Source organism: Paraburkholderia sp. WS6, from assembly GCF_030464835.1.
Classification (GTDB): Bacteria; Pseudomonadota; Gammaproteobacteria; order Burkholderiales; family Burkholderiaceae; genus Paraburkholderia; species Paraburkholderia madseniana.
Genome location: NZ_JALQCK010000003.1, coordinates 1 through 115,343, shown reverse-complemented (window position 1 = coordinate 115,343; position 115,343 = coordinate 1). Strand labels below are relative to the sequence as shown.

Here is a 115,343-nt window from a genome sequence, read left to right as displayed (position 1 = left end):
GACGGCGTGCCGAACATGAACTGTCCGGGACAGGAGGCCACTGACCCGTTCTTCTTCACGTTGAAGGACACCCCGCAATGGCTCGACGCGCAGAAGCGTGCGTTGCCGGCGCATTCGCAGTTCAAGTGCTACGACGGCATGCACGCGTTCAACCAGTTGCAGCCCGCGCCGTACGACGGGATGTACAAATTCCCCAGCGTGACGGGCCGGAGTACGACGACCGGCAAGCCGACCGCGACGAACTGCACGGTCTGTGTGGCCAATCCTTCGGGCGACGGTACGCAGATGCTGCCTGCCGGCAAGTACGTGGTCGAAGTGATCGTGCCGCCGGGCTACGAACTGGTGAAGGAGGAAGACAAGAACATCCTGATCGGCGACAACTATATTGCGCCGGTCACGCAGCAGTTCGCCGGCATCGGCGCCATCTTCATCCTGCCCGACCAGGCTGCGGTGAACTCCACCTATAACCGGAACAATCCGCAGAATCCGACCCAGGACCTGGGCTCCACCACCTACTCGCGGGGCGAGGGCGACACGGGCAGCATCGAAACCTCCTGGCCTTGCGTCGGTGAGCTGCGCATCGTGCCCGACTACATCAGCTTGTTCCCGGGTTCGCAGGAAGTCGCGCCGTTCGCGGGCGCCTCCCGGCACCTGTGCGACCGCAAGGAAGTTAACCTGACGAGCCAGTCTACAGTGCTGACGAAGTTCTGGATCTTCAGTTCGACGCACGTGGCCGCGCACTACACCGGCTTCATGCTGGATGACTTCTCTTCGGAGTTCGATCCGTATTCGCCGCAATTCGGTGAAAAGTTTGCGGTGCCGAACGTGCCGATCTCGATGAAGGATTTCGCCGGCAACGAAGTCGCTCGCACATATACGGATCAATGGGGCATCTTCAACGGCTTGAACTATTCGACCTGGCAGGTCAACCCGCCGAACCCCACCGGCTATGCGCCGACGATGATGGTCGCCTGCATGAACGATCCTGATATGCCCGATCCGGCGCATCCTGGCCAGACGATTCGCGATCCTCTGTTTAACACGGCATACAGCCAGTTCTGTTACGAGATTCCGTTCATGCCTGGACAGACCCAGTACATGGATACGCCAGTGGTGCCGGTTTCGGCCTTCGCGGAGGGCTACAACCAGCCTGACTGCGCGTACCCGGATGCCACGCCGGCGATTTCCAGCGTAACGGGCGACTCGCTCGGCGCCGGCGCGGGACCCTGGGTGAGCGTTGCCACCCGCACGCTGACCATCAACGCTCAGGGCAACCAGCAGGTGCCGAACCATGGCTACACGGGTCCGGCCGCGACCACGGCGCCGTTCAATCAGAAGTTCCTGACGCGTCACTATGGCTTTGGCAGCCGGCCTTCGACATGCCCGGCCATCGGCCCGTGCAAGAACGCCACGATCGGCGGTGTTCCGATGAACAATGTTTCATGGAGCGACACCACGATCACAGGCCAGGTGCCCATCCTGGTCGGCTCGCAGTCGAGCTGCACGATCCAGCAGCGTGGCGTGCTGAATCCCACGTCCTGCGGTGAACTCGTCATCACGGCGGCCAACGGCAAGCGCTCGATCGACACGGTCACGGTCACGATCGGCGGCAAGACGCCGACCTATGTGAATGGCGAGAACGCCACCAGCAACGCGATTCAGACCGCGATCGACAAGGCGACCCCAGGCGACATGATCATCGTCGGTCCGGGCGTCTATAACGAAATGCTGCTGATGTGGAAGCCCGTGCGGTTGCAAGGTGTCGGTGCGACGGCGGTGACCGTCAACGCGAACACCCACCCGTCGGGCAAGATGGACCCGTGGCGCAGGCAGGTGGGCTGTCTCTTCGGCGACGCTTTGAACGGCGGCCTGATCTCGGCGAGCAATCCGTACGATCCGACCGGCACGTATTCCTGTGCGTCCACGATGCAGCGCAAGGTGGATGCGATACCGTTCGAACCCGCCTCCGGATGGGATTTCAACCTCAACGGCAACCTGGCTGAACTGCTGATCGAGCCGACGCTGATGGGCGCATATGAAGGTGCGGCCATTACCGTGCTCGCCAAGGGCGTGAAGGACGTGAACTCGCAACCCGACCCGAACTGCATCGCGAACGGCATTTGCACGCCGCTCACTGGCCCGACCCTGCTCCAGCCGAACCCGCCGGATTGCACGAACTACCCGAGCAACTTCCTGTGCAATCCGTCGCGTATCGACGGCATGACCTTCACCAACAGCTCGCAAGGCGGCGGAGGGATCTTCCTGCACGGCTGGAACCATTACACGGAGGTCTCGAACAACCGTGTCTTCGCCAACGCAGGGACGCTCACAGGCGGCATCACGGTAGGCCAGGTCGAAACTGCCGAAGCGACGATCGCCGCGGACGGCGTGACGCAGTTGCCGTTCCTGCTCAACCAGCATGTGAACATTCACAACAACGCGGTGACGTCGAATGCTTCGTATGGCGACGAAATCAACTCGACCACGCCTTCATCGGCGGGCGGCGTGACCTTCTGCAATGGTGCCGACTACTATCACTTCAACTACAACTGGGTCTGCGGCAACATCAGTGCCGGCGACGGCGGCGGTATCGCGCACTTCGGGTTCAGCTATAACGGCGACATCTCGCACAACTGGGTGTTGTTCAACCAGAGCAACAACCCGACGCTGCCCACGTACGGTGGCGGCATCATCGCCCAAGGCGTACCGCCTGACGGCACGTTCTGCGAGAACTCGACGGTGGACATCGATTGCGCGCCTCAGCTTTCGGATGGCGTTGGCCCGGGCCTCATGATCGACGGCAATCTGATTGTCGGCAACACGGCGGAGAGCGGCAAGGGCGGTGGGTTGCGGCTGCAGAGCGTCAACGGCACAGACGTGCAACGCAGTCCCAACAACTCGAGCGCGTGGTATCAGGTTCGCGTGACCAACAACATCATCGCGAACAACGTGGCCGGGTGGGCAGGAGGCGGTGTCTCCCTGCAGGATGCGGTAGCCGTGAACTTCATCAACAACACGGTGGTCTCCAACGACTCGACGGCGTCCGCTGGCGTGCTGTTCAACACGCCCGCGGCCACGCAGGCCAACGTCGGGCCGCCGAACTGCACGACGGTTGGATCGGAAACGACGTGCTCTCCGATCACGACGTCGACATTCGAGCCGGCTGGGCTGGAGACCGCGCGCCACACGGGGAACTTCATCGTCGCGTTCACCAATCAGAGCGTGGCATGTCCGGCGGGGTTGCCCAACTGCACGACGTTCTCGAACCCGGTGCTGACCAATAACGTGTTCTGGCAGAACCGCACGTTCTATATCACCGTGGGAGGAAAGAATCCGAACATCGCGGGCCTGCAGAACGCGGTCACGTTGAACCCGTCGTTGAATCAGGCAGGGAAGGCGACAGGCTTCTGCGATCCGAACGCAGTCTATTGGGACATTGGCGCGTTCGGCGACACCTCGGCCAGCAGTCGTCAAGCGGCTTTGACGATGCACCCGCAGTACTCGATTCTGACTGACGCCGGTGACTACCCGGGAGCGCACAACAGCAATCTGAATCCGGCTGTGGTGCACCAGTACTGCAATGGCTCGCGTGTGCCGCCGGAAGCGGGCGGAATCGGCATCACGGTACCGCCGGGTATCGCCGATACGGTTCTTCCGAATCCGCTGTTCACCCTGATGCCGTCGGCGACGCCGGATGAAGGCAACCAGTGGATCAACATGTCGTACGGTCCGCTGTCGCTGTTCAACGAAGCGCTCACGTCGGGCATGACCGGCTATAACGTAGTGCTGGGCAACTACTCGATCAATACGGGTTCGCCAGCAATGAATGCCGGCACGGCGGCCGGTGCGCCGAATCACGACATCTTCGGCACGTCGAGGCCGCAGGGCGCCGCCATCGACATCGGCGCGGTCGAGGTCGTGCAGCCAGGCCTGTTGGGCGGCACCCCTCCACCCATCGATCCGCTCGCATTGGGTGGCTCGTCGACGGGTGGTCTGCTCGGGCTGTTCCAGTTAGTGGCGCCGAAGCTGCCCGTCGTGACGCCACCGCTGCCGCTGACCCCGGCGCAGACGCTGCCTGCGGTCATACGGTGAGGGGGCTGTAATGAAACTTCGGTCCCCCTCGACAAAGCCGGCGGTGCTGTTCACGAGCAGCGTGTGGCTGGCCGCGACCCTGGTTCAAGGGGTCGCGGCCCAGCAGAGCGCGCCGCCGGCGCTCACAGCCAGGCACTCGCCGTATTTGCCGGTGAGTGTGTCGCAACACGCGAAGAACTACTACGGGATGATGAAGGGCATCGATAACCTGAGCGTGCGCCGCACCGCATCGGGCAATCTGATCCGCTTCAACTATCGCGTGACGGATCCGGTGGCGGCGCATCTGCTCGGCGAGAAGACCGCGACCGCCTACCTGTACGGGCAAACGAGCCACGCGGTGCTCGAGATTCCGGTGATGGACAAGGTCGGGCCGTTGCGTCAGACCGGTCCACTTGAAGCCGGGCAGGAATACTGGATGGTGTTTTCCAACAAGGGCGGGCCGATCAAGGCCGGCGAGCGCGTCGACATTTTCATCGGTTCGCTTCATGTCGACGGACTGATCGTCGAATGATCGCGGCACGGTGATTTGCAACACAAATGGGGGAGGTGAATCATGTCCCGGTTTCTTTTGAAGGCGATTTCGGCGGCCTCAGTGGCCTGTGTTCTGGCATCCTGCCCGGTCGCATACGCGGCCTCGGCCGCAGGAACGGCGCAAGCCGCTGCGGCGAGTCATCTTGGTGCGGCGCAGATCGTCGAGCGGAACGTCGCGGCACGTGGTGGGCTTCAGGCGTGGCATGCGGTCAATACGATCACGATGTCAGGGCAGATCGATGCCGGTGGCAAGAAGAACACAAAGCTGCCGTTCACGATGACGATGAAGCGGCCGAACAAGAGCCGCTTCGAGGTTCGCTTCAACGAGCAGACGGCGTTTCAGGTCTACGACGGCGCGCGGGGCTGGAAGGTCAGGCCCTTCCTCGGACGCGACGAAGTCGAACCGTATACCCCTGCGGAGGCTAAATCGGCTGCGGCGTCGGCTGACCTGGAAGGGCCGCTGATCGACTATGCGAGCAAGGGCTCACGGGTGGATGCTCTGGGTATGGAATCGGTGGAAGGGCATCGCGCGTACGTCCTTAAGCTGACGACGAAAGACAATACGTCACGCCGCATCTGGATCGACGCAAGCAGTTTTCTCGAACTGAAGATCGACGGCGAACCACGCAAGCTCGACGGCCGGATGCACGACGTCGCCATCTTCTATCGCGATTACAAGAAAGAAAATGGGCTCGTCATTCCGCACACGCTGGAAACCGCCGTCAGCGGCGTCAAGCCGACGCACAAGCTGACGATCGACCATGTCGTGGTGAATCCGCCGGCGGACGATACCTTGTTTGCGAAACCGCAACTGGCCATGGCCAAAGTGCCGAACCAGCAGCCGCTGGTGAATAGCCACTAGCCGTTATCGTGCGAGGTCCACTGCCATGACACGAATCGCACTGTGGGTGCTCATCGGCTGCCTGACGGCGGCGGTGTACGCGAGCGAGCAAATACCGGAGCACGATCTGAGCGCGGACCAGATCGTCGAGAAAAATATCGCCGCGAGGGGAGGGCTCGACGCATGGCGGAATATCCAGACGATGGTCTGGGTCGGGCACGTGGATAGTGCGAATACACCCGCGGAGGAAATGCCGTTTGCGCTCGCGCTGAAACGTCCGAACAAGACACGCTTCGAGGTCACCGTGCTCAGCCACCGGGCTGTCCGGGTATTCAACGGCAAACAAGGCTGGAAGGTGAGCCCGAGCGCCACCGGCGGCGGCGAAGCGCGGCCGTACACCATGGACGAGCTGAGTTCCGCGCATGACGAGCAGGTCATCGACGGATTGCTGATCGACCATCAGGCGAAGGGTGTCGATGTCACGCTCGACGGTATCGACAAGGTCGACGGACACGATGCATACCGCCTCGGCGTGAAGTTGCCTTCCGGTGTGACCCGTCATGTGTGGGTCGACGCGCAGAGCTTTCTTGACGTGAAGTACGACCGCGTGGCGCGGGGCCCTCGCGGGCCGGTCACAGTGGAAGTGAAGTACGGCGACTACAGGAGCGTCGACGGTTTGCAGATACCGTTCACGATCGAAAGCGGCGCAGCGGCGGCCGGAAAGGGTGACAAGCTGATGATCGACAAGGTGACGCTCAATCCGCCGCTTGACGATGGGATGTTCACGAAACCGGGCTCGCAGGGCCGGCGCAACTCGGTGTCGGTGAATGCCGATGCGTCGTCGCCCGCTCTGAGCCGGCCGGGCCCCTAGCCATGGACTGCGCCCGGGTCAGCCGAGGAGCCAGCGCTCGGGTGCGATGGCTCGCGGCGCTCGCGCTCGTTCAATGGGCATTGCTCGCCGCGTTGATTGCGCCGGTAGGCAAGGCGAACGCTGCCCCCTCGTCGCCGCCCGTAACGACAGCGAACACGGGGGAGGCGATCTTCCAGAAAGGCGTGCTGGGTTCGGGCGAACCGCTTGAAGCGATGCACGACGGCGGCGTGAACCTGCGAGGCGCCGCCGCGGCCTGCATGAATTGCCATCGGCGCAGCGGCCTTGGATCCAGAGAGGGGAATAACAACATCCCGCCGATCACTGACCGGTATCTGATCCATGCTCGCGTAGAGAACCCCGACGAGTTCGACCTCCCGTACATTCCCGGCATGCGCATCAATCGCGAGCCCTACACCGATGCGACGATCGCAAGAGCCATACGCGAGGGACTCGATTCGGAGGGCAAACCGCTCAGCAATCTGATGCCGCAGTACGCGTTGAACGACACCGACATGGCAGCGCTGATCGGCTATCTGAAACGCCTCGATCGACGCAGGCCAGCAGGTGTGACGGACACGGTGCTGCACTTCGCGACGATCATCACACCGGATGCGGACCCGGTGAAACGGCGTGGCATGCTCGATGTGCTCAAACAGTACTTCGATGACAAGAACGTGTTTCCGCTTGGCGCGACGCCGCCGCTGCGCGCGTCGCACAAGATGATGTTCATGGTCAATCGCCGCTGGGAGCTGCATGTGTGGGAGTTGAGCGGACCGCCGTCGACGTGGCATGAACAGTTGAAGCGCCTACTGGTGGAGCAGCCGGTGTTTGCGGTGCTGTCGGGACTCGGCGGCAAAAACTGGGCGCCGGTCCACGAGTTCTGCGAGCAGGAGGCCGTGCCGTGTCTCTTTCCCAACGTGGAAGTGCCGGTCGAAACCGACCAGGATTTCTATTCCGTGTATTTCTCGAAGGGCGTACTGCTCGAGGCGGAGTTGCTCGCCAGGCGGATTCTCGATGAAGCCCATGGCAAACCCATGCAAGGAACGACAAGGGTGTGGCAGGTCTATCGCACAGGCGACAACGGCGAACGGGGCGCACAGGCGCTTGCCGCCGCGTTGAAGGGCCATGGCATCGCGGTGTCGAGCCGTGCTCTTGCGCCAGGCGACAGCGTTGCGCGCTCCCTGCACGGAATTTCGCATGGGGACGTGCTGGTGCTATGGCTGCGTCCGCCCGACGTTGCGGCGCTCGGGCATTTGCCGCCGCCGTCGGACACCGTGTTCATGTCGGGGCTGCTGGGCGGGCTCGATAGCACACCGTTGTCGGCAAGCTGGCGCGGTGTCACGCGCCTCGCCTATCCATTCGACTTGCCGGACGGACGGCGTGTCCGTGTCGACTATGCATTCGGCTGGTTCTCGATCCGCAAAATCCCGATGGTCGCCCCGCAGGTCCAGGCGGACACTTATCTCGCGTGCGGTCTGCTGGCGGAGACGCTTGGTCATATGGTCGATGCGTTTGAGAGGGATTACCTGATCGAGCGCATTCAGGACATGCTTGAACGCCGCATCCTGACCGGCTACTACCCGCGCCTCACGCTGGCGCCCGGACAGCGCTTCGCGTCCAAGGGAGGCTATATCGTCCGCTTTGCCGAGCCGGACCGAGTCAGGCTCGTTGCCGACGGGGCCTGGATGGTGCCGTGACGATGTCGTGAGACGAAGCGTGGACTGGCGCGCAAGAAATCACGAGACGCTATCGCCCGCGCGGCCGGGCGTCTCCCCTACCGCAAGAATAGGACGTTGACCCATGTCGTTTCCTGTCGACGGTTTGCACAATATAAACGTGGCAAGGGGGCGCGAATGCCTCACCGGATTGGGGCACCGTAGTCGCGAGACCTTCTTCTCATTTCGCTCGTTGCCGTCAGGCGCGACACAGCAACGCAGTCATTGAATTTTTCCGCCGTTGGCAAATGTGTGCAGCACGGCGCAGGGAGAGATAGCCATGGCAAAGACTATTATCAGTATTCCTGCATTTAATCAGATGCTTCGCTGTGGTTGGACGGTGGCCTTCGTGGCGCTTTGTCTGTTCCAGGCTTCTACCGCACACGCTCTGCCTATATTCGCACGTCAAACAGGACAAAGTTGCGTTGCGTGCCACGCCGGCGGTCAGTTTCCCGAGCTCACGCCGTATGGGCGCATGTTCAAGCTGAACGGATATACGCTCGGCGAACGCACCATCCCGCTCGCCGTGATGGGAACAGTTGATGCGACCAAGACCCGGCACAACAACGACGCTAACGGGAATCCCATCTCGCCCAAAGACGGCAATCTGACATGGGATGCGGCTAGTATTTTCCTCGCCGGGAAGATCACCGACAAGATCGGCGCGTTCGCTCAATATACCTACACGAACTACGATCACCAGAATGGCGACGGCAGGTGGATCGGTAAATGGGCATCGGACAACACCGATGTCCGTTACGTGGAACGGATCATCGGCGAAGCGAGCGACTTCATACTAGGCGTAACGTTGCACAACAATCCGACGGTGCAGGACGTCTTTAACACCGCGCCTGCATGGAGCTACCCCTACCTCTCTTCGTCGACGAGCGCGGTTGGGTCTCCGGTGTTCACGCCTCTCATCGAGGGCGCATTGGCGCAGCAGGTCGTCGGCATCGGCGGCTACCTGTACTGGAACAAGATGGTGTACGCGGAACTGACCGCGTACAGCACCGCCGACGGAATCTGGTCGTTTCTGAGTCATGGCAGCAAGGCCGGAGACCTGGCCCACCCGCAGACCTATCTGAAAGGCTACAACCCGTATTGGCGCGTTGCGCTGACCCGCGAATGGGGCCCGCATAACATCATGGTGGGGACGTTCGGCTTGCTTGCCGATGTCTATCCCAACGATCCAAACGCTTTCCCGATCTTCACGCAGGGTGTGACCCGCTATCGCGATATCGGTGTGGATGCGCAGTATCAGTACCTGCTGGAACCGCATACGATTACCGCGCAGGCGCGCTACACACATGAGAATATCAGTGATCCGAATAATTTCGTTTTAGGCGACAGCCAGTCGGCAAATCTCAAATCGATGCTGCTGAAAGTGTCGTACATCTATCAGGCCAAGTACGGCGTGAGCCTCGCTTTCTTCAATGTGACGGGCAGCACAGATAGCGTGGCTTACGCCAGCAGCGCGAACTTTTCGCCTGCCACGCAGGGATGGATACCCGAGATCTTCTGGATTCCGGTGCCGAACATCCGGGTCGGCCTGCAATACACGCATTTCACTAAATACCTTGGATCCCGATCCAATTACGACGGCACCGGGCGAAACGCATCGGACAACGACACGCTGTTCGTCTATTTATGGGCCGCGTACTGGTGACGTCGATGCCGGCGTTTCCCACGCAAGTTAGTCGTACTTGCCCCTGGAATAAAAGGAAGGTGCCTTGCGTTTTTGCAGTATCGGCGAAAGCGAGGGCGTTGAAATACGTACTCATTGCGCTGCGCTTTGTCGCGCAGCCTTTAAGGGCGGTAAGCGCAGTCTGGAGGTTCGTGACATGAAAACGTTGGCGCAAATCATCTCCCTTGGGATGCTGCTTGCAGGATCGGGCTGTCACGAAATGGACCGGTCAAGGGCGGTCGATAACCCGGCAGTGGCCGGCAAGACCATTGCTCTGCAGGTCTGCTCGAACTGTCATGGCGTGAACGGCGTTTCGGTATCGCCGGCCTTTCCCAAGCTGGCGGGGCAACGAAAGGAATACATTGTCGATCAATTGACGGACTTCAAGACGCATGCCCGATCAGACCCGAACGCCAAGAGGTTCATGTGGGGCTTTACGCACCTGAGCGAGGCGCAAATCGACGAACTTGCCGCGTATTTTTCCAGTCAGAAGCCGGCTCTGGGTGAATCCGGCGACCAATCGCTCATGGGCGAAGGCAAAGCGATTTTTGTGTCCGGGTTGCCGGACAAGGGCGTCGCAGCATGCGTTTCGTGTCACGGCCAGCATGGCGAGGGAATGAATCAGTTTCCGCGGCTCGCCGGTCAACACGCGGACTACATCATCAAGCAGCTATTGGTTTTCCAGCGCGACACCGCTCAAAGACCTCGCGGTGAGATCATGAAGGAGGTCTGCGGCAATATGTCGGAGCAGGATATGCGCGCCGTAGCGGCCTTCGTGGAAGCGTTTCCTCCAGAGACCGAGGCAGCGGCCAACCCGCCGGCCGATCAATGAACAAGTTGACTTGCGTGTCGCTGCGCCCGTGGACGTGGCGATTCAGAGTCCAGGCCGTCCGTCTGGTCTGTGCAACGCGGATGCACCGTTGCACGGCAGCGGCACCTGCAAGAACGCCTGCGTCATTGTTGAGGTCGCCTCGGTTGGGGGCTTCAGCGGCGATGTGGCGAACAGTTTGCGCACCGTCTCCCCCCGGCGGTCGCTTTTTTTTCAATTTGCAGTGGAAACTTACGGAGCGAATCGGGACGCGGGCGCTCAAGGTAGCAACGGGTCTCCCGGTCACGTCTGGCAGCGCGTTTGTGGGACGGGGACCACTATTGGATGACCGCGCCTTGGGGCGCGGCCGTCGAACGAAGCGAGCCTGGAAAGCAGTCAATTGTGTGCCGACGGCATCCTGTTGGCGCGATCGGCGCAATGGAGGGGACCATGAATCTGACCCGATCGTCTCTTGATGCCGGTGCGCCGGACCCGGCGCCCGTGCTTAAGTGGGATGTCTCAAAGACCGCGGCTCAAACGGTGGATCTGCTCGACGAGCGCCCCTTCCTCAAGCGTCTCGGCATCGTCGACTGGCTGTTCGCCGTCGTGATGGTCGCGGGCGCGGGCTTCGCGCTGTCGCGCTATCACCCGTTCATGAACTACTACGACAAGCTGGTGTTGTGCCTGGCCGTGCCGGTGTTCGTCGTACTCGGCTGGCGCTGGAAGCCGGTGCGTCCGCTGATGGTGGGCATCGCCGCGCTGTCGTTGCTGGCAATCCAGATCTATCAGGGCGATCTGTCGCGCGCGGATAGCGCGTTCTTCCTTAAGTATTTCCTGTCGAGCCAGTCCGCGATTCTGTGGATGAGCGCGCTCTTCGTCTTCGCCACCGTCTTCTACTGGATCGGCCTGCTGTCGCGTTCGCCGACCGGTGCCGCGATCGGTTCGAAAATGACGTGGGCCGCGGTGGTGATGGGCTTTGTCGGTCTGATGGTGCGCTGGTACGAGTCGTACCTGATCGGGGCGGACGTCGGCCATATTCCAATCTCGAACCTGTACGAAGTGTTCGTGCTGTTCAGCCTGATCACCGCGCTGTTTTATCTGTACTACGAGCAGCACTACAACACGCGTGCGCTCGGCGCATTCGTGCTGCTGGTGATCAGCGCGGCGGTCGGTTTCCTGATGTGGTACTCGGTCGCGCGTGACGCCCAGCAGATCCAGCCGCTCGTGCCGGCGCTGCAGAGCTGGTGGATGAAGATCCACGTGCCGGCCAACTTCATCGGTTATGGCAGTTTCGCGCTGTCGGCAATGGTCGCGGTCGCGTATCTGGCGAAAGAGCGCGGCGTGCTGGCAGACCGTCTGCCGCCGCTCGATGTGCTCGACGACCTGATGTACAAGTCGATCGCCGTCGGCTTCGCGTTCTTCACGATCGCGACGATCCTCGGCGCGTTGTGGGCCGCGGAAGCGTGGGGCGGCTACTGGAGCTGGGACCCGAAGGAAACGTGGGCGCTGATCGTGTGGCTGAACTACGCGGCCTGGCTGCATATGCGCCTGATGAAGGGCCTGCGCGGCGCGGTGGCGGCATGGTGGGCACTGACTGGCCTGCTGGTGACGACCTTCGCGTTCCTCGGCGTCAACATGTTCCTGTCGGGGCTGCATAGCTACGGCAAGCTGTAAAAGAATGCCGGAGCGCCCGGACCCTTCGCCCGAAGCTCCGGCTTGGCGGCGCGTGGTTCGACGGGCGACACCCACTGCGGGTCTCTACCCATTCCTTTGGGCGAGCATTCCTACTTTATCCCTCTGCCAATCCGCGCGAGAATGAAGTCAGGGGTCCGGATAGACCCCGATCTACGGTCAGCGAGGTCGCCATGAGACGCATATATTTTTTGCTGCCGAGCACGCAATGTGCTCGGATGATTGTTGACGAGCTTCTGGTGAGGCGAGTCGACTGGCGGCATATTCACGTGATTGCCAACCATAATGTACGGCTCGACGATTTGCCGGAGGCCACACTTGCGCAGAGCAGCGACTTGCTTCACGCACTGACGCGAGGTACGGCGGCGGGTTGCGCGACCGGCATGTTGACGGGCCTGGTTGCATTGGCTTATCCGCCGGCGGGCCTGACCATTGCGGGCGGCGTTGTCGTTGCGCTCACGCTCGCGGGCGCCGGGTTTGGCGCATGGACGGCGACGATGATCGGTGTCGATGTACCGAATACGCGGCTGAAACGTTTCGAAGCGGCGATCGAGCGGGGTGAACTGCTGATGATGATCGATGTCCCAAAGGATCGCGTCGAGGAAATTGAAAAGATGATCAAGCTTCACCACGCGGAGGCCGAGATCCGGGGAACGGAGCCGACCATTCCCGCATTTCCGTAATCCGTTCCCGGACTCGGCAACAGTACGGCCAGGCCGGCGGCCGGTCACGCCCGGATGTCATCGATACCGGCGCCGGCTTGCCTCCGGAGCACGCAACGTTAACCCGCTGCGAGCATGCGCCGATAGCGCTCCAGAACCCGTGGCACGTAAGCGCGCGTTTCCCGCAGGGAGGGCACGCGATAGCCGGCCCGAATCACGGCATTTTCCCCAGCGTTGTACGCGGCCACGGTGAGTTCGACATCGTCCTTGAAGAGATCGAGAAGGAAGCGCAGATAGCGCGCTCCGGTCAGCACGTTGTCGCGCGGATTGAGCATGTCTCCACCGGCAAAGCGCCGTGCTGTCTCCGGCATGACCTGCATCAGTCCTTGCGCACCTTTGTCTGAAACCGCCTTCGGGTTGTATCGGGATTCGACGTCGATCACTGCGCGCAAGAGTTCGGGCTGAACGCGAAAGGTGCGGCTTGCTTCGTCGATCACATCGGCGAACCGCGCCGCGTCGCCGCTCCCGGACGATGAGGCTTGTGCACGCTTCGCATCGCGTTCGGATGGCGGATCGCCGGCAACGATGACGGCCATCCCTGCTTTGCCAGGTACGTTGGTCAGGACGATTGCACCGTTACTCGCAACCGCTCCAAAAATCTCTGCGCATGCCACACCCGGTGATGCCATGCCAAGCATCGCGCATGCGATGAGGATCGCATGTCCTGGTCCGGATGAAAGGCTATAGCGCATGGTCGTGTTCCCCCGCATCTCAATTGTGGTGTGGAGGAAAGCGCATCTGCAATGGGGCACCTCCCTACACTTTGAGACGCAAAACGGACGGGTCGGAGGGCTGTACAAAATCGTTACGTTCGTAACGCCCGGTAACCGTGGGAAATCAGGTGCCGTACGACCCGGCATACACGTTGAAGGGGAATATTCCTGATTCGAGCTGGCAATCGGTAAGTATTGTCCCGTTGCCCAATTCGGCGCGTAATGTCTACTCCATCGGTATTGCTACTAATCTCCCGTCCGGGGAAAATTTGTTCAAATTTGAAACATACACGTCGCTATCCTCGACCATTTCAAATGTCGTACGAATTTCACATACTGATCCATGCTGGCTCGCAGAGACATGGCGCGAACCTTGCGATGGACAGACGCATGCAGCGTGGCTGCATAGCAAGTGAAAGTTAGGAATTCGAAGGTAGGGGATGTAAAAAAGACGAGACATGCGGTGGGCGCCGTTTAACGGCTGCACAGCCTTGTCGCGACCGGTTCCTGGCTGCCAGGGGTAAAAACATGAATACCAAATGCCGCGTCTTGATCGCCGAAGACCACGATCTGCTACGAAACGGTCTGCGCTCGATGCTTTCGGCGCAAGGGGGCTATGACGTCATCGGCGAAGCGAGGGACGGCAAGGAAGCCTGTCAAATGGCGATGACGCTGAATCCCGATCTGATGCTGATGGATCTGTCGATGCGAGGCATGAACGGAATCGATGCCAGCGCGGCGATCAAACGACGATCGCCGAACATACGAATCGTGGTGCTCACGGTTCACCAGAGCGAAGAGTATGTGCGTGAGGCACTGCGCGCCGGCGTCGAGGGTTACGTGCTGAAAGATGTATCGTTCGATGAACTCCTGGCCGCCATGCGCATGGTGATGCAGGGGAAGAAACATCTGAGCGCCGACGTGTACGGGTACATGGTCGACTCGTTCGTCACGGGCCGCGAAGTGCACGCGCCAAAGAAGGCGTGGGACGTCCTGACGGCGCGGGAGCGCAGTGTGCTGAAGCTGATCGCCGAAGGGCGTACCAACCGGCAGGTCGGGCAGTACTTGAATCTCAGCCCGAAGACGATCGAGAAGTATCGAGCCAGCATGATGCACAAGCTCAATATCGCCAATCTGACGGAACTGGTCCTGGTCGCCATCAGCATGGGCCTGCTGACTTCTCTGGCCGAGAAGTGCTCCGAGCCGAACGTTGACGATACGCCTGTCCGCTTGCAGGCCGAGCCGGATCGACCGCCGGAGTCGCCTGAATACTCGGGAGAGCCCAAGTACGGGCTGGGCGGGGCGTGCTGAGCGCGAACGGAACTTGCGCTAGGCGGTCCATGCCGCCGAGACCAGCGTTCCGCTCGTACCGAACGACTGGATTGAAAACTTGCCGCCGTGCGACTCGACCCGGTGTTGCATGCCGATGAGGCCAAGCCCGGTTGTGCAGGCGTCTTCTGTCGACAGCGGGCGGTTTTCGTAGCCGATGCCGTTGTCCAGAATCGTCATCAGGAGGCCGCCCGCAATGCGCCGGAAACCGAGCGTGACTTCCGTGGCCGCTGCATGCTTGACGGTGTTGTTCAACGCTTCCTGAGCGAGCCTGAATATGTCGGCCTTCAGATGTTCCGGCACGTCCTCGTCGCCGACGTCGCAGTTGAACACAACTGAGACGTTTTCGGCGCTGCGCTCGATGCGCCGGCATAGTGAACCCAGTGCGCCGGGCAAACCGAGCTGATCGAGCATCAGCGGACGCAGTTCGCCGCATATCTGCCGCACGTCGCCGATCGTCTCGCGGATTCTGAGCACGGTTGCATCCAGCAACTGGGCCGCGTCGTCGACCTGCCCGCGGCGTATCCGCATCAGCGCGTCCTCAGCCATCAGCTTGACGAGCGTCAATGCTTGCCCGAGACCGTCGTGCAGTTCCGCCGCAAGGCGCTGACGTTCTTTCTGTTGACCCATCGTTAGATACGTCAGATGGTCCCGCGCACTCGCATCGGGCAAACGCGTGGCATTCGCAAGTTCGGGTCCGGAGATCAGCGGTTCCTCAAAAAGCGTCAACAACGCACTGCGCCCGGTCTCGCCGGTGGGGACCGACTGCTGGTGCAACATGAGCTGGATCGGGTGGCCGGTGCGGCCGCTGAGTACCGCAGGAAAGGAGTGAAATTCTCGGTGAGCGCTCACGGACAATTCGCTCGCGAGCGGCGCCCAAAAGCTGTTCGGCGCCATGTCGGCGAGTTGCTTGCCGACCAGGTCGGCATTCGAGTAGCCGAGGAGGGCCGCCGCAGTGCGGTTCGCCGACAGGAACGTTCCATCTGACGTGAGAATGGCAAGTGCCGCGCCGCGCGCATCGGTGACGTTGGCGGTAGCTGGTTTGTGGGTCCGGGCCACAATGCAAAGCTTGCGCATGGCCTCGATCAGGTCGGCCAGCTTCATCTGCAATCCCGTGGGCTCGTTTGCATCCATTGGAGATCCCGATGCGTTTTCTTAAGGAAACCTTAAGGCTATAAGTAATTGTAGGCCTCGACTAACCCTCGCTGCAACCGGGCAAGTACTGAGTCGCGATGTGGGGACACCCCGGCTGAACGAGGCGGGTTTTCCCGCTGGCGGACATGCCCTACCGTGCTTTGGGGGCTCTCATCCAATGACGCTCGCGCACAAATTCATGAGACTGAATATGCACGGTGGCGCGCCTTTCATGCGCTCACGCGGGTATCGACGCCGTGTTCATGATACTTCTGGAGCCAGCGATGAGAACGACCAAAGTAGTCCTGATCGGCGCGGTTCTGCTAGCCGGCGCCGGACTGGCAGGTCCCGCGGCATGGTGCGCGTCTGCCGCAGATGCCGCCGATGGCGCCGACGCGCATATGCATCATCACATGATGTCGGGCACCATGCGCTCGACTGTCGACTATACGCTGCCGCCGGTGAAGCTGGTCAGGGACGACGGTAAGACGGTCTCGTTGATCGATGAATTGAACGACGGCCGGCCGGTGATCCTGACTTTCATCTACACCACCTGCACCACCATTTGCCCCATGGTCAGCCAGACGCTCGAGAAGTTGCAAAGCGAGTTGGGCGGCGACCGGGACAAGGTGCACATCGTGTCGATCTCGATCGATCCTGAGCAGGACACCCCGGCACGCCTTAGAACGTACGCAGCCCGATTCGACGCGGGTCCGGAGTGGCAGCACTACACCGGCACCGTCGAGGCGAGCATTACGACGCAACGCGCCTTCAACGTCTATCGGGGCGACAAGATGAATCACACGCCGGTTGCATTCCTGCGTGCGGCGCCCGGAAAGCCGTGGCTGCGTATTGACGGCTTCGCGACGCCAGCGGAACTGCTGAGCGCCTACCATGACGCCGTTGCGTCCAACTAACCGCGCACGGTGCTGTCAGGAGCGACGAAATTGGCTAAACAGCATCGTGTGCTGATTGCGGAGGATCAGCATCTTCTGCGCAGCGGCCTTTGTCGCATGGTGTCCGAACTATGCGACTACGTCATCGTTGGTGAGGCGTGCGACGGACTCGAAGCATACCGGCTAGCGATCGCGACGATGCCCGATCTCATCCTGATGGACCTGTCGATGCCGGGCGGAAGCGGTTTCGAGGCGATCGCCGCAATCAAGCGCCGCGCGCCGCGGATCCGCATCATTGTCCTCACCGTTCACCGCAGCGAAGAACACGTGCGAGAGTCGTTTGCCGCGGGCGCCGACGGCTATGTGATCAAGGACGCGTCTTTCGAAGACCTGGTCGGCGAGATGCGGCTTGTCATGCAGGGCAGGCACAACACGAGTCTCGACGTTCTCGGCCGCTGTGCCGATTCGCTGGACCTCGCTGCGGGTACCCCGCAAAAAGCACACCTCTGGGATGCATTGACCGGCCGCGAGCGGTCAGTGCTGCGACTCGTTGTCGAGGGGCACACCAATCGGCAGGTCGGCGAGCACCTGAAGCTCAGCCCGAAAACGATCGAAAAGCATCGCGCGAGTCTGATGCGCAAGCTGGGCATCACGAACGTGACAGGTCTTGTGCGCATCGCAATCGACATGGGTGTGCTGACGCTGCCGGACGAAGAACGCGTGCATCAACCCTCCGCATAAGCGCGGCGCAACTGGAGGGTCTTTACCCATGTCTTTGGACGGCTCTCCCTACTTCTTGCCCGTATCGACCTGAACAAGAATGCATTCAACGGCTTCGGCAATGCCGAAGCGGTGGGTCGATACAGGGGGGAGCTGTGCACACTGAATTGTCCGCTATCAAGCCCGGCATGCCCGGGCGTCCGTGGCAGTGCGTCCGCCTCGAAAGGGGCGCGCGACGCAGCCGCGGTTTCACGCTGCTCGAGCTGCTCGTGGTGATGGTCATCATCGGCTTGCTGGCAGGTCTCGTTGCTCCCCGATATTTCGAACAGGTCGGCAAGTCGAATACGAAGATCGCGCGCGCGCAGATCGTTTCGCTGGGGCAGGCGCTCGATCAATACCGGCTGGACGTCGGGTCCTATCCGTCGACCGAAGAAGGGCTGCAGGCGCTCATCGCCAAACCGCAGGATGCGGCGCATTGGAGCGGGCCGTATCTGGCGAAGGCGGTGCCGGTCGATCCGTGGGACCGCCCGTACCAGTATCGTTCGCCGGGTGAGCACGGCGACTACGATCTGTTTTCGCTTGGCAAGGATGGACGAGGCGGTGGCGTCGGTGAGAACACGACCGTCTCGTCGTGGTAACGGTGCGCCGCGCGGTCGCCGCGACGCTGGGCCGGTAGTGGGTGGTTTGCAAGGAGAGTCGACGTGAAGTACGTGCTGCGTGTTTTCGATACCAGTGGTGCGGTCCAGACGCTTCGCATCGATAGCGATTCTTCGTCGACTGCTGCGTCGCTTGCACGCGCCCGCGGTCTTCGCGTCGTATCGGTTCGCGCCGACGCCGCACGGCGGCACTACCGGAAGAACTGGGCGGCGCTGCCCGGCGCCAGGTTCAACGTCGAACTGTTCGCGCGCGAACTCGCGGCATTGCTCGATGCAGGCGTCGGTGTCGTCGACGCATTGCGCACGCTTGGCGGCAATGAGCGCCGCGAGGCTTCGGCGCAGGTGTACCGGGAGCTGTTGCGGCTACTGGAAGAGGGGCAGTCACTCTCCGCGGCGCTCGAACACGCGAGTCACATCTTTCCACCGGTGCTGGTCGCCTGCGTGAAAGCCAGCGAGCAAACCGGCGGCCTCGCGGATAGCTTGACCCGCTACTCGCGCAATAGCGCGATGCTTCACGAACTGCGCGGCCGGGTGGTGTCGGCAGCGATCTATCCATCTGTTCTGTTGCTGGTGGGCGCGGCGGTCGTGCTGTTCCTGCTGGGCTTCGTCGTGCCGAGGTTCGCGACCTTGCTTGAACACAGCGGGCGCGAGCTGCCGCTGCTCTCGCGCTTGCTGATCGCCTGGGGCAGCATGGTGCACGCCCACGGGGCGGAGTTGAGCGTCAGCCTTGCCGTGCTGGCGGTGGTGGCCGGTTTCGCGCTGCGCAGACCTGCGGTCCGGACCTGGATCACCGATCGCATGCTTGCCCTGCCGGGCATCGGGCAACACTTCCGTGTCTTTCGCCAGTCGCAGTTTTATCGCACGACCGCCATGCTGGTCGACGGCGGTATTCCCGCCGTGCGCGCGTTCGATCTTGCGCATGGGCTGGTCGGCCGCGCGGACCAGGCCGCACTCGCAGAGGCCCTCCAGCAGGTGCGCAACGGCACAAAGATCTCCGACGCGTTTCAGCAGGGTGGACTCGCCAACCCGATTTCCTACCGGCTCCTGACGGTGGCGGAGAAGACCGGCGGTCTTGGGCCTGTTCTCGACAGAATCGCTGCGTTTCAGGAGGCACAGGTGTCCCGCACGATTGATCTGATCTCGCGTTTGATCGAACCCGCGATGATGATTTTTATCGGTGTGGTGATCGGTGGAATCGTCGTGCTGATGTACATGCCGATTTTCGAAATCGCATCGAGCATTCAATAGACCTTCCTGGAGAAAAGACGTGGATTCCGTCAGCACAACTCTGGCAAGCCTCAATGCTGAACCGCGTGCCGAACCGCGTGTCGAGCTGCGCGACGCACTGCGAACGCTCGGCGAGCGGCATGGTTCAGGCATTCGTGCGCTGGAGGAGTTGATGACGCAGACGGCGCTGAGCGCGGACGAGATGCGCGCCCAGTTGGCCGAGCAATTTCGCATGAAGCCGATCAGCATGCGTGAGTTGAACCAGTACGAGCCCGATTTCGACGTGATGTCGTTCGTCGAAGCGACGACTCGCCTGTGTGTGTGCTTTCGCGAGGCAAGCGGCGCAAATGGTACAAGCGGCACAAACAGTGGCAACGGTCTTCTGTTCGTCATCGCCGATCCGCTCGACGCGCGCACGCGAGGCTGCGTCGAACACCGCATGCGCTCACGGCCGACCGTGCCGTACGGCTGGGCGCTCGCCAGCGCGGGAGACATCAGCGCGTATCTGGCCGTGCGCGAAAAAGACGTGCGGGCGATGGATTCGCTCGCGTTCGACGACCCGATCCAGAGTGCAGTCGATCCGTCTTCGCTTGCGTTGACGCTGCAGGGCATCAGCAGTGACGACAGCCCGGTGGTGAGGCTGCTCAACTCGACGATCTATGACGCGCTGAAGATGATGGCAAGCGACATCCACCTCGAATGCCGTGCCAGCGGTTTGATGATCAAGTGCCGCGTGGACGGCGTGCTGACTGTGGTCCGCCGGGTGGAAGGCCGCGATGTCGCCGACCAGGTCCTGTCGCGCGTGAAGGTGATTTCCGAACTTGATATTGCCGAGCGCCGCGTTCCGCAGGACGGGCGTTTCAAGGCGCAGTACGCGGGACGTGACATCGATTTCCGCGTGTCGATCATGCCGAACCAGTTCGGCGAGGACGCGGTGCTGCGGATCCTCGACCGCTATCAGCTCTCGCAGGCTTCCGGCGGTCTGACGCTCGAGGCACTGGGTTTTCAGCAGGCCGATACACGCTTCATGCGCTCGGTCGCATCGATGCCGTATGGAATGCTGCTCGTGACCGGGCCGACCGGCAGCGGCAAGACGACGACGCTCTACGCGATTCTTACTGAAATCAACAACGGCCTTGAAAAGATCGTGACGATCGAGGACCCGGTCGAATATCAGTTGGGCGACATCTTGCAGATTCCGGTCAACGAAGCGAAGGGGCTGACGTTCGCGCGCGGACTGCGGTCGATTTTGCGGCATGACCCGGACAAGATCATGGTCGGCGAAATCCGCGATCCGGAAACCGCGCAAATCGCCGTGCAGGCAGCGCTGACCGGTCACCAGGTGTTCACCACCGTGCACGCGAACAACGTGTTCGACGTGATCGGCCGCTTCACGAACATGGAGGTCGATCCGTACAGCTTCGTGTCCGCGCTCAACGGCGTCGTCGCCCAGCGTCTCTTGCGGCAGTGTTGTCCGGATTGCACAACCGATGAGGCGGTCGACGCGGACACGCTGGTCCGTTCAGGCATCGATCCGGATACCGCCGGCAGTTATTTGTTTCATCGCGGCACGGGCTGCGCGGCGTGCCGCGGCAGCGGGTACCGCGGACGCCGCGCGATCGCGGAAGCTTTGCGCATGAACGACGAGTTGCGGCAACTGTTGTCGGAGCGCGCGCCGCTTGGAGCTATCAAGGCGGCAGCAATGCGCTACGGCATGCAGTCGCTGCGTACCGCCGCGGTCGAACTTGTGAAGCGCGGCGAAACGACTCTCGAGGAGATTAACCGTGTCACGATGGTTGAATAGTCCGCTTGCAATCGGAGTCGGCACACGCGAGATTGTCGTCGGTGCACGCATGCCCCGGCTGTCGCGCCTGCGCAAACCGGCATCTGCCGCCGAGCCTGCCAGCGTTGCGATTCCAGAGGCGCAGTGCTGCACCGAACCGGGCGCACTCGATGCGCTGCGCACAGCGCTTGCCGACACGCTCATCGCCACGCCCGCGGCGGATGCCGCGTCAGTGCAGCAGGAGGTTGTGCAGAAGCGCAGCGCAACCATCGTGCTGGATGATTTCTGGGGCAATCACGCGATCTTGCGCGGCGACTTCCGCGCGCTGCGCGCGCGCGAACTCGAAGAGATCGCCTTAGCCTATTTCACCGATACCTACGGGATTGACGGCGCGTCGCTGGTGGTGCGGTTCAGTGTGCAGCGCGGCGGCCGGGCTCTGTTTGCCAGCGCGATGTCGCGCGAACTGCTTGACGGTATCCACGACGTGAGCGCGGCCGAACATGTCGGGATTGGCCGCTTGACGCTATGCCTTCCGGAGATGCTCAATCGCGTCGGCGATGCAGCCGAGGGCGGTGAGGCGCTGCTGCTGTTCGTCGCGGACGAGCAGATGCAGGCGGTCATGATCGAGCAGAATCGCTGGGTCGCCTACGACACACAGCGCCTGTTTCCGGGTGATGCGGGCGACGCGTCCCGGCTGGCCGAACTGGCCGAGCAGTTGTTCGAACGCTCGGCGACGCGGGCGAGCCTGAAGCACGAAGACTGCAAGATCCATCTCTTCGGGGTCGAGACCGAACTGGCGCCGTTCGAAGCGCGTTTTGCGGCGGCAATCCGGCAGACGCCGACAACGGACCGCTCGCCTGCGCATCGGCTGATGGAGTGTGCACAATGATCCCGCGCCTTGACCTCGACTTCAGTGGGCGCCGCGCCACCCCCGCGGCGGGCGGCCTGATCCTGCTGTGCGCCGCTGCCGTGCTGTTGCTCGCAAGCGGCGCGCGGCTCTGGCAAGCGCACGCGGAAAACGATCGCGCGCAGGCGCAACTGGAGGCCGTCCGGCAGCAGACAATGGCAAGCCGGCATTTGCTGAAGGCGCCGCTGACGCCGGCCGCCAGGCTCGCGGAAAAGCAGAGTCAGTCGGTTCTGCGGGAACTGACCGTGCCGTGGCAGGACCTCTTCTCGATCGTCGAAGACTATCCCGATCACGATGTCGCGCTGATCGGCATCGATCAGAACCCCGCGCAAAGCCAGATCCGTATCACGGCCGAGGCGAAGAACTTCGACGCGATGATCGCGTACCTGAAGTATCTGCAGAGCAGCGTTCTGCTGCGGGAAGCCGTGCTCAACGATCACCTGATCGAGACGAACGTGCCGGGCAAACCGGTGCGTTTCCAGATCACTGCCGTCTGGAGGAAGTCATGAAAGCGGACCAGCTACAGGACATGCTGTTGACGCTGCGCTTCGAGATGCGGCGCGCGTTCGGCCTGCCGGGACTGCTCGGCGCGCTGGTGATCGGCGCGGCCGCCATCGTGTGCGCCTCAACTCCCAGTGTGGACGCCGGGACGCGCGAAATGCACGAGATGCAGGATCCTGCGCGCGTCGCGCGGACGGGGAACGCGCATCACCGTGCCGGCGAGCGCAGCGAGCCGGCAGATGCGGTTGTGCTCGATACCTTGCCGGGACTGTTCCCGGGTTTCACGCAAAGCGCGAGCGATATCGCGGTGATATTCGCGCAGGCTCGCGACAGCAATCTGACGCTCGGCTCCGCCGAATATCAGGTGACGACCGAAGCCGGTGCGCCCTTTACGCGGTATCAGGTGCTGTTGCCTGTCAAGGATCAGTACAGCGCGATCCGGCATTTTCTCGCGGCAGTCCTGAACAACGTGCCCAATGCGGCGCTACAGGCGATCCACGTCGAACGTCCTGCGGTCGACGGCAACATTCTCGATGCGCGGGTCCGCTTCGAACTCATCTATCGGACGGCGCAACCATGAACCTCGCTCTGGTCAAACGCGTTCGAACTCATCTATCGGACGGCGCAGCTTTGAACCTCGCTCTGGTCAAACGCGTTCGAGCTCGTCTGCCGGACAGCGCAGCCGTGAAACCCGCTCTGGTCAAACGCGTGTTGCTGACGTTCTGCGCGATCGCCGCCGTCGGGCTCGGATATCGCGCGCAGGTGGCGGCGACCCAGACGCCGACGGTGCTTGCCGCGCTCCACGGCGCGAGGCATGACGACATGCAGGCGCGGCCGGCTTCCGTTCATCTCCAGTCCACCACATCGGCCGCGTCCGCAGCTACACACGCAACTACGCACGCAGTTGCGCCGGCCCCGGTTCCTGCGTCGCACGTCGGCGCCGCCAACGCGAAGCCGACGATAGCGGCGACGCCACGCGCAAGGCTGATCTCCCTGCGCGCGCCTCTGTCCGTCGAATCGACCAACAATCCGTTCGCCGCCTCTTCGTGGCTTCCGCCGCCGCCTCCTGTCGAGGTGCCGGTCGTACCGGAGGTGCGAGCACCGGCGCCGACTGCGCCACCCGTGCCTTTCACGTACGTGGGCGAGCTGGATGCGAAAGCGGCCAAGCCGCAGGTATTTCTTAGCAACGGCGAGCGGTTGCTAATTGTTTCACCGGGCGAAGTTGTCGATGACCAGTACCGCGTCGAGTCGGTTTCGGAATCCGACGTGGTGCTGACCTATCTACCGCTTAACCAGACGCAGTCCGTATCCATACCAAGAGAGGCAAAGTAGATGACAACCTCACGCACACGGGGTGCGGGCCGCAATGGGGACAGCGGCCCAGCGAACCATCTCTTGCCACCTGTCCCGTTCCGTGCTCAGCGCAGGCCAATCGCGGGGGTCGCGAGAAAGCGTGCGCTCGCGGTCGCTATCTCCATGCTTGCCGTCAGTGGTTGCGTGCAAATGCCGATCCTGCAGAACACTCCAACCGGCGCCGAGGCGAAACTCAACTATCTGCACGACCGCAATGATCAGGTCAACGCGCTACTCGATCAGGCCGACCAGTTTCGTCAGAGCTACCAGTTCGATGCCGCGATCCAGAAGCTTTATGCGGCAAGCCAGATCGATCCGACCAGCGAACGCGGCCGCAAGATCGGCGCGCTGATCGACCAGGACCGCCGGGATCTCGCAACCCTGCAGGAAGCGGACCGCATGATGCAGCGCGGCTCGTTTGGGCCGGCGTCCGATCGCGTGCACCGCGTATTGCTGACGAATCCGACCAATGCGCTCGCGTTGCAGATGCAAAAGGAAATCGACGACAAGATTCGGCAGCAACGCGCGGACAAGGACGAGCAGCGTGCCGCATCGTCGATCATGCGTACCCCGATCACACTGCAGTTTCGCGATGCCAATGTGCGCATGGTCTTCGAAGCGTTGTCGCGCACTTCGGGATTGAACGTCATCTTCGACCGCGACGTTCGTGCGGACCTGAAGACGACCATCTTCGTGACGAACGCGTCGCTGCAGGATACGGTCGATATGATCCTGATGCAGAATCAGCTCGACAAGAAGCAACTCAACGCGAATACGCTTTTCATCTACCCGGCGACGCCGGCCAAGCAGCTTGAATATCAGGAATTGAAGGTACGCACGTTCCAGTTGTCGAATGTCGACGCCAAACAGATCCAGTCGCTGCTGAAGAGCCTGCTGAAGATCAAGGAAGTCGTGATCGACGAGCGCGCGAACACCGTGACGATCCGCGGCACCCCGGACACCATCAAGGTTGCCGAAGAGATGATCGCCGCGCAGGACTTGCCCGAACCGGAGGTGATGCTGGAAGTCGAAGTGCTGGAGGTGTCGCACGAACGCCTGTCCAATCTCGGGATCGAATGGCCGAACTCGTTCTCGGTGTCGACACCGTCCACGGTGGACACATGGGGCGCATTGCACCATCTTCCCATCAATGCGCTGAATGTCAGCGGTCTGTCCGCGACGGCGAACTTCAAGCTTACGGATACCGACGCGAATTTGCTGGCGAGTCCACGCATCCGGACGCGCAACAAGGAGAAGGCCCGGATCCTGATCGGCGACAAGTTGCCGGTGATTTCGAGTTCCAGCACGCCCAGCACGAGCGGTCCGTCGTACACGCAAATGATTCAGTACATCGATGTCGGTATCAAGCTCGAAGTGGAGCCGCAGGTCTATCGGGATGGCGACGTCGGCATCAAACTGAATCTCGAAGTCAGCAATATCACCAATACGATCCAGAGCGGCAATTCGCAAACGGGTCTGAGTTCGCTCGCCTATCAGATAGGAACGCGTAGTGCGTCGACAAGCCTGCGTCTGAGAGACGGTGAAAGCCAGATTCTCGGCGGGCTGATCTCGGATCAGGACCGCAGGTCGGCCGACAAGGTGCCCGGCCTCGGGCAGTTGCCTGTGCTCGGGCGCCTGTTCTCGGACCACAACGGCGACCATGTGAAGACGGAGATCGTGTTGCAGATCACGCCGCACATTGTCCGGCCGCAGCTCGCGGCTGATGTGGACACGCAGGAGGTCTGGTCCGGCACTGACGTCAATGTGCACGCCGACCAGCTTCGGCTCGATCCCGTCATGGCCGCCGCGGCGGTGCCCGGAGTGCCTGCTGTAAAGCCGCTGCCGGGCAGCGTAGGCGGTGGCATGACAGGTGGCAAGTCCGCTCAAGCCGGCGCAGCGGCGAACAGTTCGACGACGGTGCCCGCGACCGGTTCGTTTGGGCAATTGCCGCCGCCGCCGCGCACGACGCCGCCACCCGCACCCTACGGAGGACGCTTTGCGCCGCAATCGACCGCGCCGGCGCCGGTGCCGGTTCCCAATGCGCCGCCGGCAGCGGAGCAGGCGGGAGGCGAGGCCGAGCCGGGCGCTGGGGCGAATGCGGCGCCGGCGGCCACCCAGCCGCCCGCGCCTGCCCCGGCGGCACCCGCACCGGCACCCACGCCCCCTCCGTCGATCCTGCAGATGCCGCCGGGTGACATGCCGACCGAGAACCCGCTTCGCTCGATTCAAAACGGGTATTGAGGCGTGGCCATGCCGAAGAACACGGTCCACTCGGGTAGCGCAAGCCGGCTCGATCAGCGTGGGTTCACGTTGATCGAGCTGGTGATCACGCTCGCGCTCGTGTCCATCCTGGCGCTCGCGATCATGCCGTTCTCCGAACTGATCGTGCAGCGTCAGAAGGAACAGCAGTTGAGCGCCGCGTTGCGCGAGATTCGCACGGCACTCGACGCCTACAAGGATTCGAGCGACGCGGGGTTGATCGACAAGGAGGCAGAGGCGTCCGGCTATCCGGCGTCGCTGACCGTACTCGTGACAGGCGTACCCAATGCGAAGGATCCGAAAGGCAGTCTGTTGATGTTCCTTCGCCACGTGCCGCGGGATCCGTTTTTTTCCGGCGATCCGGAAGCGGCCGCGGAAGACACCTGGAACGTGCGGTCCTATGGGGTGCCGCCGGATCAGGCCGGTGCCGATGCGCCGTCGGGAAACGATCAGGCCGGCAAGGATGTGTTCGACGTATCGTCGAAATCCGATCGCGCCGGCATCAACGGCGTTCCGTACAAACAATGGTGACGGTGCATCATGAAACCCGCTTATACGCGCAGATCCCGCGGTTTTACGCTGATCGAACTGGTTGTCGTGATGGCGATCATTGGCCTGCTTCTGACGATCGCGCTGCCGCGCTATATGCACAGCATCGAACGCGGCAAGGAGCAGGTCCGGCAGCAGAACGTCGCGGTGATGCGCGATGCGATCGATAAATACTACGGCGACAACGGCCAGTACCCGGATACGCTCGATGAACTGGTGACGAAGCACTATCTGCGGGCGGTTCCAACCGATCCGGTCAACGGCGACGACAAGTGGGCGGTGATCGCCTCGCCCGATGAAACCAAGACGGGTGTGTACGACGTCGTGCCGGCGAGTAGTCCGCAGGGCACGCCAGCCGATCCAGCAGGAGCAGGCAAGTGAGTCGCGGCGCTTTCTCAGTGCGAGGCGGCGCGCGTATTCCGTCGGCATCGAAGCGGGCTGCGTGGCGCCGAACCAGGCCTCGCGCCGTGCGCCAGCGTGGGCTCGTGCTGCTGGCGCTATTGATCGCGCTGACGCTGATGTCGATCGCGTTGGCGGGCGCGCTGGATGTCTGGTCGTTGGAACGGCGGCGCGAGCAGGAGAAGCAACTGTTATTCGTCGGTGACCAGTACCGGCAGGCGATTGTGCGGTATTACCGCGTCGGCCGCGTCTATCCGGCGTCGGTCGACGATCTGCTGGACGACGCGCGCTTTCCGGTTCCGATGCATCATCTGCGTCAGGCATACCCGGATCCGATCACTGGCAAGACCGATTGGCTCTTCTTGCGGCAGGGCGATCGCTTTTATGGCGTGTACAGCAGCTCGGAGGCGCCGACGATCAAGCGCGCGGAGTTTCCGCGGCGATATGCAGACTTCGAGACGGAGCAGACTTATGGCGGGTGGAAATTCGTCTATCTTGCGCCGGGGCTGCGCAACACGCCCACCAATGCTGTTACCCCAGCGCCTGGTCGTCCGGTGCAGACCTTTAGTCCACAAAACGGTATGGGACGCGTTCCGTCGAGACTGACTCGATAATTGATGAGACGCTCGAAGCGAGGCAGCCGGCGCCGCAGCGGCTTTGTCATGCGGGCAGTCTGGCGTGGATGCGGCGGCAGCGCTGGAAGTGGCGGGGTGGCGCAAGACATCTTTAGATCAACGCGGGGGCTTGAAAAACCGCCGCCTTAAAAGAAAAACGCCCCGCAGGGCGTTTTCCAGAACCTCGGGGACAGCAAGGAACTCGCGCTCCTCACCGACAAGGCAAAACTCGCTTAGAACTTGTGACGCAGGCCTGCGCGAACTGCCAGTTGCGTGCTTGCGCCTGCCACCGGCAGGAAGCTGCTCGTGCTGGAGCCGATCTGCGCTTGCAGACCGGTATTCTTCGACGTCTTGCCCGCAGCAGCCTGATAGACGCCCAGCAGGTACACGTCGGTGCGCTTGCTCAGTGCGTAGTCGACGCTGGCGTCGATCTGATTCCAGTGACCGTTGGTCTGATCCTTGGACTGCATGTACGTGTAGCCCAGCGCGCCCGTCAGTGCCGGCGTGAATGCGTACTTGCCGCCTGCTTCGTACGCGTTGAACGTCGTCATGTGACCGGTAATCTGCTCGATGTTCGTGTGCGTCCAGAGAGCCCACATCGTTGCCGCGCCGATCGAGTACTTGGTGCCGACGCCGACCGTGGACAGGTCCTTCGCCGTACCGCTGATCGCCGAGTTTGCGAGCGTCGTCGAGAAGGTGGTCGGCGATGCCGAACCCGGGTAGCGGATGTCCGTGTACGCAGCGCCGATGCCGAACGGGCCGTTCGCATAGTTCACGCCAAAGCTGTAAACCGACGATGAACCGCTTGCGCCCGGCGCGCCAGCAAATGCACCAGCCTGGTTCGAGAAGCCGTACATGCCGCCGAAGGTCAGGCCCGCGAAGTTCGCGCTGGTGAACTTGACCGCGTTGCTGACGCGGCTCGACGTGAGCTGGTCGACATCGTTGATGTGATAGCCGTAGTTACCAGCGACGGTCTGGCTGCCGTTGCTGTACACGCCACCCAGAAAGTCGGTCGAGAACGAGTATTGGCGACCGAACGTGAGCGTGCCGATGCCGTTCTGCGACAGACCGACGTATGCCTGACGGCCGAACAGCGAGCTGCCTTGGCCGAGCGCGCCGGTGCCGGAGTTAAAGCCGTTTTCCAACGTGAACAGCGCCTTCAGGCCATTGCCGAGGTCTTCAGAACCGCGCAGGCCCCAACGGCTGGCTTGGGCGACACCGTCGCCGTATTGATAAAGCTTCTGGCCTTGGGGGCCAGCATGGTTGACATAGGTGAAACCGGCATCGATCAAGCCATACAGCGTGACGCTGCTTTGTGCGTGTGCGGCGGTGGCGAAGACGGCGAGCGTAGCGGCGGCCAATACTTTCTTGTTCAAGACTTTCTCCGATTAAAAATTAAGCGATCACCACGCCGTACTCTTTGGTAAGGTCGTGCGATGGCCCGCAATTTAAGGGAACGCAGAGTAAGGTATGTGACAGCTTTGCTTATTTTTGAAATCTGTCGCGCCGGCGCGACACTCACATAGCGTTGCCAGTTGAAATCAAGCAAGGCACGCCGCTCATAAGCTTTTTCCAGATCGTGCATATAAGCGTGTGAAAAACGATTGGTTTTCGGGTGCATCGGGGGCATGCGAGGATCCGCACCTACCAATCAAAATCGCTTGTGGGGAAACGCATGCAACGCCGCAAAATCATCCAGAATCTGCTCGCTATCGCCGCCGTTTCGCTTACGGCAACGTTTGCGCACGCTGATGACAAACAACTGAAGATCGGCACGATGAGCGGCCCGGACGCACAAATCTGGTCGGTCGTGACCAAAGTGGCGGCGCGCGAAGGGCTGAATGTGAAGGTCATCGAATTCAACGACTACGTGCAGCCGAACGCGGCGCTCGACTCCGGCGACCTCGACGCCAACGGTTTCCAGCACCAGCCGTTTCTCGATAGCCAGATCAAGCAGCGTGGCTACAAGATCGTCAACGTCGGCCTGACCTACGTTTCGCCGATGGGCTTCTATTCGAAGAAACTCAAGTCGCTGAAGGACTTGCCGGAAGGCGCGAAGGTCGGCATCCAGAACGATCCGTCGAATGGCAACCGCGCGCTGCTGCTGCTGCAGAAGTACGGCGTGATCAAGCTGAAGCCGGGCGTCGGCACGAACGGCGTCAATGCCACGCCGCTCGACGTCGCCGAGAATCCGAAGAAGATCAAGCTGGTGGAGCTCGACGCCGCGCAATTGCCGCGCTCGCTCGACGACCTCGACGCGGCGTCGATCAACACGGACTACGCGGTGAAGGCCGGCTTGCAGCCGACGAAAGACGCGATCGCGATCGAGGACCTCAAAGGTCCGTACGCGAATCTGATCGCCGTGCGCGCGCAGGATCGCGACAAGCCGTGGGTCAAGAAGCTGGTCGCGGCGTACGAGTCGGATGAAGTGCGCAAGTACATCGACACGCAGTTCAAAGGCGCGATCATTCCGGCTTTCTGAGCGGTTTTATAGGCGGCTTTCCGGCCGCCTTTGAGCACACAGCTCTTTCGCAACAGACCCGTAAACGCAGAACGCCCGCAGAAATAGCGGGCGTTCTGCTTTGCAGGCACAGCTTCCGCAGATGAATCCTGGGAAGGCACAGCTTCAGGTGTTCCTCAGTTGCTCAACAACGACCCGCTTCTGAACGCCTTCGCACCGGCAATGCGCGCGAATTCCAGCCCGGCCGTCGCGAAGCGCGTCAAATGCCGCGCATATAGCACGCCGGCTACGGTGCTCTTCAGCGTGACGACGCGATCGGTCAACGGATCGACGATATCGGCGATCTCATGGCCGACATCGACCCAGGTACCGACTTCACAGCGATACACGAGCACACCGCTGATCGGCGCGACGATCGGCTCGGCGCCGGCCAAAGGCGTGGCGGCGAATTCGAGCACCGGCAGCGGCGCCGGTGTGCCGTCGATCACGCCACGCGAGGTCAGGTACTCGATGATCGCCTGAGCGTCACGCTCCGCGTACTCGTACGACACTTCGCGTTGACCGCGCAGCTCGATCGTGACCGAGACCGAGCCGTTCGGAATCGGGAAACGCTCGCCGTAACGGCCGCGCAGATCCGACCAGCAGAAGCTGTGGATTTCGTCGAACGGATTGCCCACCGAATTCAGCGCCAGCAGCGACGCCTTGGCGTCCAGATAGCAGGCGAGCGGCTCGACTTCCGGCCACAGGTCCGGGTTCGTGTAGAGGTGCATCGCGGCTTCCCAGTCGCAGTGCAGATCGAGCACGACATCGGCGTCATACGAGAGCTTTTGCAGCGCCAGACGTTGCGATTCGAGTTCGGTTTCTGGCTTCTGCGCGTCGAGCGCTTCACGCATCGCCGCGCGGATCGCCGTGCGATTGGCGTCGATGTTGTCGGTCAGGCGCGCTTCGATGCCGGGCTGAATCAGCGCCGACAGCTCGTAGAAATTGCGGTTGAAGTTCTGCGCGCTGTTGGTCTCGAAGCGGCCCGTCAGATGGCCGAGAAAGTGCTGATTCAGGCCGATCGGATTGGCCACCGGCACGATCACGACTTCGCCGCGCACCTTGCCGGCAGCTTCCAGCGCGGCGAGCTTGCGGCGCAACGCCCACGAAACCAGCATGCCCGGCAACTCGTCGGCATGCAGCGACGACTGGATGTAAATCTTCTGCCCGCCGCCAGGACCATAGTGAAAACTCGTCAGATTACGGGCGGTGCCGAGCGTCGGGGCAATCAGCGGATGGGTTTGGGTTTGCATGGTTTTCAAATCCGCGGGCATCTGGGGCGTGCCGCGCTATGTCGTTGATTACAAGGGGAAAGGGTGTCTAAAGGTCGGTCATTGGTGGGCGGGTTCGCAGCGCCTCTAGCGCACGATCTTAGCCGATATGACGCGGCGCGTGGTCTTATGCGGCGCGGCCCGGAGCGCACGGCGCGCGGGCCGGCCGGTCAGCTTCGATCGCAGTCCAGGCGGCGCGGCAAAGCGGTCCCGCAAACGAAACGGGCTCCGCGTGATGCGGAGCCCGGTTTTTGCGAGCCGGCAAGCGCGCCGTCAGGCGCGCGTGGCTGGCTTAGCCGCCGTACACGTCGAAGTCGAAGTACTTCTTCTCGAGCTTCTTGTACGTTCCGTCCTTGATGATGTCGGCAATCGCCTTGTCGACCTTCGCCTTCAGATCGGCGTCTTCCTTGCGCATGCCGATGCCTGCGCCGTTGCCGAGGATCTTCGGATCGTCGAGGTCCTTGCCGACGAAGTCGAAGCCCGCGCCGCGCGGCGTCTTCAGGAAGCCGATGTCAGCTTGCACCGCGTCTTGCAGCGCTGCGTCCAGACGGCCCGACAGCAAGTCGGCATAGACCTGGTCCTGGTTCTGATACGGCACGACCTTCGCGCCCTTCGCTTCCCAGTACGTCTTCGCGTAGGTTTCCTGGATCGTGCCTTGCTCGACACCAACCGTCTTGCCCTTGAGCGAATCGGCGGTCGGCAGGATGCCCGAACCCTTCTTCGCGACGAGGCGCGTCGGCGTGTTGAACAGCTTCGACGAGAAGGCGATCTGTTCAGCGCGTTGCGGCGTCATGGACATCGACGACAGCACGCCGTCGAACTTCTTCGCCTTCAGGGCCGGGATCATGCCGTCGAAGTCGTTTTCGACCCACACGCACTTGGCCTTCAGGCGCGCGCAGATTTCATTGCCGAGGTCGATGTCGAAGCCCGCGAGCTTGCCGTCCGAGCCCTTGGACTCAAACGGGGGGTAGCTGGCGTCAACGCCGAAACGGATTGTCGACCAATCTTTAGCGTGTGCGCCAATCGAGACGGTTGCAAGCAGAGCAACCGTCAAAGCCGCTAGCAGTTTTTTCACTGTTTAACTCCTCGGTGTAGTTCGAATACTCCCGTATGCGGTTGTGCCGCTGCGGGACGCCCGGCGCGACTCACGACCAGGCTTGGGTTGAAGCTGCCGGCCGGGGCGGCCAGCAGCGCGCGCCAAGCTTATCAGTTCAAAAAGATAGGGTAGTTAGTGAAACACCGGATAGCGTTCGGGAATAGCTTCTAAAGCCTGAATGTGGTGGAGATTCGACGGCGCCGCCATGCGTCTTGCATGGCCTTGGGATGCTACCTGTTGTCGTGTAAAGAAGCCGTAATGAAGTTGGCTAACCACGGCGCGTTGCCGGCGTACTTCGCAAGACGCGTTGTACCGGCAAAACCAGTATTCAGAATGGCGCTATTACCAGCGCTTATCGCAGACTATTACGGCGCCCGCGATTGTTTCAATTGCCTGTCGACGAGTTAAAGATTTCGCTTGAACAACCGTTAAATACAGATGAGCGTATTTGTTAAATCACACCTGACCGATTGTTTTTTCTCGATTGAGGCGGGGCCGGAACCAAAAATGCATGGCTTGGCGCTATGATCAACGCTCCGCACGGCTGCCTTTGCAGCGTTCGATCATGTCGGTATCTGTCTGAACAAAGTCATCGAGCACTACGCCCGCGATTAAATACCGCGCGCCTGTTTGCGTTCGTCTTAATGACCTTCTGCTAAGCGGTTGTATATGCACACGATTTCGATGGCAGACGAAATGCGCTGTTTCAAACCATCGCGCCGGAGCCGAACTGCAGTCGCAGCGGCACGCGCGAAGTCACTGCGCGGCCGCTGGTTTTCCGGGTTTTTGACATTACTGATAAACGCCGCTTTCTGCTGTAGCCTTTTGTCTTCAGCACCCGTCGTGGCCGCCGACAACGTTCTGCGTGTACTGGCATGGCCCGGTTATGCGGACGCCGACGTCGTCAAGACTTTCGAGGCGCGCTACAACGCGAAGGTCGAAGTCACGCTGGTCGATTCCGACGAGGCGCTATGGGCGCAGATGCATGCTCAGGGCACGCCGCAGTTCGATGTGCTCGCTGCGAATACTGCTGAAATCGAGCGCTATACCCGCGCGAATCTGCTGGCGCCGCTCGATCTGGCCAGTTTGCCGAATACGAAAAAACAGTTGCCGCGGTTTCAGGCGCTGTCGTCGATCGAAGGGCTGACCTCGGCAGGCAATGTGTACGCCATTCCATTCACGTACTCGTCGATGGGGCTGATCTATGACCGCAAGCAGATCGCCGTTGCGCCGCGCTCGATGCGCGAATTGTGGAACCCGCGCTATCGCGGCAAGGTTCTCGACTTCAATAGCGCCCAGCATAATTTCTCGTTCACCGCGCTGGCGCTGGGCTATCCCCATCCCTTCCAGCTCGACGCCACGCAGATGCGCGTGATCGCTCACAAGCTCGTCGATCTGCGCCGCAACCTGCTGACCTATTACACGCTGCCTGAAGAAGCGACCGCGTTCTTCATCCAGCATAAAGTTGCCTTGATGTTCGGTAACTACGGCACCCAGCAGGTTGAATCGTTGCGCCGCGCCGGCGCCGACGTGGGCTACGTGATTCCCGACGAAGGGGTGCTCGCCTGGCTGGACTGCTGGTCGATGACGCGAACCGCCAAGGATCGCCCGCTCGCCCTTGCGTGGATCAACTACATGCTCGAACCGGACGTCAGTGCGTTGCTGACGCAACGCCAGGGGCTCGCCAACACGTTGACGGCGCCGGCGGAGAACAGCGACAAGGCGCATATCGTCTGGATCGGCCCGGTGGAAGATATTCAGCGGCGCGAAGACCTGTGGAGCAGAATCGTGTCCGGCGACAGGTCGGAGCGTTTTTGATGATGCGCCCCGGCTTGACATTCAAGTTATCGATTCTGCTTGCGTGCATTGGCGTGCTCGCGTCCGGTGCGACCGGTTATTACACGTATCGTGCCAACCGTACGATGCTCGTGAACGAAGCTGGACACAGCCTGCTGACTTCAACGGAGCTGTTGGGCCAGCGCTTTTCCGTGGCGATCGACGATGTTGCCGCAGACGCGCTGGTGCTCGCGAGCTTGCCGTCTTTGGCGGACGTCGCGCGGACCGACGACGGCGTTGGCGCGAATGCGCCGCGCGAACAACTGGCGCAGGTGTATGCCAGCTTCATGGTTCACCACCCCGAGTACCTGCAGATTCGTTTCATTACTCGCAAGCACTTCGGACTCGAGCTGATCCGTTTCGACCGCGATGCGGACGGCCTGGTGCGGGTCGAAGGGAACAACCTGCAGGAAAAAGGCCAGTTTGCGTATGTGTTCGACACGCTGGCGTTCTCGCCCGGACGCATTTACACCTCGCCGATCGCGGTGAACCACGAGTACGGCACACATGCCGCCGAGGGCAAACCGACACTGCGGCTCGGCACACCTGTGGCGGACGCGAGTGGCGCAGTGGTGGGCGTCGTGATTATCGATATCGATCTGGCCGGACTGCTCAACCGTTTGCAGAGCGATTTGCCGAGCGACTATCAGGTTTATCTTGCCAACGAATGGGGTGATTTTCTGGTCCATCCGGATGCCTCGAAAACGTTCGGCTTCGACAAGGGCCGCCGCGTTCTGATGCAGGACAGCTTTTCCGCTACCAGGCCGCTCTTCGATCTGTCAGAAAGCGAAGTTCTGCTGGACGGTCTCGAGCGGCCGAGGCAGGCGGCCGGTCAGGTGCTTGCTTTCGTGCGCAGACCGTTCGGCGCATCCGAAGGCAACCGTTTTATCGTGATCGGCCTCGCCAAGCCGCTCGAGGATGTATTGTCCGGCGCCACCCAACTGGGTAACAGAATCATTCGCATGGTGTTGATCTTCAGCGTGCTGGCGCTGTTCCTCGCGATTCTGTTTGCGCGCGCCCTGACCAAGCCTTTGCACATTCTCGCGTATGCGGCGACGCATCTGTTCGCCGAGCACGCAATGGAAACGCTGCCGCTCAAACGTACCGACGAGATCGGCATACTCGCGCGCTGCTTCGATCGTCTGCGCCGGGAAATCAAGTCGCAAATGGATGTGCTGCATAACAAGCAACGAGAGCTCGTGCATCTCGCCACGCACGACGGGTTGACCGGCCTGCCGAACCGCATGTTGTTCATGCAGAAGCTCGAGGCGGCGATCGGGGAAGCGACACGGCGTCAGGAAGGGCTTGCCGTGCTGTTCGTCGACCTCGACCGCTTCAAGCAGATCAACGACCAGTTCGGCCATTCGATTGGTGACAAGGTGCTCGCCGCGGTGGCGCAGCGGCTGAAGCAGGTGCTCTGCAGCGCGGATGTCGCCGCGCGCCTCGGCGGCGACGAGTTCATCGTGTTGGTCGAGGGGCCGCGCTCCGCGGAGGCCGCACCAGGGATTGCCTCGCGCATCATGGCGGCGCTGAACGAAGAATTGCTGATCGACGGACAAAGCATGACGGTGGGCGCGAGCATCGGCATCAGCCAGTTTCCGGACGATAGCGCCACGGTGGAGGAGTTGCTGCTCCACGCCGACGCGGCGATGTATGCGGCCAAAGCCGGTGGACGGTGTGGCTATCTGCGCTACCAGGATGTGCTGGCGGCGCGTAAGCGGGAGCAGGAACAGGAGCAGGCGAGCGAAGGCGCAACGCAAGGCCGTGAGGCGGAGCCGACCGCCTGACACGCCGAATTTCATTGCAATGCCGCAATGGCCCCTCGCGCACCGTTTTCGTGAAGCAACTGCAATGCGTGTCGAAGCGCTTTTCTGAACTCGGGAAGGGCGGCCAGATCTGCCGGAAACACTTCACGCACAGTCAGTAGCGCGTCCATCAGCGCCTGCGGCTCACCTTGCGCAGATGCCGCGAGCGCCTTTAATCTGCCGGCCAGCGGATCGCTGATTTCGTAACCCGTGCCGTCGTCCGCGTGGCCGCGCAAAAACATCATCCAGGCCGCTATCGCCAGCGCGAGACGCGTGAACGGTTGACCCGCGCCGATCCGCGCCGCAATCGTGGCGAGCAGACGCGGTGGAATCTTCTGGCTGCCATCCATCGCGATCTGCGCGCAGCGATGTTTCAGCGCCGGATTCGCGTAGCGCTCGAGCAGTGCGTCCCGATAGGCGGCCAGGTCGAATGATGCGGGCACGGTTAGCGTTGGCGCGATTTCTTCCGTCATCATCGCGTGGATGAGATTGCGCATGGCGGGGTGGGAGATCGCTGCATCGATCGTCTCGAAGCCGCCGAGCATCGACAGATAGGCCAGCGTCGAGTGCGTGCCGTTCAGCATGCGTAGCTTCGCCAGTTCGAAGGGCGTGACGTCCTCGACGAGTTGCGCGCCGACTGCGTCCCATGCGGGACGTCCCCCGGCAAAACGATCTTCAATGACCCATTGCCGGAACGGCTCGCATGGCACCGGTGCGGCATCCGCATAAACGATTGCGTGGGCTACGGTGATGCGTTCGGCGTCGGTGGTGGCCGGCACGATACGGTCGACCATCGTCGATGGAAACGCAACGTGGGCGGCGATCCAGTCGGCCAGCTCGGGATCGCGTTGCCGCGCGAACGAACAGACCACCTGGCGCAGCGCGGCGCCGTTATGGGAAAGGTTGTCGCACGAGAGCACCGTGAACGGTTTGCCGTGCGCACCGTCGCGCCGCTCGCGCAATGCCGCGACGAGGATGCCTGGCACCGTGCGCGGTTCGAGCGGGTTGGCCAGATCGTGTGCAACGGCGGGATCGTCCAGCGCGACCTCGCCGGTTTTCGGGTCGCGGCAGTAGCCTTTTTCCGTGACGGTCAGCGAGACGATCTGAACCAGCGGATCCGCGAGGCGCGCGAACAGGGCGGCGCGATCGTGCGGCATGGCCAGCACTTCGCGCAGCGCACGCACGACCGTCACCTTGGCACCATGCGGCCCGCGTTCAACCACGCTATACAAGCCTTGCTGCTCCATCAGCGCGTCGCGCTTGCCGACATCGCCTTGCAGCGTGACGCCGCAAATACCCCAGTCGCCGCCTGCGGCAAGCATAGCCTCTTCCGTGTAGAGGGCTTGATGTGCGCGATGGAAGTTGCCAATCCCCAGATGAACGATGCCGATGCGCGGCTCCTGCCATTGCGGTGACAGCAGATGCGTTTGCAGCGTGGGCAGTGCTTGGCGGACGAGGCGAGGCAAGGTAGCTACAGAAATCATGTGACGAATTCCAGGTGGCGGAAAGGCTTCAGACCGACGCCGTTCAACGGGAAAACCCTGATTTGACGTGTCGCTATACTTGTATGGTAGCATCGTTCAAACGGTTTGAGACAGGTTGACGAGTGCGATTTTCCACTTCATTTTCCACTTCAACCGGCACTCAAAATCGACATGAAAAACAGCCAGTCGCATGCCGCCGTTGTGCGCGGTTCGCTACTCGCCTCTGCAAGGAAGAAGTCATGAAGATCGTTCGCGCCGACGTGATCGTCACGTGCCCGGGCCGCAATTTCGTCACATTGAAAATCGTCACGGACGAAGGGGTATACGGCATCGGCGATGCAACGCTGAACGGCCGCGAACTCGCAGTCGCTTCGTATCTGAAAGACCACGTGTGCCCGTTGCTGATCGGCCGCGATCCCGGTCGTATCGAAGACACCTGGCAGTACCTCTACAAAGGCGCGTACTGGCGCCGCGGCCCTGTCACGATGTCGGCGATCGCCGCGGTGGATATGGCGCTGTGGGACATTCTCGGCAAGGTAACGGGCATGCCGCTGTACAAGCTGCTCGGCGGCGCCTCGCGGGAAGGCGTAATGGTGTACGGCCACGCGACCGGCCGCGACATTCCCGAAGCGCTCGACCGTTACGCGGAACACATCGAAGCCGGCTATCAGGCCATTCGCATTCAATGCGGTGTGCCGAATATGCGCTCGGTGTATGGCGTGTCGAAAGGCAGCGGCATGTACGAGCCGGCCACCAAGGGCGCGGTGGAGGAGCAGAGCTGGTCGTCGGAAAAGTATCTCGACTTCGTACCCAAGCTCTTTGAAGCGGTGCGCGACAAATTCGGCTTCGATACGCATTTGCTGCATGACGTCCACCACCGTCTGACGCCGATCGAAGCCGCGCGTCTCGGCAAATCGGTCGAGCCGTATCGCCTGTTCTGGATGGAAGACCCGACGCCTGCGGAAAACCAGGCGGGCTTCCGGCTGATTCGCGAACATACGGTCACGCCGATCGCTGTCGGCGAAGTCTTCAACAGCATCTGGGATTGCAAACAGTTGATCGAGGAACAATTGATCGACTATATCCGCGCAACCTTGACGCACGCAGGCGGTATTACGCATCTGCGGCGCATTGCGGATTTTGCGTCGCTGTACCAGGTGCGAACCGGTTGTCATGGGCCGTCGGATCTGTCGCCAGTGTGCATGGGCGCGGCGCTGCACTTCGATCTGTGGGTGCCGAATTTCGGCGTGCAGGAATACATGGGCTTTCCACCAGAAGCGCTCGACGTATTCCCGCATGCATGGCGCTTCGAGCGCGGCATGATGCATCCCGGCGAAGCCCCGGGCCATGGCGTCGATATCGACGAAGCAGCGGCCGCTCGGTATCCCTACGACCCCGCATATTTGCCGGTCGCCCGTCTCGAAGACGGAACGCTGTGGAACTGGTGAGCTGATTTTGCTTCTTCAACTTCTTTCGCGCAGCACTGAGCGCGAGACCTTTGTCATACCGGAGTCTTTCATGCTCGCAGCCGTGCTTCACGAACCCAAACTGATCCGCATCGACGAAGTCGAGCCGCCTGTACCCGGCCCCGGCCAGGTGCGAGTACGCGTGCGCGCCGGCGGCATTTGCGGCTCCGATCTGTCGTACTACTTCAAAGGCAAGAGCGGTGATTTCGCGGTGCGCGAGCCATTCGTGCTCGGACATGAAGTGGCCGGCGAGATCGATTCGCTCGGCGAGGGCGTGAGCGCGGAGAGTCGTCTGACACCCGGGCAGCGTGTTGCCGTCAATCCGGGACTCGCCTGTGGGACGTGCCGCTTTTGCATCGGCGGGATGCCGAATCATTGTCTGAACATGCGCTTCATGGGCAGTGCATCGACGTTCCCGCACACGCAAGGCATGTTCCGTCAGTACATCGTCGTCGCGGCTCGGCAATGCGTACCTGTGGCGGATGGCGTCGATTTTGCGCAGGCGTCGATGGCCGAGCCGCTTGCCGTTGCATTGCATGCGGTGAAGCAGGCGGGTTCGCTCGTCGGCGCGAGTGTCTTGCTGGTGGGTTGCGGGCCGATCGGTTGCATTCTGCTGAGCGTGGCGCGCCGCGCCGGTGCTCATCGCGTGGTCGCGCTGGATCTTTCGGATCGGGCGTTGCAGGTTGCGCAGCAACTCGGTGCGGATCAGATCGTGAACGCGACAGACAGCGCCACGATCGATCAATGGTCCGCGCAACGCGGCACGTTCGACGTGGTCATCGAGGCATCGGGCAGTCCCGCCGGACTCGATACGGCGCTGCGTGCGGCACGAGCCGGCGGTACGGTGATTCAGGTGGGCAATCTGCCGGCCGGCCAGTCGCCGGTGGCGGCGAACCTGGTGATGTCGAAGGAACTCCGCTATCAAGGCTCGTTCCGCTTTACCAGTGAATACGCCATCGCCGCCGATGAAATCGCCTCCGGCAAGGTCGACTTGCGACCGCTCATGACACATGCATTCGCGATGAGTGAAGCGAACCGTGCGTTCGAAGTGGCGCTCGACCGCTCGCAGTCGATGAAGGTGCATCTGAACTTCGATTGAACATCGCCCGTGGCATGAGGCGTTGCACGTGACCGCTGCGCCATACCAGGCCAATCCAGATACTTAAGCTATTCAAAACGCCCATCAAGAGGCGACCCGAAGGAGACACCTGATGATCAAGAGTCAACGCTGGTTTGTTGTCGCGCTACTGTTTCTGGCCGGCGTCATCAACTATCTCGACCGCGCGGCGCTGTCGATTGCCGCACCGTTGATCCAGAGAGACCTGCACTTCTCGCATGCGCAGTTGGGCATCGTGTTCAGCAGTTTTTTCATCGGCTATGCGCTGTTCAATTTTGTCGGCGGCGTGCTGTCGGACAAGGTCGGCGCGAAACGCGTATTCGGCACCGCGATGGGCGTGTGGTCGGTGTTCTGCGGCGCGACCGCGTTGGCCACCGGCATCGGTTCGCTGATCGTGCTGCGTGTGCTGTTCGGCATGGGCGAAGGTCCGTTCAGTTCGTCGAACAGCAAGATGGTCAATAACTGGTTCCCGCGCAAGGAGGTCGCGAGCGCGATTGGCGTGATCAGTTCGGGCACACCGCTCGGCGGCGCGCTGGCGGGGCCGGTGGTCGGCTTCATGGCGGTGCAGTTCGGCTGGCGCTGGGCCTTCGTCGCGATCATGACGCTCGGACTCTTGTGGCTCGTCTTGTGGGCGGCAACGACCACCGAACACCCGCACGAAAACTCGCGCGTTACGCCTGATGAGATCGAACTCATCCGCGCCGGACAGGCGGACGAGCATGCGATCGCGCATTCGGCCGACGGCGAGCGGCTCGGCCTGCGGCATTTCCTGAAGAAGCCGATCATTCTTGCGACGGCCTTCGCGTTCTTCTCATACAACTACGTGCTGTTTTTCTTCCTGTCGTGGTTCCCGACCTATCTGACCGAAGCGCATCACCTGAGCCTGCGCGACATGAGTTTCGCCACGGTGATTCCGTGGCTGCTCGGCAGTATCGGGCTCGCGGCGGGCGGCTTCATCTCGGACTTCATCTTGCGCCTGACCGGTAAGCCGCTGCTGTCGCGCAAGATCGTGCTGAGTACTTGTCTGGGCGCGGCGGCGGTGTGTGTCGCGTTGGCCGGGCGTGTTGCCAGTACTCAGGGGGCGGTCGCGCTGATGTCGGTGTCGATCTTCTTCCTGTATGTGACGGGCGCGGTGTATTGGGCCGTGATTCAGGACACCGTGCCGCGCGAACACGTCGGCGGCGCGGGCGGTTTTGTGCACTTGCTGGCGAATCTGGCCGGCGTGATCGGACCCGCGGTGACGGGCTTCATCGTCGAAGCGACGCACGGGAATTACGCTAGTGCGTTCGTGCTGGCGGGGGCGATTGCCGTGCTCGGCGCGCTGTGTTCGCTGGTGTGGATTCGCGAGCCGCGAGCGAGTGCCTTAAACATGAAACGTGCATGGTAGTATGGTGCGACACACTTTAGTGGATATCCTGGTGGGTATTCATGGTGTGCACCGTCTCCGTCGCTATTCATTCGTTGCTATCCGCTGCTTTACCCGATGCCGACCAAGAACCTCCACGCCAACGCGTCTTCTTTCTCCTCCGATGCCTCGCTTGCGTCCCGCACAAGGCGTCGCGCGAGCGTGCAGGCCGGCGCGCGTGTCGAACTGCCGGATCTGACCGCCAGCGTCTCGTTCGACTCGCATGAGCCGATCGGCAAGCAGATTTTCCGTGCGCTGCGTCAGGCAATTTTCGTCGGTCAACTGGTGCCGGGCACGCCGCTCTCGGAGAAGGAAGTGTCCGACATGTTTCAGGTGTCGCGGCAACCGGTGCGGGAGGCGTTCATCAAATTGGTGGAAGCAGGTGTGCTTCAGGTATTGCCGCAGCGCGGCACTTTCGTGAAGCGCATTTCGCCGCGCCAGGTGCGGGAAGGGCGTTTCATTCGCGAAGCGATCGAGACGGCGGTGGTGAAGAAGGCAGCCGTGTCGATCACGGACGAGCAGTTGCAGGCACTGGCCGACAACCTTCGCGACCAGAAGCTTGCGGCGAAATCGAACGACACCGCCGCCTTCCTCGCGCTCGACGAGGCGTTTCATTACGCGATCGCCCAGGCGATCGATTGCACGGCGGCATGGGAAACGATTCAGGACATCAAGGCGCAGATGGACCGGGTGCGCTACCTGAGCTTGCCCGACGTGTCACCGCTCGATCTGCTGATCAAGCAGCACGCGAAGATTCTGGCCGGCCTGCGCGCGCACGACCCGAGCGCGGCTGAAGAAGCGATGCGCAGTCACCTGCGCGAGATTCTGATGTCGCTTGGTCCGATTGCGGAGCGCAATCCGGCGTGGTTCGACGCGGATGAACCGGAGCGCGTGCCGCTGTCGACTTAGGCCGATGTGCGGGTAGGCCGCCGGCTTGCTCGCTTACGGAGAGGGTAGCCCCACTGCCTCTCGACAGCAGGGCCCCCGAAGAACCGTGCATGCGACTTTCGCCGCACACGGCTCGCGCACAGCATGAAACGTCACACTGACGCCGGTCTTGTCAAACTGCACAAGCCCTTCGCACGCGTCACCTCGTCGATTCATCTCATTGCTGAGACGAGGGCGCTGAACCGCAAACAGCCGGTCTCTCTCAAGCTGCCCCACGGCGAATCTAAAAAGTGGACCTGCGACAGCTGCACCACACGGAAGTCTGCACCCTTTCAGGTCGAGGCAAATCTTGAACCTCTATGCAGCCCGTTACAGGCTGCCATTCGCTTTCTCCGCGTTCTCATACCCGCTTCGTCAACAGCGCTCCTCACGGTTTGCCTGCCTTGATGGCTGTGTTCCGGAATCAAGGCGATGAATCGGGCTTACCACGTTCCCAGTCTTGCCGATTCGATTGTTCCCGAATCTATCCGTTTAGCGCCCGCCTCTTCCTCGGTAGCGATGATGACGACGTGCACCCAATGTGGAGGGGAGCAACCTGCTACGCACCGTTTGGTCAGGGCCTGACAGCAGCTTTGGCCCATCAGTCGTGACGAGGTTTATCGGCAGTTCACTTAAGTTGCGCATGCGGAACTTGCCTCGTCCCTGTACCGCGTCGCTGCTCGCAGTGCCGGTTCCTTGTCACCAAGGTGGACCGTCCATCGGAAGGGTACTTTGTCCCCGGAGCTTCACACCCGACGGTCTCCCGTCGCGCATGTCCAGGTAGGCAACTGTTGGTCGTACAACAGGTCACGGCTTCAACCTCCAAACTTCGACCGCTGAATGTGACAAGGCAAAAAAGAGCTTTACCATCTGCAGCATGCCGCATTACGCGCGGCTGACGGCGACACGTGTCGCACCCATATTACGGCCCTAGGCGTAGCCCCCCCGCTGCGCCAGCCAATTTCATGCACGCATAACCCGCGGAGCCCCGTCTCGCGGCGTCTCCAGCCCCCAATCATCAGACGATTTCAGTGGCAAAAACCCGAGGGAAGTTTGCCTCGATCGGTGCTTCGTCGAGCGCTGACGCAATCGTTTGCGCCGATCTTGAGGTAACTCTGTCTGATTTGCGCCAATGCGTTTTCGGCCTATCAACTTTTGATGTGGGTTTGCCGAAAACATCGTTACAGCAACGGGATTGACTGGAGACGGGTGTGAAGCGACAGGTGTGGTTTTTGGTAGCCGTTCTCGCGCTGGCCGGGTGCGCACAGATGCCTGCGCAGAATGCCGCGCACACGGACAAGGCGCCCAACGAAGTCATCAGCTTCGAGATTCCGCCGGATGCGCTCGGGGCGCATGACCCTCAACTCACCGCCGTGCTGACCAAGGCAGGCGCACTGGCCGCCGCGCAACAGCAGTCCACGGTCGTGCTGGTCACCGCGCTGGGTCAGGATTTCGCGTACCTGAACCAGGCGGTATGGAAGGGTGTGCCTGCGCAACGCATGTCGAAGGTGAGCTTCGAGAATCGAACCGCTGGCCTGGGTCAGCCCTATAGCGTGTCGATCAGGACGGTGCAATGAAGGAGGCCATCGCGATGCTTCGAATCACCTTACTTACCGTGGCCACGCTGCTCGCCGCGCCTGCTTTTGCGGGCTCACCGGGAACGGATCTGCAGTCGGCCGGAGCGTTTCCTGCCACGTTTCCTCCGGCGGCGGACAAGGTTTATCCACCGTTGCCAACGCTTGCGATGCTGCCACCGTCGAGCGGCAGCGATGATGACTTGCCTGTGAAGCCGACGACGCATCGAAAGAAGTCGCGTGCGCCGATCCAGACGCAGGAACGCAAAGGAGCGCCGATGCCGGCTGTCCGGCTCGTCGTGTCCGATGCTTCGCATACGTACCTCGACTCCGTGCAACGGCAAATCGATCTGGCGTTGGCCAAATAATTCGCCCGCGGCGTGGAGCTCGCCACTTTTGCCGCTATCAAGCGGAAGGATGAATCGTGTCCTTGAAACTCTTCTGTGCCGCGCTAGCGTGGCTGTCGATGTGCGGCGCGGCCTACGCGGCCGACGATTGCTTCAATGAGGCCGCAGCCTATCAGGGCGTCAATCCCTGGATATTGCGCGCGGTTGCATGGTACGAATCGAAGGGGGACCCGGACGCGATACACCAGAACGCGAACGGTTCGATCGACGTCGGCCAGTTGCAGATCAATTCGATTCATTTCGGTGACCTCGCGCGCGAGGGCGTACCGCACCGCGCATTGACCGATCCATGTGTGAACGTCTACGTGGCCGCGTGGCTGCTGAAGCAGAAGATGGTCAAATACGGCAATACCTGGCGCGCGATCGGCGCGTACCACTCGGAGTCCCCGAAGCAGCGTGACGCCTACGCCCGCAGCATCCAGCACGTGCTGGTCGGATGGGGGCAGTTGCTGCCCGCCCGCCAAACGCTAGTCGCCGATCGCTAGTCACGAAAACGCAGCTTCGCGTGGTTATCATGAGGCCCCCGGACGGCCTCGATTTCACGCACGGCGCGGCCTCATGCATGCTGCATCGTGCGGAGAAAGCGGGGCCAGGCTGTACTTGCTGAGGCCTTCGTTGATCAGATCACATACGCGTAAAGCGGCAGTGTTGGTGGCGCTTGCCGGTATCGGCCTCGCCGGCGGCGCGCCTTTCGTTCTCAATTCGCACGCGGCGTTCGCCGGGCTGCGTAACGTCTCTCTCTACGTATTCGCCGCGCTTGCCGCGAGTGCTGCGATCAGCGCGATGGCAAAAGCGGGCAAGCTGCATCTGATGCAGACCGCGCTCGGCTTCCGGGTCAGTTTCCTGCGCACGTTTGCCATTACGCTGGCTACCGATTTCGCGTTCCTGGCTTCTCCGTTGGGCGCGGCGGGCTACGGCGTCAACATCGGCCTGCTGCAGCGCGCCGGCGCATCCTGGTCGCTTGCGACGACGGTTGTCGGCGCGGATCAGGCGCTCGATCTCGCGTTCTTCACGACCGCCGTACCGGTGTCCCTGCTGTTTGCCTTCGGACCGTTGACGCAGGTGATTCCGCACGCGAGCGCGCCGCTTGTGTTCGGCGTGCTGGCCGGAGCCGCATGCCTCGTCGGTGTCTGCTGGATGAATCGCCGGCGCGTGGCGGCGACACTGGACGCCGCCGGCCGGCGCGTTCATTGGCTCAACGAGCGCCGCGCGAGATTGAGCCGGTTTTTCCATAGCGTTCGCCGGCAATGGCTGGAACTGGTCGCCGGACCCAAGTGGCGGCTTGCCGCGTTGTGTCTGCTCACGACGCTGCAGTGGTTGCTGCGCTACGGCGCACTCTGGTTTATCTTGCGCGAACTCGGTTACCGCCTGCCGTTGGGTTTCGTTCTGGCCGTGCAGGCCGTCGTGCTGCATGCCGCGTTGTGGACCGGCGTGCCCGCGGGTGGTGGCACCGGCGATATCGCTCTCGCTGCCGCATTCGCGAGTTGGGTGCCCCGCGCGGGCATCGCGACGGCGCTGGTGTTGTGGCGTTTCGCGACGCTTTACAGCCCTCTGGCGCTGGGCGCGGCAGGTTTCGTTGCGCTGGCAACGAGGGGGCGCAACCCACTGTCGGCCGCCGACTGAAACCTCGAGGGCCGGGCTGGAACGGCACAGCGCGGCACAGTGCGGCTCACGGCGTTCGCCAGCTTCGGTAAGCGCTTCAGCGCGGACTATCGGTATCGGGCACTTTGCGCATGCGTGCCGCAAAACTCGCGCGTGAGTCCTGCTCACTGCGTAAGCGAAGCATTTGAAAGGTCTGTGAAATCAGCGCGAGCGGATAGACCGCCTTCAGGAGGTCGGCGATCATGCGCCATTCCGCACGCATGCCTTTCCAGTAACCGAGTTTCTCGGTTTTGCGAGCCTGCGTGACGTGTGGCCAGTGAGTCACCGCAATCGGCAGACGGCGCGCGATGATGCGGCGGTTCATGAACACTTCGACCCCGAAGCGCGGCAAGCCGTGAACCTCCTGCAGGACTTCGCTTAGCAGCGCTTTTTTGACCACGCGCTCGCCGGAGACGAAATCGAGGCCGATGGCGCGGAATGCCAGCAGGCTGTTCTGGCGCAGGCTCATGCTCACTTGCGCGCTGCCTTGCAGGACAGGCAGGGCGAGCGCGCTGATGCTCTCGGCCGTCAGACCCTTCAGGTCGGCATCGAGCAGCATCAACAGTTCGCCACGCGCGGCGGCGATCCCGGTTGCCATGGCGGCGCTTTTACCGCGGTTCTCGGCGCACCGGATCAGCCGCGCCGACGCGAAACGCTCGACCACGTCGGCGGTGCCGTCGGTCGAACCATCGTCCACCACGATGACTTCGTCGAGCAAAGGATGCGCGCAGGCCACGGCCAGCACCGTGCCGATGCGGGGCGCCTCGTTGTACGCGCAAATGACGCAGGAGATTCGTGGAGCAGGTCTGAGCGGGGCGCGAGCGGTCATGTAAAGGGCAGTAAAGATCAACAATGGTGCGCTGCAGCACAATGCGTGTTTTTCAGCTATAGTCAGGGCACGGCATATGTCCAGAGAGGTACAGAATGTACGACGCCGAAATCGCCGCCACCCTCCTGAATCGTTGGGCCACACGTTCGTCAACGACTGACTTCGACGTCTACCTCGAGTTGTTGCGCGAAGGCAATCTCAGTTTCACCTACCAATCCGGTCACGTGCGCGACGCCGGCATTGAAGAGGGGAGCGCATTCAATATCGAATCCCTGGTATTCGGCGACGGCTCGCGCACCTTGCGCGTCGAAGCGCCTGACCAGACACCCCGCTGGACGCGCTGGGCCGCGGTGGAACCACTGCTGCCCGTCACCAGCGAGGCCTGAGAACATCGTCAGACGATCCGTGCCCCGGCGCGATACGTCGCGCGCGGCACCGGCAACGCGTCGAGCATCGTGACGCGCACGAAGTCCGCGCGCAAACCCGCTTCGATCGCCCCGCGGTCATGCAGCCCCGCCGTGCGGGCCGGCTCGGCCGAAACCGTCGCCATGGCGCGCGGCAGGGTCCAGCCGGCCTTGCTCACCAGGTCGAACACAGCCGTCATCAAACTGGACGGCACGTAATCCGAGGACAGGATATCGAGCAAGTCCGCCTTCGCCAGTTCGAGGGCCGACACGTTGCCCGAATGCGAGCCGCCGCGCACGATATTCGGCGCCCCCATGATGGTCGAAATGCCATGCTCGCGTGCCGCCTCGGCGGCGATGCGGGTGGTCGGAAATTCGGCCAGCACGATGCCTTCGGCCTTGGCCTGTTCGACGTGTTCGATCAGCGTGTCGTCATGGCTCGCCACGGGAATGCCGAGCCGGTTGCAGCGTGCCACGATCTCGCGGCGGTGCGCGTCGGCGTAACGTTCCTGTTCGACGGACAGTTCGACCAAGGCGGTCGCCACGTGTTCGTCAGTCAGCTTGCCGTTGCGCTCCTGGAAGCGGCGCCATTGTTCGCGGTCGTGCCATTGACGTTGGCCGGGCGTGTGATCCATTACCGAGGCGAGCCGCAGCAACGGATGCGTGCACAACGAATCGAACAACTCGACCACGTCGGCGGTGGCGATTTCGCAGCGCAGATGCAGAAAGTGTTCGGCGCGCAGCAGCTTGCGCTCCGAGAAGCGCGTGAGGGATGCGGCACATTGCATTTGCATATCGCGGCCGCGCAGCCCTACGTTCGAGCGCGAACCGATCGCGAGGGCATCGAACACCGTGGTGATGCCGGCCGCCGCCACTTGCGCGTCGTGGATCACAAAGGCGGCATCGGTATTCCATTGCACGCCCGGACGCGGCACCAGATGCTTCTCGAGGTTGTCCGTGTGCAGTTCGATCAGACCCGGCAACAGATAGTCGCCTTCCCAATCTTCCGCTTCGCGCGCCGAGGTCGTGCCACGCTCGACGTCGCGAATCACGCCGTCTTCGATGCGTATCACACCGGTAAATACTTCGTCTCGCGTCACGATGCGAGCGTTCCTGATCAACATCGTCTTGCTCCGTAGTCTGTCCTGAGTGTTGCAGTTGAGTGCTTCGACTCGCTGCTTCGACTCAAGGTTTCAGCTCAGTGGTTTAGTTTAGTGCCGTTTCGTGTCAATTAATGGCGTAACGGCGGCTGGAGTTCAAGACGGCGTGTAGCCACCTTGTTGCGGGTATCTTCGTCGTGAAAGATGCCGACGATCGCCGCGCCGCGCTCACGCGCTTCGACGATCAGATCGGCGACCACGTCGCGGTTTTCCGCGTCGAGCGAGGCCGTGGGCTCGTCGAGCAGCAGCAGCGGATGCCCGGCGATCAAACCGCGGGCGATGTTCACGCGCTGCTGTTCGCCGCCGGAGAAGGTGGCGGGCGCGAGCGACCACAGTCGCTCGGGCACGTTCAACCTCGCCAGCAGGGCTGCTGCACGCGCACGGGCTTCGTCTTCGGCCACGCCGCGCGACAGCAGCGGTTCGGCGACGAGCGTCAGCGTCGGCACGCGCGGAATCACGCGCAGAAACTGGCTGACGTAGCCGACCACGCCGCGGCGCAGGCGCAACACGTCGTGCGGCTCGGCGCCGGTGATCGACACCGGCGGCCCGTCATCCGCCGCCGCATCGCGGATGGCAATCGAGCCCGCGCTGGCCGGGTAGTTGCCGTACAGACAGCGCAGCAGCGTACTCTTGCCCGCGCCCGAAGGTCCGATCAGCACGACGCACTCGCCGCGCTCGACATCGAGCGACACGCCCGCGAGCGCTTCGATCTGCACGCCGCCCTGGCCGTGCAGCGTGAAGGTCTTGCCGATGCCGACCGCGCGCAGCATCAGTGCATTGTTCTCGATGAACGCGCGTTCGGTGGCGTGGAATTCCCTGCTTGTTTCAATGGATCGCATTGTGAGCCTCAAACCGGCAGAACCGAGGAAACCAGCGTTTGCGTGTACGGATGCTGCGGATCGTCGAGCACCTGGTCCGTCAGGCCCGACTCGACCACTTCGCCGCCTTGCATGACCATCAAACGATGTGCGAGCAGGCGCGCCACGCCGATATCGTGTGTCACGATCAGCACCGACAGATGCAGCGTGGACGTCAACGTGCGCAGCAAGTCGAGCAGACGCGCCTGCACCGAGACGTCGAGACCGGCGGTCGGCTCGTCCATGAAGACGAGGCGCGGACCGGTGACGAGGTTACGTGCGATCTGCAAACGCTGCTGCATGCCGCCGGAAAACGCCGCCGGGAATTCGTCGATGCGAGTGGCGTCGAGTTCGACACGCTCCATCCACTGCGTGGCGGTGTGGCGGATGTCGCCGTAATGGCGGGCGCCGACGGCCATCAAAGGCTCGCCGATATTCGCGCCGGCGGAGACGCCGCTGCGCAGGCCGTCGCGCGGATTCTGCTGCACGAAGCCCCACTCGGTGCGCATCAACAGACGCCGGCGCGGTTCGGACAAGGCGAGCAGATCGAGTTTTTCGCCATGCGTGGCCGTGTAGTGGAGCGAGCCGCTATCGGTTTCGGTTTTCAGGGCGAGCGCATTGAGCAGCGTGGTCTTGCCCGAGCCGGATTCGCCGACGATGCACAGCACTTCGCCCGGATACAGATCGAAGCTGACGTTCCTGCAGCCGTTGCGGCCGCCAAATTGTTTGGTGAGCGAACGGGCGCTCAACAGCGGCGTCATGCGGTTTCTCCTTTGCGCGCTTCGTAGGCCGGCAACTCGAGGTCCTGATCGCCGCGGCGTTCGTGGCAGTAGTCGCTGTCCGAGCAGACGAACATGCGCTTGCCGGCGTCGTCGACGATCATTTCGTCGAGGAAGCTTTCCGTCGATCCGCACAGCGCGCACGCGTGCTGCCACTTCTGCACTTCGAACGGGTGATCGTCGAAGTCGAGACTGCGCACGGGCGTGTACGGCGGGATCGCGTGAATGCGCCGTTCGCGGCCGGCGCCGAACAATTGCAGCGCGGGATTCATATGCATCTTCGGATTGTCGAACTTCGGAATCGGCGACGGCGAACTCAGATAGCGGTTGTTGACGATCACCGGGTAGTCGTACGTGGTGGCGATGCTGCCGTGATGGACGATGTCCTCGTAGAGCTTCACGCTGATCAATCCGTAATCAGCCAGTGCGTGCAGCTTCTTGCATTCCGTAGCGCGCGGTTCCAGCTTGTATAGCGGTTCGGGCATCGGCACCTGATAGACCAGAATCTGCTTGTCGGTGAGCGGCGCTTCCGGAATCCGGTGACGTGTCTGGATGATCGTCGCTTCGGTCGTGCGGCGCGTGGTTGTCACGCCCGTGGTGCGCGCGAAGAAGCGGCGGATGTTGACCGCGTTGGTGGTTTCGTCGGAACCCTGATCGATGACCTTCAGTGTATCGTTCCTGCCGATGATCGCCGCGGTCACCTGAATGCCGCCCGTGCCCCAGCCGTACGGCAGGGGCATTTCCCGCGAGCCGAACGGCACCTGATAGCCCGGCACGGCGACCGCCTTGAGCAACGCGCGGCGCAGCATACGCTTGGTCTGTTCGTCGAGGTAGGCGAAGTTGTAGCCGTCCGCGGCGCTGTCGTACGACGCGGTGGTGTGAGATGTGGCCGGCGCGTTCATGCGGCTTGCTCCTGCTGATCGTGATCCCGACTCTTGCCCTGATCCTGGCCCTCTGCGCTGTGTTGCGCCCGCAGTCGCCGCACGAGTTCGAGTTCGGACTGAAAGTCGACGTAGTGAGGCAACTTCAGATGCTGAACGAAGCCGGACGCTTCGACGTTATCGCTATGCGAGAGCATGAATTCGATGTCCTGCGTCGGCGAGGCGAGCGTTTCGCCGAGCTCCTCGGTGCGCAACGCGCGATCCACGAGTGCCATGGCCATCGCTTTGCGTTCCGAGTGTCCGAACGCGAGACCATAGCCTTGCGTGAAAGTAGGGGCCACGTTGCCGCTGCCGGCGAACTGGTTGATCATCTGGCATTCGGTGACATCGATGTCGCCGATTTCAACGGCTTCGCCCAGTTCATCGAGTTCCATTTCGACGGCGATCGTGCCGAAGCGGATCTCGCCGGCAAACGGATGCGTGTGCGCGTAGCCCCGTTGGGTGGCGTAGCCCATGGCGAGCAGGAAGCCTTCGTCGCCGCGTGCGAGATTCTGCAAACGCGTGGCGCGGCTCGCGGGAAACGCAAGCGGCTCGCGCGAGAGGTCACCGGGCTCCGGTGCGTCCGACGTGGGGCGTTCCTGTTCGATCAAGCCTTCCTTGTCGAGCAGCGTGACCACGCGCGGCATGGCTTCTGCTGCGGACTGGGCAGCTTGAATGGACGTTGGGTTTGCGGCCCCATCGGTTCCGGCATCGCCTTCGGCAAGCAGCGCGAAATCCAGCAGACGTTGCGTGTAATCGTAGGTCGCGCCGAGCAATTGCCCGCCGGGCACGTCCTTGAACGTTGCCGAAATACGGCGCTCAACTTGCATGGCTTCCGTGTCGATCGCCTGCGTATAACCGAAACGCGGCAACGTGGTGCGATACGCACGCAGCAGAAAGATCGCTTCGACCAGATCGCCCGCGGCCTGCTTGATCGCGAGCGCGGCGAGTTCTTCGTCGTAGACCGAACCTTCGGTCATCACTCGCGCGACGGCGAGGCGCAATTGCTCGCGAATCTGCGCGACGCTGAGTTCGGCCAGCCGCGTATCGCCACGGCGCGACTTGTCGAGCAGACGCCACGATGCTTCGATCGCGCGTTCTCCACCCTTGACGGCAACGTACATCAGTTCACCTTCGCTTGAGTTGTGCGCGGCAGGCCGATCAACGTGCTGCCGCAGACGAGATAACAATCGATGCCGCACGGAAAGAGCGGCGCGAGGGCGGCGCGTTCGCGCCAGAAGTGCTCGGGCAGACCGATCGGCGCAATCGTCGTGGTGTGCTGAATGCCGGGACCGCTGAGCACGATCGGTGCGCCACCTGTCAACGCTTCGACGCGGATCAGCAAGGTCACCGAGTGCTCAGGCGATTCCGCTTCGCCGAGTGCAAAGCTTTCCAGCGCCGGCATTGCGCTTGCGTCGTGAATATAGGCGAAGGCCGCAAGTCCCGGTTCGTCGACGAGCGGCGCGCCGGTATGAAAGCGCAGCGCCGAGCCCAGAGCCGTATCGGGTTGGGCGAGCCATACGGGCGTGGCGTAGTCGCACAGGGTCAGCAGCGCGGCGAAAGCGGCGAGCGCGGCGCGAGTGGCCCGCACCTCCGGCAAGCCTTTTTCGACGACGCCCACCGTGCCCGGGCGCGACAGTGCGTCGAGCAGCGTGCGGAATACCGCCTGGGTGTCGTGGACCGGGTCTGCGAAACCGGGTGTCAAGGTAGACAATGCAATCTGCGAGTTTTCCATCAGTCGCCTCTGACCATCGTGAAGAATTCGACGCGCGTGGCTGCGGCGTCCTGTCTGCGTTCGGCGCGTTGCGCGGCTTGCTGTTCGGCAAACGGCGCGATCAATTGCTGGTGCAAGGCGGTGTGATGTTCGGGCATTTGCAGCAACGCATCGGCAAGCGCTGCCAGTTCGGCGCGGCGGCGGTCGCGGCCCAGATGGCACGCTACGCCGACGGCTGCGGCTGTGTCACCCGTGACGCGCAAACGCAACGTGGCGCGCGTGACGGTGGCCTCGCCGAGATTGAACGGGTCGCCGCTGCCGCCGACGCGGCCGCGCACCATCGCGAGGCCGATTTCGGGTGGCCGCAGCCAGTCGTAAGCAGGGGGTGGAACGCCTTGCAGCGCGCGTTGCAGCGCGGCTTCGAGATCGGCGCGCGGGGTGCGGGCCAGCACGGCCATCCATGCGCGCCGCGTGGCGGAGGAAGGCGAGGCGGAAGTGGCACTCATCGAAATTCCTGTTGATCCAGCGAGTGGACATTTAAGCATCTATTCATCTAAACGTCTAGACGTTTAGGGGTATGCTGGCCGGGCGTTGCTGTGCATGGTCACCGTTTCACATTTCCATCACGGCTTGCGCACTACAATGCATGGCATAGCGAATATTTGAACCCAAGGGAATGACAGCACCATGACATCGAACGACAACGCGACGCCGGGCACGCTGCTCGAACGCGGCGCGGGCGTTGCCGTCTGGCGGCAGATCGAACAGATTCTGGCAGCGGAAATTGCAGCGAGCGGCTTTGGCGAAGACGGCCGTTTGCCGAGCGAGGGCGAACTGGCCAAACGTTTCGACGTGAACCGGCATACCGTGCGCCGCGCCATGCTCGGTCTTGCCGCATTGGGCCTCGTCAGCGTCGAGCAGGGACGTGGCACCTTCGTGCAGCCCGGCGCGATCGACTATACGATCGGTCGGCGCACGCGGTTTACAGAAAACTTGCGGCAGCAGCATCATGCGGCGGCGGGCACGATGTTGTCGGCCGCGCGCGTGAAGGCCGAGCCGAATGTCGCGAAGGCGCTCAGCTTGCGGGCGGGCGCCTCGGTCTACCGGATCGAGACCTTGCACGAATCGGATGGCGTGCCGCTTACGTTCGCGCGTAACTGGTACCCGGCTGGGCGTTTCCCAGACTTGCCGGAGGTGCTGGAGCGTACCGGCGGCGTGACCAAGGCCATGGCCGAATTGGGCGTAACCGATTATCTGCGTAAGTGGAGCCGTATCGGCAGCGTGTTGCCCGAGCCGGAAGTGGCGCGGCGTTTGAATATCAACCGGCAGCAGCCGGTGTTGTGGGTCGAAAACGTCGACGTCGATCTGGAAGGCACACCGATTAAATACGGCTTCACGCATTTTGCGGCGGATCGTGTGCAGTTGCTGGTGGAGCACGAAGTATGAGCGCCGTGGTGGAGAACACCGGCGATCAGGCCGAATGGAGCACCGGCGCGCGGTTCGCGGTCTATTACGCGCCGTCGCGCGGTTCAGTGTGGTGGCGCGCCGGTTCGGTGTGGCTGGGGCGTGACGCGGAAAGCGGCGAGCGCTGTGCGGCGCCCCAGCCGGAAGGCTTGACGCGTCCGCTGGCGGAGCTAACCGAAGCCCCGCGTCGCTATGGTTGGCACGGCACGCTGGTCGCGCCGTTTCGTCTCGTTGAAGGCGTGACTCAACACGATGTGCTGGAAGCGACGCGTCAATGGGCGCATACGCAAAACCCATTCGCGTTGCCGGTCGAAGCCGCGACACTCGGCGATTTTGTGGCGCTGCGTCCCGCGGATCAGAACGGCGAAACGAACATTGGCGCTGTTGCCGCAAGTGCACTGCGCTCGCTCGATGCACTGCGCGCGAGACCGTCCGCGGCCGATCTCGCGCGCCGTCTCGCCGCGCCATTGAGTGAACGGCAACGTGCGCTGCTGATCGAATGGGGTTATCCGTACGTCTTCGACGAATTCCGTTTTCACATGACGCTGTCCAGTTCTCTCGCCAATACCGACGAGCGCGCAACGCTGGTTGCGTGGTGGCAGGCGCAAACACCCGCGCTCGGGCCGCTCGTTATCGATCACGCGGCGCTCTTTGTCGAACCCGCGCCTGGTGAGCCATTTGTCCTGTGGCAGCGCGTGCCGTTTCAGACCCGCGAGGTGAAATAACAATGGCAGGTCGTTTGATTTATGTAATGGGGCCGTCCGGCGCGGGCAAGGATTCATTGCTGGGTTTTGCGCGCAGCCGCCTGATGGGCGAGCCGATTCTGTTTGCGCATCGCTACATCACGCGGCCGAGCGGCAACGGTGAAGAGCACGTTGCGTTGAGCGTCGAAGAATTCGCGGCGCGTTCGGTGCTCGGTCTGTTCGCGCTCGAATGGTCGAGCCACTCACTGCGTTACGGCATCGGTATCGAGCTCGATGCATGGCTTGCGCGCGGTTGCACGGTCGTCGTCAACGGGTCGCGTCAGCATTTGCAACATACGTTGGCGCGTTATCCGCACACCGAAGTCGTGCATGTGGACGCCGCGCCGCATATTCTCGAAGCACGGCTCGGCGCGCGGGCGCGTGAGTCGGCGGAACAGGTCGCGGCCAGGCTTGCACGACGGGCACCGTTTTCATTGCCGCAAGGGCTTCGGTGTACAACGATCGATAACTCCGGGGCACTGGAAGACGCAGGGCACGCGCTGATCGCTTTTTTGCAGGCGGAGGGCGATATTCGCCATGTTTCCCACGCTCCCCACGTTCGCTAGGCTCGACTACCCGGCCGCCGCCATGCGCTCCCGGGTCGCTTCCTGCAAACACGATACGAACTGCAGCACCGCTGGAGTCGGCAGCAATTCACGCCGCGAGATGATGCTCAAAAAACAGTATCTTGTTCGAACAAGATGGCGTGGCTATAGTGCTCGTCTGTTTGCCGCGTCATGCGGCGTGAATTCCATGGAGCGATAGATGAGCGAAGCCGCGCGTTTTACCGAAGTGTCCGACCTGGCGCCTGCAACCGAGAGCCTGCGCGAGATCCGCCATCACATCCATCACCATCCGGAATTGGCCTACGAGGAAGTGCAAACCGGCGCACTGGTGGCCGGGAAGCTCGAACAATGGGGCTGGCAGGTCACACGCGGGGTCGGTCAAACCGGCGTGGTGGGCACGCTGAAAGTGGGCAACGGCACGCGCAGCATCGGCATTCGCGCCGACATGGATGCGCTGCCGATCATCGAACAAACCGGGCTGCCGTATGCGAGCGGCACGCACGGCAAGATGCACGCCTGCGGTCACGACGGCCACACGACAATGCTGATCGGCGCCGCGCAGCATCTTGCCGCCACGCGTAATTTCTCGGGCACCGTGCATCTGTACTTCCAGCCGGCCGAAGAAAGCGGCATCGACAGCGGCGCGATGAAGATGATTAACGACGGCCTGTTCGAGCGCTTTCCGTGCGATGCCGTGTTCGGTCTGCACAATCATCCGGGCGAGGAACCGGGCGTGATGCTGTTCCGCAAGGGGCCGTTCATGTCGGCGGGCGACAAGGCGATCATCACGATCGAAGGCGTCGGCGGCCATGCGGCTCGTCCGCATCTGACGGTCGATCCGGTGGTGGTGGCGGCGAGCATCGTGATGGCCTTGCAGACCATCGTGGCGCGTAACGTCGACCCGTCGCAGCCGGCGGTGGTGACGGTCGGCTCGATGCATGCGGGCACCGCGAACAACGTGATTTCGAGCAGCGCAAAGCTGGAATTGAGCGTGCGTTCGTTCAGCCCCGAAGTGCGTGCACTGCTGAAAAAACGCATTACCGAACTCGCCGAAAGCCAGGCCGCGAGCTATGGCGGCAAGGCGGTGGTGGAGTATATCGAAGGCTATCCAGTGGTGATCAATTCGGATGCCGAAACGGACTTCGCGGTGCAGGTGGCGCGTGAGCTGGTCGGCGACGACAAGGTGGTCGAGCAGACCGACATCCTGATGGGCAGCGAAGATTTCGCTTTCATGCTGCAAAAACGGCCCGGTACGTTCCTGCGGATCGGCAACGGTGCGGGCGAAGACGGCTGCATGGTGCACAACCCCCATTACGACTTCAACGACCGCAATCTGCCGGTCGGCGCCGCATTCTGGACGCGCCTGGTGGAGCGGTATCTGGGGCAGTGAGAGGCCCGGGTTGTTAACGAGGGGCCTCAGGCGCAATGGGCGCGCATGCGAGAAACGCGCGCCTTTCGAGGCACCTTCGTGTACTCAATCGCGCTCAACCGCAATCAATCGCAATCAACCGCGCCGCGCCACCATCTCCGAAACGGTCTGCGCGGCCTGCTGCAGCGGCTCCAGAAACGCTTTCACCATCTGCTTGGCCGAATTGCGCTGAGCATTGCCGCTGATGTTCATTGCCGCGATCACGCGCCCCTGGCGGTTGCGAATCGGTGCGGACAGCGAAATCAGACCGCCTTCCAGCTCCTGGTCGACGATCGCCCATCCCTGGCGGCGCACCTGCGCGATCAGCTTTTTCAGCTCTTCCTTGTCGGTCACCGTGCGCGGCGTATGCGCATAGAGCGGCGTCGAACTCAGGGTCGCTTCGAGCGTTTCGTCGTCGAGCGCGGACAGCAGCACACGGCCCATCGACGTGCAATACGCCGGCAAGCGGCTGCCGATCGACAGGTTGATGGTCATGATCTTGTGCGTCGGCACGCGCAGCACGTAGACGATCTCCGTGCGATCGAGCACGGCCGCCGAGCAACTCTCGTGAACCTGCGACGACAGATTTTCCATCACCGGTTCGGCGAGGTTCCAGAACGGCATCGAGGTCAGATACGCGAAACCGAGGTCGAGAATCTTCGGCGTGAGGCGGAACAGGCGGCCTTCGGCCTCCACGTAGCCGAGCGTCTGCAGGGTCAGCAGAATGCGGCGTGCGCCGGCGCGTGTCAGGCCGGTGGCGGCGGCGACGTCAGTGAGCGTCTGTTCTGGGCGGGTGGCATTGAACGCGCGAATCACCGAGAGGCCTCGCGCGAACGACTGCACATACGAGTCGCCCGGTTTGTCCGCGGCCGGTTCGGCGCTGGCAGGAACGGCAGAAGGCGGTGGCAGGGCTTTGCTCATGGACCTTGAAAGATGCGTTCGAAGAAGGGCGCGTAGCGTTCGCGCGTTTCAGCCGGCGCGATGCGGTGCAAAGGCGTGACGATAGCTTAAGCCTTCTGTTTCGCCAACTTTGCCCGCTTTTGCCCCTAGGTCGCCGCGAGTGAAATCTGCCTTGCGCCTAGTGGCTAAGCCATTGATTATAAATAATTCGTAGGCTTGGAAGGCGGGTTAAACGCTAACTCGCCTCCTGCGCGGCAGCGTCCCGATGATGATCGGCGGCGAGGAACATATACATCGCAGGCACCACGAACAATGTAAAAAGGGTGCCGATCGACAGCCCCGTGAAGATCACGAGCCCCATCGCATTGCGGCCCGCGGCACCCGCTCCCGAGGCGAACACGAGCGGCACGACGCCGAGCACCATCGCCGCGGTGGTCATCAGAATCGGGCGTAGCCGCACGGCCGCCGCTTCTTCCAGCGCTTCGCGCTTCGACTTGCCGGCGTGTTGCAGCTCGTTGGCAAACTGGACGATCAGGATGCCGTGTTTGCTGACGAGCCCCATCAGCGTGACGAGCCCGACCTGCGTGTAGATGTTCAGCGTCGTCAAGCCGATGTTGATGAAGATGAGCGCACCGAACAGCGCCATCGGCACCGAAACCAGGATCACGATCGGGTCACGGAAACTTTCGAATTGCGCCGCCAGCGCAAGGAACACGATGATCGTGGCGAGCAGCAGCGTGATGACGAAGCCGCCCGATTCCTGCACGAACTGCCGCGACTGGCCCGAGTAGTCCGCTGCATAACCTGCTGGTGCAACCTGGGTGGTTGTCTTGCGCAGAAAATCGAGCACCTCGCCTTGCGACACGCCCGGTACGATCACGCCTGAGATCGTCGCGGAGTTGAGTTGCTGGAAGTGGTTGATCGATTCCGGCACGACGTTGTGTTCGAGATGTGCAATCGTCGAAGCCGGCATGACGCTGCCGTCCGGCGTGCGCAGGTAGTAATCGAGCACCTGCGAAGGATTCAGACGATCGGTCTGCAGGACCTGCGGAATTACCTTGTACGAGCGCCCGGCGATCGAGAAGTAGTTGACATAGCCGCCCCCTAGCGCCGAACCGAGCGCTTGCCCGACGTCGCTCTGCGAGAGCCCGAGGGAGGCGACCTTGTCGCGGTCGACCACGAGCGTGGCTTCCGGCTTGTCGAGCTTGAGATCGCTGTCGACGAAGAAAAACATCCCGCTCTCGCGGGCTTTTTGCAGGACTGCCTGTGAAACTTCGTTGAGGTTCTCGAACGGCTCGGTCGTGCTGATGACGAACTGCACCGGCAAGCCCTGCGAGCCTGGTAGCGGCGGAAACTGGAATGCCGCGACGCGCGCACCTGAAATCTGATTCCATTTCTGCTGCAATTCCTGCTGCAAGGCGGTCGCGCCCTTGCTGCGCTGGTCCCATGTCTTGAACAGCACACCGCCGATCCCCTGGTTGAGTGTCGGCGCGCCCGTGAGTTGGAACATCTGCGCGTATTCGGGCAGCGCCTTGGAGATATCGAACACCTGGTCCGCGTACATCTGCATCTGCTGAATGGTCGCGTTCGGCGGTCCCTGGATCTGCGACAGGACGATCCCCTGATCCTCCTGCGGCGCCAGCTCCGCTTTTGACGTCATGAACAGATAGACCGTGCCGCAGAGCAGCAGCGCGCCCATCACGGTGAACACGGGCCAGGTGTCGAGCGTCGCGTGCAACAGGCGGCTATAGCCACGATGGACGCGTTCGAACTGGCGGTCGACGAAACGCGCGAAGCGCCCGGACTCCTGGTCCGCACGGAAGAAGCGCGAGCACATCATCGGCGACAACGTCAGCGCGATTACACCGGAGACCGTCACCGCGCCGGCGAGCGAGAAGGCGAACTCGGTGAAGAGGGCGCCCGTCAGGCCACCCTGAAAACCGATCGGCACATAGACGGCGATCAGCACGACAGTCATCGCGAGGATCGGTCCGCCGAGTTCGCGCGCGGCGATGAGCGCGGCGTCGAAAGGCGCCTTGCCTTCCTCCTTCATGTGGCGATCGACGTTTTCGACGACGATGATCGCGTCGTCCACGACGAGCCCGATCGCGAGCACGAGCGCGAGCAGTGTCAGCAGATTGATCGAATAGCCGAGCAACTGCATCACGAAGAACGTGCCGATGAGCGACAACGGCATCGCGATCAGCGGCACGATGACCGCGCGGAAGCTGCCGAGGAACAGGAAAATCACCGCCGTGACGATCAGCAGCGCCTCGACCAGCGTCTTGATCACCTCGACGATCGCCGTGTTGACGAAATCGGTGGCGTCATAAACGATCTCACCGGTCATGCCGGTCGGAAACTGCTTCTGCAGCCCGGGAAACACGGCCTTCACGCGTTTGGCGACATCGAGGATGTTGGCGTCCGGCGCCACCTTGATGCCGATGAACACCGAACGCTTGCCGCTGAACGCGACGTTGAAATCGTAGCTGTCGGCGCCGAGCACGACGTTCGCGACGTCTTCGAGGCGCACGATCGCGCCGTTTTTCTGCTTGATGACGAGTTGCTTGAAGTCGTTGACGGTATGCAGGTCCGTGCCCGCGTTCAGGTCGACGCTGACCATTTGCCCCTTCGTCGTGCCGAGTGTCGCGAGGTAGTTGTTGTTGCCAAGCGCCGTGAAGACGTCGCTTGCCGTTACGCCGTGCGCAGCGAGCCGTGTGGAATCAAGCCACGCGCGTAACGCGAACTGCCGTCCGCCGAGGATTTCAGCCGTCTGCACGCCTTCGATCGAATCGAGCTTGGGCTTGATGACGCGCAGCAGATAATCCGTGACGTTGTTGCTCGGCAGCACGTCGCTGTAGAAACCCATGTACATCGCGTCGGTGGTCTGCCCGGTTTGTACCGTCAGCACCGGCTGCTGCGCTTGCGGCGGCAACTGGTTGCGCACCGAGCCGATCTGCGTGTTGATCTCGGTCAGCGCGCGGTTCGCGTCATAGTTCAGGCGCAGTGTCGCGGTAATGGTCGACACGCCGGTGCTGCTCGTCGACGACATGTAGTCGATGCCTTGCGCCTGAGCGATTGCCGCCTCGAGCGGCTGCGTGATAAAGCCGGCGATGGTGTCGGCGTTCGCGCCATAGTAGGCCGTGCTGATCGTCACGACGGCGTTTTCGGTTTGCGGATACTGGCTGACTTTCAGGGTGGCCAGCGAACGCAGTCCGAGCACGAGAATCAGCAGGCTGACGACCGATGCCAGCACGGGCCGCCGGATAAAGAGATCGGTGAATGTCATCGCGCGGTCTCTCTATTGTTCCTGCGGCGTCGGGTTTGGACTGTCCGAGGGCTGCACGCTGTTGTTGATGACGAGCGGCGTGCCGTTCTTGAGCTTGAGTTGCCCGCTCGTCACGACCTGCGTGCCGGCGGCGACACCTTTGAGGATCGCGACCTGATCGCCGCGCGTCGGCCCTGGCGTGACGAACACCTGTTGCGCGACGGGCAGCGTCTTGCCCTGCGCATTGGCTTGTGTGCCCGGCTTGACGACGAACACGGTCGCGCCATACGGGTTGTAGGTGATGGCCGTTTGCGGCAGTGTCAGGTAGCGCTGTCCGGCGCCCGCGTCGATCTTCACGTTCGCATACATGCCCGGCAGCAGCTTGCGCTCGTGATTGTCCACGCTCGCTTCGATCTGCACGTTGCGCGTGGTGCTGTCGACTTTCGGGCTGAGCGACTGGATCTTGCCCACGAACGTTTGCCCGCTAAACGCGTTGGTGTCGACCACGATGGTCTGGCCGATCGCGAGCTGGCCGAGCTGCTGTTGCGGCAGGTAGAAATCGGCGTAGATCGGATCGATCGCCTGCAGCGTGACGATCGCATCGCCAGGATTGATGTATTGGCCCGGATTGATCGTGGTGATCCCGAGGCGCCCCGCAAACGGTGCGCGGATGGTTTTCTTTTCGACGAGCGCGGCTTGTCCTGCGACTTGCGCCTTCTTGCCTTTCAGGTCGGCGGCGTCCGCATCGAGCTGCGCCTTGGCGATGGCCTTGATGTCGTACTGCGCCTTGTCGCGCGTGTAGACCGTCTGTGCGAGTTCCGCTGCTGCCTGGAGCGACTGGAGCAGCGCCACATCGCTGTCGGCATTGAGTCTGACGAGGACTTGCCCGGCCTTCGCTTCCTGCCCTGAACTGAACGCCACCTCGCGCACGAGGCCCGCGACTTCGGTGGTGACGTCGACGCCGCGCACGGCGCGCAGGCTGCCGACCGCCGCCAACTGCGGTTGCCACGACTGATAGCCGGCCACGACCGCCGAAACGGTGGCGGGCGGCGCCGCGTTGCCCGCCATGAACTTGGCGAACATGTACGAGCGGAACTGGTTGAAGCCGACGAGTGCGGCCAGCAGCAGGCCGACACAGATCAGCATGATCACCATCCGCTTCGTCATCGGTTTTCTTTCGGTCATCGTGATGTCCTTGCACGGCATTGGGCGAAGCGCCGGACTTTGCATGCCTTCGTATCTGACAGCGCGTGTTGCAAAGAGCGGTACGGCGAGCCTTCTGTCTGGCTATGTCAATGCGTCAGTCATTGCGTCGTCGCAGCGGCGGTCGGCGCGGCGGCGTTCCACCAGCCGCCACCGAGCGCCTGGAAGAGGGCTGCGGTGTCGGCGTAGCGGGAGGCCTGTGCTTGCGCGAGGCTGACCACCGTTTGCTGGTACTGGCGTTGGGCATCGAGAAGCGCCAGGTAGCTCACGCCGCCGACGCGATACTGCCCGCGCGTGAGTTCCAGCGAGTCACTGGCGGAGCGCCAGGCGTCCGTCTGTGCTTTCAGGCCGGTCGCGTCGTGATCGAGCGCGCGCAGCGAATCCGCGACGTTCTGGAACGCCAGCAGCACCGTTTCACGATATTGCGCGTCGGCCTGCTCGTACGCCGCCTCGGCCGCGCGCTTCTGCGCGCTCAGTTGCCCGCCGTGGAAGACCGGTTGCAGCAGGCCGGCGCCCAGGCTCCAGATCGTGCTGCCGGCCTTGAACACCTGGGCCGGCGTCAGGGCCTCGGCGCCGTAGCTGGCGGACAGCGTGATCTGCGGATACATCGCCGCTGTCGCCACGCCGATTTGCGCGCTGGCCTGATGGAGCACGGCGTCGGCGGCGAGAATGTCGGGCCGCTGCTGCACCAGTGCCGACGGCAGGCTCACAGGCAGCGCCTCGGGTAACGAAAACATCTCGAGCCTGAATTCAGGCAATGTGGCGTCGCTGGGCAATTTGCCGGCCAGCACGGCGAGCTGGTGACGCGTCTGGTCGAGCTGTTGTTGCAGCGGCGGCAGCGTGGCGCGGGTCTGCGCGAGGAGGGTTTGCTGCGCGAGCACCGCCGTGCGGCCCACGCCGCCCAGTTCGAACTGCTTGCCGAGTACGCCCAGTTGCTCGTCTTCCTCCGCGGCGATCCGCTCGGTTGCCTCGATCTGTGCGCGCAGTGACGCTTCCTTGACGGCCGCGGTCACGATGTTGGCGGACATCGCAAGATAGGCGGCCTGCAACTGGAAACGCTGGTAATCGATTTGCGCGTGCAGCGCTTCGAGTTCGCGCCGCGAGCCGCCGAACACGTCGAGTTTGTACGACACGTTCACCGACGCGTTGTACAGATTGAACTCATCGACCACGCCGGGTTGGCCGAACGCGATGCCGTTCAGTTTTTCGCGCGTGGCGCCAAGTTGCGCGTCGACGCTGGGCAAAAGCGTGCCGCCGGCTTGCGCCGAGAAGTTTTCGCGTGCCTGCCGCAATGCGGCTTGCGCCGCGGTGATGTTTGGACTGTTGACGAAGGCCTGACGGATCAGCGCGTCGAGCGGTTCGCAATGAAAGAGCGCCCACCAGGCGGCGGGAATGTCCTGTCCCGGCACAAAGCGCTGCGGCAAGCCGGCGGCCCCTGGAGAAGAGGCCGTCTGCTCGGGCAATGGCGAGGCGGTGTAGGTGTCGGTAGCGGGCGCGGGGGGAGTACGGTAATCGGGACCGACCATGCAGCCGGCGGCTGCGGTGCAGCCGCATAACGCGACCCACAGGCGCCGCTGCCGGACAATACGCTGGATAACGTCGATCATCGATCCACCTTATATCGCTTGCGTTTAACCTAAACGACGGAGCGGACGCGGATATTCAGGCAACTTGAACTTTCGATGTTTCTTTTCCTGACGCCGGAATTTATACCATGCGGGACATTTCTACGCTTAGCCTAGCATGGTCGATCTCAGCGCTTGCGCACGAGATCACGTAGTCAGGGCGCTTGACGGGCTTTCAGGCTTGGGGATTAACGTCGCCGGGACATCCAGATGAAAGAGATCGCCTCATTTCCCTCCTTTAGCCGCCGCGACAGCGAAGCGGTCCCATGGCAGCGATCGGCCGTCGCTCCTGGTGTTGAGGTCAAAAATCTCGGCACCGCGGACGGCCGTGCCATTCAGTTAGTGAAGTTCGCTCCGGGCGTGACCTTTCCGGACCATTACCATACGGGGCCGGAATTCATTTACATGCTCGAGGGGCAGGCTGTTCAGAACGGCGAGATCCTGTCAGCAGGATGGGTTGGCATTGCCAGCGCGGGAACCGTCGATCACGGGTTCAGGAGCGAAACGGGGTGCGTGTTCCTGTTTATCTACGACCATGGGCAGGTATTCGATTCGGTGCAGCCGCCAATGAAGGATAGGCACGCCACCGCCGGCTGATGTTCGATCGGCGTTACGACGCGTGCGCCGTAGACGTCGCGCGACCGCGCTCGGAAAACTCAGGGTTTGCATCGATGCCGCCCGAGCCTCAAATTTGTATGATGACCCGACAACCTGATTCATCGGGGCCCTCATGTTCGACAAGATTCCTGCCCGGGCGCTGAGCGATACGGTCGCGCAGCAGTTGCTCAAGCAGATCGACAAAGGCACCTTCGCGCGCGTCGGCAAGCTGCCGACCGAGGCGGTGCTGGCGCAGCAGTTCGGCGTGAGCCGCACGGTGATCCGTGAGGCGATTTCGCGGCTGAAGAACGAAGGCGTGGTCGAGCCGCGCCAGGGCAGCGGTGTATTTATCGCCACTCATGGCGCGATCCGGCCGCTGCGCATCGACTATGCGGAAGCGGTCGAAACGGGCTCGGTGCTGCAAATCCTCGCGTTGCGGCGTGCGATCGAGGCTGAAGTTGCTTCGGAGGCGGCCATGTGCCGCAGCGACGCAGACATGGTGTCGATCGACGCCGCCCTCTCGAAGATCGACGAAGCGGTGGCCGAAGGCGAGAACGGCGTCGCCGAAGATGTCGCTTTCCATCGCGCAATCGCCGCGGCCACCGGCAATCCGTATTTCCTCAAGACGCTCACCTTCCTGAATCAGTACCTCGAGGCCGGCACCCTGGTCACCCGTCGCAACGAAGCGCTGCGCGATGACTTCTCACGTCAGGTGCGTGAAGAGCATGCGGCCATCGTCGCGGCGATCCGGGCCGGCGATTCGATGGCGGCGCGCAATGCGGCGAGCACGCATATGAACAATGCGGCACGGCGGCTCGCGGACGCGGGCATTTGTTGAGCTGAACCAAGTCGAGGCGGGTTGCCGGGTTGGGTTTCATCGGGCGCTCGCAGCTAACCAATATAGAGGTCAGGCATGTCCAGAAATGTCGGCGTTATCGGTCTCGGGGCGATGGGCATGGGCGTCGCGCGCTCGCTGCTGCGCGCGGGCTTTCAGGTCCACGCGTGCGATCTGCGCAGCGAGATCCTGCAAGCGTTCGTGGCGGCAGGCGGCGTCGGCTGTGCGTCGCCTGCCGAACTCGGCGCGCAATGCGAGGTGGTCGTCACGCTGGTCGTGAATGCCGCCCAAACCGAAGCGGTGCTATTCGGCGCGCAAGGCGCGGTCGCCGCGATGACACCCGGCAGCGTGGTGATTGCAAGCGCAACCGTCGCACCGGACTTCGCGGTCGAACTCGGCAAGCGCATCGAAGCGGCCGGTTTGCAGATGCTCGACGCGCCGGTATCCGGTGGCGCGGCACGCGCGGCGTCCGGCGAAATGACGATGATGACGTCCGGTCCGGACACCGCCTATGCCGCGTGCGAGGACGTGCTGGCCGCGATGGCGGGCAAGGTCTATCGGCTCGGCTCGGCGCACGGCGCGGGTTCGAAGGTGAAGATCATCAATCAGTTGCTGGCCGGCGTGCATATCGCCGTGGCCGCCGAGGCGATGGCGCTCGGCTTGCGCGAAGGCGTCGATCCCGACGCGCTGTACGAGGTCATCACGCATAGCGCCGGCAATTCGTGGATGTTCGAGAACCGCGTGCCGCATATTCTGAGCGGCGATTACACGCCGCTCTCGGCGGTCGATATCTTCGTGAAGGATCTCGGTCTGGTGCTCGATACCGCGCGCCACTCGAAATTCCCGTTGCCGTTGTCGGCGGCGGCGCATCAAATGTTCATGATGGCGTCGACGGCGGGGCATGGCGGCGAGGACGATTCCGCGGTGATCAAGATTTTCCCCGGCATTGACTTGCCGGCGGCGAAGTAAGCGCGGAGCCTGCCATGACTACTCCGTCCAGACGCGCGCTGCTCGGCTGTATCGCCGACGATTTCACCGGCGCCACTGACCTCGCCAACATGCTGGTGCGCGGCGGCATGCGCACGGTGCAGACCATCGGCGTGCCCGCGTCGAACGATGCCGTAGAAGCCGATGCGCTGGTCGTCGCGCTGAAATCGCGCACCATCCCCGCCGCCGACGCGGTCGCACAATCGCTCGCCGCGCTCGACTGGTTGCGCGCGCAAGGATGTCGCCAGTTCTTTTTCAAATACTGTTCGACGTTCGATTCGACCGACGCCGGAAACATCGGTCCGGTCACGGACGCCTTGCTCGACGCCTTGTCCGCTGAGGTGGGCGCAACGGCTTTCACGATTGCCTGCCCGGCGTTTCCCGAGAACGGCCGCACGATCTATCGCGGCTATCTGTTCGTCGGCGATACCTTGCTGAACGAATCGGGCATGGAAAATCATCCGCTGACGCCGATGCGCGATGCGAACCTCGTGCGCGTGCTGCAGCGGCAGACCGGATCGAAAGTCGGCCTCGTGCGTTACGACACGGTGGCAAAAGGCGTGTCGACAGTACGTGATTCCCTCGATGCACTATGCGGCGACGGCGTGCGAATAGCGATTGCCGATGCGGTATCGGACGCGGATCTTTACGTGCTCGGCGAGGCATGTGCCGACCTCACGCTGATCACGGGCGGCTCCGGCGTGGCGCTAGGCCTGCCCGCCAATTTCCGTCGCGCCGGTTTGCTTGCGGAAGACAACGATGCCGCGCAATTGCCGCGTGTCGAAGGATGGTCGGCGGTGCTGGCCGGCAGCGCTTCGAAAGCGACCAATGCGCAAGTGGCGGCCTGGCGCGAAACACGGCCCGCGTTCCGCATCGATCCGCTGGCGGTGGCGCGCGGCGAGCCGGTGGTCGAGCAGGCGCTGGCCTTTGCGCAGCCGTACCTGGATAAAGCCGAGCCTGTGTTGATCTATGCCACCGCCACGCCCGACGAAGTCAAAGCGGTGCAATGCGAGCTCGGCGTCAACGAAGCGGGACACCTGGTCGAATCCACGCTGGCGTCGATCGCACGCGGTTTGCGCGAACGCGGAGTGCGCAAGTTCGTGGTGGCGGGCGGTGAAACCTCGGGCGCCGTAGTGCAGGCACTTGACGTGCACACGTTGCGGATCGGTGCGCAGATCGATCCCGGCGTGCCTGCCACCGCGACGACGGACGCCGACCCGCTCGCACTCGCATTGAAATCCGGCAACTTCGGCACGACCGACTTTTTCGAAAAGGCCCTGCGTCACCTCGATGGAGGCGTGCAATGACCGGCACACCCGCACTCCACACGACGAACGAAGCACGCGTGCGCGAAGAAATCTGCGTGACCGGTGCAAGTCTCTATCAACGCGGCTATACGGTGGGCAGCGCGGGCAACATCAGCGCGCGCCTCGACGACGGCTGGCTGATCACGCCGACCGACGCCTGTCTCGGCCGGCTCGATCCCGCCGATATCGCCAAGGTCGATTTCGCCGGCAATGCGGTGTCCGGCGGCAAGCCGTCGAAAACACTGGCGCTGCATCGGGGCATCTATGCACGCAACGGCGAAGCACGCGGCATCGTCCACACGCATTCGACGCATCTGGTGGCGTTGACGCTCGCCGGCGTATGGCACGACGACGATGTTCTGCCGCCGATCACGCCGTACTTCGTGATGAAAGTGGGTCACGTCCCCCTGATTCGTTATAGGCGCCCCGGCGACCCGCAAGTGGCCGAGCAGATCGCCGCACTCGCCGGCACCGTTCGTGCGGTTTTGCTCGAGCGCCTCGGCCCGGTGGTGTGGGAGCGCTCGGTGGCGCAGGCGTCGTATGCGCTTGAGGAGCTCGAAGAGACCGCTCGCCTGTGGCTGATGACGAACCCGCGACCCGTGCCGCTCGACGATGCGGCGCTCGAGGAACTGCGAACCGTATTCGGCGCGCGCTGGTAGACGCACACGCCATCGCGAGATCTTGTGCCCGGAGCATGCATTCATTGCTGCTTGCGCACGCTGAACGAAACCGTTTTAAAGGAGTTGCTGCCATGCCTCGCTTTGCTGCCAACCTGACCATGATGTACAACGAGCACGCTTTCCTCGATCGTTTCGCCGCTGCGGCAAAAGACGGTTTCACCGCGGTGGAGTTTCTGTTTCCCTACGATTTCCGTGCCGGAGAAATCAAGGCGCGGCTCGAAGCGAACGGCCTGACTCAGGCGCTCTTCAATGCGCCGCCCGGCGACTGGGCCGCGGGCGAACGCGGCATCGCTTCGCTGCCGGGGCGCGAAGACGAATTTCGTCGCAGCATCGAAACCGCGCTCGATTACACGCGCGTGCTCGGCAATCGCAAACTGCATGTGATGGCCGGTTTGATCGGCGCGGATCAGCCGCGGGCAAAGCATCGCGGGGTGTATCTGAAGAATCTCGCCTATGCCGCCAAGGCCGCGCAAGAGGACGGCATCACCGTCGTGATCGAGCCGATCAATACGCGCGATATGCCGGGCTTCTTTCTGAATCGCCAGGATGACGCGCAAGCGATTTGCGCGGAAGTGGGCGCACCGAATCTCAAGGTGCAGTTCGATTGTTATCACTGCCAGATCGTCGAGGGCGACCTTGCGGTGAAGCTGAAACGCGATATGGCCGGCATTGGTCACATTCAGGTCGCCGGCGTGCCGGAACGCCATGAGCCCAATATCGGCGAACTGAATTATCCCTATCTGTTCGATCTGATCGACACGCTGGGCTACGACGGCTACATCGGTTGCGAGTACCGGCCGCGGGCCGGCACATCGGCTGGGCTTGATTGGCTGAAGCCGTATCTGAATGCCGCGCGCTAGCAAGCGATAAAGCAAGGACAAAGCACATCATGAAAGTACTGATTACCGGCGGTGCAGGTTTTCTCGGCCAGCGTCTCGCGCGTGAACTGTTGACGCGCGGTTCAGTGAAGGATGAACACGGCAAGCCGCAAGCGATTACCGAGCTGGTGCTGCTCGACGTGGTGCACGGAAGCGATTTCGGCGACACGCGTGTACGCACGGAAGTGGGCGATATCGCCGAGCGCAGCGTGCTCGAGCGCGTGATCGACGACAAGACGTCGGCCATCTTCCATCTTGCCGCGATCGTGAGCGGGCAGGCCGAGGCGGATTTCGATCTCGGCATGCGCATCAATCTGGACGCATCGCGCCTGCTGCTGGAAACGTGCCGGCAACGCGGGCATGCACCGCGTGTGGTGTTCACGAGTTCAGTGGCCGTGTATGGCGGCGATCTGCCCGAAGTCGTGCAGGACGACACCGCGCTGAATCCGCAATCGTCGTACGGCGCGCAGAAGGCGATCGCGGAATTGTTGCTCAACGACTACACGCGGCGAGGTTTCGTCGACGGCCGGGTGTTGCGCCTGCCCACGATTAGCGTGCGCCCGGGCAAGCCGAATGCGGCGGCCTCGTCGTTCGCGAGCGGCATCATTCGCGAGCCGCTGAACGGCGAAGCGGCGGTATGCCCGGTAGCGGGCACGACGCGTTTGTGGCTGCTGTCGCCGCGCAAGGCCATCGAAAGCCTGATCGCCGGACTCGAAATCGATGCCGCTGCGCTCGGCAACCAGCGCGTGCTGAATCTGCCGGGGATTTCGGTGAGCGTCGACGAAATGGTGGCGGCGCTGCGCGAAGTCGCGGGGGAAGAGACCGCGATGCGGATCGTGTGGCAGCCGGATGCGCGGGTTGAGAGGATCGTCGGCAGTTGGCCGGGGCAGTGGGATCCCTCGCGTGCCGAACGGCTCGGGTTGACCAGCGACCACAGCTTCGCCGATGTGATTCGAGGCTATATCGCCGACGAGGGTATTCAGATCCGCTGATAACGCGCGTGCTGGGGCGGGTATTTCAACGGCATCCCGGACCGGACAGCAGAACGACCCAAAGGCTCGTGCCGACAGGCGTAAGAACACGCTTGCCGGCACGAGCGCGTCAATCTTCAGACCTTTTGACTGGTCATGGCTAAACGCCACCGGCCTGCAGATATTCCCTGGTCCGAGGCCGGCTTTGCTTGACATGGTTTCAGGCACACGCCTATTATCGAGTCTAGTTGTTCGATATATGACCTTGTGTTCGTATATAGAACAAATGGCCGCAGTCCTGAGCCCATCGTTCACCATCCTGCGCTAAGCTGATCTGTCGCGACGGCTGCCATGTGACCGTTCCCGTTGCGTCAACCGGGCCTATATCGCACGGTATCCAGCGCGCGTCACGCGCAAGCGGCCGGCGTCACGAACCGATATCCGCTAGCGGCGCAGCGCATGCAGCACATCAACTGGAGACATCACATGACCGAAGCATTCCTGTGCGACGCGATTCGCACCCCCATCGGCCGCTATGCGGGTTCGCTGTCGTCGGTTCGCGCCGACGATCTGGGCGCGGTGCCGCTCAAAGCGCTGATGGAGCGCAACAAGGACGTCGACTGGAACGCGATCGACGACGTCATCTATGGCTGCGCGAACCAGGCCGGTGAAGACAACCGCAACGTCGCGCGCATGTCGCTGTTGCTGGCCGGTTTGCCGCAAGGTGTGCCGGGCTCCACGGTGAACCGCCTGTGCGGCTCGGGCATGGACGCGGTCGGCATTGCCGCACGCGCGATCAAGTCGGGCGAGGCTGCGTTGATGCTGGCCGGCGGCGTCGAAAGCATGAGCCGTGCGCCGTTCGTGATGGGCAAGGCCACCAGCGCGTTTTCGCGCCAGGCCGATATCTTCGACACGACGATCGGCTGGCGTTTCGTGAACCCGTTAATGAAGCAGATGTACGGCGTCGATTCGATGCCCGAGACTGGCGAAAACGTCGCGACCGACTACAAGATCAGCCGTGCCGATCAGGACGCGTTTGCGCTGCGCAGTCAGCAGAAAGCGGCACGTGCACAACGCGACGGCACGCTCGCGCAGGAAATCGTCGGCGTGACTATCGCGCAGAAGAAGGGCGATCCGATCACGGTGTTGCAAGACGAACATCCGCGCGAAACCAGCCTTGAAACGCTTGCCAAACTGAAGGGCGTGGTGCGCCCGGACGGCACGGTCACGGCAGGCAACGCGTCGGGCGTGAACGACGGCGCAGCGGCGTTGCTGCTCGCGAATGAAGAGACCGCGAAGCGCTTTGGCCTCACGCCGCGTGCACGCGTGCTGGGTATCGCAACGGCAGGCGCCGCGCCGCGCGTGATGGGCATCGGCCCGGCGCCGGCCACGCAGAAGTTGCTGGCGCGTCTGAACATGACCATCGACCAGTTCGACGTGATCGAACTGAACGAAGCATTCGCCTCGCAAGGTATTGCTGTGCTGCGCACGCTCGGCGTCGCGGACGACGACGGGCGCGTGAATCCGAACGGCGGGGCGATCGCGCTCGGCCACCCGCTCGGCATGAGCGGCGCGCGTCTGGTGACCACCGCGATGTATCAGTTGCACCGCACGCAAGGCCGTTTTGCGCTGTGCACGATGTGTATCGGTGTCGGTCAAGGCATCGCGATCGCGATCGAACGTGTGTGATGGTTTAGCGCGTGTGCAGGGAAGCGCTGAGGCATCTTGAGTGTCGACGCTTCGCGTATGGCGACTCCTGTAGCCGCATCATGAACGGCCCCTTCGCTCAGGCGACGGGGCTGTTTTATTTTGCGCAGCGCGTTGATTCACCGGCTATTGAATTGATGTTTAATCGGTGTTAATGCGACTTTATATTGCGTTGCGGCGAATGTCGTCGATAAAAGAATAATGAAACCATCGGGCTGTCATGCAGTATGCGTTTAATGCTTTATGCATAGTATGTATTGTCGCCCTATATAGATAGGTCTGGCAGGTAAAGCAGTGCTGTCAACACGCTAGACGCCGCTGCGACGCCACACTGCGGCATTTCGCAACATGCCGTTCACTGATTTGAAAATCACAATATAAACAGTCGTAGCATCTTGTAAGGCATGTACAATCGTTGCGCCGTACCCATTTAGTCATTGTCACCCTGAAGCTGTATGCATTCGTGGCGTTAATCGGCATCCTGCGGTTTCAGATCGCCGTAACGCCAGATCGAACAATTTCTCGAGGAGAGAGTAAATGAAGGCAGCGACGATTGGAGCAGCGTTGATGGTAGCGGCTTTCGCCGCGGCACAACCGGCGTGGGCGCAAGATGCGATGGCCAGTGCCGCGCAAGATGCGATGGCCAGTGCCGCGCAAGGCATTGTCAGCGCGGTGCAACCGGTGCATGTGAAGGCGCAGATCGTCGGTATCGATCAGGGCAGCCGCACGCTCACGCTTAAAGGGCCGGGCGGCAACGCGGTGGTCGTGCTGGTGAGCCAGGAAGTCGCGGGCTTCGATCAACTGAAGGTCGGCGATCGGGTGGACGTGCTGTACAAGAATGCGTTGCTGGTGAAGGCCGATAAGGTCACCGGCCCGGACAAGGGCATTCGTGAGCGCGTCGATACGCAAGTGTATGCCCCGGCCTCGGGCGGCTTTGCATCCGCGCGCCAGATCGAGGTGCTCGCCACCGTGCAGAAGATCGATCACAAGAAGCGCCTCGTCACGCTGCGCGGCGCGTATCAGACGCAAACGCTCGAAGTCGGACCGGACGTCGATCTGAAGGGCGTCAAGGTTGGCGATACGGTTCACGCGGTATTCGTTTCGGCAGCGGCCGTGCAGGTGACGCCGCAATAGGCGGCACAGTCAATGTCATGCCAGTAAGCGGCACGCGTTCAAGCAGTATCAAGCAGCCGCGCAACACGGCATGACTGGCTCCTCGCAGCCGGTATGGCTGATCGGCAAACACCCCTCATCGCAGGGGTGTTTGCTTTTGTACGGTACGAAAGTCGACCATCGAGTTGCGAGGGGGCACGCTATCGAGTCGCCGGTGCCCCCAGGCCCAACCATGCGAGCCGCCCCAGCCATCGCCTGACGAAACCGCGTCTGGCAGGCAGCGCGCAACTCAACGACACGCGCGCGCTGCGTTCGCTATCCGTGCTGAGCCACACGCGTTCGCCGCGCTGCAGCCGGAACTCGTTGCCCGGTTCGAGCCAATGATCGTAAGGCGAGTTGACGCGCGTGAGCCATAGGCGCGCGCCTTGAACACTGAGCGTGCTGTCGGCATCGACACGCCACGTCAGCGTTGTGCCTTGCACTACGGAAAAATGCACGACTACCTTCGGCAGACGCTCGTCCGGTTGATATGCAGACAGACTTGAGTCGTCATCCATGCACTGCGGGCTTGCCTGATCCATCTTGCTCTCCGTCATCGAGCCGGCGGACGGAGGCACCTATAAAACAAAAGGCCCCTTCCGTTACCGGCGGGGCCTTTGGGTCTTGTTTGCAGATTCAGACTGCTAACGCGCACATGCTCCCAAACGCCTGCCGATGATGGCATGCATTGTTGGGTTTTTAATCGCGACTGCGATGGAGGTGTGCGTCAACATGCGAATGAGTGTGCCGTTTTGCCGCATGTCTTGTCAATAAAAAAATCGCAATGGATTCAAACGACAACACGAGGCACGCAGGGGCGGCTCGCTTTGCTTGCTGCGACGCTGAGGCGAATCTGCGCGGCGAGTGCGTTTCGCAATGCGTAACGCTTGCGACGGGTTGCGCAGCCGGTGTTGTCGCCCTGGCGTTCGGCCAGATAGCGCGCCGGCGGCGCGAGAACGAACCAGCCATTCCAGCGCGCGAGCGCTCCGCACTCGATCGACAGCCGATCATAGTCTGCAGCCACGCGACGCTTTCTCAGGCAATAGCGCCAGTTCGCATAGATGTGCGCCTGCTTCGAGACGATGAAGGTGCCGCCTGCATCGAGCGCCGCGGCGACACATTGCGCGAGATAAATCACCAGCACTTTCGGCCGCAGTCCATACCACCGTTTGGTGAGCGCGCGAAAGAGCTCGCGGCCGTTGACCGACGTGTCCGGACCTTGGACGGAGCCGATGCAAAGACGTGGCCGCCGCACTTTGCCGCCGAGATAGGCGAGGCTGAAGGTGCAGGAGACAATGCGCCGGTCCCGCGCATCGCGGATGCACAAGGTCCAGTCGCCTTCCTTCTGAAACTGTTCGATCGACTCGAGCGACACGTGCCAGCGCTCGGCGCCTACCTCGAACGATGCGATCGGCGCCGAGCCGGCTGCGGTGATGCGCGCGGCGAGTTGCGGCACGCGCTGCTGGGTCAGCGCATGATGATCGAGGCTCGCCGTGAGGCGTTCGCGCGGACTGAAGCGGGTATGGAGGAACGGCCGATGCATGCGTTCGAGCGCGGTGGGATGGCGTCGCACCAGATCTTGCAAGGGTGAGATGGCGCAGCCTTTGAGCCATACTTGCGTCGAACGCCACGACATCAGCGAGCGCAGCCATAAGCGCAGGCGGCGCCAGCGATGAAACACGCTGGTGCCGGGATAGAGTGCATGAGCGGCTTGCTGAATGACCGCAAAGGACGCAGTGGCTCTCGCGAACCACGGCGAGCGGGCCCGAGCCCCCTGGTTGGAAACGGTCGTCATGGCACATCCCTTGGCTATTTCAACGAGGCGATGCTAGTTGGGGGGATCGCGCTTCCGTGTCGAATTGCTTGAGTGTTTGTCGAGTTTTGTCGTGTGTGTCGCATGATGTGCGGCGCATCCGCTATGCTGTGCGTCGAGCCGCCTCGTTGCCGACCGGGTCCGCGCCGTGCGGATGCGTATGTAGAGCGGCGCCATCGCTTGCTGGCCGTGCAGCGCGCCGTACCGTTGCCCGCCGCTATTAAATGAGTTAGCCCTGAACGATTTGTCCATGCCATTCCGGATCCTGCTTGTCGAAGACGATGACCGCCTGTCCGCGCTGGTCGCTGGTTATCTGCGCAAACACGAATACGAAGTCGAGACCGTGCTGCACGGCAACGACGCCGTGCCGGCAATTCTCAAGCGCCGCCCGGACCTGGTGATTCTCGACGTGAACCTTCCCGGCAAGGACGGGTTCCAGATTTGCCGCGAGGCGCGCGAGCAATTCGACGGCGTGATCATCATGGTGACCGCGCGCGATGAGCAGTTCGACGAAGTGCTGGGCCTCGAATTCGGTGCGGACGACTACGTGCATAAGCCTGTCGAACCACGCGTGCTGCTCGCGCGCATCAAGGCGCAACTGCGCCGCGTGAGCGCACGCACGCCGGAGACTGGCCGACCGGAGAGCTATACCTTCGGCAAGTTCGAGATCAGCCGGGCCAGCCGCACGGTCAAGCTGCCGGACGGCAGTCTGCCCGATCTGACATCGGCCGAATTCGATTTACTGTGGGCTTTGGTGAGTTGCGCGGGCGAGGTGGTGAGCCGCGACGAGCTGATGCGGCAACTGCGCGGCATCGAATTCGACGGCCTCGACCGCACGATCGACGGCGGCATTTCCAAGCTGCGCCGCAAGCTGCATGACGACGCCGGCACCCCGCAGCGCATCAAGACGATACGCGGCAAGGGCTATCAGTTCAGCAAGCTGGCGTGGGATTGAAGACGCATGCGGCGGTTGCAGTCGCGGTTGAGTTGCGGTTGCAATTCGGCTGAGTCGGCATTGAGTTTCAGTTGAGTAATACGTCGAAATATCGGCCGACAAAACTCCACAAACGCGGCAGCAAATCGACAGTCATGCGAGACGGGGATGATTTCGGCGCGCTCGACCGCAAGTTCGAGCAGATCGGTTGCGACGTACATTTGCCGTCGCTGCCGGGCCACGGTTCGAACCCTGACGCGTTGAGCCGCGTGACGTTGAGCGACTACATGCAGTTGCTGAGCCGCACCTACCGCGAACTGGTCAAACGTTATGAGCGAGTCGACGTGGCGGGCATTTCGATGGGGGCCTTGCTTGCATTGATGTTGAGTGCGCGCGAGCGCATGACGACAGGGCGCCTGATTCTGCTCTCGCCGCCGTTATTCCTCGACGGCTGGGGCGGTTCACGCCTGCGTCCATTGCGCTACCTGATGTATTGCGTGCCGGGCCTGCGCCGATTGATTCGCGTCCCGGAGGGCGAGCCGTTCGGCATCAAGAACGCGCGCATACGCAACCTGATCCGCCGCCACCTGCAGAAGGGCAGTGGCGTCCACTATCCGTACGTGCCGTTGGCGGCGATCGAGCAGGTGGACTGGATGCGCTTCGCGGTGAAGCGAGCCCTGAGCCGCGTGACATGCGAGACCCTGGTCATGCATTCCGAGGAAGACGAAGTGACGAGCATCCGCTCCGCGGAATTCGTGTGCGAACACTTGGGAAGCCGCGCCGTGACCTTCGTACGCTTGACCGACAGCTACCACATGATCACACTGGACAACGAACGAGACACAGTAGCGGAGCAAACCCTGGCATTCGTACAGAGGGCGTAAGGGACGAGCGGAAGAGCAAGCAAACAAACGCAGCCCAGCGCAAAGCAAACCACGGTGCCGCACCGAAGGAACCGAGCTAAACTGCCGCTTGGTTTCAAGAAATACTCTTCGGCGCGCGCAGCGCCGCCGGAAGTATGACGCCCTTGTCACTGGCGTATGCAGGTGCACGAACCCAGATTCCAGATGCACCACTACCCTGCGTAAGCTACGGTGCCCACTTAGCAGGAGTGGTTTGAGCCGCTTTCTTTGCTTATCTTTCTTTGCGGCGGCAAAGAAAGTAAGTGCCGCCCCGCACAGGGGCAACACTAATAGACCACAACCGCATTAAAGAAATCGAAGAGAAAAAAATGCCACGCCCAGCGGAGCAAAAAAAACTAACCCCTTACCGTTATGGAAAATGGCGCTGGCACCGTTTCCGCCGCTCGTGGACGGACACAAGGGCGGACAGAATCCCGAGCTGGTCGAGGCTATACCTGCGTGTCTACACGCGCCTCCTGACACTGACAGTGCTAGTACTAGCAGCGTCGATAGCAACCCTAGCCCTGACACTAAAAACCTCACCATCAATCTGGCAAACCCTAACAACAGCAAAAGCATCAATCCCAATCGCATTGGCAACCCTACTGCTACCAGCAGTCACCGCCTACCGCTGGATGCGCCCAGTCTGGCTAGACCTGGTAATGGTCCGCGAACGCGCAATAGACTTCACAGGCGGCCGCTTCAACACCCGCGCCCGCGAATCACACAGCGTCATAATCGGCCCACTGGCCCGCACACTAAACGCCCTGGCCGAACGCATGGAACGCCTGATCGCCGCGCAGCGCGAACTCACCAACGGCATCTCCCATGAATTGCGCACACCCTTGGCGCGCGTGCGCTTCGCGCTGGAAAACCTCCGCGAACCCGCGTCCGCGGCCGAATACAACAGCGCATTGGCGAGCATCGACCAGGACGTCACCGAGCTCGACGAACTCATCGACATGAGCCTGACCTACGCGCGCCTCGAATACAGTTCCCTGCAATCGAACCTGGAATCCACGCTGCTCACGGCATGGTTCGACAGCCAGGTCACCGACGCCACGCTGCTTTACGCGGACAAGCAACTCGTCCCGCAAGCAGACGTCGACGCATCGCTACGCGTGGTGATGGACAAGCGCCTCATGTCCTACGCAATGCGAAACTTGCTGCGCAACGCCGGTAAATACGCACACTCGCGGATCATGGTCGGATTGAGCGTCAAACATGGCAATGTGGAAATCTACGTGGAAGACGATGGCACAGGCGTGCCGCCCGACCAACGCGAACGCATTTTCAATGCCTTCGTGCGGCTCGATCGTCAGACTGGCGGCTACGGGTTGGGTCTCGCGATTACGCAGCAGGTGCTGCGCGCCCACCATGGCCGGATCGCCGTGACTGATCCCTTGACGCTAGGCGGAGCACGCTTCGAAATGAGCTGGCCGGTGGGCACGGTGGTGTGAAACACACCGTACTCACAGAGCCTCAATAGGTATGTCCCAACTGGAAGTAAAAGTTATGACGGCCGCCCGGTGCGAACGCTACGCCCAGATAGATCGGTCCGAATGAGCTGGTCATCGCGGTGAAGACCGTCACGCTGCGCTTCAGCGGCCCGCTGCCGAACTGCGAATCGCGGTTCCAGACGTTGCCGGCTTCAAGGCTCAGCCCCGCAAACAGACCGCGAATCGGCGACGCATTGAACGTGGCAAGCTGATTCATATAGGTGATCTGACCGTACACCATCGAGTTGCCGGACAGTTGGTCGGCAGCGTAGGCCGACAAATGCTGGAAACCGCCCAGCGTGAAGCCGAACGGATTCGTCAGATTGGTGCCGCCGAAGTCGTTACCGGCTTCGATGCTCGCGTTGATGCTGTGTCGTCCATAGCTTGCCGCGACAAGGCTCTTTCCGTATACCTCGGTGAAGCTGTCGCTGCCCGCGAACAACGAACGTTCCACGCGTAGTTCGCCGAAGTAACCTTTGCGGGCAAACAGCGGATCGTCGAGCTGATCGATCACGAGGCGTGCGCGCGCGCTAAGCTGACGCCCATAGATATCGGGGAACAGCAGCGGCGAGTTAAACGCATCCTCGAGCGGCAAGTTGTATTGCGGCGACGCGAAACCATGTGCGTAGGCCACGCCGATACGGAAGTCGCCGAGACGGGCGAGTGGTACACCGAAGTCGATCCCTGCGCGCTCGGTTTGCAAGCTGTATTGGGTGATCTTGACGTTGCCGGAATCGTCGTAGAGATTGGCATAGCGACGCTGAAACTCGAGATATGGCGCCACGTAATAGCCGAAAGAACTCGACAGTGGCTGCCGCAGCTCGGCGTGCAGGTCGATCAGATCGCTGCCGACGGTCCCGTCCACTCGCCCTTCGAGCCCTGACGACGTGAGCCACGGCCGGCGATAACCGAGATGCAGCCGGAAGCCGCCTTCATCCGTCGAGCTGCTCGATAAACCCAGCCCGAACAGCAGGAAATTCGGTCCCCACAGCTTCTGCTGTGCGGAGACAATGAGCGTGTGCGCGTCGCCGTCGTCAACGAGTTGCTGGCTCACGCTGTCGAAGTCGCCCGCGGTGGTGAGCGCCAGCAGGTCCTTATTGAGCGCGACCGGATCGTAGACATCGCCGGTTTTGACATGCAGCGCGGCGCGAATGCGTGCCTCAGGTACGGAGCCCTGCGAGGCGATCTCGATCTGCGTGATCCGCACCGGATGCATTGCGGGCGCACCGTGCCGGGCGCGCCACGCGGCGTAGTCGGCGGGCGAAAGCGCCAGATGCTGAAGCTGCGGCATGGCCGCGCGCGTGGCAGCGGCGCCGGCGGCGATGGCCTGGCTCGCATTGGCGAAATCGGTGAAACTCAGCGAGCCGAGCGCCGGTTCGATCAGGACGTCACCGGTCTGCAACTGTTCACGTTGGCGCGCAACGTTCTGGTGAATCAGAATGCCGATCATTTGCTGCATCACGTCGGCGGGCGAAGCCAGCGCATCCAGTGGCCGCAGCGGCGAGCCGATATCGACCGCGATCACGACTTTCGCGCCCATGTCGCGCGCCGTTTCGATAGGCAGATTGCTGACGATGCCGCCGTCCACCAGCGTGCGTCCGTCGATATCGGCTGGCGCGAACAGGCCGGGCAATGCCATGCTGGCGCGAATCGCCTGCGGCAGCGAACCGCGATCGAGCACCACCTTCTGGCCGGTGCGCAGATCGGTTGCGATCGCGCGATAGGGGATCGGCAGCCGGTCGAACGAAACGTTGCCTGGCACGGTGGACGTCCAGTCCTGCAGCAGCGCTTGCAAACGATTGCCCTGGACGAGTCCGACCGGCAAGCGGAAACCATTGGCGCCGTAGCCGAGCGAAAGGCTGTTCACATACAGCCGCTCGTCTTCACGACGCGATTGAGGCAGATCGGCACGCTCGGTGACGTCGAACGCGATGTCCGCGAGATTGATGCCCGCGAGGCGGTTTTGCATGTCCTGCGCCGTCATACCGCTCGCGTACAGGCCGCCGACCACGGAGCCCATGCTGGTGGCGGCGATGCAATCGACCGGGATGCGGTTTTCCTCGAGCACCTTCAGTACGCCGAGGTGTGCATAGCCGCGCGCACCGCCGCCCGACAGCACGAGACCGACGGAGGGGCGGCCGGCGGGCCCGGCTTCCGCGCTGCACGCGGATTCGGCTGTGAGAGCGGGGCGTGCGAAGGTGGCGATCCCACACGCCAGCAGCACCACGGTGCAGCGCAAACGAAGAACGATGGGCTGGCGACGCGTGTGCGCCGCCGTTTGTTGAAGTTGTTCGCTCGCCAACGCTCGACTCATCGGTTTTGATGCAGAAAGAAAACCGAGAGATTACATGGTTTTGCCCCGGTAAAAACAGGTGATTTGGTGAAAACGCGCGTTTGCGAAAAAACGTAGTCCTGATGCTTTTTATCCCGCCTCGCGGCGCAATACGTGTTGTGACCGTGAGCGCGGTCCCTGAAACACGTCCCGCGTTCTTCGCCGCTAGCGACGCATCAAAGCTCGCACGGCCCTTGCCGCCATCGGATGCCCCAAGTCTGATGCAACGAAATGAGCCACTTTGCGTTCGGCGAGGTTGATCGTTACGCAGTCGTTCGGCGCTTTCGTGTTGAGGCCGTCGGACGCCGAGTGATACTCGATACGCAACTGCGTCGCGGTGACAACCACGCGCAGATAGCCGTAGTTGGTGTCGTCATAGTTTTCCAGCACGACCTGATCGGTGGTGGCCGACGCCGCCTGCATGATTTGCGGCGCGCGGATGGCGGGCGCACCTTGTGCGGCGAGCTTGACTAAACCGTGTCCGCCGTTACCGCACACGAGGTAGGGAATCTGCGTGCCGTCCGCCTTTCGCGTACGCGTGAAGCGCTGATAATTGTGTGCATGGCCGGACAGAAACGCATGTGGCCACACACCGTTGGCTTCGCACACCTTGTCGATCTGCGCCAGCATATCGACGCTCGATCCGTGTCCGCCTGCGCTGTACGGCGGATGATGATCCGCGATCAGCAGTGCGCCGGTGAACTGCTCGGTTTTGACGCGCTTGAGCGCGGCGTCGAGAAAGTCGAGCTGAGTACTCCCGATCTTCGGGTCTGAAATCACACCGGGATCTTCGAGCGTGTTGCTGTAAATCACCAGCACGCGCACGAACGGCGCCTCGAGCGTGAAGAAGACGCCGGGCTGGATTTGCGCGGTGCGCGACAAGCCGCCGGCTTCTGGCGTAACGGCGAACGTCTCCGCACAAAAATTTCGCAGGAATGCAGTGAGACTCGCGGCATGCGCTTCCGGCGAAACCATCCCGTCATGATTGCCGGCGCAGGCGAGGATCGGCGCCGGATAGTCTCGATACGGTTCGTAAAACTGATCGTAATAGTACGGGCTCTCGCCAAAGCTATAGACGACGTCGCCGAGCAGCAAGGCAAATTGTGGCACCTCGCTGGCGTTGGCTTCGTTGAAATCGGCGGTCAATTTGTCGGCCACTTCGTTCTGGGTGGCCGGACCTTTCGTATTGCCGCAATCTCCCAGCGCGTGAAACACCAGTTGTCCGGCGGCTGTGATCCTGTCGATGGCGGTTGCGTTGCCGCCCATGACCTCGGCCAGCGTGAGTTGGGGTTCGACGCCGCCTCTCGGCGCAGGAAACGGCAACGGAAACAGTTTGTGCTCCGCATTGAGCTTGTCGATTTCCTTGTAGGCCGCATCGTCTGATGGATGAGGCACACGAAACACCGTCGGGTCCGCGGTCGGTTGGGGCTGTGCGAACACGGGCTTGTCCAGCATCCGGGAACGGAGTGCCGTCGCGCCGACGGTCCCCACGGGCTGGTTCGAGCCGCTGGCGAGCGCAGTAGCCTTTTTGCCGGGTGCCGCTGCCTTGCCGCGCGACTTTGGTTTGCCTTCTGCTTTCGCCGTGCTTTCTTTTGCCTTGGCCTGGGATTTCGACTCGCGTTTTGCCGACATGAGCACCTCTTGAGGAAGAGTAAGCGGGGGACACGCAAGCGGCTTTCGCCGTTGCGTTCATCGAACCCTACGACATGCGAATTTCGGAAAAGTGTCGTGGCGGTGTCGAAGCTGGCCTGCTGACGCGCTTGCGCCCCATGCGCGACACGGGCGGAGCCTGCCCTGAAACACTTTATGTCAGCTTATGTCACGGCGCCTCCGAATCGCCCGCAAAGCCTTGCCCAGCGGGCCTCTGTCATGGTGAAACAGGGTGACATATCTTCGCTGCTGATTAAATCCAGGCGTCCTTCTATAGTCCGTTTGTCGCCACGCCGCAGTGAGCAGAAGTGGCCCGAAATCAAGAAGGACATACCGTGAAAAACTGTTCGTTCGTCGTCGCAGCCACCGCCGCTTCCCCTGCCTCCGTGACGCCCGCCGCATCCGTACGTGGCGCGCTGCGCAAGCTCGCGCTCACCGCAACCGTTACCGTGCTCGCGCTCAGCAGCGCTTCCGCTTTCGCCTGGTCGCAGCACGGCACCGCCTACACGTCGCGTGGCACCTATAACGGCGCGCGTTACGGCTCGTGTGGCGGCGGTAGCTGTTCGCATGCTGGCGGCGTGGCCGGCCCCTACGGCGGCGTGGCGACCAACACCGGCACGGTGACCCGCAACGCGCCGGGCCAGTTCTCGAATTCGGGCACCGCGACCGGACGCTACGGCAACCAGGTCCAGCACGCCGGCGACACCAACTGCGCGGGCGGCACGTGTTCGCACACCGGCACCCTCACCGGACCGGACGGTAAAACAGCTACGACCTCAGGCGATGTAACCAAAACCGCGCCCGGCCAGTATTCGTCATCCGGGTCGGTCACGGGCTCGAACGGCAACACGGTCAACCACTCGGCATCGGCTAATTGCGCGGGCGCGTCGTGCTCACGTTCCGGCACGGTGACCGGGTCTGATGGCGGAACCGTCAATCATTCCGGCACGGCAACGCGTGTAGCACCGGGCGTCGTTACAACGTCGACGAGCACGACGGGCACGCATGGCAACACCGTGACGACAAGCGGAACGGTCACGACTACCGGAGTCGTCACGACGGGCAGCACGACGGTGGTGGTTGCACCGAAGCCGGTTGTTGTCGTACCGCCTCCAGTCGTTGTTCCGCCGCCGGTTGTGTATGTGCCGCCGCCTCCGGTTGTCTACGTTCCGCCGCCCCCGCCGCCTGCTGTGTATGTCGCGCCGCGTGTTGTCTATGTGGCTCCTGCGCCGCGCCCTGTCGTGTGGGTGCCGGGGCACTGGGTGGGGCATGTGTGGGTGCCGGCGCACTGGTCATGAGTGAAAACATGCGAGCGAGAACCGGCGAGGAGGCCGGCCGGACCGGTCCGCAGTGGAAGAGCGAGAAGGGAAGTGCTCAGACGCTGCGGCCACGTTTCAACGCGGTACGCACACGGACGCTATGCAAGGTAGGTGTGTTGGCAACGATGATCGTCGCAATAGGGATGGCGATTGCAGTCGGTGAGGGCGTCGCAAGCACCGAAACACCTGCTGTGCACCGAGCGATTGAACCTGAACAGGACTGTTCGGCGAAATACGCAGCGTTGCTCGACCTCGCCGAATTGGCGAGACGTGACGGCAAGTCATCCGAAGTTGTGATGCGTGGACTGAGCGACCGCGGCGGCGCAATGGGCGACTGTTTGCCGACTGGCGGGAACGTCGCGGCGAGGTAAACGAAACGCGCGAATGGCCGGAGCGGCCATTCGCGCTTGTCAAATGCGGTCCTCCAGAGAAGGCACACCTTTGACCCATGGCCGGCCGCTACCGGCCCTGTTGCTGCAGATACTGTCTGACGTCGCTCATGGTCACACTTCCTTTGTGGCTCGTGTCGATCTGATCGAAGTGCTTGGCGACGTAGCCGAGCCCCGCGGTCTGAGCCTCCGTTTTCGTGACCGCGGCGCCATTGCTGAGAGCCGTGTTCGCCCCCAGTCGCGCTTCAAGCCGCTGCTGAGCTTCCTGCTGGAGTGCCGTGCCGGTCGTCGGCGTGACGGGAGCAGCACGGTTTTGAGGAAAGAACGGACCGTCGACTCCTCTGGCCCCGTTTGGCGGCGTCGCCGGCGCTACCGCTTGCGGCGGTAACGCATGCGCGCTGCCAATAAAGCAGCCGAGGACGATCAACGGGGAGACACGCCGCAACATATCGAAAAGGGACATGATGACTCGCATTGATTGAGTGAATAGAGTGTCGCGAACGAGGCACATCGCGTCAGTTCAGTCAGGGTGCCGTGGCTTGCGCCGTGGCAGTAGCGGTCGGCTGACTGGCGGGGCTCTCGTCGCGCCACGGCGGCGGCAGCGTCCAGAGGGCGAGCGCATCCGGAAGCGGCGTGCCGCGGTAGAACCGCACCAGATCCCGTTTCATCAGCGGACGGGCGACGTCATCCAGATAGGTCATATGTCCGCCCTGGAAGAAGTTGACCTGCAAGTCCGGATTCAGACCGGGTACCGTCTGCAGCCGTGCCAGTTGCTTCTCGGTATTGAAGAACGGGGTGGCGAGATCATGAAAGCCGTTTTCCGCGAGTACCTTCAATTGCGGGTTGAGCGTCAGCGCGCCCAGCAGATCCGGGATCGTGTCGGGCAGGGGTTGGCCATCATGCGAGAAATCCCATACCTGGATGATGTTGTCGTTCAGCGGCAAATAGGTCGCGTTCGGCGCCGTGTATCCCAGGTAGTCAGGCATCTGCGTTGCCAGAGCCGTGGTGAACGGCTGGGAGATCAGGATGTCGGACGGGTCCCCGTCGTTTTGCAGACGCGGATCCGAGTTCGGCAATGACACGCGTCCGTCGTACCGGCCGATCGTCGTGCCAGGTATGAGGCTCGTCGAGAACGGGTTGGCGCCGAAGTAGCCTTGTAGCGCCTGCACGGTCAAGCTGGATGGCAAGGTCCACGACTGAAGCGTTTTCGCATTGGGAAACACCGGCGTACCCAGGGCGTCCGGTATACCGAGCTGACTGAGCACCCACGACTGCGAATACCGCCTGAACTTGTTGTATTCGTTCGTGACGAACAGGCTTGCCTGGTATGCGTAAAGGTCCTGATTAAGCGGCGCCGGCGACACCTGGTTGTAGTAAGCCGCGACTTCCGCGTAGGCGGGGAAATAGCCGGCCAGCGTATCCGTATCCAATGCCAGCGCGCTCGTCGAGTTCGTGATGGCGACGGCCTCGATCGCATCCGCGAAATAGTTCAGGATTGCAGACTGAAGGACGATGCCGGTCAGATGCACGCCTGCCGATTCGAGCGCCAATGCGAGCATGTCGGTGCGCGGCGTGCCGTACGACTCGCCGTACAGATAAATCGGCGAACTGCTGCGGCTGTTGACCGTCAGATAGCGCTGGATAAAGTCGCGCATGATGTTGACGTCCGCGTCGGTCGTCCAGTACTTCTGGTTCGTATTCGGCAGAATCGCCTCGGAAAGACCTGTTCCAGGCGGGTCGATGAAGACCATGTCCGTGGTGTCGATCAGGCTCTCCTTATTGTCGACGAGCGGATAATTCGGCCAGTTCCCGAACACCGGGTCGGGCGTGGCGACTCGCGTCGGCGCGAACGACCCGAGCCGCAACCAGATGGAAGAGGACCCCGGGCCGCCGTTGTAGACGAACGTGACAGGTCGCGGCGAGCCGTTCGTACTCGGCACGGTGTACGCGACATAGGACATCGTGGCTTCGAGATTGCCGCTCGAGTCGGTGGCGGTCAAATGGCCGGTCGTGGTGGTGTAGTTGATCGGTGTTCTGCCCTGGGTCCACTGGTAATGCATGACTGCAGCTTTTTCGGAGGCTTGAGCCGGTGCGAGGCCATCTGTGGCATTCCCCGAATAGGCGACCGGGTCGATATAGGTTTGATTGGCCGTTGGCGCTTGCGACTGCGCGGCGGCCTGCGCGCTGAGTTGCTGATTCGCTGCGGTCTGCTGCATGCTCACAGCCGTGCCGGAGGACGAACCGCCGTCCCCTCCGCCGCATCCGCCGAGAAGCAGGATCGCGACCGTTAATGTTCCCAGGCCCGTTCCCAGACCCGGCAGCCTGCTGTGGCGATATTGGCTTTTGCCGGAAAGACGCTCGTCTCGTTTCATCTCTATCCTTGGTGGTGGGTTCAGATACCGTTTCACAAAGGCCGCTAGCGCCGATGAAAATAGATCGGAGTTCGAAATATCAGTGATGCATCGTCGGCTTGCAGCGGTGAGACCAACTTACTTCAAAGCGCATAGATTCAGATCTCTATGCAGTATGCGTAGAATAACTAAATATCCGATTTGGGTATTCCGGTTCTTTTCGGGGCATATTTCCGCAATCGGAAATTCGTATATTGGCGGCAGATGAAAAATAGGTGACGCCACTGGCGTTTGTCAAGGATGTACCGGATTTCCGTAATTGCAACTTCGGGAAATTGTGCTTGAAGTCGCGTAAGAGCCGGCCAGTCTGGGCGTCGCGCCCGTGTGAGTTAATCGATTATTTATTACGAGGTTAAATGTGTTTGTTTGTTAATCGTAATAATTAAAATGTACTGATCATCCGGTTCTGGCATCGGCGGCCGGCAGGCGGTTATTCGGCTTCGGCCAGCACGAGCGGGAACCGGATTTCGAACGTCGTCCCAACGCCTTCGTGTGACGCAAAATCGATCCGACCGTTCAGCACGCGGCAGAGCTCCTTGACGATCGCGAGGCCGAGGCCCGTGCCAGGAATGTCGTCGCCTGCAGCGCGCTCGAATTCGTCGAAAACGCGGTTCGCGTCCGAAGGTGCGATGCCCACGCCGGTATCCGACACGCGAATCGACCAGTGCTCCGCATCGGCCATGGCGAAGGCAAGTTCGATCTCGCCGGACTTCGTGTACTTCGTCGCGTTGGAGAGCAGATTGACGGCAATCTGCTTAAGCTTGAGACGACTGGACGTGACGACGGATAGCGCCGGATCGAACGCTGTGCGCAATTTCAGTCCTTTGGCCTCGATGGCCGGGCGCGAGGAGGCGACGAGCTCATCGTAAAGCGCATGCAGCTCAACCGGCTCGAATGTGTTCGGTGTGCCGTCGCCGAGCACAACGGAGTACTCGACCATCTGGTCGACGAGTTGCTTCATATCCGAGGCTTGCCGGTTGGCCAGCGTCAGCGCCATATCGGCCTTTGAAGGCGCCCGTTCGATCAGTTGCAGCGCAATCGAAAACGCGTTCAGGAAATTGCGCAGATCGTGGACCACGCTGCGGGTGATCTGCATGCGCGACTCGTAAAGATCGCCGACCAGCCGCTGCTTGAGCGTCAGTTCGTGATTGGCGCGCTCGAGCCTGCCGGTGTACTCATCGATCTTGCGGTCCCGTTCGCTGACCACCTCCTTGATCGACGTGAGCGTCACCATGCTGAGTGTTTCCGCGATCAGGCGCCGCGCCCGTCCTTCATGGCGGCGCGTGAACGTGCTGTCCTGGTCGGCGAATTCTTCCAGCGCGTCAGCGAGCACCTGATGGAACAGATCGAGTTCGCGCACGAGTTCCTCGATCCGGTAGCCCTGACGCCAGCGGACCAGGCCGTGTTTTCTCGCATCGCGTTCGATCGCCGGCTCGACGCGTTCGAGATCTTCGACGTCGAGCGCAAGGCATAGTCCTTCGAGAAGGTCCGGCAAGTGATCGGCGAGCTGTTGATAGGTGAGCTTGTCCGCTTCGACGAGGTCGACATCGCCGAAAACGGTTTTCATCCATTGCGCGGTCAGGCGCGTCCGCTGCTCGCGAACGAAATCGGCAAATTTGCGCAGCGGGCTAACGCGTGTTTCGGTCATATTGGCTACATCGGGGTGAAGTTTCTAACAAAAGTTTCTGCCCCATTATGGCCGCAATTGCTGATTGTGGAACACGCTCTTGCGTAACCCGGGCCAGATGAACACGAGGTTCAACCCGGCGGTCCCGATGTTGTTGTTCAAGCGGCTTCGTGTCCGGCAATCTTTGCCGTTCGGGCGCGTGGGAGTGAAGGTAACGGTTCGACCTTACCGACAACGAACAGATACGACAGGGCACCGACCACGCATAGCGAGCCCGCAACCATCAGCGGAATCACAAACGAACCCTTTGTGATCGCCAGCATGACCCCGGTAAATGTGGTGATGAAAATGCCGGCGAGATTCCCTGCAAAGTTCTGGATGCCGCCGAGCGATGCCACATGAGCGGGTGTCGGCGCCACTTCGCCAACCAGGGTCCACACATTGGCGCCGGCGAACGACAAGCAGGCTAACGACGCGGCTGATCGTCAGTTTCACATGCGCATTGCCGAAGCGACCGGCAATGCGGTGCTGTTGCATATGGTCACCGCGATGTGGGACTGTGCGCGAAGCGATCCGCTGTGGACCAAGATCGAGGAACACTTTCATACGCCGGCGATGCGTGCGGCCTCACAGGAAGATCATCAGCGTATCTTTGCTGCCATCATGGGCCGCGATCCGGCGGCGGCGCGCGATGCGATGCAGGCGCATCTCGCGCGCGTGGTGGGGGAGTTTACTCAAGCGTGGCGATAAGCATGCGCACCTTTTTCGCTTGATGCTGCACGTCTTCTGAACGTGCCATTTGCGTGTTCTTTTCGCACCACGCAATTTTTTATTTTTGACGCGGAATTTATTTTCGCCGTCATATGATTGCACTGTTCGTTTTCGGCAGCGCCTCGCAAGATGCGCCTGTGTAATTCAATTGAAAACCATGCTGTAGTCAGCACGCGCTATCGACACGTTATTCAATGCGCCACACGCAATAATCAACAAACAATATCGGATGTTTTCGCAATTCGCACGGCGCCGGCCTGCGAATACGTTGCCTATCCGTTGCCTATGCGTCCGTAGATCTTGTTGGCGGCCAACGCGCTAGCCAGTGGGAGTCGAGCGCACACAATTGATTACGTCCATCACCGCTAAATCACGGAGCCAACAGGTATGAAAAAGTCTCTACTCGTGGTCGCGCTTTCCGGCGCCTTTGCTATTTCAGCGCATGCGCAAAGCAGCGTGACGCTCTATGGTCTCATTGACGCAGGATTGATCTACACGAACAATCAGGGCGGACATAGCAACTGGCAGGAAGTGACCAGTTCGACGCAAAACACGGTCTTCGGTCTCAAGGGTTCGGAAGATCTCGGTGGCGGCTTGCATGCGGTCTTCAAGCTGGAGCAGGGATTCCTTTTGAATAACGGCGCCCAGGCGTTCTCCGGCGATGGTTTCGGCTCTCAGGCGTGGGTCGGTCTGCAAAGCGATCCATACGGCACGGTGACGTTCGGCCGCCAGTTTGATGTGATGAACGACCTCGTCGGTCCGCTCACGGCGGAGTTCAACACGTGGGGCGGCAACATGGCTGCGCATCCGTTCGAAAACGATAACCTTGCCGGCAATTCGGTCGTTTTCAACAACACGGTCAAGTACACGAGCCCGACGTTCAGCGGCGTCACGTTCGAAACGATGTATGCCTTCAGCAATAAGGCAGGCAGCTTCGCGAACAACCGTTCATACGGCTTCGGTGTTTCCTATACGCAAGGGCCCGTCAATCTTGCTGCGGGATACCTGCAATTGAACAACGCAGGCAGCGCAGGCGGCGCCGTTACCACGGGCGACACCAGCGCGAACTTCCTTGCGCAACGCCAGCGTATCTGGTCGCTGGGTGGCAACTACACGTTCGGACCCGCCACCGTTGGCCTGGTGTGGAGCCATACGCAGATGGACAACGCGTCGGGCGTCTTCTCGTTCGGAACCGGCACTTACCTCGGTGCGAACGACGCTTCTGCCGGAACCCTGAGTGGCTCGCTGCGCCTCGACAACTACGAAGCGAACGTCAAGTACGCGCTCACGCCTGCGTTGACTTTGTCGGGCGCTTATACCTACACCCATGGTGCGTATAACGGCTCGTCGCCGGGATGGAATACGGGGATGCTTCAGGCCGACTATTCGATCAGCAAGCGCACCGACTTCTATCTTGAAGGCGTCTATCAGAACGTGCACGGCGCACCGGCTGATTCCGTGCTCTCGCATGCCATGATCAACACGCTCTCGCCTTCGTCGTCGAATACGCAAGTGGCCGTCACGGTGGGGATGCGTCACGCATTCTGATCGGCCTCGCGTCACGTGATCTGTTATGACGGATGCCTGCACCTTGGCAGGTATCCGTCGACACTGAGAGTTTCACGAGTAGGGTGGTCTTCACGGTGGTCTGGCAACAGTCGAGCCAATATAAGGCGCAGTTAAAACGCTCGCGCTAAGCACCCGCCTTCAGGAAATCGACAAATGCGCGCAATGGTGCCGGCAAGTGACGGCGGCCCGGATAGTAAAGAAACGGCCCTGAAAAGCGCTGCCACCACGGCTCCAGAATCGGCTCCAATGCCCCGCTATCGAGATGCGGGCGCAGCATGTCCTCGAACAGGTGAATCACCCCTACGCCTGCGACAGCAGTACTGATTGCAAGGTCGATTGCCGCGCCGGGCCTGACGAGAAGCGGTCCCGACGGATTCAACTGCACTACCTCGCCGTCGCGCTCGAAATACCAGGTCGGCGTAGCGCCGCCGGCAAACTGGCCACGCAAGCACGCATGAGCCAGCAGGTCGCGCGGATGCTCGGGTCTGCCATGCGTGTCGAGATAGCCCGGCGTCGCGGCGGTAGCGAAGCGCTGCACACGCGGACCGATTGGCATCGCGATCATGTCCTGCTCGAGCCGCTCGTCGTAGCGAATGCCCGCATCGCAACCGATCGACAGCACATCGACGAAGCCGTCCTCCACCACAACCTCCACGCGTATGTCGGGATAGGCCTTCAAGAACTGGGGAATGACGGTCGGCAACACGATGCGTGCGGCGCTCGACGGCACGTTGAGTTTGAGCGTGCCGCTCGGCTTGTCCCTGAAGCGGTTCAGGACGTCCAGCGCGGCTTCCATTTCGCTGAACAACGGCGTTAGCTTTTCGATCAGACGCAATCCGGCTTCGGTCGGGGCCACGCTGCGTGTGGTTCGGTTGAGCAGGCGCATACCCAGCTTCGATTCGAGACGGCGCACGGCAATACTGAGACTGGAGGCGGAGACGCCGCTGATGCGCGCGGCGTCGCGAAAGCCGCCAGTGCGCGCGACTGATACGAAGGCGGCAAGATCGTTGAATTCCATGGCCATTGTTTAAAATGTTTAACAACCCGTGCAATTTAGGCCGGATTATCGAACAACGCAATCCTCGTCATACTGCTGCTCAAACCCTCACCTCAAGGAGCGCGCTATGTCGAACTTCACCCCTGTGGACACATTTCCGCTGGCTGGCCACCCCGTGCAACGCATGGGCTATGGCGCCATGCAACTGGCCGGACCCGGCGTATTCGGACCGCCGAAAGATCGCGACGCGGCGATCGCCGTGCTGCGCGAAGCAGTGGCGTCGGGCGTCAATCACATCGATACGAGCGACTTCTACGGGCCCCACATCACCAACCAGTTGATTCGCGAAGCACTGCATCCGTATCCGGACGACCTCATGATCGTCACGAAGGTTGGCGCGGTTCGTGGCAGCGATGGCTCGTGGTTGCCGGCGCTCGAGCCGGAAGATATCGAGCGCGGCGTCCACGACAACCTTCGCAATCTCGGTGTCGACGCACTCGACGTCGTCAATATGCGAATCATGGGCGACGTGCATGCCCCGTCCGAAGGGTCGATCGAAAAGCAGGTCGTGGCGCTTGCCGAACTTCAACAGCGAGGGCTGGTTCGCCATATCGGCTTGAGCAACGCAACCGCGGCCCAGGTTGCCGAGGCACAGGGCATCGCGGAGATTGTCTGCGTACAGAATCACTACAACCTGGTTCACCGGGAAGACGATGCGCTGGTCGATGAACTGGCGGTGAAGGGCATCGCATACGTACCGTTCTTCCCGCTTGGCGGATTCACACCGATCCAGTCGTCAGCGCTTTCCACGATCGCGCAAACGATCGGTGCGACGCCGATGCAGGTGGCGCTCGCCTGGCTCCTGCATCGCGCGCCCAACATCCTGCTGATTCCGGGCACTTCGTCGCTCGGGCATCTGCGGGAGAACATGCAGGCAGCACACTTGAGATTGACCGACGAGGTGCGCGCTGAACTGGACGCAATTGGCGGCAGGAATGAGAAGGCGTAATCGCACTTATTGGATTGCGCGCACGATCCGCTTCGGGTCGATGCTATCGATGTCCGTGCGCCGATGGACCCGCCCGGTAGCGCAGCGCATCGACCAGCACGGCCTTTTCAACCACTCATTGCGTTGGCACCGACCTAGGCCACGGCACATGCACAGGCGTTCAAGTCGCCACCGCGTCCACGATGCATTCCCGCAACCATTGGTGCGCCGGGTCTCGATGAGAGCGCTCGTGCCAGAGCATCGCCATTTCATAGCCCGGCACTTCAACCGGCGCCTCGACGACTCTGAGCGCGCCATTGCCGCGCACCAATCGCGCCGGCACCATCGCCACGAGGTCCGTACTCGCCAAGGCTGACATCACAAACAGGAAGTGCGGAACCGAAAGCACAACCCTGCGCGTGAGACCCACCGCAGCCAGTGCCTCATCCGTGACGCCGCTAAACCCGCCACCATCCGGCGACACGATCACGTGCTCCAGTTTGCAGAACTGCGCAAGCGTTGGCCGGCGCTTCAGGCGCGGATGGTCCGCGCGGCCTGCCAGCACATACCGCTCCTTGAAAAGTAGCCGCCCGCGCAATCCGGGCGGCGCGCCTTCGCTGGTATGGAATGCCAGATCGATGTCTCCCTGTTCCGCCTGCTTCGCGATGCGTGGCGGAACAGCTTCCACGATCGCGAGCCGGGTGCCGGGCGCCGCCGTGCGCAAGCTGGACAGGACGGGCAGCAGGATCGTCGATTCGGCATAGTCGGTCGCGGCAACGCGCCACGTATGACTCGCTTCGGTTGGATTAAACGGGCTGGCCGGCGACACCGCGTGCTCAAGCGCATCGAGCGCCTGGCGCAAAGGTTCGCGCAATTCTTCGGCCCTCGCGGTGGGGCGCATGCCTCGGGGACCCGGCAGCAACAGCGGGTCGCCAAAGATATCCCGCAGCTTGGCAAGATGCACGCTGACCGACGGCTGAGAGAAGTTCAGGCGTTCGGCTGCACGGGTCACATTGTGCTCCGACAACAGGACATCGAGTGTCACCAGCAGGTTGAGATCCAGCCTTCTGAGATTATTCATGGCAATACCTGACATGTTGGTTATTCATTTCCAATATACCGGCAAGAGACCTATCGTGGCGCTTTCTCGCAAAGGAGGTCAGGTCATGAATGTTCTTCTCGTCTATGCACATCCGGAACCCCGGTCATTGAACGGGTCCCTTAAGGACTTTTCGGTCAAGCGTCTCGAGGACGCCGGCCACGTTGTCCAGGTATCCGATCTGTATGCGATGAACTGGAAAGCATCGCTCGATGCAAACGACAGCCTGGACAGGCAACCGGGCGCGCGTTTCGATGCCTCTCTCGATTCGAAGCGTGCTTTCAAAGACGGACGGCAAAGCCAGGACATCGCACTTGAACAGGAGAAGCTGAGGTGGGCGGACGCAGTGATTCTGCAGTTTCCGCTGTGGTGGTTCTCGATGCCTGCGATCCTGAAAGGCTGGGTGGAACGCGTCTATGCATATGGCTTCGCGTATGGAGTCGGGGAGCACTCCGACGCGCGCTGGGGCGACCGTTACGGGGAAGGCAACATGGCGGGCAAGCGGGCAATGCTGGTCGTGACAACTGGTGGCTGGGAGTCACATTACAGCCCGCGCGGTATCAACGGGCCGATCGACGATGTCTTGTTCCCCATCCAGCACGGCATTCTGTATTACCCTGGTTTCGACGTGTTGCCACCGTTCGTGATTCATCGGACAAGCCGGATTGACGAAGCACGATTTTCAGAAGTCCGTGACGAACTCGGGCAACGTCTCGATGACCTTTGGAAGACTGCGCCGATACCGTTTCGCCGGCAGAACGCCGGCGCATATGACATCCCGGCGCTTACATTGCGACCTGATGTTGCTACGGATCAGGTTGGCTTTTCAGCGCACATTGAATAGATGCGTTGCGTTCCCCACATTCGTGCGCAGGGCGTAACTGTTAAATAGAGGTTCGGGTTGGGCCACTCCAGCTCCCGCTGGAATGGCGCCAAGCTGACGAGACCGTATGCTTCGCTGAAATTTGGTTGTAAGTCGCCGTTGTTAGAGTCGTTGACAGAATTTTGCCGCTAGATGCCAGACAGTGTTCTTTGGACACATAGAAAGGGGGAGAGCGACAAACCATGAAAATGAATCGTGTGTTCTGGCTCATTCTGACGCTGCTTTTTACGAACCCGGTCTGGGCGTTCCAGTCCAGGGTCGTCACCATTCCCAGCGCGGCCATGCATAGGTCGTTTGAGGCGACTGTGGTGCTGCCTGACCAATACACGCACGGCAAAGCGGCCGATCGCTTTCCCGTCGTCTATTTGCTGCACGGCTCGGGCGGCGACTACACCGACTGGACCACGAATTCGCACATCGGCAAACTGGCCGACCGCTATCACGTGATCCTCGTCATGCCGGACGGCGGTCACGAGAGCTGGTATATCGACAGCCCTGTCGATCCGCGCAGCCGTTACGCAACCTATGTAGGTACAGAAGTCGTCGGATATATCGACACGCATTTCCGTACGATTGCGACGCGCCAGGCGCGCGCGATTACGGGGTTGAGCATGGGCGGCTTCGGGGCGCTGCATATCGCGCTAGATCGGCCGGACGAATTCGGCGCGGCAGGAAGTATTAGCGGAGCGGTCGATCCGCGCGGGTGTGAGGATGAGCCCGGGATCGATCAGGTATTTGGTGATCCGACTCGCCACGCCGACTTCTGGAACAACGAGGCGATTGTCGAGAACGCCCGTAGTCTGGGAAATGCGCATATTGCGCTGACGATCGATTGCGGGGTGAACGATTCGCTTGTTCAGTCGAACCGGATGCTGCATGCGCGGCTCGTCGAGTTGGGCGTGCCGCATGATTACGCGGAGCGGCCTGGCGGGCATACGTGGAAGTATTGGGCGAATGCGGTGCAATACCAAGTGCTGTTCTTTGCCAGTTCATTCAAGCGGAGTGGCGGAGCGGCACAGACGTGACGCGTGCATGGCTTGAGCCATCACTGCATGCCTGAATGCTCGCTTAGAAACTGGCAGACAGTGTGATGCATTGCCTTTACGCCGGGACTCGATTCGAGCGCACGCCAGCACCCATGTACGAGTCCGGTTCCAATCCACAACCGGGCCTGGCCGCCGGCCGTATTAACGCGTTCGACAAACACCGTCGCGTCGTCCCGCAACGGATCGTGTTCAACACCTACGGCAAGTGTCGGCGGGAGTCGGTCGAAGCGTGCCGCATCGAGCGGTATCGTCCACGCAGGATAGGGTGGCCGTTCGCCCCAATACAGATCGCGAAACGCACGGACATCGGCAAGCGTGAGCATCGGCGCGTGCGCTTCGCTTTCGCGCGCGGGCATTTGCGGCTCGGTGCCGAGCATTGGATAGATCAGCGCAAGTCCGCGCACGCCTTGTAGACCGTCATCGCGCAACCGCATCGCGACGCTGGCAGCAAGCGTGGCGCCGGCACTGTCACCCGCTAACTGCAGTGCGCCACCTGAGAGCGACTCGAACGGCAACTGGCCGGCCAGTGCGGCGAGCGTAATCTCCAGGCAATCCTCATGCGCTGCCGGAGCGCGGTGTTCGGGAGCCAGCCGGTAGTCGACCGCAATTACATCGAGTCCGGTATCCGTGGCAATTCGTGCGGTTACGATCTCGTGACTATCTAGCGAGCCGAGCACGAAGCCGCCACCGTGAAAGTACAACACGGTGCCGACGGGTGTCCCGCTCGCCTTTCTACGATTTCGATAAAGCCGCAACCTGATCAGATGCCCCGCGCTCGCCTGAAACACAGCGTCTTCGGTTATCACATCGGCTGGCAAAGGCGGCGTGAGTGCCGCCGCATAGCGATCGTAAATCGCGCGCTGTTCGCTCGGCGGCAATGAAGTCGAATGCCCCGCATAGATGGCGGCGGTCCGTTCGATGAACGCAGCGATCTCGGGCTCAAGCATGCTCATTCCCCTCGCTACTCATACGCGGCGCCTTGACAGGCAAGCCGATCACGCGGCCTGCAAACCTGGCCGTCGGCAACCCAGTATGCGCTTCTGCCAACGCCCGCACGCGCGCCTCGACATCCGGGTCGAAGGCAACAGCGCGTGGTCCGCCGGTATCCACATGCAGCAGCATCTGTTCGCCTGCGGCCACCGGTTCAATGCCCTCATCAGCGAACATTTCGAGGTACAGATGCAGCCGCTTCGCATCATGCCCAAGCACGCGCATATCGACGCGAACCTGCACACCCTCCTTGATTTCATGCAGGTAGTTGATATGCGCTTCGAGCGTATAGATCGAGCGGCCACGTTCCTTGCGCACCGAATCAGGTAGCCCGATCACATCGATCAAGGCATCAGTCGCGAAGCTGAAAATCAGCATGTAGAACGCGTCGCGCAAATGGCCGTTGTAGTCGACCCACTCGGCGCGCACGACGTCGCGATAGCAGGGCAGTGAAGCATGGTGCGGCGTAGGCATATGCAATCGTTTCCTTTATCCCTATGAGCCTTGCTGGCCACAGCGATCTTGTGCCGCAGACGCATCCCGGTGGATGCTGGGCGGAGCGTCTTCCGGCACACAGTATCACTCCGCAGGAAGCATGCCGTGCCGCGCCTTGGCTTCTCCAATCGCCGCCAGCACACTCGTAATGCAATCGTCCCGATAGCGCTCAAGCTGCTTGATCGAGCGCTGCCCAACCTGTTCGGATGTTCCGTCCACCACCCGGTCGATCAATTCGTCAGTGAGCTGCGGCGCTACCAGTTTAGTCCACGGCAGCTCCAACGCGGGTCCAAACTGCTGCATGAAGTGGCGCATACCCGCATCGCCGCCTGCCAGGGTGTAGGTCAGGAACGTGCCCATGAAAGACCAGCGGATGCCCGCGCCGAAGCGGATCGCATCGTCGATTTCGCCCGTGGTCGCCACGCCTTCGTTGACCAGATGCAGCGCCTCGCGCCACAGCGCTTCGAGCAAGCGGTCGGCGATAAAGCCGGGCACTTCCTTGCGTACGAGAAGCGGGCGCATCGACAGCGAACGATAAACCTGCATCGCGGCGTCGATGGTCGCCGGTGCGGTACGTTCACCGCCGAGCACTTCGACGAGCGGCAGCAGATACACCGGATTGAACGGGTGCCCGACGATGCAACGCTGCGGATTCACCGCCCGTGCGTAGAAATCGCTCGGCAGCAAGCCGGAAGTGGATGAGGCAATGATTGCATCAGGCTTCGCCGCATGGCTGATCTGCTCGTGCAAGGCGAGCTTCAATTCTTCGCGTTCGGGCGCGCTTTCCTGAATGAAATCCGCCTGTTCGACACAGGCTTCAATCGTATCGACGAAACGCAGCCTGTCGGGCGTTGCGCCCTCGGCGAGGCCGACGCGCTCCAAGGCTGGCCAAGCATTCGCGATGTTCTCGCGCAATTGTTTCTCCGCGCCGGGAGCGGGATCCCACGCGACGACGTCGAGTCCGTGGGCGAGCGCGCGCGCGACCCAGCCGCTGCCGATCACGCCCGCGCCGATTGCCGCAAATGTTTTGATATCGACGATCACTGCCATTGCTAATGTTTCCTTTGCCTATGAGTTTTCAGGTTCCGCAGCGCGCTATATGAAGCGCAATGGGTACGCGACATCTTCACGCGTACTGCCCGGCCACGCGCCGCTCCAACTGCCGCTCGCCACGCGCGGGCAAGCCGAGTTTGCGGCGGCCTTCCGCGGGTGTCAGCGCGCGCCCGCCGAGCCGTTCGATGATCTCGACCGCGCGTTGCACCAGCGTGCCGTTTGTTGCATGCACACCTTTGTCGAGCCAGATGTTGTCTTCGAGGCCGACACGTACGTGGCCGCCGAGGAGCATCGCCTGCGCGACCATCGGCATCTGCATGCGGCCGATGCCGAAGCCGGCCCATTGCGCGCCAGGCGGAAGGCTGTCCGCCATCGCTTTCATCGTCGTGGTATCGGCGGGCGCGCCCCATGGAATGCCGAGGCAGATCTGGAACAGCGGCGGCGCGTCGAGCAAACCTTCCTTGAGCAATTGTTTTGCGAACCACAGATGCCCGGTATCGAAGATCTCCAGCTCCGGCTTCACGCCGAGTTCCTGAATACGCTGCGCGCCGGCCCGCAGTTGCGCGGGCGTCGACACGTAGATGTAGTCGCCGTCGCCGAAATTGAGCGTGCCGCAATCGAGTGTGCAGATTTCCGGCAGCAGTTCCTCGACGTGCGCAAGGCGCGTCAAGCCGCCGACGAGGTCGGTTCCCGCGCCGAAGCGCATCGGATCTTCGCCGGGACCGATCTCGAGATCGCCGCCCATGCCCGCTGTCAGATTGATGATCACGTCGGTGCCTGACGAACGGATCCGGTCGACAACTTCGCGATACAACTGCGGATCGCGGCTGCCGCGGCCGGTTTTCGGATCGCGCACGTGGCAATGCGCGACGGTGGCGCCGGCTTTTGCGGCTTCGATAGCGGCTTCTGCAATCTGCTTCGGCGTGACGGGGATGGCCGGATGCTTGCCGACCGTATCGCCCGCGCCGGTGACCGCGCAGGTCACGATGACTTCATGATTCATGCGTGCTAGTTCCTGTGGATTGAAATGCGTGACTGGATGGATGCAAATCGGACTGGGTTAGAGCCGGCCCCCTCAAAGCCCGAGATAGGCTTTCACCGCCGGCAAACCGTCTTTACCGTCATACGTCTTCACGCCTGAGAGCCACGCATCCAGTACTTGCGGGTTCTTCTTCAGATACGCTTTGGCGGCATCGGCAGGCTTCTCCTTGTTCATCACCGATTGCATCACCACGTTCTCCAGTTGCGTCGAAAAGCGCAGATTGCTCACGAGCTTGCCGGCGTTCGGGCAACGCGTCAGAAAGTCGGGGGACGTCAGCGTATAAACGCGTGCTTCGCCATCGTTCGGACCGAATACGCCGTCGCTGCCGGTGAGGTATTTCATATCGATCTGGATATTCATCGGATGCGGTTCCCAGCCGAGAAACACCACCCATTTCTTCGAGCGAATGGCGCGATCCACCGAAACCAGCATGCCCGCTTCACTCGATTCGATCAGCTTGAAATCGCCGAGGCCGAACTGATTGCTGGCGATCATTTTCTGAATCGCCGCGTTCGCGCTGCTGCCGGGTTCGATGCCATAAATCTTGCCGTCGAGCTGATCGCGGTGTTTGGCGATGTCGGCGAAGGTCTTCAGGCCGGCGTCGTATTCGTAGCTCGGCACGGCGAAGGTCGCTTTAGCGCCGGTCAGGTTAGGCGGTTGCAGCACCTGAATCGATTTCGAATCGATGAACGGCGTGATCGCTTTCTCCTGCACCGGCCACCAGTAGCCGAGCGATACGTCGAGCTGTTTGCTCTTCAGGCCCGCGAACGAAATCGGCACCGACGCGACGGTCGTCACAGGCTGATAGCCGAGTCCCTCGAATACGGTCGAGGCGAGCGCCGTGGTCGACGTGATGTCTGTCCAGCCGATGTCGGCAAAATGCACCGCGCGGCAGGTGGCGGGATCCTGTGCGAGTGCAGGCGACGCAGCGACGACAGCCGCCAGACAGGCAAGATGGGCAAGCAAGGCTTTGACGCGTAACTTCATGACGTTCCCCCTTCGGACACGTTGAACAGCGTGTTACGAAATGGCCGCTGCAAGAAAAAAACCGAGCGGCCCCCGGACCTGCGCGATACGGCTCGAGCCATGCTTGAGCAGGGCTTGAGTTGCACGAGTGACGTAACGTTAATGCCCCATATTCCTGCCAAAGCGACCGCCAGCGACCCGTTCTTGCTCCCACGCGACAACGAGGGAAAACCAGCATCGTTCGTCATTGCGGTGCAGCATCGATTTGCAGCAGTGAATTTTGGTGCGCCTTGCCGGCTTGCGCGCTGCTTGCTACGCTCGCCCGGAACCCCGCGTTCGCTTGCGGCTTGTGTCCCTCTGTGTCCCTGATCGAGTCATCTGCACGATGCCCGAAGATATGTCGTTCCTGCTGCTGCCTGGCTTTTCGGCGATCGGCTTCATGTCGGCGGTCGAGCCTTTGCGCGTGGCGAACCGCTTTCGCGGCGATCTCTACCGCTGGCGCATTCTGAGTCTCGACGGTGCCCCAGTCGCGGCCAGCAACGGTATTTCGATCAATGCGGAAGCGGCAATCGCCGATGTCCATGAGGCGCAGACGGTATTCGTCGTCGCGGGCTTCGAGCCGCTCGCCTGCTATACGCGCGTGCTCGGCGATTGCCTGAAGCGGCTCGAGCGCGCGGGCGCGACGCTTGGTGGCATCGACACGGGCAGCTTCATCCTTGCGGAAGCCGGGCTCCTGAGCGGCTCGGACAGCGTGACCGTACATTGGGAAGCGTTGTCGGCGTTCAGCGAGCGCTATCCGTCGCTGAACGCAAGTCAGGAGCTGTTTGAAATCGGTGCGCGGCGTATTACCTGTGCGGGCGGCACGGCGTCGATCGACATGATGCTCGACCTGATCGGCCGCAAGCACGGCGCAGCGTTGGCCTCGGCGGTGTCGGAACAGTTTGTCGTGAGCCGGATCCGGCAGCGTTCGGACCATCAGCGGATGGAAATTGCGGCGCGTTACGGCGTGCACAACCGCAAGCTGATTCAGGTGATCGGCGCAATGGAACAGCATATGGAAGAGCCGCTGACGCCCGACCAGCTCGCAGAGGAAATCAGCGTGACGCGGCGGCAACTGGAGCGGTTGTTCTGTGCGTCGCTGAAGGACACGCCGACGCATTTCTATCTGCAACTGCGCCTCACCCGTGCGCGCGAGTTGCTGCAGCAGACGGACATGTCGATCACATCGATTTGCGTCGCATGCGGATTCGAGTCGCCCTCGCATTTTTCGCGGACGTATCGCGCGCGGTTCGGCGTGAGCCCGAGAAGCGACCGGCAGGTGACGGGCGGCAGAAATGGTAGCGCGGTGTTGTCATCAAGTGAGGCAACCCAGGCATCGACTCCCGCATTGTCGGAAAGCTGACTTCGTTGCGCGCGAAGCCTCAAACATTGAGAGCCTGATCTGCCGGCTTGATGACTCATATTTCAACAAGCGTTCACCGCAATTGTGCCGTTTCTAGCAACAGTGAATTCGCTTATTAGGGGTTTACCCTATATCTGCTGCCTCCTAGACTGTCGTCACTGGCTGCAAACAAACACGTTTGCAGCGCCGCAAAAAACAATCTCTGGAGGTAGTCGTCATGAAATCCCTGATCGAAGCTGTTGTTATCGCCGCTCTCATTACTGCGCCGCTCGCTGCTTTTGCTCAATCCAATCAGCCGGTGACCCGCGCCCAAGTGCGTGCGGAGCTGGTGCAACTGGAAAAAGCGGGTTACAACCCGGCTTTGTCGAATGCGGATGACTACCCGGCAAACATTCAGGCTGCTGAAGCCCGCGTCGCTGCACAAAACGGCGTCGCCCAAACCAGCGGTTATGGAACGGCAACGAACGGCTCGTCGCAAGCAGGCAGCCGCACCGAAACGACGCCGAGCTCGTATTCGGCTCCGGTTGTCAACGTCGGTCATTAATAGGCGGTGGCGCGAGCAGTAGTCTCGCACCCGCTTGATTGACCGCGATTGACAGCGGCCCCGCTTTCACTTGAATGTGAAAGCGGGGCCGCTGTGCTATTGAGCGTTGAATGAGGCCTTCGGCGCTCCTGGCCTCATGCGGGCACTTAACCCTGAACGGCAGTCAACTGCCTGAGTTGCTCCAGCAGCTTCACCGCCGGACTCGGCAGAATCCCCTGACGGCGCCGAAACGCCGTCAACGTACGGCGCGCGACGAGACCCGGAATCGGCAGCGTATCGAACACGCCGGCCGCACTTTCGGTGTCGTACATTGGCGTCGCCATCCAGCTTAGAAATCCCGCACGCGTCACCAGGCTTTTCAACACGGTGATCGAGCGCGTCTCGACGGCAATCTGCGGCATGCCGAGCCCATGCTCGGCAAACACATGCTGCATATGCTCGAACGGACCCGTCCCACGAGGCGGCACACACCACTGCTGATCGAGTGTGTCAGCGAGCGATAAATCCGTTTTGCCTCGCAGCGGATGATCGAGCGCGGCGACCACATAGCTCGTGTCCTCCCATCTGCAATCGGCAATCGCGGTAATCTCGTCCGTGTCGGGCACCGCCATGCTGAGCGCGAGGTCGATCTCGTGTTTCATCAGGCTGTCAGCAAGCCGGTCCCATACCCCCTCCATGATCTCCACACGCAGATTCGGCCAGCGCGCGAGCACGCCGCTCACCGCGAGCGGCAGCACGAGCGTCGCGATGCTCGCCACCGCGCCGACGCGAATCGTCCCTTTCGCGAGGCCGCGCATTGCGTCGATCTCCTCGCGCGCGTGATCGGCTTCGCGTTGCAGCAGCGTGGCGTGCGGCAGCAGCGCGCTGCCGATCGCAGTAAGCTGCATACCCTTCGAATGCCGTTCGAACAGCGGTGCGCCGACCTGATCCTCGAGCCGCTTGATGGTGCGGCTCAGCGCGGGCTGCGTGACGTGCAGCACCTCCGCGGCACGGCCCAGGCTGCCGCTCGCGACGATGGTTGCAAACGCGTGCAATTGCTGAAGATTGAAAGTCATGCGCAAAAGTAATGCCTTTTCTCAAAAAAGGCAATTTTCAATCAACCTCGAGCTTCCGATAATGAGCCATCAAGAAACGGCGCTCATCACTAGGAGACATGGATGACCAGCAACGCGCCCCGTTCAGATGCATCGGGATCTTCTCAACACGAACCCTTCACCGTGCGCCACGCCGTCATCGATCTCATGCGGCGCCTCGGCATGACTTCGGTGTTCGCCAATCCGGGGTCGACGGAATTACCGCTGTTCCGCGATTTCCCGCCAGATTTCCGTTACGTGCTGGGTTTGCAGGAAGCAGTCGTGGTCGGCATGGCCGACGGTTACGCGCAGGCCACCCGCAACGCTTCGTTTGTCAATCTGCACTCGGCGGCGGGCGTGGGCAATGCGATGGGCAACATCTTCACCGCGTTCCGCAATCGCACGCCGATCGTGATTACCGCCGGGCAGCAGGCCCGTTCGATTCTGCCGTTCGACCCGTTCCTCGCGTCGGCGCAAGCCACCGAATTGCCGAAACCGTACGTCAAATGGAGCATCGAACCGGCACGCGCCGAAGACGTGCCGCTGGCGATCGCGCGCGCCTATCACGTGGCGATGCAGGAGCCGCGCGGGCCGGTGCTGGTGTCGATTCCCGTCGACGATTGGGACCGCGCCGCGGAGCCGGTGCCGGCACGCGTAGTGAGCACCGAGACGCGGCCGGAGCCGTTCGTGCTGGCGCAGATCGGCGCGGCGCTCGATGCCTGTGAACGGCCGGCTTTCGTGGTGGGCGGCGCTGTCGACCGCGCTGGCGGCTGGGACGAAGTCGTGCGTCTTGCCGAACGCCACAACGCCCGCGTGTTCGTCGCGCCGATGACGGGCCGCTGCGCGTTCCCCGAAGACCACCGCCTGTTCGCCGGTTTCTTGCCGGCGATGCGCGAGAAGATCGTCGAGCTGCTCGGCGGCCATGACCTGATCTTCGTAATCGGCGCACCGGCCTTCACGTATCACGTCGAAGGTCACGGCCCGCATCTGCCTGCCGGTGCAACGCTGTGCCAGTTGATCGACGACCCGGCCATTGCGGCATGGGCGCCGACCGGCACCGCGGTGGTCGGCAATATTCGCCTCGGCGTGACCGATCTGCTGACGCGGCCCGCGCCGAAGACGCGCCCCTTGCCCGCGCCACGCGCCGCATCGCCGCGTGCAGAGCCGTCTCCGTTGATGTCGGTAGCGTTCGCCTTGCAGACCCTCGCCGAAGTGCGCCAAGCGGACGACATCGTGGTCGAGGAGGCGCCGAGTTCGCGGCCGGTCATGCAGAACTATCTGCCGTTCACACGCAGCGGCACCTTCTACACGATGGACAGCGGCGGCCTGGGCTTCGGCATGCCGGCTGCTGTCGGCGTGGCGTTGGCGAAGCCCGGCATACGCGTGATCGGCCTGATCGGCGACGGCTCCAGCATGTATTCGATCCAGACCATCTATAGCGCCGTGCAGATGAAATTGCCGATTACATTCGTGATCCTGAACAATTCACGCTATGCCGCGTTGCAGGATTTTGCCCCGGAATTCGGCTTTGGTCCGAGCGATCCGGTGCAAGGCACCGATCTGCCGGGACTCGACTTCGTAGCACTTGCTGCGGGCATGGGGTGCCAGGGCACGCGCGTGACCGACGCCGAACGCCTGCACGACGTGCTGCGCGACGCGTTGGCGTCATCTGGACCGATGCTGGTCGAAGTCGTCGTGGCTTGAGCTCAGGCGAGCGTCGCGCCCGCATTCATAAAACTTTCCGCAGGAGACAACACGATGCAGAGTATTTCGATGCTGATCAACGGCGCAGCCGTGCAAGCGAGCAACGGCGCCACCTTCGAGCGCCGCAATCCGCTCGATGGAGAAGTCGCGACGCGTGCTCCCGCGGCGACGGTTGCCGACGCGGTAGCCGCCGCCGATGCCGCGGCAGCGGCGTTTCCGGCATGGTCCGCGCTGGGGCCGAGCGAGCGCCGCGCGCTGCTGATGAAGGCCGCGCATGCGCTGGAAGCACGCAGCGAGGCGTTCGCCGCGGTGATGGCAGCGGAGACGGGCGCGTCGGCAATGTGGGCCGGCTTCAATGTGCATCTCGCTGCCGGCGGATTGATGGAAGCGGCAGCACTTACTACGCAGATCGGCGGCGAGTTGATCCCGTCCGACGTGCCCGGCAGCCTCGCGATGGGCGTGCGTCAGCCGGCCGGCGTCGTGCTGGGCATCGCGCCGTGGAACGCACCGGTGATCCTCGCCGTGCGTGCGATCGCGTTGCCACTCGCATGCGGCAATACGGTCGTGCTGAAGGGTTCGGAAATCTGCCCCGGCACACACGGACTGATTATCGAAGTGCTGCAGGAAGCGGGCTTGCCGAAGGGCGTGGTGAACTTCGTCACCAATGCGCCGGCCGATGCTGGCGCGGTCGTCGAGGCGCTGATCGCGCATCCGAAAGTCCGGCGTGTCAATTTCACCGGCTCCACGCATGTGGGCAAGATTATTGCGGCGACGTGTGCGCGCTATTTGAAACCGTCGGTGCTGGAACTCGGCGGAAAAGCGCCGTTGATCGTGCTCGACGACGCGGATCTCGATGCAGCCGTCAATGCTGCTGCATTCGGTGCGTTCACCAACTCGGGGCAGATCTGCATGTCGACGGAACGGATCATCGTCGACGAACGGATCGCCGATCAGTTCGTTGCAACGTTCGCGCAGAAAGCGCGCGGCCTGCCGCTCGGTGATCCACGCAAGGGACCAGTGGTGTTGGGATCGGTCGTCGACATGAGCACGGTGGAACGCTGCAATGCGCTGATCGACGACGCGCTGGCCAAAGGCGCCACGCTCGTCTGCGGGGGCAAGGCGGACAGCACCTTGATGCCCGCCACGCTGCTCGACCACGTCACACGTGCCATGCGCATCTATGGCGACGAATCGTTCGGACCGGTTAAGGGCATCGTGCGCGTCAACGGCGAAGACGAAGCCGTGGCCTGTGCGAACGACAACGAGTATGGGCTTTCGTCGGCTGTGTTCAGCCGCGATATCGCGCGCGCGATGAATGTCGCGCGGCGCATCGAATCGGGGATCTGCCATGTCAACGGGCCGACCGTTCACGACGAAGCGCAAATGCCGTTCGGCGGCGTGAAAGGCAGCGGCTTTGGACGCTTCGGTGGGCAGGCGGGGATCGCAGAGTTTACGGATTTGCGCTGGATTACGGTGCAGACCACGCCGCGTCATTATCCGTTCTGAAGGGCGGAGTGCCGTTGCGGCCGCTGCGTATCGCTACGCGCAATTTCTCCGCAGCGATACGAAGTGTCGTGAAAGCCATGCATACATGTCATGGCTTTTGCGCGAAACGGCAATGTCAAAAGCCGTTCGCTCGCTCACATACTGACTAAAAAACGTGACCTCAAAAGCGCGGCGCCCAGATCGCGCACACAAACCAGGAGACAGCTTCATGACGAGTTATGTACCGCCGGCCGGCTCGGCCAGTGCGGCAACCGGCAAGGCCAACGCGCCACTTGCCGGCCATCAGGCGGGAGTCGAGGAGGGGCGCTATGCCGTCGATATCGGCCGCACGCTCGACGAAGGTCCTTACACCACGATGCAGAAGATCGTGGTGTTTCTCGCGGCCTTGTCGATCGTTCTGGACGGCTTCGACAGCCAGTTGATCGGCTTTGCGATTCCCGTGCTGATCAAGGAATGGGGCGTCACGCGCGCGGCTTTTGCACCGGTGGTCGCGGCCGGTTTGATCGGCATGGGCATAGGCAGCGCGTGTGCCGGGCTGCTGGCCGATCGCTTCGGCCGCCGCTGGGCGGTGATCGGCAGCGTGCTGGTGTTCGGCGCCGCCACCTGCGGCATCAGCTTCGCCCCCGACATCGTGACGATTGCCGTGCTGCGCTTTATTGCGGGGCTCGGTATCGGCGGCGCGTTGCCGAGCTCGACGACCATGACCGCGGAGTTCACGCCGGCTCGCCGCCGCACCTTGGCGGTCACCGCGACGATTGTCTGCGTGCCGCTCGGCGGCATGGTGGCGGGATTGTTCGCGCATGAAATTCTGCCGACGTATGGATGGCGCGGCTTGTTCATGATCGGCGGTGTGCTGCCTCTCGCGCTCAGCGTGTTGTTGTTCTTCACATTGCCCGAATCGCCGCGCTTTCTCGCCCGGCACCCGCGGCGCTGGCCGGAACTCAAACGCCTGCTTGGCCGGATGTCGCGTCCGGTGGCCAGCGGCTGCGTGTTTACCGACTCGCGCGAACAGGCTGTTGAAAAACATACGGGTTTTACAGCGTTGTTCCGCGAGGGCCTCGCGCTCGATACGGTGGCTATCTGGTGCGCGTTCTGCCTGTGCCTGCTGGCCGTCTATAGCGCCTTCAGTTGGCTGCCGACGATGCTGAGCACGCAGGGCTTGTCGGTGTCGGTGGCGGGGGCGGGGCTCACCGCATACAACCTCGGCGGTGTGGTCGGCGCGTTGCTGTGCGCGGTGGTGATCGCCCGTACCGGTTCGCGCTGGCCGTTGATTATCTGCAGCGCGGGTGGTGCGGCGAGCGCGTTGCTGCTGCTCGGTGTGAACATCTCCGACCACACCGGCTTGCTGATATTCGGTCTTGGCGTACACGGCCTGTTTGTCAACGCGGTCCAGTCGACGATGTTTGCGTTGTGCGCTTATGTCTATCCGACCCGTGTGCGTGCAACCGGTACCGCATCGGCGCTCGCGTTCGGCCGGCTCGGCGCGATTGCCAGTGCGTTCGCGGGTGCGGTGGTGATTACGGCGGGCGGTGCATCGTCATACCTGTGGATGCTCGGCATCGCGATGGTGATCGTGATGGTCGCGCTGATGGTGGTCAAACGTCATATTCCGAAGCCGGGCGGTTGAAGGACGCAATGTCCTGAATCGCGGTGACCGGGTTTGACACGCGGATCGCCGCTATCTGAAGCAGTCAATCTTTAGCGTATCGGACGGCTTGAATAGCGGTCGGTATCGTCACGTCTGTCATTAGTATCGCTACATAAAAACGCTGCGTGCGGGACGCATACGGATTGGTGTGCGCTCACACAAAGCACTAGTCCAGGAGACTCGGAGATAATGAAATACAAACTCGCTTTGGGCAGTATGTTGCTCGGTATCAGTGCATCGTCGTTCGCGCAGAGCAGCGTGACGTTGTACGGAATCATCGATACCGGCATCGAACTGGTGACGCATGCAAACGCAGCGGGCGATAGCGTCGTGCGGATGCCGGGCATCACCGGCGAATTTCCGTCGCGCTGGGGGATTCGCGGCAAGGAGGGATTGGGCGGCGGGTTGTCCGCGGTCTTCGTACTGGAAAGCGGCTTTAACACCAAAGCCGGCACGCTCAATCAGGGTGGCCGGTTGTTTGGACGGCAAGCCTTTGTGGGTCTCGAGAGTCCCTACGGTACGTTGACTTTCGGCCGCCAGTACACGATGACCTATTGGGCGATACTCGATTCCGATCTGCTCGGCCCTGATATATACGGTGGCACGGGTTCGTTCGATCAGTACATGCCGAGCGCGCGCAGCGACAACACGATTGCGTATAAAGGCACGTTCTCGGGCTTCACGTTCGGCGCGACCTATTCGTTCGGCCGCGATTCAGCGGGTACCGGCAATTCGCCGGGGCAGGGCACCTGTGTGGGGTCGATTCCGGGCAGTTCGCAGAGTTGCCGCGAATGGTCGACGATGTTGCGTTATGACATGAACGGCTACGGCGTGGCGGGCGCCTATGACGAGCAACGCGGCGGCCCGGGCGCGGCCGCGAATCTGTTCGACGGCACGGCGCCTTTTGCGCTGACACAACCTGGCGACGAGGACGTGCGGATGCAGTTGAACGGCTACGGACACATCGGCCCGGTAAAACTCGGGGCGGGTTGGCTTGGCCGTCACGTCGAGACGGTGTCGCCGGCGTTGCCGGATGTGCGCTCGAATCTGTACTACGTGACTGCGGCCTATAACGTGACGCCTGCATTCATTCTCGACGGCGGCGTGTACCGCATCATCAATCGTGCCGACGACACCCGCGGCACAATCGCTGCGCTACGCACCACATATCTGTTGTCGAAGCGTTCCGCGGTTTACCTGCAAGGGGCGTATCTGTTCAACAGTCCGCATGCCGCTTATACGGTGAGCCAGGGTGGCGGAGGCACGACGCCGGCGCCGGGCATCGGGCAACTCGGCGTGATGGCCGGCATTCGCCATTCGTTCTGAGCGATACGCTGAAAATGCCGTAGCGGTGAGTTCGGCAAGGGCCTTTGAGGATAATTGCCATTCGCCACGCTCGCCGAGCGTTTGCCGTAGCGCGCCCGGTTCCTTGGCCAGTAGTACTCCGATTGCATTGATCGTGGTTTCGGAGCGCAGGGTCAGAATCCCTTGGTCAGTTCGATACCGCCATAAAAGGAACGTGGCTGGCCGCTCGTCTTCTTCACGCCGGCATAGAAGCCCATGTCGAATTTCTCGCCAATCTTGATGCCCGTTAGCACAAGGCCGCCTTGCGTGGCCCGATAGTCGGGGTCGCCGTGCTTGATCACTTCGACGCCGGCCCACGCATCGCCGAACGTTCGATGCAGAAAGCGGGCTCGGCCCCAATAGGATGCCGGTCCGATCGTGTAAAAACCAATCCCGTTAAAAGCCCATTCCTGACCGAAATGCTGCTCACCCTGCAAACCAAGCGAGAGCCCCCACTGGCTGCCGTCGGCACGTGCGTTAGCACCGGATGGTGTCACGCGGTTATCGCGAAACCGCGGACCGGTCGATGCTTCAACCCATCCGCCTTGCCAGGCAGCCTGCGCGCCCAAGGCTGCCTCGACTGCCTGCCCCCTGACCTTGACAGTCGTTCCGTTCGTGCCGTACTGATAGTAATAGTCGCTGATCGCGAGCCGCTCGGTCAGGAATCGACTTGAAAAAAATGGTGCCGTGCCGCCGAGGTATTCGTTGCGTTCGCCTTGCTCGGCGATCGATGCGCCGGCAAATATCAACGGCTCCCCTGCGTGCGCCGACAGGCTAAATGGCAGGGCGCAAGCGGCGATTGCGATCGCTATCCGGCGAGGTATTGCTCGATTGTTCGGCGTGGTTTTCGTCATCTTCGTTCCCGAGATTTTGCAGCGTCAGCGAATGACGCGACGTGACGTTGTATAGATGCATTTGCCCAGTCGGCGTATCCAGGCTTCCGCTCGAACCCAATGAGACGCGCTGCGTCGTTTCACTGCCCGCCTGGCGCTGGCGCAGAAATACCTCCTGGCTCGTGTCGAACTCGCCATTGCAGAGGATCCACCACATGTCGCCGGTATCGCGTACCGCCGACACCACGGCAACGGGTACCGGATGAGCGTCGCGTGACCGGATCAAGAATCCCGGCGCCCAATGAGTACCCGCACCCAGCACACTCGTACTGGTGGGGGTGCCGCGCGCAAGACGCGTCAACAGGGTTGTCCGCTGGTCAGTCACGCCTCCCTGTTCGAATTGCAGACTGCTGCCGAACAGGAACGTCTCAAGTGGGCGACTCAGGTCTGCCGAAGCCCAGCTAAAGCGCAATCCGATTGTTCGATCAGAATTGGCGATGCCGCGATCGCCTCCGACGAACGTAACACTGGCCTTTGTACGTATGACGAGGTTCGGCAGGTGGATCTCGACCTCAGGGCTGCTTTCAGGCGACAACCAGACGGGAACTTCTCCGTGGTAAAGCGCACCGCTTGCCGAAAGGTCCTCCGATAGACCCAGACACGACCTGCCGTCCAGAGTCAGCATCATCGGTATATGCAATGGGAAGCGATATTCGGTGCGTCGGTTCTGCGCCCGGTGATAACTGAACCATGCGATGACACTCGCGGTTGCGATCGTGGAGCATGCCCATACTGTGTTCGCGGCACCGGCACTCACCGGTAACGTGCCGTGATACATCCGGTAGAAGCCGACCGGAATGCTCAATGCGGTCAGCCCTGCAACAATTAGCGATGGCGACAGCCAGAGCCAGGCGCGGCCCGCAAGCGACAATTCCTTGCTGGTGACCGAGAAGCCGATCTTCCTGCGAAACAGGCCAGCGGTCGTTAACATGAATGCAAAGAAGCGCACCATGCCGTACTGCTCGCTCAGAAACAACGCGCCGTAGCCCCGTGCCAGTTCCGTGTACATCAGCGACGAAAGCGCGTAGTACACCAGGAAATAGGTCAGAAATTCGCTCATCGGTGCGCTGATTGGCAAGATGCCAAAGAAGAATACCGCGGGCGAAGTGACGAAGAAGACGAGCTTTTGCCATCCCTCGAAGTAAATGAGCATCGACGCGAGGTAGTTCAGCCGCTGCGCCAACGTCAGGCCAGGGCTGGAAAGAATGTGTTCGCGCCGTAGCACCTGCATACCACCCATGCCCCAACGAATCCGCTGCTGCAGGTAGGTGTCGATGCTATGCGGAGCCAGCCCGAATGCAAGCGATTCTGGCTGGTACACCGAGCGATATCCCTGCTTGTGCAGCTTGATCGATGTGTGGATATCTTCTGTGACCGTCTCGGTCGCAAAGCCGCCGATCGCTTCCAGCGCGCTGCGGCGTAGCACCGCGCAGCTACCGCAGAAGAAGGTTGCATTCCACGTATCCTTGCCGCGCTGGATAACTTTGAAGAAGAGCGACTGCTCGTTCCAGACGCGACGCCCTCCCATGCGATGATTGAATGAATCGACGTTGTAGAAGTCCTGCGGCGTCTGTACGAATGCGACCGTCGGATCGGCAAAGTAGCCTAGCGTCTTGTCGAGGAAATCCTTGCGCGCCGCATGGTCCGCGTCGAAGATCGCGATGAATTCGCCGTTGCTGTGTTCGAGGGCGTTGTTCAGATTGCCAGCCTTCGCGTGACTGTTTTCACTTCGCGCAAGGTAGTCGCAGCCGAGTTCGCGTGCCAGCACCAGCATTTCCTCGCGATGGCCGTCGTCGAGCAACCAGGTCCGGTGCGGATACCTGATATTTTGCGCTGCCTGCAACGTGCGGCGAACCAGCTCGGCCGACTCGTTATACGTCGGCACGAACACGTCGACGGTCGCATCGCGTATCGGCGTTGGCACCGCGCGTACGGCTAACCGATAGGTCATCAAGAGGTAAAGCAAGCCTGTGACGAAACCGAATAGTTCTGCGCCGTAGAGCGGGATCGAAAAAAGCGGGAGATGCCAGTTGATGGCTGTCAGGCGCCAACTGAAGTACCACAGTCCGCAGATCACATAAGCAATTGCTATGACGGTGATATGGATCGGCGGTTTTTCAGGGGTCAAATCGTTCATGTGATGCCCTCCATCGTATCGGGTTCGACATCATTCCCAGCCGGAGAGAAAACCAAACGTCATTTAGCGCAACAGCGGCTCCGCTGGATGACTGGTAATGCGCCACGTCACGTAGGCCACGAAACGGCCTCCAGTGCGGCTGCCACGATCGCCATTTCGCGGAACGCGTGATTCTCGAATTTGAGGGCGGAACCTTGAAAGAAAAACGGATAGGAGAGGAACAGCGCTGAGGTCTTGAGGAGCAGGCAGACATTTACCGCGGTGACGAGCCCGACGGCCCGGAGTTGCTCGCCTGCGACGATGGTGGTGCTCATGTGCTCCTCCGGGTTCGCATTGATCTCGCAAAGACCGACGGCAAGTGCTCCAGGACCGTATACAGGCGGTCTGCGGTTCACGCTAGCCTGTGCTGCCGGGCGCTTCGGTATCGCCAGGCATTCGTCGGTTGGTATGAAGTATAGGCTGTGGATGCCGGCGTCTGCGAACCATTCGGTAGACATTTCGGTATCACGGGCCCCCGAACTGTCGCGTAGTTCCCGAATGGACATTTCAGCCGACCTTCTTAGGTCAGTTTCCGTTCCGTTGGTCCCCAAAAGACGATGTACAAGTGTTGACTCCGGTCGGCTAACGGGCGTCCGTTAGTGCGGCGCCTTGAGGCGGTGAAGTTGTTCGAGAGAGGTTGGACTCCTGACAGTGTTGCTGAGACCCTGGGCGTGGCGGTCGAAACGGTCAAACGCTACGTAGCCAGGCTCGATGCAAACGGCATCAAGGAGATCGAAATCGCGATGGGTTCGTTTGTGCTGGCGATGGCGCACGTGTTCGTCGCCGCTCGTAGCCTTGCCGTGATGTTCGTGTCGGGCACCGCATGCCATAGACCATCCGTGCACAGCAGAAAGGCGTCGCCGTCATGTAACGACTCAATCGAGTTGACGCATGGTGTGATGTCGCCGTGTACGCCAAGTGCGCGATCGAGAAGATTCGGGCTGATTCCGTCGAATGGCAGGCCGGCGTCGGCCATGCATTGCAACAGACTGTGGTCGCGCGTGCGATGGATCAGTACGCCACGCCGGAACGGCTCGGCGGCAACTCTAAATAGAGAGGTGGAGTTCGCGCGCGAACCGATTTGCGCGCCAGGTGCACTTCACTAAGTGCTACGCGCAACAGGATTCTGTAGGCGTAGCTTCCGGCGTAAGTTCAATATTCAAGCCTTTACGGTAAAGGCTCAGATACCACCGACGCACATGTACTTGATGACGACGTAGTCGTCGATACCGTAGTGCGAGCCCTCGCGGCCGAGACCGGATTGCTTGACACCACCGAACGGCGCGACTTCGTTCGAAATCAGGCCGGTGTTGATACCCACCATGCCATATTCGAGCGCTTCGGCGACACGCCACACGCGGCCGATATCGCGACTATAGAAGTACGACGCGAGGCCGAATTCCGTATCGTTGGCGAGGCGGATCACTTCTTCATCCGACGAGAAGCGGAACAGCGGCGCGAGCGGGCCGAAGGTTTCGTCGCGAGCGACCTTCATGGCCGGTGTGACATCCGCGAGCACGGTCGGTTCGAAGAAGCCATGACCGAGCGCATGGCGCTTGCCGCCGGTGACGATGCGTGCGCCTTTGGCGAGGGCGTCTTCGATATGCGATTCGACCTTGAGCACGGCGGCTTCGTTGATCAGCGGACCTTGCGTGACGCCGTCTTCGGTGCCGCGGCCGACTTTGAGTTGTTCGACGGCGACGCGCAGTTTTTCGGCGAATGCGTCGTAGACTTTATCGTGCACGTAGAAGCGATTCGTGCAGACGCAGGTCTGGCCGCTATTGCGATATTTCGACGCGATGGCGCCCGCGACGGCCGCATCCAGATCCGCGTCTTCGAAGACGATGAACGGTGCGTTGCCGCCGAGTTCGAGCGACACTTTCTTGACCGTCGGCGCGCACTGCGCCATCAGCAGACGGCCGACCGGCGTCGAGCCGGTGAACGACAGTTTGCGCACGATCGGATTGCCGGTCATTTCCGCGCCGATGGCTTTCGGCTCACCGGTGACGACATTGAACACGCCGCGCGGCACACCGGCGCGTTCGGCCAGCACGGCGAGGGCGAGTGCGGAGAGCGGCGTGGCTTCGGCCGGTTTGACGATGATCGGGCAGCCGGCTGCGAGTGCGGGGCCGACCTTGCGAGTGATCATGGCTGCCGGGAAATTCCACGGCGTGATGGCTGCGCAGACACCGATCGGTTCTTTCGTCACGACGATGCGTTTGTCGTTTGCCGGTGTGGGGATGGTGTCGCCGTTGACGCGTTTGCCTTCTTCTGCGAACCATTCCAGGAACGAGGCGGCGTAGAGGATTTCGCCTTTGGCTTCGGCGAGGGGTTTGCCTTGTTCGGTGGTCAGGATCTTTGCCAGATCGTCGGCGTTTTCCAGCATGAGGTCATGCCATTTACGCAGGATCGTGGCGCGTTGTTTGGCGGTGGTGGCTCGCCATGCTGGCCAGGCGGCGTTAGCCGTGTCGATTGCACGGCGGGTTTCGGGTGTGCCCATGCGGGGCACTGTGGCGATTGTTTCGCCTGTGGCGGGGTTTTTTACTTCGAACGTCGTGCCGTCGTCGGCGGATTGCCATTCGCCTGCTATGTAGGCTTTTGTTTTTAGGAGAGAGGGGTCTTTTAGGACTAGCGTCGGCATTTTTGGTTTGCTCCAGGGGGTTTGGATTTAAGGTTTTTTGCCTTCGCGGCGCTTTTTGTCCGTGTTCCTGGGGCTTTGGCCTTTCCTTGTTTTGTTAGTGGTTTATTAGCGTTCCCCCTGTGCGGGGGGGCACCTACTTTTCTTTGCCGGCTGCAAAG

101 protein-coding genes and 4 pseudogenes (1 of these 105 running past the window's edge) are annotated in these 115,343 nt (G+C 61.8%); 66 read left to right on the top strand and 39 right to left on the bottom strand.

The features are described from left to right. The 9 genes from M0D64_RS04915 to M0D64_RS04875 all read left to right on the top strand — a co-directional run. Window positions 1-4,092, top strand: the 3' portion of a protein-coding gene (locus M0D64_RS04915; protein WP_266256850.1) for a choice-of-anchor Q domain-containing protein. Its footprint begins 4,182 nt before the window's first position; the window shows 4,092 of its 8,274 coding nt (coding positions 4,183-8,274); the start codon falls outside the window, past its left edge; its stop codon occupies window positions 4,090-4,092. A gap of 10 nt (window positions 4,093-4,102) precedes the next feature. Further along, entirely contained in the window at window positions 4,103-4,603 is a 501-nt protein-coding gene (locus tag M0D64_RS04910) for a hypothetical protein (RefSeq protein WP_154565703.1), read from the top strand. 42 nt (window positions 4,604-4,645) lie between these two features. Continuing rightward, entirely contained in the window at window positions 4,646-5,485 is an 840-nt protein-coding gene (locus M0D64_RS04905; RefSeq protein ID WP_266256849.1) for an outer membrane lipoprotein-sorting protein, read from the top strand. A 25-nt stretch (window positions 5,486-5,510) separates the two neighbouring features. Then, window positions 5,511-6,335: a hypothetical protein gene (locus tag M0D64_RS04900; RefSeq protein ID WP_154565702.1), complete on the top strand. Its 825-nt coding sequence runs from the start codon at window positions 5,511-5,513 to the stop codon at window positions 6,333-6,335. Window positions 6,336-6,376: 41 nt separating this feature from the next. Next, complete coding sequence (locus M0D64_RS04895; RefSeq protein ID WP_168435928.1) at window positions 6,377-8,032, top strand: c-type cytochrome; 1,656 nt, start codon at window positions 6,377-6,379, stop codon at window positions 8,030-8,032. A 493-nt stretch (window positions 8,033-8,525) separates the two neighbouring features. After that, complete coding sequence (locus M0D64_RS04890) at window positions 8,526-9,716, top strand: cytochrome C (protein ID WP_266256848.1); 1,191 nt, start codon at window positions 8,526-8,528, stop codon at window positions 9,714-9,716. A 175-nt stretch (window positions 9,717-9,891) separates the two neighbouring features. Further along, window positions 9,892-10,566 (top strand): cytochrome c, encoded by a 675-nt coding sequence (locus M0D64_RS04885; RefSeq protein ID WP_266256847.1) that lies wholly within the window; start codon window positions 9,892-9,894, stop codon window positions 10,564-10,566. A gap of 522 nt (window positions 10,567-11,088) precedes the next feature. Beyond that, complete coding sequence (gene ccsB / locus M0D64_RS04880) at window positions 11,089-12,216, top strand: c-type cytochrome biogenesis protein CcsB (protein WP_266256997.1); 1,128 nt, start codon at window positions 11,089-11,091, stop codon at window positions 12,214-12,216. 191 nt (window positions 12,217-12,407) lie between these two features. Further along, a complete protein-coding gene (locus M0D64_RS04875) occupies window positions 12,408-12,917 on the top strand; it encodes a DUF1269 domain-containing protein (protein ID WP_154564741.1) in 510 nt (169 codons plus the stop codon). A 98-nt stretch (window positions 12,918-13,015) separates the two neighbouring features. Here M0D64_RS04875 and M0D64_RS04870 read toward each other — a convergent pair whose 3' ends face one another. Then, window positions 13,016-13,648, bottom strand: a complete 633-nt coding sequence (locus M0D64_RS04870; RefSeq protein ID WP_266256846.1) for a lytic transglycosylase domain-containing protein — start codon at window positions 13,646-13,648, stop codon at window positions 13,016-13,018. Window positions 13,649-14,197: 549 nt separating this feature from the next. Between M0D64_RS04870 and M0D64_RS04865 the strand changes: the two genes are divergently transcribed. Further along, window positions 14,198-14,980, top strand: coding sequence for a response regulator transcription factor (locus tag M0D64_RS04865; protein WP_266256845.1), 783 nt, complete (start codon window positions 14,198-14,200; stop codon window positions 14,978-14,980). Window positions 14,981-14,998: 18 nt separating this feature from the next. Here the strand turns inward: M0D64_RS04865 and M0D64_RS04860 are convergent, their stop codons facing one another. Continuing rightward, a complete protein-coding gene (locus M0D64_RS04860; protein ID WP_266256844.1) occupies window positions 14,999-16,132 on the bottom strand; it encodes a histidine kinase in 1,134 nt (377 codons plus the stop codon). A gap of 284 nt (window positions 16,133-16,416) precedes the next feature. On the opposite strand from M0D64_RS04860, the gene M0D64_RS04855 reads away from it, so the two are divergent. The 13 genes from M0D64_RS04855 to M0D64_RS04795 all read left to right on the top strand — a co-directional run bounded on the left by M0D64_RS04855 (window position 16,417) and on the right by M0D64_RS04795 (window position 27,996). Next, window positions 16,417-17,049: an SCO family protein gene (locus tag M0D64_RS04855; RefSeq protein WP_266256843.1), complete on the top strand. Its 633-nt coding sequence runs from the start codon at window positions 16,417-16,419 to the stop codon at window positions 17,047-17,049. Between the two features lie 30 nt (window positions 17,050-17,079). After that, a complete protein-coding gene (locus M0D64_RS04850) occupies window positions 17,080-17,769 on the top strand; it encodes a response regulator transcription factor (RefSeq protein WP_266256842.1) in 690 nt (229 codons plus the stop codon). A gap of 167 nt (window positions 17,770-17,936) precedes the next feature. Then, the gene (gene gspG / locus M0D64_RS04845) at window positions 17,937-18,386 is read left to right on the top strand and encodes a type II secretion system major pseudopilin GspG (protein ID WP_200652037.1); all 450 of its coding nucleotides are present in this window, start codon (window positions 17,937-17,939) and stop codon (window positions 18,384-18,386) included. A gap of 63 nt (window positions 18,387-18,449) precedes the next feature. Continuing rightward, window positions 18,450-19,652: a type II secretion system F family protein gene (locus M0D64_RS04840; protein WP_171928180.1), complete on the top strand. Its 1,203-nt coding sequence runs from the start codon at window positions 18,450-18,452 to the stop codon at window positions 19,650-19,652. A 151-nt stretch (window positions 19,653-19,803) separates the two neighbouring features. Beyond that, a complete protein-coding gene (locus tag M0D64_RS04835) occupies window positions 19,804-21,435 on the top strand; it encodes a GspE/PulE family protein (protein WP_266239539.1) in 1,632 nt (543 codons plus the stop codon). After that, complete coding sequence (locus M0D64_RS04830) at window positions 21,416-22,303, top strand: hypothetical protein (protein ID WP_266256841.1); 888 nt, start codon at window positions 21,416-21,418, stop codon at window positions 22,301-22,303. Before M0D64_RS04835 ends, M0D64_RS04830 begins: the two co-directional genes overlap by 20 nt. Then, window positions 22,300-22,830: a hypothetical protein gene (locus M0D64_RS04825; RefSeq protein WP_154564727.1), complete on the top strand. Its 531-nt coding sequence runs from the start codon at window positions 22,300-22,302 to the stop codon at window positions 22,828-22,830. Before M0D64_RS04830 ends, M0D64_RS04825 begins: the two co-directional genes overlap by 4 nt. After that, window positions 22,827-23,402 (top strand): hypothetical protein, encoded by a 576-nt coding sequence (locus M0D64_RS04820; RefSeq protein ID WP_266256840.1) that lies wholly within the window; start codon window positions 22,827-22,829, stop codon window positions 23,400-23,402. Before M0D64_RS04825 ends, M0D64_RS04820 begins: the two co-directional genes overlap by 4 nt. Then, on the top strand, window positions 23,399-24,154 hold the full coding sequence (locus M0D64_RS04815; RefSeq protein ID WP_266256839.1) for a hypothetical protein: 756 nt from the start codon (window positions 23,399-23,401) through the stop codon (window positions 24,152-24,154). The genes M0D64_RS04820 and M0D64_RS04815 overlap by 4 nt, the downstream gene beginning before the upstream one ends. A gap of 144 nt (window positions 24,155-24,298) precedes the next feature. Then, complete coding sequence (locus M0D64_RS04810) at window positions 24,299-26,416, top strand: type IV pilus secretin PilQ (RefSeq protein ID WP_266256838.1); 2,118 nt, start codon at window positions 24,299-24,301, stop codon at window positions 26,414-26,416. 9 nt (window positions 26,417-26,425) lie between these two features. After that, the gene (locus M0D64_RS04805; protein ID WP_266256837.1) at window positions 26,426-26,965 is read left to right on the top strand and encodes a type II secretion system protein; all 540 of its coding nucleotides are present in this window, start codon (window positions 26,426-26,428) and stop codon (window positions 26,963-26,965) included. Window positions 26,966-26,974: 9 nt separating this feature from the next. Then, a complete protein-coding gene (locus M0D64_RS04800; RefSeq protein ID WP_266239504.1) occupies window positions 26,975-27,364 on the top strand; it encodes a type IV pilin protein in 390 nt (129 codons plus the stop codon). 35 nt (window positions 27,365-27,399) lie between these two features. Further along, a complete protein-coding gene (locus M0D64_RS04795; protein WP_266256996.1) occupies window positions 27,400-27,996 on the top strand; it encodes a type II secretion system protein in 597 nt (198 codons plus the stop codon). A gap of 233 nt (window positions 27,997-28,229) precedes the next feature. On the opposite strand, the gene M0D64_RS04790 is transcribed toward M0D64_RS04795, so the two are convergent. Beyond that, complete coding sequence (locus tag M0D64_RS04790; protein WP_266239502.1) at window positions 28,230-29,372, bottom strand: porin; 1,143 nt, start codon at window positions 29,370-29,372, stop codon at window positions 28,230-28,232. Between the two features lie 299 nt (window positions 29,373-29,671). Here M0D64_RS04790 and M0D64_RS04785 point away from each other — a divergent pair, with 299 nt between their 5' ends. After that, entirely contained in the window at window positions 29,672-30,478 is an 807-nt protein-coding gene (locus tag M0D64_RS04785) for a MetQ/NlpA family ABC transporter substrate-binding protein (protein WP_154564715.1), read from the top strand. Window positions 30,479-30,633: 155 nt separating this feature from the next. Here the strand turns inward: M0D64_RS04785 and M0D64_RS04780 are convergent, their stop codons facing one another. Next, window positions 30,634-31,749 (bottom strand): succinylglutamate desuccinylase/aspartoacylase family protein, encoded by a 1,116-nt coding sequence (locus M0D64_RS04780; protein WP_266256836.1) that lies wholly within the window; start codon window positions 31,747-31,749, stop codon window positions 30,634-30,636. A 310-nt stretch (window positions 31,750-32,059) separates the two neighbouring features. Next, a complete protein-coding gene (locus M0D64_RS04775) occupies window positions 32,060-32,842 on the bottom strand; it encodes an ABC transporter substrate-binding protein (protein WP_168435873.1) in 783 nt (260 codons plus the stop codon). A 690-nt stretch (window positions 32,843-33,532) separates the two neighbouring features. On the opposite strand from M0D64_RS04775, the gene M0D64_RS04770 reads away from it, so the two are divergent. Together M0D64_RS04770 and M0D64_RS04765 are read left to right on the top strand one after the other, a co-directional pair. Further along, window positions 33,533-34,681 (top strand): PotD/PotF family extracellular solute-binding protein, encoded by a 1,149-nt coding sequence (locus M0D64_RS04770; protein WP_266256835.1) that lies wholly within the window; start codon window positions 33,533-33,535, stop codon window positions 34,679-34,681. Next, window positions 34,681-36,486, top strand: a complete 1,806-nt coding sequence (locus tag M0D64_RS04765; protein WP_266256833.1) for a diguanylate cyclase — start codon at window positions 34,681-34,683, stop codon at window positions 36,484-36,486. The genes M0D64_RS04770 and M0D64_RS04765 overlap by 1 nt, the downstream gene beginning before the upstream one ends. A gap of 11 nt (window positions 36,487-36,497) precedes the next feature. Here the strand turns inward: M0D64_RS04765 and M0D64_RS04760 are convergent, their stop codons facing one another. Continuing rightward, complete coding sequence (locus M0D64_RS04760) at window positions 36,498-37,988, bottom strand: mannitol dehydrogenase family protein (protein ID WP_266256832.1); 1,491 nt, start codon at window positions 37,986-37,988, stop codon at window positions 36,498-36,500. A 239-nt stretch (window positions 37,989-38,227) separates the two neighbouring features. Here M0D64_RS04760 and manD point away from each other — a divergent pair, with 239 nt between their 5' ends. The 8 genes from manD to M0D64_RS04720 all read left to right on the top strand — a co-directional run bounded on the left by manD (window position 38,228) and on the right by M0D64_RS04720 (window position 46,507). Further along, entirely contained in the window at window positions 38,228-39,436 is a 1,209-nt protein-coding gene (manD, locus tag M0D64_RS04755; RefSeq protein ID WP_211708317.1) for a D-mannonate dehydratase ManD, read from the top strand. Between the two features lie 70 nt (window positions 39,437-39,506). After that, window positions 39,507-40,553, top strand: a complete 1,047-nt coding sequence (locus tag M0D64_RS04750) for an L-idonate 5-dehydrogenase (RefSeq protein WP_266256831.1) — start codon at window positions 39,507-39,509, stop codon at window positions 40,551-40,553. Between the two features lie 112 nt (window positions 40,554-40,665). After that, window positions 40,666-41,958: an MFS transporter gene (locus M0D64_RS04745; RefSeq protein ID WP_266256830.1), complete on the top strand. Its 1,293-nt coding sequence runs from the start codon at window positions 40,666-40,668 to the stop codon at window positions 41,956-41,958. A 96-nt stretch (window positions 41,959-42,054) separates the two neighbouring features. Further along, a complete protein-coding gene (locus M0D64_RS04740) occupies window positions 42,055-42,885 on the top strand; it encodes a GntR family transcriptional regulator (protein WP_154564699.1) in 831 nt (276 codons plus the stop codon). 1,286 nt (window positions 42,886-44,171) lie between these two features. Next, window positions 44,172-44,480 carry a hypothetical protein gene (locus M0D64_RS04735; protein WP_233465006.1) on the top strand — a complete coding sequence of 103 codons (309 nt, stop codon included), beginning with the start codon at window positions 44,172-44,174 and terminating at the stop codon, window positions 44,478-44,480. A gap of 14 nt (window positions 44,481-44,494) precedes the next feature. Continuing rightward, window positions 44,495-44,845 (top strand): hypothetical protein, encoded by a 351-nt coding sequence (locus M0D64_RS04730; RefSeq protein ID WP_266256829.1) that lies wholly within the window; start codon window positions 44,495-44,497, stop codon window positions 44,843-44,845. Between the two features lie 98 nt (window positions 44,846-44,943). Further along, window positions 44,944-45,369, top strand: coding sequence for a lytic transglycosylase domain-containing protein (locus M0D64_RS04725; protein ID WP_266239535.1), 426 nt, complete (start codon window positions 44,944-44,946; stop codon window positions 45,367-45,369). 130 nt (window positions 45,370-45,499) lie between these two features. Continuing rightward, a complete protein-coding gene (locus M0D64_RS04720) occupies window positions 45,500-46,507 on the top strand; it encodes a lysylphosphatidylglycerol synthase transmembrane domain-containing protein (protein WP_266239492.1) in 1,008 nt (335 codons plus the stop codon). A gap of 76 nt (window positions 46,508-46,583) precedes the next feature. Here the strand turns inward: M0D64_RS04720 and M0D64_RS04715 are convergent, their stop codons facing one another. Further along, window positions 46,584-47,354: a glycosyltransferase family 2 protein gene (locus M0D64_RS04715; RefSeq protein WP_266239491.1), complete on the bottom strand. Its 771-nt coding sequence runs from the start codon at window positions 47,352-47,354 to the stop codon at window positions 46,584-46,586. A gap of 95 nt (window positions 47,355-47,449) precedes the next feature. Between M0D64_RS04715 and M0D64_RS04710 the strand changes: the two genes are divergently transcribed. Continuing rightward, complete coding sequence (locus M0D64_RS04710) at window positions 47,450-47,740, top strand: hypothetical protein (protein WP_097395939.1); 291 nt, start codon at window positions 47,450-47,452, stop codon at window positions 47,738-47,740. Between the two features lie 8 nt (window positions 47,741-47,748). Here the strand turns inward: M0D64_RS04710 and M0D64_RS04705 are convergent, their stop codons facing one another. The 7 genes from M0D64_RS04705 to phnG all read right to left on the bottom strand — a co-directional run bounded on the left by M0D64_RS04705 (window position 47,749) and on the right by phnG (window position 53,694). Beyond that, on the bottom strand, window positions 47,749-48,882 hold the full coding sequence (locus M0D64_RS04705) for an alpha-D-ribose 1-methylphosphonate 5-triphosphate diphosphatase (RefSeq protein WP_266256828.1): 1,134 nt from the start codon (window positions 48,880-48,882) through the stop codon (window positions 47,749-47,751). Between the two features lie 107 nt (window positions 48,883-48,989). Further along, window positions 48,990-49,757: a phosphonate C-P lyase system protein PhnL gene (gene phnL, locus M0D64_RS04700; protein ID WP_266256827.1), complete on the bottom strand. Its 768-nt coding sequence runs from the start codon at window positions 49,755-49,757 to the stop codon at window positions 48,990-48,992. Between the two features lie 8 nt (window positions 49,758-49,765). Beyond that, a complete protein-coding gene (gene phnK / locus M0D64_RS04695; RefSeq protein WP_054041997.1) occupies window positions 49,766-50,536 on the bottom strand; it encodes a phosphonate C-P lyase system protein PhnK in 771 nt (256 codons plus the stop codon). Further along, window positions 50,533-51,456, bottom strand: coding sequence for an alpha-D-ribose 1-methylphosphonate 5-phosphate C-P-lyase PhnJ (locus tag M0D64_RS04690; RefSeq protein ID WP_266256826.1), 924 nt, complete (start codon window positions 51,454-51,456; stop codon window positions 50,533-50,535). The genes phnK and M0D64_RS04690 overlap by 4 nt, the downstream gene beginning before the upstream one ends. Continuing rightward, window positions 51,453-52,598: a carbon-phosphorus lyase complex subunit PhnI gene (locus tag M0D64_RS04685; protein ID WP_266256825.1), complete on the bottom strand. Its 1,146-nt coding sequence runs from the start codon at window positions 52,596-52,598 to the stop codon at window positions 51,453-51,455. The genes M0D64_RS04690 and M0D64_RS04685 overlap by 4 nt, the downstream gene beginning before the upstream one ends. After that, a complete protein-coding gene (gene phnH / locus M0D64_RS04680; protein ID WP_200621547.1) occupies window positions 52,598-53,209 on the bottom strand; it encodes a phosphonate C-P lyase system protein PhnH in 612 nt (203 codons plus the stop codon). The genes M0D64_RS04685 and phnH overlap by 1 nt, the downstream gene beginning before the upstream one ends. Beyond that, window positions 53,209-53,694: a phosphonate C-P lyase system protein PhnG gene (gene phnG, locus M0D64_RS04675; RefSeq protein WP_171928177.1), complete on the bottom strand. Its 486-nt coding sequence runs from the start codon at window positions 53,692-53,694 to the stop codon at window positions 53,209-53,211. Before phnG ends, phnH begins: the two co-directional genes overlap by 1 nt. A gap of 181 nt (window positions 53,695-53,875) precedes the next feature. On the opposite strand from phnG, the gene phnF reads away from it, so the two are divergent. From phnF to phnN, 3 genes are read left to right on the top strand one after another with little or no spacing between them, the layout of a single operon-like run. Next, entirely contained in the window at window positions 53,876-54,634 is a 759-nt protein-coding gene (gene phnF / locus M0D64_RS04670; protein WP_266256824.1) for a phosphonate metabolism transcriptional regulator PhnF, read from the top strand. Continuing rightward, window positions 54,631-55,377 (top strand): DUF1045 domain-containing protein, encoded by a 747-nt coding sequence (locus M0D64_RS04665; RefSeq protein WP_266256823.1) that lies wholly within the window; start codon window positions 54,631-54,633, stop codon window positions 55,375-55,377. Before phnF ends, M0D64_RS04665 begins: the two co-directional genes overlap by 4 nt. A gap of 2 nt (window positions 55,378-55,379) precedes the next feature. Then, complete coding sequence (gene phnN, locus M0D64_RS04660) at window positions 55,380-55,961, top strand: phosphonate metabolism protein/1,5-bisphosphokinase (PRPP-forming) PhnN (RefSeq protein ID WP_266256822.1); 582 nt, start codon at window positions 55,380-55,382, stop codon at window positions 55,959-55,961. Between the two features lie 6 nt (window positions 55,962-55,967). Here phnN and M0D64_RS04655 read toward each other — a convergent pair. Continuing rightward, window positions 55,968-56,072: pseudogene (locus tag M0D64_RS04655) on the bottom strand (LysR family transcriptional regulator); the annotation flags it as partial. An 88-nt stretch (window positions 56,073-56,160) separates the two neighbouring features. On the opposite strand from M0D64_RS04655, the gene M0D64_RS04650 reads away from it, so the two are divergent. Then, the gene (locus tag M0D64_RS04650; protein WP_266256821.1) at window positions 56,161-57,351 is read left to right on the top strand and encodes a M20 aminoacylase family protein; all 1,191 of its coding nucleotides are present in this window, start codon (window positions 56,161-56,163) and stop codon (window positions 57,349-57,351) included. A gap of 114 nt (window positions 57,352-57,465) precedes the next feature. Here M0D64_RS04650 and M0D64_RS04645 read toward each other — a convergent pair whose 3' ends face one another. From M0D64_RS04645 to M0D64_RS04630, 4 genes are all read right to left on the bottom strand, one after another. Continuing rightward, on the bottom strand, window positions 57,466-58,290 hold the full coding sequence (locus M0D64_RS04645; protein WP_266256820.1) for an IclR family transcriptional regulator: 825 nt from the start codon (window positions 58,288-58,290) through the stop codon (window positions 57,466-57,468). Between the two features lie 214 nt (window positions 58,291-58,504). After that, entirely contained in the window at window positions 58,505-61,558 is a 3,054-nt protein-coding gene (locus tag M0D64_RS04640) for an efflux RND transporter permease subunit (protein WP_266256819.1), read from the bottom strand. 12 nt (window positions 61,559-61,570) lie between these two features. Continuing rightward, on the bottom strand, window positions 61,571-62,722 hold the full coding sequence (locus M0D64_RS04635) for an efflux RND transporter periplasmic adaptor subunit (protein WP_266256818.1): 1,152 nt from the start codon (window positions 62,720-62,722) through the stop codon (window positions 61,571-61,573). A 119-nt stretch (window positions 62,723-62,841) separates the two neighbouring features. Next, window positions 62,842-64,347 (bottom strand): efflux transporter outer membrane subunit, encoded by a 1,506-nt coding sequence (locus M0D64_RS04630; protein WP_266256817.1) that lies wholly within the window; start codon window positions 64,345-64,347, stop codon window positions 62,842-62,844. A 228-nt stretch (window positions 64,348-64,575) separates the two neighbouring features. On the opposite strand from M0D64_RS04630, the gene M0D64_RS04625 reads away from it, so the two are divergent. From M0D64_RS04625 to M0D64_RS04585, 9 genes are all read left to right on the top strand, one after another. Beyond that, complete coding sequence (locus M0D64_RS04625; RefSeq protein ID WP_266256816.1) at window positions 64,576-64,962, top strand: cupin domain-containing protein; 387 nt, start codon at window positions 64,576-64,578, stop codon at window positions 64,960-64,962. 133 nt (window positions 64,963-65,095) lie between these two features. After that, window positions 65,096-65,800 carry a FadR/GntR family transcriptional regulator gene (locus M0D64_RS04620; RefSeq protein WP_266256815.1) on the top strand — a complete coding sequence of 235 codons (705 nt, stop codon included), beginning with the start codon at window positions 65,096-65,098 and terminating at the stop codon, window positions 65,798-65,800. 75 nt (window positions 65,801-65,875) lie between these two features. Then, window positions 65,876-66,766 carry an L-threonate dehydrogenase gene (gene ltnD, locus M0D64_RS04615; RefSeq protein ID WP_266256814.1) on the top strand — a complete coding sequence of 297 codons (891 nt, stop codon included), beginning with the start codon at window positions 65,876-65,878 and terminating at the stop codon, window positions 66,764-66,766. A gap of 14 nt (window positions 66,767-66,780) precedes the next feature. Next, on the top strand, window positions 66,781-68,091 hold the full coding sequence (gene otnK / locus M0D64_RS04610) for a 3-oxo-tetronate kinase (protein WP_266256813.1): 1,311 nt from the start codon (window positions 66,781-66,783) through the stop codon (window positions 68,089-68,091). Further along, complete coding sequence (locus tag M0D64_RS04605) at window positions 68,088-68,750, top strand: aldolase (protein WP_266256812.1); 663 nt, start codon at window positions 68,088-68,090, stop codon at window positions 68,748-68,750. The genes otnK and M0D64_RS04605 overlap by 4 nt, the downstream gene beginning before the upstream one ends. Before the next feature lie 92 nt (window positions 68,751-68,842). After that, complete coding sequence (otnI, locus tag M0D64_RS04600; RefSeq protein WP_266256811.1) at window positions 68,843-69,631, top strand: 2-oxo-tetronate isomerase; 789 nt, start codon at window positions 68,843-68,845, stop codon at window positions 69,629-69,631. A 29-nt stretch (window positions 69,632-69,660) separates the two neighbouring features. Next, on the top strand, window positions 69,661-70,641 hold the full coding sequence (denD, locus tag M0D64_RS04595; RefSeq protein WP_266256810.1) for a D-erythronate dehydrogenase: 981 nt from the start codon (window positions 69,661-69,663) through the stop codon (window positions 70,639-70,641). 465 nt (window positions 70,642-71,106) lie between these two features. After that, a complete protein-coding gene (pcaF, locus tag M0D64_RS04590) occupies window positions 71,107-72,309 on the top strand; it encodes a 3-oxoadipyl-CoA thiolase (RefSeq protein WP_266256809.1) in 1,203 nt (400 codons plus the stop codon). 555 nt (window positions 72,310-72,864) lie between these two features. Beyond that, window positions 72,865-73,461, top strand: coding sequence for a hypothetical protein (locus tag M0D64_RS04585; RefSeq protein WP_266256808.1), 597 nt, complete (start codon window positions 72,865-72,867; stop codon window positions 73,459-73,461). A gap of 179 nt (window positions 73,462-73,640) precedes the next feature. Here the strand turns inward: M0D64_RS04585 and M0D64_RS04580 are convergent, their stop codons facing one another. After that, window positions 73,641-74,021: a DUF2917 domain-containing protein gene (locus M0D64_RS04580; protein WP_266256807.1), complete on the bottom strand. Its 381-nt coding sequence runs from the start codon at window positions 74,019-74,021 to the stop codon at window positions 73,641-73,643. A 248-nt stretch (window positions 74,022-74,269) separates the two neighbouring features. Further along, entirely contained in the window at window positions 74,270-75,274 is a 1,005-nt protein-coding gene (locus M0D64_RS04575; RefSeq protein WP_266256805.1) for a DUF535 family protein, read from the bottom strand. 268 nt (window positions 75,275-75,542) lie between these two features. Between M0D64_RS04575 and M0D64_RS04570 the strand changes: the two genes are divergently transcribed. The 3 genes from M0D64_RS04570 to M0D64_RS04560 all read left to right on the top strand — a co-directional run bounded on the left by M0D64_RS04570 (window position 75,543) and on the right by M0D64_RS04560 (window position 78,588). Next, window positions 75,543-76,247, top strand: a complete 705-nt coding sequence (locus M0D64_RS04570) for a response regulator (RefSeq protein WP_154564641.1) — start codon at window positions 75,543-75,545, stop codon at window positions 76,245-76,247. Between the two features lie 134 nt (window positions 76,248-76,381). Continuing rightward, a complete protein-coding gene (locus M0D64_RS04565; RefSeq protein ID WP_266256804.1) occupies window positions 76,382-77,110 on the top strand; it encodes a carboxylesterase in 729 nt (242 codons plus the stop codon). A 347-nt stretch (window positions 77,111-77,457) separates the two neighbouring features. Continuing rightward, a complete protein-coding gene (locus M0D64_RS04560) occupies window positions 77,458-78,588 on the top strand; it encodes an ATP-binding protein (RefSeq protein WP_266256995.1) in 1,131 nt (376 codons plus the stop codon). A 22-nt stretch (window positions 78,589-78,610) separates the two neighbouring features. Here M0D64_RS04560 and M0D64_RS04555 read toward each other — a convergent pair whose 3' ends face one another. Together M0D64_RS04555 and M0D64_RS04550 are read right to left on the bottom strand one after the other, a co-directional pair. Then, complete coding sequence (locus M0D64_RS04555; protein WP_266256803.1) at window positions 78,611-80,941, bottom strand: patatin-like phospholipase family protein; 2,331 nt, start codon at window positions 80,939-80,941, stop codon at window positions 78,611-78,613. A gap of 183 nt (window positions 80,942-81,124) precedes the next feature. Beyond that, window positions 81,125-82,591, bottom strand: a complete 1,467-nt coding sequence (locus M0D64_RS04550; protein WP_266256802.1) for a metallophosphoesterase — start codon at window positions 82,589-82,591, stop codon at window positions 81,125-81,127. A 353-nt stretch (window positions 82,592-82,944) separates the two neighbouring features. Between M0D64_RS04550 and M0D64_RS04545 the strand changes: the two genes are divergently transcribed. Both M0D64_RS04545 and M0D64_RS04540 read left to right on the top strand, forming a co-directional pair. After that, on the top strand, window positions 82,945-83,907 hold the full coding sequence (locus tag M0D64_RS04545; RefSeq protein ID WP_266256801.1) for a hypothetical protein: 963 nt from the start codon (window positions 82,945-82,947) through the stop codon (window positions 83,905-83,907). A gap of 8 nt (window positions 83,908-83,915) precedes the next feature. Continuing rightward, a complete protein-coding gene (locus M0D64_RS04540; RefSeq protein ID WP_266256800.1) occupies window positions 83,916-84,299 on the top strand; it encodes a hypothetical protein in 384 nt (127 codons plus the stop codon). Window positions 84,300-84,387: 88 nt separating this feature from the next. Here the strand turns inward: M0D64_RS04540 and M0D64_RS04535 are convergent, their stop codons facing one another. The 4 genes and pseudogenes from M0D64_RS04535 to M0D64_RS04520 all read right to left on the bottom strand — a co-directional run. Then, on the bottom strand, window positions 84,388-84,780 hold the full coding sequence (locus M0D64_RS04535; RefSeq protein WP_266256799.1) for a 2-oxoglutarate dehydrogenase: 393 nt from the start codon (window positions 84,778-84,780) through the stop codon (window positions 84,388-84,390). Window positions 84,781-84,841: 61 nt separating this feature from the next. Further along, complete coding sequence (locus M0D64_RS04530; protein ID WP_266256798.1) at window positions 84,842-86,689, bottom strand: peptidase S10; 1,848 nt, start codon at window positions 86,687-86,689, stop codon at window positions 84,842-84,844. A gap of 469 nt (window positions 86,690-87,158) precedes the next feature. Then, a complete protein-coding gene (locus M0D64_RS04525; RefSeq protein ID WP_266256797.1) occupies window positions 87,159-88,376 on the bottom strand; it encodes a sensor histidine kinase in 1,218 nt (405 codons plus the stop codon). Window positions 88,377-88,513: 137 nt separating this feature from the next. Further along, window positions 88,514-88,816 (bottom strand): annotated as a pseudogene (locus M0D64_RS04520) (MFS transporter); the annotation flags it as partial. Here M0D64_RS04520 and M0D64_RS04515 point away from each other — a divergent pair. Then, a pseudogene (locus tag M0D64_RS04515) lies at window positions 88,809-89,105 on the top strand (FadR/GntR family transcriptional regulator); the annotation flags it as partial. The pseudogenes M0D64_RS04520 and M0D64_RS04515 sit on opposite strands and share 8 nt — an antisense overlap. Window positions 89,106-89,513: 408 nt before the next feature. Then, window positions 89,514-90,674, top strand: coding sequence for a porin (locus M0D64_RS04510; protein WP_266256796.1), 1,161 nt, complete (start codon window positions 89,514-89,516; stop codon window positions 90,672-90,674). 145 nt (window positions 90,675-90,819) lie between these two features. Here M0D64_RS04510 and M0D64_RS04505 read toward each other — a convergent pair whose 3' ends face one another. Then, window positions 90,820-91,713 (bottom strand): LysR family transcriptional regulator, encoded by an 894-nt coding sequence (locus M0D64_RS04505; protein WP_266256795.1) that lies wholly within the window; start codon window positions 91,711-91,713, stop codon window positions 90,820-90,822. Window positions 91,714-91,819: 106 nt separating this feature from the next. On the opposite strand from M0D64_RS04505, the gene M0D64_RS04500 reads away from it, so the two are divergent. Next, window positions 91,820-92,701 carry an aldo/keto reductase family oxidoreductase gene (locus M0D64_RS04500; protein WP_154566028.1) on the top strand — a complete coding sequence of 294 codons (882 nt, stop codon included), beginning with the start codon at window positions 91,820-91,822 and terminating at the stop codon, window positions 92,699-92,701. 160 nt (window positions 92,702-92,861) lie between these two features. Here M0D64_RS04500 and M0D64_RS04495 read toward each other — a convergent pair whose 3' ends face one another. Then, complete coding sequence (locus tag M0D64_RS04495) at window positions 92,862-93,761, bottom strand: LysR family transcriptional regulator (protein WP_367619648.1); 900 nt, start codon at window positions 93,759-93,761, stop codon at window positions 92,862-92,864. 85 nt (window positions 93,762-93,846) lie between these two features. Here M0D64_RS04495 and M0D64_RS04490 point away from each other — a divergent pair, with 85 nt between their 5' ends. Both M0D64_RS04490 and M0D64_RS04485 read left to right on the top strand, forming a co-directional pair. After that, window positions 93,847-94,623, top strand: a complete 777-nt coding sequence (locus M0D64_RS04490; protein WP_154566037.1) for an NAD(P)H-dependent oxidoreductase — start codon at window positions 93,847-93,849, stop codon at window positions 94,621-94,623. A gap of 221 nt (window positions 94,624-94,844) precedes the next feature. Continuing rightward, entirely contained in the window at window positions 94,845-95,687 is an 843-nt protein-coding gene (locus M0D64_RS04485; RefSeq protein ID WP_266256793.1) for an alpha/beta hydrolase family protein, read from the top strand. Between the two features lie 20 nt (window positions 95,688-95,707). On the opposite strand, the gene M0D64_RS04480 is transcribed toward M0D64_RS04485, so the two are convergent. The 5 genes from M0D64_RS04480 to M0D64_RS04460 form a co-directional block, all read right to left on the bottom strand. Then, entirely contained in the window at window positions 95,708-96,655 is a 948-nt protein-coding gene (locus M0D64_RS04480; protein ID WP_266256792.1) for an alpha/beta hydrolase, read from the bottom strand. Next, window positions 96,648-97,172 carry a thioesterase family protein gene (locus M0D64_RS04475; RefSeq protein ID WP_266256791.1) on the bottom strand — a complete coding sequence of 175 codons (525 nt, stop codon included), beginning with the start codon at window positions 97,170-97,172 and terminating at the stop codon, window positions 96,648-96,650. Before M0D64_RS04475 ends, M0D64_RS04480 begins: the two co-directional genes overlap by 8 nt. 105 nt (window positions 97,173-97,277) lie before the next feature. Beyond that, complete coding sequence (locus M0D64_RS04470) at window positions 97,278-98,243, bottom strand: L-carnitine dehydrogenase (protein ID WP_266256790.1); 966 nt, start codon at window positions 98,241-98,243, stop codon at window positions 97,278-97,280. Between the two features lie 76 nt (window positions 98,244-98,319). Continuing rightward, a complete protein-coding gene (locus M0D64_RS04465; protein WP_266256789.1) occupies window positions 98,320-99,249 on the bottom strand; it encodes a 3-keto-5-aminohexanoate cleavage protein in 930 nt (309 codons plus the stop codon). Window positions 99,250-99,321: 72 nt separating this feature from the next. Beyond that, on the bottom strand, window positions 99,322-100,275 hold the full coding sequence (locus M0D64_RS04460; RefSeq protein ID WP_266256788.1) for a choline ABC transporter substrate-binding protein: 954 nt from the start codon (window positions 100,273-100,275) through the stop codon (window positions 99,322-99,324). A 364-nt stretch (window positions 100,276-100,639) separates the two neighbouring features. On the opposite strand from M0D64_RS04460, the gene M0D64_RS04455 reads away from it, so the two are divergent. Continuing rightward, window positions 100,640-101,656: a GlxA family transcriptional regulator gene (locus tag M0D64_RS04455; RefSeq protein ID WP_233465073.1), complete on the top strand. Its 1,017-nt coding sequence runs from the start codon at window positions 100,640-100,642 to the stop codon at window positions 101,654-101,656. Window positions 101,657-101,873: 217 nt separating this feature from the next. Beyond that, window positions 101,874-102,200, top strand: a complete 327-nt coding sequence (locus M0D64_RS04450) for a DUF4148 domain-containing protein (protein WP_154566036.1) — start codon at window positions 101,874-101,876, stop codon at window positions 102,198-102,200. A 146-nt stretch (window positions 102,201-102,346) separates the two neighbouring features. Here M0D64_RS04450 and M0D64_RS04445 read toward each other — a convergent pair whose 3' ends face one another. Then, window positions 102,347-103,255, bottom strand: a complete 909-nt coding sequence (locus M0D64_RS04445; protein ID WP_154566020.1) for a LysR family transcriptional regulator — start codon at window positions 103,253-103,255, stop codon at window positions 102,347-102,349. 102 nt (window positions 103,256-103,357) lie between these two features. Here M0D64_RS04445 and mdlC point away from each other — a divergent pair, with 102 nt between their 5' ends. From mdlC to M0D64_RS04425, 4 genes are all read left to right on the top strand, one after another. After that, window positions 103,358-104,977, top strand: a complete 1,620-nt coding sequence (gene mdlC, locus M0D64_RS04440; RefSeq protein ID WP_266256787.1) for a benzoylformate decarboxylase — start codon at window positions 103,358-103,360, stop codon at window positions 104,975-104,977. Window positions 104,978-105,031: 54 nt separating this feature from the next. Next, window positions 105,032-106,483, top strand: coding sequence for an aldehyde dehydrogenase (locus M0D64_RS04435; protein WP_266256786.1), 1,452 nt, complete (start codon window positions 105,032-105,034; stop codon window positions 106,481-106,483). A gap of 355 nt (window positions 106,484-106,838) precedes the next feature. Then, window positions 106,839-108,110 carry an MFS transporter gene (locus M0D64_RS04430; RefSeq protein ID WP_266256994.1) on the top strand — a complete coding sequence of 424 codons (1,272 nt, stop codon included), beginning with the start codon at window positions 106,839-106,841 and terminating at the stop codon, window positions 108,108-108,110. A gap of 210 nt (window positions 108,111-108,320) precedes the next feature. Further along, window positions 108,321-109,457, top strand: coding sequence for a porin (locus M0D64_RS04425; protein ID WP_266256785.1), 1,137 nt, complete (start codon window positions 108,321-108,323; stop codon window positions 109,455-109,457). A gap of 152 nt (window positions 109,458-109,609) precedes the next feature. Here the strand turns inward: M0D64_RS04425 and bcsS are convergent, their stop codons facing one another. The 3 genes from bcsS to M0D64_RS04410 all read right to left on the bottom strand — a co-directional run bounded on the left by bcsS (window position 109,610) and on the right by M0D64_RS04410 (window position 112,819). Beyond that, on the bottom strand, window positions 109,610-110,224 hold the full coding sequence (gene bcsS / locus M0D64_RS04420) for a cellulose biosynthesis protein BcsS (protein WP_266256784.1): 615 nt from the start codon (window positions 110,222-110,224) through the stop codon (window positions 109,610-109,612). Between the two features lie 25 nt (window positions 110,225-110,249). Beyond that, the gene (locus M0D64_RS04415) at window positions 110,250-112,505 is read right to left on the bottom strand and encodes a glycosyltransferase (protein ID WP_266256783.1); all 2,256 of its coding nucleotides are present in this window, start codon (window positions 112,503-112,505) and stop codon (window positions 110,250-110,252) included. A gap of 107 nt (window positions 112,506-112,612) precedes the next feature. Continuing rightward, window positions 112,613-112,819, bottom strand: a complete 207-nt coding sequence (locus M0D64_RS04410) for a hypothetical protein (protein WP_171928320.1) — start codon at window positions 112,817-112,819, stop codon at window positions 112,613-112,615. A 324-nt stretch (window positions 112,820-113,143) separates the two neighbouring features. On the opposite strand from M0D64_RS04410, the pseudogene M0D64_RS44845 reads away from it, so the two are divergent. Both M0D64_RS44845 and M0D64_RS04405 read left to right on the top strand, forming a co-directional pair. Next, a pseudogene (locus M0D64_RS44845) lies at window positions 113,144-113,257 on the top strand (helix-turn-helix domain-containing protein); the annotation flags it as partial. Window positions 113,258-113,451: 194 nt separating this feature from the next. Then, window positions 113,452-113,598 (top strand): hypothetical protein, encoded by a 147-nt coding sequence (locus M0D64_RS04405; RefSeq protein WP_266256782.1) that lies wholly within the window; start codon window positions 113,452-113,454, stop codon window positions 113,596-113,598. Between the two features lie 126 nt (window positions 113,599-113,724). Here the strand turns inward: M0D64_RS04405 and gabD are convergent, their stop codons facing one another. Further along, on the bottom strand, window positions 113,725-115,185 hold the full coding sequence (gene gabD / locus M0D64_RS04400) for an NADP-dependent succinate-semialdehyde dehydrogenase (RefSeq protein WP_266256781.1): 1,461 nt from the start codon (window positions 115,183-115,185) through the stop codon (window positions 113,725-113,727). Between the last annotated feature and the right edge of the window lie 158 nt (window positions 115,186-115,343).

Excerpts from the sequence above, each read along its gene's own strand:
- M0D64_RS04750 (WP_266256831.1), top strand. The coding sequence starts at position 39,507 with ATGCTCGCAGCCGTGCTTCACGAACCCAAACTGATCCGCATCGACGAA.
- M0D64_RS04735 (WP_233465006.1), top strand. The coding sequence starts at position 44,172 with ATGCCTGCGCAGAATGCCGCGCACACGGACAAGGCGCCCAACGAAGTC.
- M0D64_RS04825 (WP_154564727.1), top strand. The coding sequence starts at position 22,300 with ATGATCCCGCGCCTTGACCTCGACTTCAGTGGGCGCCGCGCCACCCCC.
- M0D64_RS04810 (WP_266256838.1), top strand. The coding sequence starts at position 24,299 with ATGCTTGCCGTCAGTGGTTGCGTGCAAATGCCGATCCTGCAGAACACT.
- M0D64_RS04465 (WP_266256789.1), bottom strand. The coding sequence starts at position 99,249 with ATGAATCATGAAGTCATCGTGACCTGCGCGGTCACCGGCGCGGGCGAT.
- M0D64_RS04565 (WP_266256804.1), top strand. The coding sequence starts at position 76,382 with ATGCGAGACGGGGATGATTTCGGCGCGCTCGACCGCAAGTTCGAGCAG.
- M0D64_RS04640 (WP_266256819.1), bottom strand. The coding sequence starts at position 61,558 with ATGACATTCACCGATCTCTTTATCCGGCGGCCCGTGCTGGCATCGGTC.
- M0D64_RS04425 (WP_266256785.1), top strand. The coding sequence starts at position 108,321 with ATGAAATACAAACTCGCTTTGGGCAGTATGTTGCTCGGTATCAGTGCA.
- M0D64_RS04800 (WP_266239504.1), top strand. The coding sequence starts at position 26,975 with ATGAAACCCGCTTATACGCGCAGATCCCGCGGTTTTACGCTGATCGAA.
- M0D64_RS04490 (WP_154566037.1), top strand. The coding sequence starts at position 93,847 with ATGAATGTTCTTCTCGTCTATGCACATCCGGAACCCCGGTCATTGAAC.
- M0D64_RS04530 (WP_266256798.1), bottom strand. The coding sequence starts at position 86,689 with ATGAAACGAGACGAGCGTCTTTCCGGCAAAAGCCAATATCGCCACAGC.
- M0D64_RS04805 (WP_266256837.1), top strand. The coding sequence starts at position 26,426 with ATGCCGAAGAACACGGTCCACTCGGGTAGCGCAAGCCGGCTCGATCAG.
- M0D64_RS04560 (WP_266256995.1), top strand. The coding sequence starts at position 77,458 with ATGCCACGCCCAGCGGAGCAAAAAAAACTAACCCCTTACCGTTATGGA.
- M0D64_RS04855 (WP_266256843.1), top strand. The coding sequence starts at position 16,417 with ATGAGAACGACCAAAGTAGTCCTGATCGGCGCGGTTCTGCTAGCCGGC.
- otnK (WP_266256813.1), top strand. The coding sequence starts at position 66,781 with ATGACTACTCCGTCCAGACGCGCGCTGCTCGGCTGTATCGCCGACGAT.
- M0D64_RS04475 (WP_266256791.1), bottom strand. The coding sequence starts at position 97,172 with ATGCCTACGCCGCACCATGCTTCACTGCCCTGCTATCGCGACGTCGTG.
- M0D64_RS04485 (WP_266256793.1), top strand. The coding sequence starts at position 94,845 with ATGAAAATGAATCGTGTGTTCTGGCTCATTCTGACGCTGCTTTTTACG.
- otnI (WP_266256811.1), top strand. The coding sequence starts at position 68,843 with ATGCCTCGCTTTGCTGCCAACCTGACCATGATGTACAACGAGCACGCT.
- mdlC (WP_266256787.1), top strand. The coding sequence starts at position 103,358 with ATGACCAGCAACGCGCCCCGTTCAGATGCATCGGGATCTTCTCAACAC.
- M0D64_RS04585 (WP_266256808.1), top strand. The coding sequence starts at position 72,865 with ATGAAGGCAGCGACGATTGGAGCAGCGTTGATGGTAGCGGCTTTCGCC.
- M0D64_RS04550 (WP_266256802.1), bottom strand. The coding sequence starts at position 82,591 with ATGTCGGCAAAACGCGAGTCGAAATCCCAGGCCAAGGCAAAAGAAAGC.
- ltnD (WP_266256814.1), top strand. The coding sequence starts at position 65,876 with ATGTCCAGAAATGTCGGCGTTATCGGTCTCGGGGCGATGGGCATGGGC.
- M0D64_RS04505 (WP_266256795.1), bottom strand. The coding sequence starts at position 91,713 with ATGGAATTCAACGATCTTGCCGCCTTCGTATCAGTCGCGCGCACTGGC.
- gabD (WP_266256781.1), bottom strand. The coding sequence starts at position 115,185 with ATGCCGACGCTAGTCCTAAAAGACCCCTCTCTCCTAAAAACAAAAGCC.
- M0D64_RS04570 (WP_154564641.1), top strand. The coding sequence starts at position 75,543 with ATGCCATTCCGGATCCTGCTTGTCGAAGACGATGACCGCCTGTCCGCG.
- M0D64_RS04430 (WP_266256994.1), top strand. The coding sequence starts at position 106,839 with ATGCAGAAGATCGTGGTGTTTCTCGCGGCCTTGTCGATCGTTCTGGAC.
- M0D64_RS04835 (WP_266239539.1), top strand. The coding sequence starts at position 19,804 with ATGACGCAGACGGCGCTGAGCGCGGACGAGATGCGCGCCCAGTTGGCC.
- M0D64_RS04470 (WP_266256790.1), bottom strand. The coding sequence starts at position 98,243 with ATGGCAGTGATCGTCGATATCAAAACATTTGCGGCAATCGGCGCGGGC.
- M0D64_RS04645 (WP_266256820.1), bottom strand. The coding sequence starts at position 58,290 with ATGAGCAAAGCCCTGCCACCGCCTTCTGCCGTTCCTGCCAGCGCCGAA.
- M0D64_RS04815 (WP_266256839.1), top strand. The coding sequence starts at position 23,399 with ATGAACCTCGCTCTGGTCAAACGCGTTCGAACTCATCTATCGGACGGC.
- M0D64_RS04785 (WP_154564715.1), top strand. The coding sequence starts at position 29,672 with ATGCAACGCCGCAAAATCATCCAGAATCTGCTCGCTATCGCCGCCGTT.
- M0D64_RS04730 (WP_266256829.1), top strand. The coding sequence starts at position 44,495 with ATGCTTCGAATCACCTTACTTACCGTGGCCACGCTGCTCGCCGCGCCT.
- M0D64_RS04765 (WP_266256833.1), top strand. The coding sequence starts at position 34,681 with ATGATGCGCCCCGGCTTGACATTCAAGTTATCGATTCTGCTTGCGTGC.
- M0D64_RS04480 (WP_266256792.1), bottom strand. The coding sequence starts at position 96,655 with ATGCTTGAGCCCGAGATCGCTGCGTTCATCGAACGGACCGCCGCCATC.
- phnF (WP_266256824.1), top strand. The coding sequence starts at position 53,876 with ATGACATCGAACGACAACGCGACGCCGGGCACGCTGCTCGAACGCGGC.
- phnL (WP_266256827.1), bottom strand. The coding sequence starts at position 49,757 with ATGCGATCCATTGAAACAAGCAGGGAATTCCACGCCACCGAACGCGCG.
- M0D64_RS04625 (WP_266256816.1), top strand. The coding sequence starts at position 64,576 with ATGAAAGAGATCGCCTCATTTCCCTCCTTTAGCCGCCGCGACAGCGAA.
- M0D64_RS04510 (WP_266256796.1), top strand. The coding sequence starts at position 89,514 with ATGAAAAAGTCTCTACTCGTGGTCGCGCTTTCCGGCGCCTTTGCTATT.
- M0D64_RS04770 (WP_266256835.1), top strand. The coding sequence starts at position 33,533 with ATGCACACGATTTCGATGGCAGACGAAATGCGCTGTTTCAAACCATCG.
- M0D64_RS04705 (WP_266256828.1), bottom strand. The coding sequence starts at position 48,882 with ATGTTGATCAGGAACGCTCGCATCGTGACGCGAGACGAAGTATTTACC.
- M0D64_RS04910 (WP_154565703.1), top strand. The coding sequence starts at position 4,103 with ATGAAACTTCGGTCCCCCTCGACAAAGCCGGCGGTGCTGTTCACGAGC.
- M0D64_RS04455 (WP_233465073.1), top strand. The coding sequence starts at position 100,640 with ATGCCCGAAGATATGTCGTTCCTGCTGCTGCCTGGCTTTTCGGCGATC.
- M0D64_RS04450 (WP_154566036.1), top strand. The coding sequence starts at position 101,874 with ATGAAATCCCTGATCGAAGCTGTTGTTATCGCCGCTCTCATTACTGCG.
- M0D64_RS04460 (WP_266256788.1), bottom strand. The coding sequence starts at position 100,275 with ATGAAGTTACGCGTCAAAGCCTTGCTTGCCCATCTTGCCTGTCTGGCG.
- M0D64_RS04725 (WP_266239535.1), top strand. The coding sequence starts at position 44,944 with ATGTGCGGCGCGGCCTACGCGGCCGACGATTGCTTCAATGAGGCCGCA.
- M0D64_RS04415 (WP_266256783.1), bottom strand. The coding sequence starts at position 112,505 with ATGAACGATTTGACCCCTGAAAAACCGCCGATCCATATCACCGTCATA.
- M0D64_RS04535 (WP_266256799.1), bottom strand. The coding sequence starts at position 84,780 with ATGTCCCTTTTCGATATGTTGCGGCGTGTCTCCCCGTTGATCGTCCTC.
- M0D64_RS04745 (WP_266256830.1), top strand. The coding sequence starts at position 40,666 with ATGATCAAGAGTCAACGCTGGTTTGTTGTCGCGCTACTGTTTCTGGCC.
- M0D64_RS04635 (WP_266256818.1), bottom strand. The coding sequence starts at position 62,722 with ATGACCGAAAGAAAACCGATGACGAAGCGGATGGTGATCATGCTGATC.
- M0D64_RS04875 (WP_154564741.1), top strand. The coding sequence starts at position 12,408 with ATGAGACGCATATATTTTTTGCTGCCGAGCACGCAATGTGCTCGGATG.
- gspG (WP_200652037.1), top strand. The coding sequence starts at position 17,937 with ATGCCCGGGCGTCCGTGGCAGTGCGTCCGCCTCGAAAGGGGCGCGCGA.
- M0D64_RS04650 (WP_266256821.1), top strand. The coding sequence starts at position 56,161 with ATGAGCGAAGCCGCGCGTTTTACCGAAGTGTCCGACCTGGCGCCTGCA.
- M0D64_RS04605 (WP_266256812.1), top strand. The coding sequence starts at position 68,088 with ATGACCGGCACACCCGCACTCCACACGACGAACGAAGCACGCGTGCGC.
- M0D64_RS04820 (WP_266256840.1), top strand. The coding sequence starts at position 22,827 with ATGAAAGCGGACCAGCTACAGGACATGCTGTTGACGCTGCGCTTCGAG.
- M0D64_RS04690 (WP_266256826.1), bottom strand. The coding sequence starts at position 51,456 with ATGAACGCGCCGGCCACATCTCACACCACCGCGTCGTACGACAGCGCC.
- pcaF (WP_266256809.1), top strand. The coding sequence starts at position 71,107 with ATGACCGAAGCATTCCTGTGCGACGCGATTCGCACCCCCATCGGCCGC.
- M0D64_RS04575 (WP_266256805.1), bottom strand. The coding sequence starts at position 75,274 with ATGACGACCGTTTCCAACCAGGGGGCTCGGGCCCGCTCGCCGTGGTTC.
- M0D64_RS04780 (WP_266256836.1), bottom strand. The coding sequence starts at position 31,749 with ATGCAAACCCAAACCCATCCGCTGATTGCCCCGACGCTCGGCACCGCC.
- phnN (WP_266256822.1), top strand. The coding sequence starts at position 55,380 with ATGGCAGGTCGTTTGATTTATGTAATGGGGCCGTCCGGCGCGGGCAAG.
- phnG (WP_171928177.1), bottom strand. The coding sequence starts at position 53,694 with ATGAGTGCCACTTCCGCCTCGCCTTCCTCCGCCACGCGGCGCGCATGG.
- M0D64_RS04410 (WP_171928320.1), bottom strand. The coding sequence starts at position 112,819 with ATGAGCACCACCATCGTCGCAGGCGAGCAACTCCGGGCCGTCGGGCTC.
- M0D64_RS04865 (WP_266256845.1), top strand. The coding sequence starts at position 14,198 with ATGAATACCAAATGCCGCGTCTTGATCGCCGAAGACCACGATCTGCTA.
- M0D64_RS04540 (WP_266256800.1), top strand. The coding sequence starts at position 83,916 with ATGCGAGCGAGAACCGGCGAGGAGGCCGGCCGGACCGGTCCGCAGTGG.
- M0D64_RS04890 (WP_266256848.1), top strand. The coding sequence starts at position 8,526 with ATGTTCAAGCTGAACGGATATACGCTCGGCGAACGCACCATCCCGCTC.
- M0D64_RS04905 (WP_266256849.1), top strand. The coding sequence starts at position 4,646 with ATGTCCCGGTTTCTTTTGAAGGCGATTTCGGCGGCCTCAGTGGCCTGT.
- M0D64_RS04860 (WP_266256844.1), bottom strand. The coding sequence starts at position 16,132 with ATGGATGCAAACGAGCCCACGGGATTGCAGATGAAGCTGGCCGACCTG.
- M0D64_RS04580 (WP_266256807.1), bottom strand. The coding sequence starts at position 74,021 with ATGGATCAGGCAAGCCCGCAGTGCATGGATGACGACTCAAGTCTGTCT.
- phnK (WP_054041997.1), bottom strand. The coding sequence starts at position 50,536 with ATGACGCCGCTGTTGAGCGCCCGTTCGCTCACCAAACAATTTGGCGGC.
- M0D64_RS04435 (WP_266256786.1), top strand. The coding sequence starts at position 105,032 with ATGCAGAGTATTTCGATGCTGATCAACGGCGCAGCCGTGCAAGCGAGC.
- M0D64_RS04555 (WP_266256803.1), bottom strand. The coding sequence starts at position 80,941 with ATGAGTCGAGCGTTGGCGAGCGAACAACTTCAACAAACGGCGGCGCAC.
- phnH (WP_200621547.1), bottom strand. The coding sequence starts at position 53,209 with ATGGAAAACTCGCAGATTGCATTGTCTACCTTGACACCCGGTTTCGCA.
- M0D64_RS04630 (WP_266256817.1), bottom strand. The coding sequence starts at position 64,347 with ATGATCGACGTTATCCAGCGTATTGTCCGGCAGCGGCGCCTGTGGGTC.
- M0D64_RS04885 (WP_266256847.1), top strand. The coding sequence starts at position 9,892 with ATGAAAACGTTGGCGCAAATCATCTCCCTTGGGATGCTGCTTGCAGGA.
- M0D64_RS04500 (WP_154566028.1), top strand. The coding sequence starts at position 91,820 with ATGTCGAACTTCACCCCTGTGGACACATTTCCGCTGGCTGGCCACCCC.
- M0D64_RS04870 (WP_266256846.1), bottom strand. The coding sequence starts at position 13,648 with ATGCGCTATAGCCTTTCATCCGGACCAGGACATGCGATCCTCATCGCA.
- M0D64_RS04715 (WP_266239491.1), bottom strand. The coding sequence starts at position 47,354 with ATGACCGCTCGCGCCCCGCTCAGACCTGCTCCACGAATCTCCTGCGTC.
- M0D64_RS04900 (WP_154565702.1), top strand. The coding sequence starts at position 5,511 with ATGACACGAATCGCACTGTGGGTGCTCATCGGCTGCCTGACGGCGGCG.
- M0D64_RS04710 (WP_097395939.1), top strand. The coding sequence starts at position 47,450 with ATGTACGACGCCGAAATCGCCGCCACCCTCCTGAATCGTTGGGCCACA.
- M0D64_RS04760 (WP_266256832.1), bottom strand. The coding sequence starts at position 37,988 with ATGATTTCTGTAGCTACCTTGCCTCGCCTCGTCCGCCAAGCACTGCCC.
- M0D64_RS04740 (WP_154564699.1), top strand. The coding sequence starts at position 42,055 with ATGCCGACCAAGAACCTCCACGCCAACGCGTCTTCTTTCTCCTCCGAT.
- M0D64_RS04685 (WP_266256825.1), bottom strand. The coding sequence starts at position 52,598 with ATGTACGTTGCCGTCAAGGGTGGAGAACGCGCGATCGAAGCATCGTGG.
- M0D64_RS04620 (WP_266256815.1), top strand. The coding sequence starts at position 65,096 with ATGTTCGACAAGATTCCTGCCCGGGCGCTGAGCGATACGGTCGCGCAG.
- denD (WP_266256810.1), top strand. The coding sequence starts at position 69,661 with ATGAAAGTACTGATTACCGGCGGTGCAGGTTTTCTCGGCCAGCGTCTC.
- M0D64_RS04495 (WP_367619648.1), bottom strand. The coding sequence starts at position 93,761 with ATGAATAATCTCAGAAGGCTGGATCTCAACCTGCTGGTGACACTCGAT.
- M0D64_RS04445 (WP_154566020.1), bottom strand. The coding sequence starts at position 103,255 with ATGACTTTCAATCTTCAGCAATTGCACGCGTTTGCAACCATCGTCGCG.
- M0D64_RS04525 (WP_266256797.1), bottom strand. The coding sequence starts at position 88,376 with ATGACCGAAACACGCGTTAGCCCGCTGCGCAAATTTGCCGATTTCGTT.
- manD (WP_211708317.1), top strand. The coding sequence starts at position 38,228 with ATGAAGATCGTTCGCGCCGACGTGATCGTCACGTGCCCGGGCCGCAAT.
- M0D64_RS04665 (WP_266256823.1), top strand. The coding sequence starts at position 54,631 with ATGAGCGCCGTGGTGGAGAACACCGGCGATCAGGCCGAATGGAGCACC.